Origin of the sequence: Nitrincola alkalisediminis (assembly GCF_009821115.1) — a bacterium.
Taxonomy (GTDB): domain Bacteria; phylum Pseudomonadota; class Gammaproteobacteria; order Pseudomonadales; family Balneatricaceae; genus Nitrincola; species Nitrincola alkalisediminis.
Map to the genome: position 1 here is coordinate 1 of NZ_VYTY01000001.1, position 115,343 is coordinate 115,343.

The following is a 115,343-nucleotide window of genomic DNA, read 5'->3' on the forward strand; positions in this document are numbered from 1 at the left end:
TGAACTTCTTGAAAAGTGAAAAGACCTTTAAAGCAGGCATTCAAAGGAAGCGAAAGAAGGCAGCGATGAGTCGAGAGTATTTATCGCAAGTCTTAGAGACATGCGGGGTTTCATGATTTTTCCGTGGTGCTGAGCGGCGTTCAACAGTCGGTTATAGCTGCGGCTGCGCCGCCGTATAACCGCTTATTTGTTTGTTATAGATGTTCTCAATTTTCACATAAGGACAGGGCATGAATATCAAAGATTATGTTTCCGGCTTTAGCAATCACCCGATCCTTTTCATAGGCACTGGAATTAGTCTTAGATATCTCAAAAACTCATATACATGGGACGGCTTACTACGACACGTGGCGTATGAGCTAAGTGGAAATAGTGAGTATTATTTGGACCTTAAATCGGGATCAGAATCTGATGGAAGATATGACTACACAAAAATTGCAGCGGATCTAGAAAAAAAATTCAACCATGAATTACAAAATGATCGTAACGGAAAATTTAAAGAGGTAAATGATACATTTTACAATTTCATGGAGAATGATATAAATTGCAGCAGGTTTAAGATATATTTATCTAGGCTTCTTAAAGAAGCTGATGTAAAATCCGAGATGCAAGAGGAACTCTCGGAGCTAAAAAAAATTCGTAAAAATATAGCTTCGATAATTACAACAAATTACGATCTTTTTGTGGAAGAGAATTTTGAATTTATACCTCTTATTGGCAATGATATATTGCTAAGCAATCCTTATGGGTCTGTATACAAAATACATGGATGCATTTCAGACCCGCTCCGAATTATAATCACTGAATCGGACTATTCTCACTTCGATAGCAAGTACGAGCTAATCAGAGCCCAACTTCTGTCCATGTTTATACACAACCCTATTTTATTTTTGGGCTATGGGATAGGTGATGATAACATCAAAAGTATTCTGAAAACTATTTTTACCTACGTTGAGCCAAATTCGGATGAAGCAAATAAAATAAGAAGGAACTTTTTGTTAGTAGAATATGAGAAAGGTTCTGATTCATTAGAGGTTGTTGAACATGATATTGATCTGGAGGGTTACTCCACCATAAGAATCAATAAAATAAAGACAGATAATTTCAAAGAAATTTACGCCGCACTCTCTGCATTAACCCTTCCAGTATCCGCGATGGATGTTCGGAAAGTTCAAAACATAGTGAAAGAGATATATGCAGGAGGAGATATTAAAGTAAATATAACAGAAGATCTTGATTCAATAAAAAATAGCGACAAAATAATTGCCATTGGCTCTTCTAAAACCATTCAGTACCAGTATCAAACTGCATCAGAAATGATGGCAAATTACTTCAAAATAATAGATGAGTCAAATTCTCAATTACTGGAGCTTATAAATAAGCATACCATCCAGAGTGCGCAATACTTTCCAATTTATGGATTTAGCAAGACTTGTACCAGTATAAAACGAGTTGATGAGCTTAAGGCACAACAGGATAGGAAGGTGGAAGGTGCACTTGGTTCTGTTCCTGATTCATGCAAATCAAAGCACTCTTCGATTAATGAGATTTTAGAGGATGCGAATATAACGGAAAGCAATAAAATAAATGCAATATTGTGGCTATCAAATACCGGTAATATTATGCTTGACGAGTTAGAGACGTTTCTTCGGAACTTCGAAGATAAATCTGACACACCTTACAGAAAACTGCTTTGTATTTACGATCAAAAAATGTATGGCGATTAATAATCTATAACAAATGGCTGTTGACGGAGGCACCTACGCTGCGCTCGTGTGTCATGACGAAAGGCTAACCCCCTTTCTTGCTGTATTAAAGATGAGGGCAGGCCCCTCGGTTCCGGCAACCAGATGCAGGAATCAAACCGCCCTATGCGGCACGTATTAAGAGTGCATGTCGTGAGCGATAGGGAAAAGGCAGTATGATTAACTGTCAGGTAAGTTCAGAAGAGATGAACGAAAGTAAACCGTCGATGAAGTGTCGATATGTAAAAATGTTGTCGAAACTGGGAAATGAGCGTCTTCCTAGGGCTAGTGGATATACGTGGCTTTGCGTTGTGCCGCCTGATAGAGTGGTATCAGTATTATGGGTTGTATGGAAAAAGTATTATCCGCAATGTATTGTTTCATTTTGACAAGCGGCTAAGTCGCTGGGGACTGAAGAAGTACAAGAAGCTCAAGATCCTTATGCAGACAGCAAAACGAGTGAGTAAAGTTATGCGGGACTACCCATGGGCTTTTTCGCACTGGCGTAAGGTATTGTTAAATAGTTGAACGTGAAGAGCCGTATGAATTGAGAGGTTCGAGGAGGTTCCTTTGACCTACTTGACCAAATTTTCCGCAGAGCGCGGCGTTAGAATATAGTGAATATATGAACGAGAAATGCGAATTTTTGACGTTCGTTGTGCAGCGTGGAGATTGCTCAGTCGGGCGCCTAAAGAGTGCAAGTCCAAGTAGTTTGGAGGTTCAGTTTGAATTTCTCGGCATCTCCCAATGAGTCGGTTGTATTTATAGTACACGGGTTTCGCAGTGACTCGAGTTCAGTCAATCAAATGGCTAGGGTTTTGACGACGCAGCATCGTGTTTTTCCTGTTGATCTTGATATAACCTTCCAGAATTTGAGAAGCTGTGTGACTCAGTTAATGGATGTTGTTTGTCGTGTTGTCAATGATCATCCTATCAGGCGAATACATTTCGTTGCCCATAGCACCGGCGGAATAGTAGTCAGGATGCTCCTGAAAATCACCGCCATATCCGATAAAACCGCTGCTTGTGTTTTTGTTGCTGTCCCAAATAATGGAACTGTCCTAGCTGACGCACATCAGATAGTTGTACCGGAGCCGCTTCGGGGTCTTCACAAGCCAATCGCCAGTTTGACGCGGGATTTTGTACAGTCGCTCGACTTGGAGTGCCCGCCACATATCGCATTTGGCGGGATTGCTGGGCTGAAATCCTGGCGAACTACCCGCGCGGCTTTCCGAGGGCCCAATGACGGCGTTGTGGCTGTTTCTTCGGTGTATTTGGACGAGATGGTTGACTTTGTGCAGGTTCCCTGAGACCACTTAATGATAATGAGGGACTATGCTACGGCTATGGCTGTATTGAATTTCCTGGAAACATTTGCTTTTCCATTGTCTTTTGCAAGAGAAATGAAATGAACACAGCTGAAAAATTTAAATTTATCTACGAAAACCATGCTATGGATGACTTAATCCAAAGATGCTCCGGAAATTTGGAGATAGCAACGCTGGGAGGCAAGCTATGGTGGCGGGATCTTGCAGTTGTCGGAGGTTGGAAGCTACAGCAGAACAACCTGACGAGTCATGTCAGGATATTGAATCCTAGTGACATTAGAAAAGCGTGGGGAAGTAGAAAGGCGCTGGATGACGCTATGGGTTTGGTGGTCTCACAGATCCGTTCGCAAAAGTTTGTTGCAGATCATAATCAAGAACCGTTGGTGGCGAGAGTTAAGAAATTAAAGCTGCTTCTTGACAAGGAATTAATTACCCCAGAAGAGTTTGAGGCTAGGAGGGCAAAGATCCTAGATGAGGTATAGCGTGGACATTATTTCTTCGGTGTAAGTACAATTGCCGCAGTATATTTAAGGACTAGGGCGCACGATTGAAAACGAATAACAAGAGGCAAGACGCGGCGGCTACATTAAAATCGCGTGTGGTGCCATTTCGGTTTTGCCAGTTGCCGCGTTGGTTGCTCTTGTTCTGAATTATAAATTCTAACGCGTGGTTCAACCCGACAAATTACACCGGGCTGCGCCCTCCGTAATTTGCAGGTTAACCAAGCGTTTGAGACTGTCGGATTAGTCCCAGACCCTTGGCTTATGCGGCAGATGAAGGCTAAAATCCGTTAACTGAACTTTACCTCAGAGGTGGCAAGCGATGGCGCGTTATAAACACTACGATTACAACCAAACAAAGATGATACCTCTGCGGTTTTCGGATCAGATCCAACTTGGCACGTTCGAATATACGCTGAATCATGTCGTGGATAATGATTTAGATCTCAGCGTGTTTGAATCTCGCTATCGCAATGACTACAACGGCGCACCAGCCTATGATCCGGCAATTCTGCTGAAGGTCGTGCTATTCGCTTATTCTAGAGGCATTGTCAGCAGCCGCAAGATCGCCCAAGCCTGCCGTGAGAATATCCTGTTCATGGCATTGTCAGCTGACAGCCAACCCCATCACAGCACCCTAGCCGATTTCATCTCTCGAATGGATGAGGTGATTGCACCCTTGTTCACACACGTTCTAATGGTGTGTGATAGCTTAAATCTAATCGGACGGGAGATGTTCGCGATTGATGGCTGCAAGATGTCCTCGAATGCCGCCAAGGAGTGGAGTGGCACACATACAGAATTGAACCGTAAGAAGGCAAAAATTGATCGCGCCGTGGGGCGAATGCTTAAAGCGCATCAATCGGGTGATCAACAGGGTCAACCCCTAGAAGTCACCGCCAGTGAGTGTGCTCAGATTGTGAAGCTTGAATAGGTTTCAGCCAAGATAAAAAACACTTAGCAGATAGCTACATCGCAGATAATCAGTTCCGTAAGCGTGATCCTAGGTTTGCAGACTCGCTCACGTTCAATGAAGCTAAGGCTCAACGCCGCAAAGAGCGTGGTGGTCAGGTAGAGCAGCGCTTTACACCTGCCGACTTTGATTATGATCCTGTGACTGAAACCCGCCGTTGTCCGGCGGTTAAGCCGATGTGGAAACGCTTTAAGGGTAAGATTGCTGACCAAGACATGATTAGCTTCCAAGGTTACCGCCAGCATTGCCGAGATTGCCCATTAAAGCATCAGTGTCTGCGCCGAGTGAATCAAACGGATGGAAGCCAAGTGAGCTTTGCACTGAGTGATCGCAAAGCTGCTCCAGGGTTTATTGAGAAAATGAAGCAAAAGATAGACAGCCCGATGGGTCGGTATATCTACAGCCAGCGATTGGGCACGGTAGAACCCGTGTTTGGTAATCTAGAAAGCAATAAGGGACTGAATCGATTTACCTTAAGGGGTAAAAACAAGGTCAATGCGCAGTGGTTAATGTACTGCATGGTGCACAATATCGAGAAAATAGCGACACATGGGCAACAGTGAGGTGAAGTACAAGAGTTGCGGATAAAGTAACCTTAAGTTAATCAGTTATCGAATACAGGTTGTTCGAATGGGTGATTGAGGTCATCGATTTGGGCGGTAAGTAAATATTAGAATAAAGGGCGGGGCTGTTGATGCTGGGGATTTTGATTTCAAAATGTCTAATCCGACAGGCTCGTTATATTTTCGATGGGGTTGGGGTGAAAATGAACGATATGGATGAAAAGCTAGCAGAATATATAAATGATATTAACCTAAGGAGTTCAATAAATGTAAGCGTAGGTTTAGTTGATTTTCCTTCAAAGAAAGATCTTGAAGGTGACAATAAAACCAGCCTGATAGTCCTTGTCAAGCAGGCTGAAGAACTGCCACCAGGTTAATAGCTTACGAGGCAAAAACAAGGTTCAGGGGTAGTGGCAATTGTTCTGTTTGGTGCATAATGTTGAGAAGTTAGCGAAATACGGTGGATTGAGTGGATAAGGCAGCGAAAATCAGGATGAGTTGGCTTGTGAATGAGGCTCTGAAAGGCTCATTGCTTAAGGTCTATAAAAATAAAAGCTAAAAAGACAGAGTAAATAAGTGATTGCTGACTGAAGTCAGTAATTGAAAATGAATAATATATAGTGGGTTTCGGTAGGAAAACTTGTCGGAATTAGGTTTTTCTACAGGCTCGTTATGCGTATCAATAAGAGAAAGTCTACATGACTACAGCTCTTGAAATTCTCGATACTACGGTAAAAATAGGCCTTGGAGCGTTAATTAGTGGGCTTTCTACCTATTTTTTAGCAACTAAAAGATTCAGCCATGAGATAAATAAATCTAAACTCGATGCTAAAAATGATCTCGTAAAGGAAGCAGCTCTTAAGTGCGAAGATAGTATTTTTTATTTGAGCCTGGCTGTTCATCGACGAGGAATATCTGCTGGTTTTGCTAAAGAAGGGCTCGAAGAAATGGATCATGATAATTCAATTTCTGTATCAGAGTCACTTATGAAAGCAAAAACGTCAATGAATCATGCTGAGTCTTTAGCGAGTCTATCAGGATTGGTGAAGTTGGCTGACTGTCTCGGTGAATATGAATATGAAGATGATTTAGACGAAATGCATAGTATTTTCTCTAATAGAGCAATATCTAGTTTGTATAGAGTTCAGGAGATGATCGATGGCTTTAGTGAACGAGAAAATGAAATCAAGCGCATACTCGCAACGGCATATGATGAAATATACACATAACTAGGGCCTAGACCCTAGTACAGGGATGGAGCTTTCCAGAACGATGACGAAAGGGTATTCGGGTTTTGCTCACGCTGCTTCACCGCAAATTATGGATATGTATGGCGGCACCCCGCCACACTTCTATGTCAACGGGTTGCTCGCTACTGAACGTCACGCGGAGTATCGAGAAGATCTTTGGAATTACATCTACAGAGGTATACTTGCGTTCGGCTTCGCAGCGAAAGCTTGGAACCCGTCGCTATTCGACCAGATATCCGGCTTCTTGATGGAATTCGAGCGCATTAATGACAGGAACTACATGCCGCCCCAATATGAAACCTAACTAGGCCAAGCACGGCGCAGGCGTTGGATGGAAGCCAGCTTCAATTGCGAACGGTTACTTTCGACCAAAGCGGAACGCAATCAAGCAAACTTCCCACAGAATCTACTCACAGAGTTCTCCGCACTTGAATTTAACGAAACCCCGAGAAGATTTAAGAAACAATGATAGAGATTAACTTTACAAATATTCGCACTTTTGACGGTAGCCAGAACTCGGGCTTTGAAGAGCTGGTTTGCCAATTAGCGCATTTGGAGAAACCGACAAACGCTAAAAGATTTGTAAGAAAAGAGGGTGCAGGCGGTGATGCAGGGGTCGAGTGCTACTGGATTCTGGATGATGACAGGGAAATTTGCTGGCAGGCCAAGTACTTCACGGGAGATATGAATTCTTCTCGCTGGGGTCAGCTTGATGAGTCATTTGAAACAGCCCTGTCTAAGCATCTTAATATGAACGCTTATGTTGTTTGTTTGCCGCTCGATAAGACCGATAGTAGAAAGCACGGCAAAGGCGGTAATAAGGTTACGTCAGTAGAGGATGAATGGAGGGCGCGTGTTGAGACGTGGACTACATCTGCTACTGCGGCTGGACGAACGATAGAGTTTGCGTTTTGGGGCAAGCATGAACTTACATCCATGCTTGTCATTGATGACCCCAGATACTCAGGGCGGCGTCTTTACTGGTTTAACGAACCAGTCCTGTGCTCTGATGATCTTCGCTATCAGGCCCTTAAGAGTAGAGATACTTTGGGTGACCGGTTCACGCCGGAGTTTCACGTAGATTTACCGATAGCCAAGCTGTTTGACGGGCTTTGCGCCAATGATGGCTGGTGGTCGGAAATCTCAGCACAGAAAGTAGAACTTGAAGAAAAGTATGAGCAGTTCATCCGGTTTGTTACTAGCAGCAAGATTGAAGATGCCAGTGGAATTGATTTGACCGGGCTAGAGAGCGCATATACTGTATTTATGGCGCTGCTAACAGCTTGGCTGAAGAATCAACCTGCTAGATACGATCTGAACGTGCTGAAAGGGGCACTTCAAAATATAGATCCGCCGTTTCGTGACCTTTGCGAATTGATCGAAGGTAAGATGCTCGAGGAAGAGTCTGGCAGTAGATACTTCCGTCACTATTCAGGAAACTTTTACAGCTCTCTCAGAGAAATTGAAAGCTTTCTTCAATCCCTTTCAGCGCAAGCATACGAAGTAGGGGCAGCGCTCCTCCACGGCGAAGCGGGAATTGGGAAATCACACCTTCTATGTGATCTGGCGCTTCACCGGGTAGGTGAGACTCTGCCAACTATTTTCTTACTCGGGGCACAGTACGGCGGCGGAAACCCCTTTGATTTTGTGAAGCAAAGTCTCGGCCTACATCAATTTAACAATAATCAGGTTTTAGGGGCAATCGATGCAGCCGGAGAGGCTGGAAAATGCAGGGCGCTTATCGTAATTGATGCCATTAATGAAGGGCCGTGCCGCGATCAATGGCGGGATTTTATAAGAGGCTTTTTGTACGATATCTCAAGGTTTGAAAATATCTCGCTTCTGATTAGCTGCCGTTCAACCTATTGCAGGTATATGTTGCCAGATAGTGTCGATAAGAATTGTCTCGTTCAGATTCATCATCAGGGGTTCCAGGGGTTTGAGCACCGCGCCGCAGAGAAGTATCTCTCTGCGCAGGGGATTTCCAAGCCTAGTGCACCTATTCTTGCACCGGAATTTTCAAATCCACTTTTTCTGAAAACCTGTTGTAAGGCTCTCAAAAGCTCCGGGCAGAGATCGTTCCCCAAGGGGTTAAGTGGGCTGACACAGTTATTCGAGTTCTACCTAGAAAGCGTTGAAAATACGATTGCAGTGAAGAAGCAGTACAACCCTGCGGAAAAAATAGTGCAGAACGCGTTGCTCGGATTCTCTTCGAGGCTTTATCCCGATCATCTCTCGGGAATTCCTATCGGTGGTGCACGTAGGCTCATTAATGATTTTGATATCGCTCCGCTAAAGGGTGGAGATGATTTTTTCAATCTTCTGCTGCATGAAGGCGTCCTTGCCGAAGATATTTCCTACGAGGACGATAAAAACGGTCATCCTGTCATACGTTATACCTATGAACGGTTTAGTGACGTGTGCGTAGCACGGCAGATACTGGGCGACCATGATAGCAGTACCGTCGCAACGATATTTGATGAAAAGGAGCCTCTTGGCCAGACTTTGAGAGATCGAGGCATCTATCAGGTTGCCGGTATAGTTGAGGCCTTATTCATCGCTATTGCTGAGAAGTTCCAGATTGAACTCACTGATCTCATACCTGAAGATGTTGAGGTTTCGCCTTGGGAAATCAGCCAACTATTTAAAAATACTGTTCTCTGGCGCTCAGCGGATTCATTTTCTGATAGAACGCTCGAAATTTTGAACACAAATGTCGACAATACGGAATATTCGAGTCCGGCGTTAGATATTTTGCTTAAGCTTTCTACCGAACCCGACCACCCCTGGAATGCTTGGCTTCTTCATAAAAACCTGATAGATAAAGAGATTGCGGAGCGTGACCATTTCTGGTCTATCCGTATTGCGAGGGGAGATAGTTCAGAAGAGGATGGGCATGAATCGACTGAGCGGACACTCATAGAATGGGCTTGTTTCGGCGATATTCGTGATGCGAAAGAGGAGCGAATCCGTCTATGCGCGGTTGTTTTGTTGTGGTTTCTGACAACATCGAACCGCAAGGTAAGAGACTGCGCCACCAAGTCGCTCGTGCGCTTGTTTGTTGAAAGGCCCCAGATTATCGAAGGCCTGTTTTCCGAATTTTGTGATGTTAACGATCTATATCTTGTTGAGAGGCTATATGCCGCTATTTACGGTGCCGCATGCAATATCGAGGAAGATACGGTTATTACAGATATTGCAAAGCTTGTGTTCGACAAATTCTTCGCGGACGGGCAGCCTATTCCTCACATCCTTCTCAGGGATTATGCCAGAGGTATACTCGAACGGGCACTTTCGAAAGGCGTGTTGCCTGAGGGAATAGACCCTCGGTTATTCAGGCCGCCATATAGTAGTGCCTGGCCCTTGGACAATCCAACGAAAGAGGAGATCGACGAGCTCGCAGCCGATGAGGATTATTCAAATATCAAGAATTCACTGATGGGATTCCCAGGCGATTTTGGGAACTACACAATGAGCTGTGTCCATGATTGGTCTTCAACACCTATCGATCAAGATGAGATTCTAAATGGCTACGAGTTAAAGGTCCGGTTTGCCGAAGAGTTTCTCGATGGTGGCCTTAAAGAAGAGTTTCTCGCATTTATCGGGCCGGAGAAAAGTGAGCCTGTCAATATTGAAGAATGGATGGCTCAATTACAGGGCGAAGGGGATTACGAGCGACCTTCTGATGAAGACATTCGAAGAAAAAGGGACGAACGAGAAGCGTTCTTGGACAGAGTTAGAGAAAAGCTCGATAGTCAAGGGCAGGAGCATTTACGGTGGCTAACCGGCCTCGCTAATGATCGACCTGCGGACTTTAGCCGCATGTGGGCACAGCGCTGGGTATGCAAGCGCGCCTATAAAATGGGATGGAAGAAGGAGCTTTTTTCAGCGTTCGAGCGCTCCTGTTCACGCGGGCGCGGCGAAGGTCCCCCTGTAAGTGCAATGGAACGAGTCGGCAAGAAGTACCAATGGATAGGGCTTCATGAGTTTCTTGCTCACTTATCAGACAATATGTACTGGATTGATCGCGGATATAGTGATCTTGAAGATCGAGCTTATTATGGACCGTGGCAACTATCCAGACGTGACATTGATCCCACCAATTGGCTTCGAAAGAGTGGCGAGTACCGGACGTACCACAACGAGCAGACGACTTGGTGGCAACCCTACCGCTTTCCTATCGATCAATTGCAAGAGTTAGAGGATCAGAAATCCTATCTATGGAATCGGGAAAATCTACCGGATTTTTCTCAACTTCTGACCGTGAGTAAATCTGCTAAAGATCAAGAATGGTATGTTGTAAGGGGGTTTTGGTCGCAGAAGCAAGGGAAATCGGCAGAAAATAAAAAGGCTCCACGACTTGATTGCTGGTTCAGGATAAATTCCGTCATAGTAAGTGAAAGCGATTTTAATAAAGTAAAAAGGGAGGCCTCCAAAGGAAGTTTGATTGATCCCCATACTGTCTCGATTCCCAAAGTTAGCGATGGATTTCTCGGTGAATATCCCTGGCATCCAGTTTACGACCAGCTATCTAATTGGCACGACGTAGATTCTGACTTTCATGGTCTTATTCCTGCAAAACACATCGTCCCTGTATCGGAATACTTCTGGGAGCGGGGAAACTTCGATCATTCCATAGATGAAACGTTGTCGATTTACCTGCCTGCCAAGGAATTGGTTAATGAACTTGGAATGGAAAGGGTACCAAATGAGTTCGGAAACTGGAGGGTGGGAGAAGATATTGTTTTCACTGATCCCAGTGTTGAAGAATATGGACCCAAGTACGCCTTGATGCAAACAGATGCACTAAACGAATGGATGGCAAAGAATAATTTGAAGATTCTTTGGCTCATTGGAGGAGAAAAAGAGCTTTTTTCTTCGGACTTGGGATCGAGCGAGTTCTTTGGTCGCTTGGTTTATAGCGGCGTCTATTGGCTAGAAAATGACCGTCCCGTTGGAAGTTTGCATTTTCGTAAAGAGGAGTAACGCATGCGCCTGACAGCAGACAGCAGACAGCAGACAGCAGACAGCAGACAGCAGACAGCAACCGCGGACCACAGGAGTACGTCAAGAATACAGCCGACGGGGGCTTTGAACTAGCTAAATAACCATAGTCACAATGGCCTTTAGTCTGATAGATGAGTAGTCGTCTACAGGCTCGTCATGGACAGACGAATCCTGGACAGATTATTACTGTTATATTCGTCTCATCCTCACATTTGCTGGATATTATCTCGCCAGTAATTCATTGCGCACAATTTGTGTCCCTGCCGCCAAGGCACTGAGCTTGCCTGTTGCAATCTGGCGGGATAAAGGTGCCATGCCACAGTTAGTGCAAGGATACAGCTTGTCGGCGTCAACAAACTGCAGGGCCTTTCTCAGCGTTTCCGCGATCTCGATGGTATCGGTTGCCACCAGATCATCAAAAAACACGTTAAAGGCCGACTCATCAAATTGCATGATATCCACTCCGGCGGCTTACCTGATTCCGGCAGAAACCTATGAAGCCTTGATGGAGATGATGAATGACTACGAATTGGCAAAGCTTGGAGCACTAATCCAGAGCCAGTTTAAAAAGAAGCTGGCAGAGAGATTGGAAAATCCGCGAGTTCCTGCGGACAAGCTAAGTGGGTATGACTCAGTCTATAAAATCAAACTCCGTTCGGCAGGTTACACTCAACTGGCAGTGTCAGTGAAAACACAGTGGCTGGTGGTTCCGTTTCGCGGTGGTAATTCAGCTTTCCGTTATGCAATTGCATGATTTCATGAACAAAACTCAGCCCCAGCCCACTGCCTTTGCTGCCATCTGTCCGGGGCAGACAGAAAAAGCGCTGGGTCAGTTTTTCTTCGGCAAAAGGCGGTACACCGGGCCCGGAATCTTTTACGCTGATGTAAACAGAACCATCGCTTTGTATGGCGCCGATCAGTACAGCTGACTCAGGCGGTGAGAACTCTATGGCGTTCCGGATCAGGTTGCTCAGTGCATCCTGCAGCAGTGTACTGTCGCCGGTGATGGACAGGGAAGGGTCACAGCTGTATTCAAGGCTGACTCTGTGCTGGCTGGCATAGTCTTCAAGGCTCCGGCAGACTGCTGTGATCAGCTCTTTCAGTACGACTTTGTCGTGTCGTTCCAGGCTGCTCTGATATTCAATGGCGGCCAGTTTCAGCAAGCGCTCGATCAGCTCCTGCATCCTTGAACCTTGCTCAATAATATTATTGAGAAACTGATTGCGCCGTGCATCGGACATGGGTTCCTGTAACAGCTCTGCTGCACCACGGATGCCAGCGATCGGGGCTTTCAGTTCGTGCGTCAGGCTCTGCACATAATCTGTCACATAGGATTTGCCATCCAGTGCGGCTTTCATGTTTTCAAGCGCTTTACCTACACGCCCAACTTCATTATGACCAAGCGCAGGCAGAGCGGGGCGTTCGCCTCTGGAAACCCCTTTGGCATACTGTTCAAGGCGGAGCAGGGGCCGTGTAATCCAGAGGGTGATCACCAGACCGGTCAACAGCGTTGCCAGTGCAGCGACCAGTGAAATCCAGAGCAGGTTGGTGCTCAGTTGGCTGATAAAGCGGTTGATGTTGTGGGTGGGCTTTCCGGTGGACACCACACCGATAATATCACCGCGATACAGCACCGGGCTTGCGGCATAGAGCCGTTTGGTATCACTCTGGCCGGGTACATCGTCGCTGCTGCGGGCACCATAATGACCGCGCAGAGTCAGATAGACATCGCGCCACTGGGAATAGTCGCGGCCAGTATCGGTGTAATGAGAATCAAAAATTACGGTGCCTCTGACATCGGTGATATACATTCTCAGATCAACTTCGGTTTTAAGCAGATCATAAATCTGTGCGTTTAGCGGCCTGCCGGCCAGCCCTGCAAAGAGCCGTTCAGCCAGATGTGTGTCGATCACGGTGTCACCGCTTTCGCTGAAGCTGACGCCTTCGTTGGCGATCAGAGTGGCCATCATTTCTGATATATCGACCAGAATCTCCTCCTGAGCTTCCTGATAACGGGGCTCCAGCTCATCGAGTACCCAGTAAACCACACTGCCAAGGCCTGTCAGCACTGAAAACAGAAACACCAGAATCAGGCGTAATCTCAGGCTCATGCGTCCGCCTCAAAGCTGTAGCCAAGACCACGGCGGGTTTTGAGCGGGTCACAGTTTTCGCTGATGTCACGGATTTTGCGCCTGAGGGTTTTGATGTGTGTATCGACAGTGCGGTCGAAGCTGCGTTCAGGCTCTTCCCACACCTGTTGCATTAACTGCTCACGGGAATAGATTCTGCCGGGATGGCTCATCAGTAACAGTAGCAGGCGGTATTCATAGCGGCTCAGATCCAGCAAGACACCATTCAGCGTGATTCTGGCGCCATCTGCATCGTGACTGAAACCGGCAGGGGTGATACTTGCCGCTTCCGGAGGCTGGCGCAGGCGGGCACGGATACGGGCCGTGAGCACCCGGGGACTGAAGGGTTTGGTGATGTAATCATCAGCGCCCAGTTCAAGACCCAGCACCTGGTCGATCTCTTCATGGCGGGAGGTCAGAAACACCACCGGCACCGAGGATGTCTGTCTGATGACCCGACAGACATCAAATCCACTCATATCGGGAAGGCCGATATCCAGCAGAACCAGCTCTATATTACCCTCGCTGAGTGCATCCAGAGCCTGCTGTCCGGTGGTGACCCAGATGTTATCCATGCGCTCGGTTTCCAGCGCATAGCGTATGGTGTCAGCAATAGAGGGCTCATCCTCAACAATCAGTACCGCCATGGTGTTCCCTCTGTCAAAACGCCGGTCCATAAGTGGTGCATATGCTCACATTATCTCTGGCAGATCAGCTAGTGTAAAGCTGTAGACCCTACCACTAGGGTGCGTGCCACCTGTACCTGAGTTTAATCTGGTGTTCTTGTTTCACAGAAAAACAGGACTTCACACTCACTTCATATTTTCCTCAAACAGAAAGCAGATACTCGTCTCATCTTAATGAGGAGAAGAGACATGCGTATATTTTCACACAAAGGAACGCGCCCACTGATTCTGGCCTGTCTGATACTAGGATGTGCACAGAATGTGGTTGCTGATGCTGTTACTCAGGGTACTCTGGTATCCCGTGATGAGCAGGGGAAAAAGCAGGATATGCCGCTGGTCAGCACCCGTGTGGCCATGGAGATTACAGGCTCTGTGCTGCGCGCTCAGGTGACCCAGGTATTCCATAACCCCACAGATAACTGGACAGAGGCACTGTATCTGTTCCCTCTGCCAGGTGAGGCAGCCGTCGATCACCTGAAAATGCAGATAGGAGACCGCATTATCGAGGGTGATATTCAGGAAAAAGAGCAGGCCCGGGCAACCTATGAGCAGGCAAAATCTCAGGGACAGAACGCCGCACTCACCGAGCAGGACCGTCCCAACCTGTTTCACACATCAGTTGCCAATATTCCGCCGGGTGGCGAGGTCACCATCAGTATTGAGTACCAGCAGACTCTGGTCTGGAAAGATGGCCAGTTCAGCGCCGGTTTCCCGTTGGCGATTACCCCACGTTATAATCCGCTACAGCCCGGAGAAGTGCGCCGTGTGGTTGAAGGACAGGCAAGCCTGAGCAGCGGCTGGCAGGTACTGCCGGATGAGCGTAAAACAGTGATGGCCTCAACTGGTCATGACGAAACCGCATTCAGCCATACTCCGGGGCCTGTTGAGATCAGCCTTAATCTGCAACCTGGATTCAGACTCAGCTCCCTGGACAGCCCTTCACATCAGATCAGCCAGCAACAGACAGAAGAGGGTCGCTACATCATCAGCCTGCTGGTGGATGAACCGGATGAGTACCGTGATTTTGTTTTGAACTGGACACCGGTGGAAAGTGACGAGCCCTCGGCTGCGTTTTTCTCTGAGCAGCATGGGGATGAACACTATGGTCTGCTGATGCTGATGCCGCCTCAGGATCTGCACACAGCACGCTACAGCCGGGAAGTGATCTTTGTGATTGATACATCAGGTTCCATGGCGGGTACCTCAATTGTAGCCGCACGCCGAGCGCTGCAGGCCGGTATAGATGGGCTGGCATCTGATGACACGTTTAATGTGATTCAGTTTAACTCTTCAACCGATACGCTCTTTAACCAGCCGGTTATAGCCGATACTCGGCGCCGTCAGCAGGCCGCCAGCTATATCAACTCACTGCAGGCAGGCGGTGGTACCGAAATGGCACCTGCGCTGACTGCTGCACTGACAGGTATACGTAGCCATGATGACACTCCCAGATTGCGCCAGATCGTGTTTATCACCGATGGTAGTGTGTCCAACGAACAGCAACTGTTTGATCTGATCCGCAGCCGTCTCAATAACACCCGCCTGTTCACCGTGGGTATCGGAAGCGCACCCAACAGTTACTTTATGGAAGAGGCTGCAGTCGCCGGGCGAGGCACCTTTACGTATATTGCGTCTCCGTCTGAATCTGAAAGCGCCATGCAAACGCTGTTCAACAAGCTGGAAAAACCGGCAATGACCGATATCCGGATCGAAGGCGAGGGGATTCAAGACCTGATGCCATCGGTAATTCCTGACCTTTACTCGGGTGAGCCGCTGGCTGTTTCGATGAAGCTGGCAAACGGCACAGGCGAAGTCCGTATCAGTGGCCGTACCGGTGATACTGCATGGCAGGAAACACTGACACTGGCACCGGCGGATAATACCCGGGGTATCATGACAGACTGGGCCCAGCGTGCGGTGCAGGACTGGCGCCGTGGGTATCTTAGAGGTGTCAGTGGAGAACAGATCCGTTCTGAAATCATTGCGCTGGGTCTTAAGTATCACCTGGTTACGCCATACACCAGCCTGGTTGCCGTTGATAAAACACCTGTCCGTCCTGAACAGGAAGAGAGCGAAACGCTGGTGGTGCCTGCAGCCAAACCCCACGGCCTTGATCTGGGCATGGCTCAGGGCGCTACCGGGTATCAGCTGACCCTCGCCGGAGGACTTGCGGCACTGCTGGCAGCACTTTCCCTCATGATTGTGGAGCGTCGCAGAAAGTCCGGTTCAAGGTGGTGTGCATGACCCTCAGCATCCGTAACTTCATACTGGCAGCCCTTGTGGCTGCTGGTATGATCCTCACCTCAACGGCCCTGTGGATTCCTGCAAAAGCTCGGCTGGCGCAATGGCTGCTGGCCGATGCCTGGGCTGAAAGTCTGGACAGCGGCACAGCAGTAAAACCCTGGCCCTGGGCTGACCACTGGCCGGTTGCGCGTCTGAGCGTGCCTAATATGGATATAGATCAGATTGTACTGGCTGGAGACAGCGGAAGCTCGCTGGCTTTTGGCCCCGGTGAAAATATGCAGGCACAGGCGATGACCCATGCCGCACGGATTATCACTGGGCACAGAGATACCCACTTCAGCTTCTTGAGGAATATACAACCAGGTCAGACGTTGATGCTCAGCGACCATAACGGAACTGTGATATACCAGGTTGATCAGATTCAGGTGGTGGATTCGGCCGTTACCCGGCTGATGCCCACCGCCTTTCCAAATGGACTGATACTGGTGACCTGTTATCCCTTTGATGCGCTCACCGCAGGGGGAACCCTGCGGCTGGTGGTGATGGCCTCTGCTGTTGAGCCTGTGAAGCCTCTGCACCCTGGGTATAATGTTCACATGGCCATATCACGACCCACAGCAACACGCGCACTTGATGGTCTGGCGGCGAAGGGCTTTATTCAGCGCATAAGTTCCGAACAGGATGGTCGAGAGCAAACCGTTCAGCCGACAGCGGCGGCGGTCGAAATTCATGCGGCTCTTAATGAAGCTAGTGGAGTCGTGACGACAAGAATTAAGCACACCATCGGAGAAGAAGTTTTTGCTGATACGGTGAACAACGTTCGTGGTGTGCGCTCCGCCTTAAAGTGAGTGTTTTTATATCTATATAGTTGCAAAGCTAACTAATGGAAACCAACTATGCCCATTCTCAACGTCAAAGTAAGTGCAAAAAAATCTCCGGAAATGACAAAGTCCATTTCCGGCCTCTTAATGGATCTCACAACCCGCATCCTCAAGAAAAAGCCGGAGGTAACGTCAATCGCAATCGATTACGTTGATCCGGACGACTGGATCATTGGTGGAGTATCTCTAGCAGAACTTGGCAAACAAAGTGTCTACTTTGATATCAAAATCACAGATGAGACAAACACCAAAGCTGAGAAGGTCGAGTATATCCATGCCGCATTTGACGGGTTCAGCAAATTGCTCGGAGATCTGCATGAAGTGAGCTATGTTTACGTTCAAGATGTCCGGGCTACCGCATACGGCTACGCAGGCAAGACCCAAGAGTACCGATACCATTTTTAAAAATCGGTACTACTGAGACGAACCTGAGGGCTCTACCGCGTCAGCCATGGTCCCCTCAGGTTACAATCTGAACCATTAAAGGAAAACTTAGCTGGCTTTTGGTCGCGGCTTCGTTACGTCAACATCACCAGTGCGCTTAGGCTTTAGCTACCACAATGGATATGTCCGTTATATTGTACATGTTAGGCTTTGAGGTTATACTTGTCCGGTAAAATGTACATGTGGAGGTTCTATGAGAATTGTGTCTTTTACTGAAGCAAGAAATAGTCTGAAAGCGGTGCTAGACTCTGTCGTTAATGACGCAGATACAGCTGTGATTACCCGCCGTGATTCGGAAGATGCTGTTGTTATGTCGCTAGATTACTACAACAGTCTAATGGAAACAGTGCACCTGCTGCGCTCCCCAGCAAATGCTGAGCATTTGAATCGCTCAATTGCACAATTTAAAGCCGGTAAAGTAACGAGCAGAGATTTGATAGATGAGTAGTCGTCTACTGTCATGGACTGACGAATCCTGGACGGATTACCTGTATTGGCAAACCCAGGACAAAAAAACGCTTAAACGAATAAATAAGCTGTTAAACGACGTTAGACGATCACCTTTTGAAGGTATTGGTAAACCTGAACCATTAAAGGAAAACTTGGCTGGTTTTTGGTCGCGGCGTATAGATGATACGAATCGATTAGTCTACGCCGTGGATGATACTGCGATTACGATCATTTCGTGTCGTTATCACTATTAGATTCGTTGCGCTCTCAGGACAGCTAATCGGGTAACCGGGAACACCCTTCACACACCGATAATTGCGCAGAGGGCTACCGGCTTAAAGTAACCCTCAGCGTGTGGATCTTATCTGGTCAGCAGTTCATCACGCACAATTTGTGCCCCTGCCGCCAAAGCATTGAGCTTGCCTGTGGCCACCTGGCGGGATAGGGGGGCCATGCCGCAGTTCGTGCAAGGATACAGCTTGTCGGCGTCAACAAACTGCAGGGCCTTTCTCAGTGTTTCTGCAACTTCTTCAGGGGTTTCGATGGTGTCGGTGGCCACGTCGATAGCGCCGACCATCACTTTTTTACCCCGGATCAGTTCCAGTAGCTCAATGGGCACGCGTGAGTTGTGACATTCGAGCGAGATAATATCGATATTGGATTGTTGCAGTTTCGGGAAGATTTCTTCGTATTGCCGCCACTCCGATCCCAGGGTTTTTTTCCAGTCTGTATTGGCTTTGATGCCATAGCCGTAGCAGATATGGACGGCCGTTTCGCATTTCAGTCCTTCGATGGCTCTCTCCAGACAGGCAATGCCCCAGTCATTCACATCATCAAAGAACACATTAAAGGCGGGTTCATCAAACTGGATGATATCCACACCCGCTGCCTCTAGCTCTTTCGCTTCCTGATTGAGTATTTTGGCAAACTCCCAGGCGAGCTTTTCACGGCTTTTGTAGTGGTCGTCATACAGGGTGTCGATCATGGTCATGGGGCCAGGCAATGCCCATTTGATGGGTTGCGTGGTTTGCTGACGTAAAAATTTGGCATCTTCCACAAACACGGGCTTTTGTCGCGAAACCGGGCCCACGATGGTGGGTACGCTGGCATCATAGCGGTTGCGGATTCGGACCGTCTGACGGTTTTCGAAATCAACGCCGCTCAGGTGTTCAATAAAGGTTGTCACAAAGTGTTGGCGGGTTTGTTCGCCGTCACTGACAATATCAACACCTGCTTGCAGTTGCTCTTGCAACGACAGACGTAACGCATCCTGTTTGCCATCAATGAGTTCTTCACCCTGTAATTTCCAGGGTGACCAAAGTGTTTCAGGTTGCGCCAGCCAAGAGGGTTTCGGTAAGCTGCCTGCTGTTGAAGTTGGTAAGAGTGTTTTCATTATAAGTACTTTTATCTGAGTGATTAATTAAGCGTAGTTAGCTGACCATTGATCCAGAATTGCCCGATAGGGTTTGATAAAGTGCTCTTCAGCAAACTTCCCTTGTGCGATAGCTAAGGTGCTGCGCTCTTCCCGGTCATACACGATGTGTGTGATTGAGTGATCCGGGTTTTTTAAGTTCGGTTGATAGTATTTTCCGGCAACAGCATTGGCATTATAAATTTCGGGTCGGTAAATCTTCTGAAAGGTTTCCATGGTGCTGATGGTGCTGATCAGCTCCAAATTGGTGTAATCGTTCAGCAGATCACCAACGAAATAGAAAGCAAAAGGTGCCACGCTGTTGGGAGGCATAAAGTAGCGAACATTCAGTCCCATTTTTTTGAAATACAGCTCGGTCAATGAGGACTCATTGGGCAGGTATTCCACCCCCAGTACCGGATGCTGGTTTTCTGTACGGTGATAGGTCTTGTTATCTGAAACGCTCAAACAGATAACGGGTGGCTTTTTGAAGTGTTGCTTGTATGTCTCTGACGCAACGAAGGTTTGGAAAAGCTTGCCATGCAGATCACCAAAGTTCTCTGGGATGCTGAAGCGTTCTTGCTGTTTGTTATGATCAAGCAACAAGACACTAAAGTCATAATCTCGCACATAGGAGGAAAAGTTGTTGCCAACAATGCCTTCGATACGTTCGTTGGTGGCATGATCAATAATGTTGGTTTTCAACACTTCAATTGAAGGGAAACGGCCACCTTTTCCTTGAATCTCGATGTCCACTGAAATGATTTCCAGCTCGACAGCGTAACGATCTCCTTTGGGATTATCCCAGTGCGCTAACGCATTAAAACGATTATCAATCATCTTTAAAGCATTGCGCAAATTCTGTTGGCGGCACTCACCCCTTGCTAGGTTAGCAAAGTTGGTGGTGATACGTGTACTGTCTGACGGCTGATAATTCTCGTCAAAACGAATACGCTTAATACTAAAAGTGAAATCTGTATTCATCGTCGTCGGGTATCCCATGTACGCATTTTCTGAGATCAAACCTGAATGTGCTGTTTGCCTTGAATACAAGTACGCGTCACATTTCAGGTTTTCCTATCCGGGGTTCTCAATCCAGTGGCCTAGAAAATAGGCCGCTAAACACTATCGAAACACCTTGGCCTTGAAGCCATGTGTACTTTATACGCACAACCTTTCATGAATAAAAATGATATTATTTCATTATTTTATGATGTTAATTCATGGTTTGATGGTTTGAGCGTTGGATAGAGAGAGGTGGATGCTGTTGTCGGCCATAGGCTGCATGTAGCAGAGAAGGATACGGATGGGGATAAAGGTGTCGACGGATAAAGCACGGTTGCTCATGGCTAAAAATATAAGAGGGATGAGGTGTTAGCCTCATCCCTCTCGATTGATCACATGTCAGCTTGACGGCAGTGCATTATGCAAGATCAAAGCGATCCGCATTCATGACCTTATTCCAAGCCTTCACAAAGTCCTTAACGAATTTATCCTTGGCATCATTTTGAGCATAGGCCTCTGTTAAGGCGCGCAGTTGCGAGTTAGAGCCAAAGACTAAGTCGACACGTGTTGCTGTCCATTTCACGTTGCCGGTTTGTCTGTCTAGACCTTCGAAGAGATCTTTGTCTTCAGACGTTGGACGCCACACGGTTTCCATATCAACCAGATTCAGGAAGAAGTCGTTCGTTAATTGACCCGGAGTGTGGGTCAAGACACCGTCTGTCTTTCCTGCATAGTTGGCTCCCAGTACACGCAGTCCACCGATAAGGACGGTCATTTCGGGTGCACTTAACCCAAGTAGTTGAGCCTTGTCGATTAACATTTCTTCGTCAGAGACCACAAATTTAGCTTTCGCATAGTTGCGGAAACCGTCGGCTTCGGGTTCTAAGGGCGCGAAGGACTCAGCATCGGTTTGTTCCGCCGTTGCATCGGTACGTCCAGGTGCGAAAGGCACCCCAATATTATGCCCTGCATCACGGGCGGCCTGCTCAATCGCTGCTGCACCGCCTAAAACAATTAAGTCCGCTAGAGAAACCTGCTTGTTTGTTGTCTGTGCAGCATTAAAGTCTGCCTGAATACCTTCCAAAACAGACAGAACCTTGGCCAGTTGCTCAGGTTGATTGGACTCCCAATCTTTTTGTGGGGCTAAACGAATGCGGGCACCGTTTGCACCACCACGCTTATCGGAATCGCGGTAAGTCGAAGCGGATGACCAAGCGGTATAGACCAGTTCTGATACACTTAAACCGGATGCCAAAATGCTGGTTTTGAGCGTTGCGATGTCTTCAGCGTTGATCATTTCGTAATCCGCTGCGGGCACAGGGTCCTGCCAGATAAGGTCTTCGGCCGGTACTTCAGGACCTAAGTAGCGTGCTTTAGGACCCATATCTCGGTGGGTTAATTTGAACCAAGCACGTGCAAAGGCATCGGCAAACTCATCCGGATTTTTATGGAAGTGCTCTGAAATCTTACGGTATTCAGGATCTTCGCGCATGGCCATATCGGCGGTTGTCATCATGATGCCAACCGGAATTGAGGCATCTTCTGCATCGGGGGCATGGTCTTTTTCAGCCAGATCAATAGGGACCCATTGTTGAGCGCCTGCAGGGCTTTTAACCAGCTTCCACTCATAACCAAATAGAACGTCAAAGTAGCCCATGTCCCATTGGGTTGGGTTGGGTGTCCAAGCACCTTCTAAACCACTGGTAATGGTGTCACGGCCTTTCCCGCTTCCAAAGCTGCTTTTCCAACCCAGTCCCATTTCCTCAAGATCAGCGGCTTCGGGTTCAGGACCAACATGCGACGCATCACCGGCGCCGTGCGTTTTACCAAAGGTGTGCCCTCCAGCGGTTAACGCAACGGTTTCGTAATCATTCATGGCCATGCGGGCAAAGGTTTCACGTATGTCTTTTGCCGAGGCCAATGGATCAGGGTTACCATCTGGGCCTTCGGGGTTAACATAGATTAAGCCCATTTGCACAGCCGCCAAGGGGTTTTCCAATTCACGATTACCACTGTAGCGTTTGTTGCCTAACCAGGTGTCTTCAGCACCCCAGTAGATATCTTCTTCTGGTGCCCAAATGTCCTTACGACCGCCGCCAAAACCAAAGGTTTTAAAGCCCATGGATTCAAGAGCGACATTACCGGCTAAAATAAACAAGTCTGCCCAAGACAATTTGTTGCCGTATTTTTGTTTAACGGGCCACAATAAACGGCGAGCTTTGTCGAGGTTGGCATTATCGGGCCAGCTGTTAAGAGGGGCGAAGCGTTGATTGCCCGTTGAGGCACCACCGCGACCGTCTGCCGTCCGATAGGTGCCTGCCGCATGCCATGCCATACGTATCATGAAAGGGCCATAGTGGCCATAATCAGCGGGCCACCAATCTTTTGAGTCGGTCATTACATCCGTTAAGTCTTGTTTCACGGCTGCGAGATCAAGTGACTTGAAGGCCTCGGCGTAATTAAAATCCTCACCCATTGGGTCAGCTTTCGCGCTGTGTTGATGCAAAATGCTTAAGTTGAGTTGATTTGGCCACCAGTCATTATTGCCAGTGCCTTTGCTACCCATAGTTGTGCGGCTACCGTGCATGACGGGGCATTTGCCTGCGGTATCCATAGTCTTGCTGCTCATGTGTTTCTCCACTCATTCATTCATACGCGAGCTCTAATTCAATTGTTAGAAAGCCCACGAAGGGTTGGTGTCGATTCGTGTCATGACAGAGATGATGTTTAATGTTTATTTAAAAAAAGCTTCATCCACTGTTCGCTGTTAACCTTAGTTCAAATACGGTCAATTCTCTATCGATTCGCTATTGTATTTCCTTAAGGCTCTAATAGGCTTAGTTAATTACTTGGTTGATATCAATTGCTTTTTGCTGGAGACTTCTCAAAATCAATGCCAATTTCGTATACCACTCTTCAAAGGAATAAAGCGGAGGTGAAAATGTTAAAACCCATGCTCTGGTTGGGCTTTTTTTCGTTCGTGCTCAGTCATCCAGTGCTTGCGGAGCCGTGTCCTCCCAGTGCCCCCACTCAATCGGCTCAGGTGCGTTATGTGATTGATGCGGATACTCTTGTGCTGAACAATGGTGAGCGTGTGCGTCTGTTAGGGATAGATGCCCCAGAGTTGGGGCGCGATGGGCAGCCGGATGAACCCTATGCGCGCGAAGGAAAAAAATGGTTAGAGGGTTTGTTACGCGAGCATGATCATCGCGTACTCCTCCAATATGGCCAAGAAAGAAAAGACCGTTATGGTCGCTCGTTGGCGTATCTGTTCTTACCGGATGGCACCAATCTGCAGAGAGCATTGCTATCCGACGGGTGGGTGATGCAAGTGCATGTTGCACCTAATCTTGAGTTTGCTGAGTGTTTAGCGCAGTTTGAGCGACAAGCAGAGCAGCAGGCAAAGCGAATATGGAGCCAGAACGAATACTCTCCGGGCCTGTTGAGCACCGAGATTCCGGATTCAGCAAGAGGGGCTGCCGTTGTTCATGGTCAGGTGGTACGTGTTGGGCAGTCCGCTGAGTTTGTTTGGATTAATTTAGAAGGAGGGGTGGCTTTGCAGATTAGACGCTCAGACTTGCCACGATTTGATAGTCTGTCGTTTGATCAAATTGAAGGAAAAACCTTGCGTGTTCGAGGTTGGTTGATTCGAGAGAATGCGCGTCACCATCAAATACGCATTCGAGTCGAACATCCCTTGGCCATCCAGCTTATTTAGCTAACACAGGATCAACCCTACAGAAGAGTTGATCCTGTGTTTTTAGTTAACGGCAGCTGCGAAGATGGCACAAAGGTCTAAGGACCATAAGCGCGTAAACAGTTACCCCTAAACTGCCTCCAATTAGGGCAAGCCAGTCGAAGGAGGTTGCGACGTAGCCAAATTGGGAGTTAAAAATTCTAGGCATGAAAATAAAGGCCAAAATTCCAATGATTGGGCCTAAAATCCATGCAAAACGCCCTTGAGTGGAAAAACAGCGATAGCCCTTTATACGACCTGCAATCTGTGCAGCAACGAGCACAGCGAGGGCGAGAAGAATAAGCCATAGGTAAGGTTTAATCGCAAACCAAACAACGGTTAAAATACCAGCTAATGTCATCGTAATGCTCCTTAAACCTTACCAACCAGCATTGCGTTATACGCAGGCTGCAGCATTCTGTCTTTCATAATCCAGACAGCCCAAGATTCTTCTTTAGGGTCAATAAAGGAGAAGGACGGCAAGAGTTCGCCACCCCAACCAAACTCAACCAGCATGGCTTTGCCAACGGCGGTGATCATTGGGCAAGAGGTGTATCCATTATGCTTGGCTAACAAGGGTTGGCCTTGAATATGAGCTAGGATGTTGGGTTCTAGAACCGAGGCCTGCATTTTGACACTGGCCGCTGTTTTGTTGAACGGCATGCCCATGACATCACCAATCCCAAATACATTGCTGTATCGAGTGTGTTGCAATGTCTCCCGGTCAACTTCCATCCAGTTTCCAGCAAAAGGACCTTCTTTAAAAATCAATTCGCTCTCGCGCACCGATTTTGGAGCGGCCATGTGCGGAACTACGTGCAGGAAGTCATAATCTTGCGTGATTTCGCTGCCATCTTGCAGGGTAAAGGTTGCTTCTTTACGATCCGCATCAATAGCGGTTAAACGATGAAAGTCGTGCCGAGTTAAGCCTTGTTCAGTCCAGCGTTGTTTTACAAAATCATTGTAGTAGTCGACGCTGAACACTCGATCAGTGGGGGTGAAAAAGTGCATGTCAAAACGATCACGAACCCCTGCATCTTCAAGACGCGACAGCGTCGTGAAGGTCATTTTTAGAGGCGCGCCCGCGCATTTTATGGGGGTGGGGGACAGAGTGAAAACACCCTTTCCGCTGCCTTTGGCAATAAAACGCTCGATTTCTTCGTTGGTTTTTGCCGCCGCATCAATACCCGCGTATACACTGCCGATACCTTTTCCTTGGCCAATTAAATTTACATCCATTCCTTCAATGCGTTCATACTGCAGCTCAACGCCCGTCGCCACAATTAAGTAATCGTAGGTCAGTGTTTGTCCATCATTGAGTGTGACTCGGTTATTATCAGGGTCATATTCGGTTACCATTGCCCGAATCCAATTGACTCCAGAAGGAATCCATTCGGCTGTTTTGCTGAGGGTCTTGGATTTGTCCCAGACTCCCGACGCAACCAGCGTCCAGCCAGGTTGATAATGATGTTCTTGGCGGGCATCAATTAAGGTGATTTTGGCACCTTGTAAACTTCTCGATAGACGGTTGGCCATGGCCAAACCACCTGCACCTGCACCGCTAATCACCACGTGTGCGGATGTTCGAATTGCGTTTGCGCTTGCATTCCCTGCAAGGCTCAGGAGGGGGGCCGCAACCGTTGCGCCTAGACCCAGCTTAAGAAGATCTCGACGACGTTCATTGGCTGGCGGTGTTTTTTTATTGGACATACAGAAAGCTCCGAAGTCGTTCTTGAGGGAATGCGTGCTGTTTAAATCAAAACCGCGATTGTATACCCTAATTTTATTCCTTATTAGGCTAATGTAAATATAACTAATGTATAAATGTTTATATCATTTTGGAATATGAGTTGGTTTTTATCTCGCTGTTCAGAATGGGTTTTCCGCTAGCCTTACCTAAGGATAAGTCGCTATACTCTTGTTTATATTCTGTAGTCGTTAAGGCATACGCAGCGTGAATCCGCGAAAAATATCATATTCCGACAAGCGCGTTCTGCTGATCGAGAGCAGTGGCAATATGCGCTCGACTATTTCACAAATGCTACGGCAGCTAGGCGTCGTGAATATTCAAGCGATGACCATCAATGAACAAATACTCGACACCGTGCGTGACGAGGCGTTTGATATTGTCCTGTTAGGCCATAATGCGAGTGACAAAACAACGGGAATTCAGTTGTTAGAAGAAGCGCGTTTTAGAGGGTACATGCGTCCGACATGTGGTTGGATCTTTATGACCAGTGATTCATCACAAGCCGTTGTTCTTCATGCCATTGAAAGCAATCCCGATTATCTGATTACTAAGCCATTTACAGTTGATGAACTTAAATACCGTATTGATGCGTTAATTGCGCGTAAACAAGTCTTACGATCCATCGATGTTGCAATAGAGGCGGGTGATCATCAAGCGGCACTTGTGCATTGTGATGATGTTCCTGTGTATGAGCCTTGCTATGAAATTGCACAGCGGATTAAAGCAACCTTGTTGATTGATCTAGGGCGGGCCGATGAAGCACTGGATATCCTGCAACAGCATTTTTGGGATATGTCGGATAAAGATACAGGACTCTGTTTGGCAAAAGCCTTTATCAGCCTAAATCGCCTAGATGAAGCGTTGAGTTTGCTGAATGATCTGATTGAGGCGCATCCGCTTTTAGTACCCGCTTATGATCTTCTGGCAAACGTTCATGAACGGAAAGGGGATTTGGTTTTAGCAAGAGAAACGCTGGAAGTGGCTACGTCTAAATCACCATTGGGTATTCCCAGACAAATGGAGTTAGGTCGTGTTGCAACCTATACCCATGAGTTAAAGATAGCCGATACAGCCTATCGGCGCTCCATTTCGTTAGGGCGTAAAAGTTGTTATCGATCTCCTGATCCTTACTTGTACCTTGCCAATATTCGTCGTTTAGAGATGCTTTCAGCTGACCCTAAAGATAAGATTGAGCTCGAAAATAAAATGATGACCTTGCTGAATCTTGCCGAGTATTCATTTCCAAAAGACGTTGCATTTAAGGCACGATCTGCCTTGTTAAAAGCGAAATGGTGTGAGGATAATCAAAATAATGAGCAGGCTGCCGAGTTTATGCAGCAGGCTGAACGCATTAACAGAACCTTGGTTAGCCCATTGAATTTACAACGAGAAATGTTAATTGTTAGCGGTGATGCTGTTCCTATATTGGAAGAAAAAGTGGATCACACGGTGCTGCCAGATAAGGTGAATTTCGATCCGGTGATGAGTGACAAGGTTAATCGGCTGGCCAGTAAGCATTATATGGCAGGTAAATACGGTCAGGCACTGCGTTATCTGAATTTAGCAATCGACTACAACCCAACCAATGCAACAGTAATGTTAAATCTGGCTCAACTCTACTTAGAGGTAGCCCGCGACAATGAAGTAAATCGTGAGTCACGACTGAAGATGGTAAAGCGGTTTTTAAAGTTAACTCAGAAGTCTGCATTGACGGAGGAGGAGAAGGTAAGGCAGCGTCAGTTGATTTACTACTTTACTAAGCCGTTAACCAGTTTGCCTAAAGGTTCGTTGCATGCATTGTTAAAGTAGAGACACACGATGTGGTCTCCCCACAGGGACTCGAACCCCGATCTGGCCCTTAGGAGGGGCCCGTTCTATCCAGTTGAACTATAGGGAGATTTCTAAGTATTCTATCGAATTTGCTGATGTAAAACTAGAGTTAAGGCGTGGAAGTTATGGGCTAAGTTAAGCTTTCCCAATACGCCGTTGAGCCGAGTAGTTGCCTTTGCTGCCTTGTTGGTCATAGAGCGAATTCGTCGTATGCTGGCCCTGCAATAAATTAAGCAGTTGTTCTACATTTGCTTTGTTGCGCGATACAACTTGTTCGTTGCGTTCATTGGCAAGTCGGATTTCACGAAGAAGCTCGGTCAGCTGTGTCCAGTTGCCGATTAAGGCGCTACGCTCAGGGGAGGGCAGGGTGCTGCACAACTGCTTAAATCCATCTTCAGACGGAGTAAAGCCGAGCAAAGTGAGCGATTGATTGCGCTCTAAAATACTGCTTTCAATCTCGCGTAACACTTGGTGTTTACGCTGAGTCATGTCATTGAGTGCGTCTAGATCTCTTGAAACGATAATAGAAAGCTCCTCCTCCAATAACTGGTGGAGTTTTTCAAACAACTCAACCCCTTCGCTGACCTGTTGGATGAAACGCTGTGAAGATGCGCTCGTCATAAAGGTCAAGCAAAGAGTTTGTCAAACTGCAGAAGTTTATCTGCAAGTTTTTCGTTATTAATTGAGTAGCTGCCATCGGCAATGGCGGCTTTAAGTTCAGCAACTCGAGCGGCATTAACGTCAGGGGCGCCTTCCGCTGCTTTACCTGCAGATTGAATCGCTTGAGCTGCATCGCTTAAGCGAACGGTATCCTTCGGCGGTGCCTGTGTGCCTCCTGCAGACGATTTTGATTGAGTCGATGGTGAGTTCGCATCACCGGGTTTGTTTCGACTCGCAGATGTCTGGTTAGAGGATAGGCTGTTGAATTCGATAGCCATCCTAAATTACCTCGTAAACTGTGTATAGCAAGGGTATCGACTCGTTTGTGAAAATCTTTAGTAAAAAAATAGGTTTTTTGTCAAAAAAAGCAAAAAACAGGTTTCGCACACTATTATAGTTCGATTACTGAACCCTAACCACTCCAGGTGCAATAATTATGGCTCTGACTTCATTGCCGGATTGGCTGTTTTGTACGCGAATTTGTTGTTGCTGTCGGCCATCCTCTAACGCAATACCAGGCATCCGAATGGTCAGAGAGCCTCTTTGTGCCTCAATCATCACTTGGTCGCCTCTAGAAACGAGCATGGCGACCTCTAACATACGCGCGTTGATGACTTGGTCGCTGCCAATTTGACGCCTGACGTGTTTCCCGATGACATCTTGCTCTCGTGTAAAATAATCCTGGCCGATGCGTGAGATATCTTGTTCAACCAGTTTAATATCGCTGGCGCTAATCCGGCTGTTACGCACCAGAGGCTTAGCGCTGACAACGACAGTCATCATTTGTCGTACCTGCGCTGTGACGAACAGGCTCCAGAAAGGCTGGTGGCACGTGGCTTTAGCCGTCACCCTTTGGCCACTGTTGAAGGGGATTTGGATTTCGAGTGGATATTCGCATGCAGCGAGAGTAAGGTTTTGATTGACGGGATTTACGCTGACGTCTAACCTGCTTTCAGGGAGACGTGTGCTAAACTCATGAATGATCGCCTCTTCAACCTGTTTTTGAATAGATTCGGGCAATTCAATCGCGAGGCTAGAGGTCGATTTTAAAAAAATAAGCAAAAACAGTAAAACTAATGGTAAATTATGTGAATTCACGTGTATGTTCAGCCTTAACAGGTGGATGTCACTTATGTATGAACGGTCTTGGGGTTTGATGAATCATGTCATCTATATTAGATAGTGTAAACCTACGTACGCAGATGGTTGGGCAGAACCGACTTGAATTGTTGCTTTTTGGCCTCGAGACCAGTCAGCGTTATGGCATTAACGTGTTTAAAGTGCGTGAAGTATTGCAGTGTCCTGAACTAACAGAGGTTCCTAGAAAGACAAGTGTAATCAAGGGAATGGCCCATATTCGAGGTGAAACGATCCCTGTTTTAGACTTGTCGGAGGCGATTGGTCGGTCTCCAGTGCCCGCAGAAGATGAACGTCGTTGTTTTTTAATCGTGGCTGAGTACAACAAACGCACTTTGGCCTTTCTTGTGAGAAAAGTGGATCGGATTCTGAACACCAATTGGGATCAGATCATGGCACCGCCTGCAGAAATCGGCTCAGACAACTATTTGACGGCTGTGTTTGAGTTTGAGAAAAAGCTCATCGAGATCATTGATGTTGAACAAATCCTAGCCGATATTTACCCTGCATCCACGGATGTCAGCGATGACATCGCTACCGAAAAAGTTAAAAAAGCCGCACATGAGTTGCATGTCTTGATCTGCGATGACTCTCAAGTTGCCCGTAATCAAATGCAGCGCAGCCTTGAAAATCTGGGTGTGAAGGTGACCTCTGCAAAGAATGGTCGCGAAGCTTGGTTGATGCTAAAAGACATGGCTGGCAAAGGTGTTGATGTTGAACAGTATTATTTGATGCTGATCTCGGATATCGAAATGCCTGAGATGGATGGATATACCTTAACATCAATGATTCGCAACGATACGCGTATGCAGCGAATGCACATTATTCTGCATACATCCTTAAGCGGTGGTTTTAACGTATCAATGGTTAAAAAAGTTGGAGCTGATGGCTTCTTAGCTAAGTTTAATCCTGACGAACTTGCTTCTGTTGTGGTTAAACGTATTGAAGCGGTCAGTAAGCGCTGATTAAGTAAGGGGGCTATGTGAGAACAGGGTTCACGATCACATCTGATGAGTTCAAAAACTTTAGCCAGTTTCTTGAGAAAAGCTGTGGAATTTTATTAGCCGAGCACAAGCAATATCTTGTACAGAGCCGCCTAAGCAAAATTATGCAAAAGGAAGGCTTTGCGACATTAAGCGAGCTGGTGAATCGGCTTAACTCGATGGGAGGCAATCTCCTTAAAGAGCAAGTCATTGACGCGATGACAACCAACGAAACCTTATGGTTTAGAGATATTCATCCATATGAAATACTCAAAGATAAACTATTGCCCGAAATCGCCAGTGGTCAGCCAATGCAAAAGCTGCGGATTTGGTCTGCAGCCTGTTCAAGCGGTCAAGAGCCCTATTCAATCAGTATGGTGATCGAAGAGTTTAGACAGTCTCGTGCGGGGGCTTTTTCGGCAGGCCAAGAAATTGTCGCCACAGATATCTCTTCAGTGATTTTAGATCAGGCGAAGCGTGGTGAGTATGAGATGCTGGCGCTTGGCCGTGGGTTGTCGCAGGATCGCTTGAATCGTTTTTTTAGAAAAAACCCCGAAGGGAGTTGGACGATTAAGCCTGAGATTAAGGCGCGCGTTAAGTTTCAAAGCCTTAATCTGCTAGGACAGTACTCTTCGTTAGGTCAATTTGACATTATATTCTGTCGGAACGTTCTGATTTATTTTTCATCGGATGTTAAAACTGAAATTTTGAGAAAAATGCATAAGCAGCTCAAGCCTGGAGGGTATCTTATTTTAGGTGCTTCTGAGTCGCTCTCTGGCTTGCCTGATTTATACCGCATGATTCATTGCCGCCCCGGCATTATTTACCAGAGCATTTAACTTGCCGCCTAAGTGGCAGACTCTTGCCGCTTTCACCTTGCTAATAATGATGGATAGACCTCTATCATTATTAGATTCAAATAAAATCAATAGTTTACAATGAGTGGCACGTAGATTGCTTTATTTGTAGTAAAGCGTATCTAGGTGTTCGCTTCTCACGTTTTAAATGGGTAAGGTCAAGGCTATGTCAATTAATTTCAAATCAGCTCTCGGAATACATGCCGATGCTCTGACTTTCAGAGCACATCGTGCCGAGGTGTTGGCGAATAATATTGCGAATTCTGATACGCCTAACTTTAAAGCGCGAGATGTCGATTTCAAGCAGGTGCTTGAGAGCAAGATGACGCACAGTCCATTGCATTTACAGAAAACGCAGGGTGGGCATATCGACGGATTAGTGAATCCCGATTTTGCTGCAGATTTAATGTACCGTATACCCTTTCAGCCTGCGGTTGATGGCAACACAGTCGAAGTGCAGGAAGAGATTAGTCGTTTTACTGATAACTCGTTACGTTATCAGGCGAGCTTTGAGTTTTTGAATGGCAAGTTCAGTGGGCTTAAAAAAGCCATAAAGGGTGAATAAGTATGTCTTTGTCGAATGTATTTGGGATTGCGGGTTCTGCTATGAGTGCTCAAACCATACGTTTGAACACCACCGCCAGTAATATGGCAAACGCTGAGAGCGTTAGCTCTAGCGAAGGTGAAACCTATAGAGCGCGCAAACCCGTATTCGCACTAAAGGCGCCAGACGTAAGTCAGTTAGGTGAAACGCCCACTGGGTTAGCGCCCGGTCAAGGCGTACAAGTATTGGATATTATTGAAAGTCAAACGCCTTTACGTATGGCGTATGAGCCGAATCATCCTTTATCAAATGAACAGGGTTACGTTTTTTATCCAAACGTCAATGTGATTGAAGAAATGGCCGATATGATTTCAGCATCACGATCATTTCAGATCAATGCAGATGTACTGAATACGACGAAGCAGATGCTGCAGAAAACCATGACCTTAGGTCAAAGCTAAGTCTCAGAGGGTTGAGAGATGAGCACTATTAACACGAGCAACATATTTGATCAGATAAACCGCGATAACAAAGCGGCGGAGATCAAAAAGTCTGATGGCACTGATGATAATCAAATGTTTATGAAGCTTTTGATTGCACAGTTGCAGAATCAGGATCCGACCAACCCATCTGATACATCTGATTTTATGCAGCAGATATCCAGCATGACCATGGTTGAGACGATGACCGGTATGGCTAAGACATTTGAAACGATGAGCAATAGCTTGCTTAGCAGCCAGAGTGCACTTCAAGCGTCTTCTATGGTGGGTCAACGGGTATTTATTAATACGGATATTGCTCAGTTAACTCAGGCTGGAGGAGCGCTACCCGGAACGGTAAGTCTTGTGACCCCAACAACTAGCTTGCGTGTCTCAATTTTTGATCAAGGCGGCAATTTGGTTGACCAAGTGAATATGGGATCGGCATCGTCGGGTGAACGAAGCTTTGTTTGGAATGCGAGCGAAGACGTGCCTGCAGGAAGCTACCAAATTATAGCAGAAGCCTTTGATGGCGATGAATATGTGCAAGTTGACACTTGGATGCCGTTTACAGTGAACAGCGTATCCTTGGGTCAAAATGGAATCGGAATGAAGGTCAATACCGCCATTGGCGCGATTAACTTTAGTGACGTCAAACAGTTAGGTTAAAGTGAGGTAAAAGTCATGTCATTCAATACAGCCGTTACAGGTCTCAAGGCCGCCTCCACAATGCTGGACGTTACCGGTAACAACATCGCAAACGTGGCGACCACGGGCTTCAAATCTTCTCGTACTCAGTTTGCGGACTTATATGCAACTTCAGTTGTTGGGGCGGGATCAAGCAATACACCGGGTTCCGGTGTTACTGTGTCTGGAATTTCTCAGGATTTTAGCGCAGGTACGATAGAGTTTACGAACAATAATCTTGATTTGGCCATTAATGGTTCTGGTTTTTTCCAATTGGATGATGGTCGAGGCTCTGTTACTTACACGCGCGCTGGTGCATTTGAGTTAAATAAAGAGGGTCTGATAGTATCGCCCAGTGGCAAGTTTTTACAAGGTTATGGGTTGGATGCGCAGGGTAACCAGTTACCTATTGGCAATCTTGCCGTGAAAGAGAAAGAAAGTCTGCCAAAAGCAACCGACAATATTAATCTTGCTGTTAACATTGATGCGCGAGCAGATGCAACCACTCTGACGCCAACTTACAGTAAAGATGATCCAAGTTCATTTACCTATTCAACGACGGTTAGAACCTTCGATAGTTTAGGTAATCCTCAAACGTTAAAGTATAACTTTGCAGAGCAGCGCCCTGTTCGTGAGTTGTTTGTATTTGATTTGGCTGTTGCAACTGATTTTCCTAGAATAGCCGGTGTTCAGTTGACAGCGGTTGATTTTGATACTGAAGGTAGATTAATTGATAACCTAGCGGTGACGCCACCTCAGTTGAGTGGTTTTAATGCAATTAGCCAAGCTGATCCACGAATTGATTTGACGACTGTTCGTCGTGAGTTATCGCCGCCACCGGCAAGTACTCCAACGGGTAGAGTGACCTTTGAGTTTAAATCTTGGGCCTCCGATACAGGAGAGGTTCTTGTGCAGAATCCAGATCAGACGTCAGCGATTAAATTTAATACACTTGTGGCAGATCGGTTTAGAGAAGCGAATGAGACTCGAACTTACGATATAACAGTTGATGGCAATAAAACCACAGCAATCGGTACAACCGGGAATATTTTGTTAGCAGGTGTGACTATTCCAATTGCTGCCTCCAATACAGCAGAGCAAATTGCTCAGGCGATTAAAAATCGTGAAGCACAAATTTTAGATCGCAATCCCGAGATTGAGTCAGTTGAAATAAATACGCTTGGGGCTGTGCCAACCGTGACGCTTAAGTTTAAAGCGGATGTCGGTAATTTGGATAACGCTTCACCTGTCTATAAACCGCGTTTAACATTGACCGATCCGCCTGCAGGTGCTGGTTTACAGTTTGGCGATAACCTTATTACAACTGCAGTAACCGACAGTCAAATAGAAACCAGCAAGATTGTTGAGGGTGATAACGACTATCGTGGCTACTACCGTATGTATGCGTATCTTAATAATGTCGAATTATTGGATATAGGTAAACCCCAAGTTCCGGGTGCTGGTGTGGATACAGAACCAGGCCAAATTCTGATTAAGTTCAATCCCTCTAACGGTTTGCTGACCGAAGTCAATGGTGAGCAATTCCCGGCTGGAGGGCGTGCACCGAGTATTCAAATCAAAGGTGCTGATCCTGCTTCTGAAACGACGGTCATTGATATGCGTCTAGATAACACGACCCAATTTGCTTCGGCGTCTATCGTGAAATCGCAGCAGCAAAATGGCTATGCGAAGGGTGACTTAATTGGTGTGACATTTGCCCCTACCGGTGAAATGATTGCGTCTTTCAGTAATGGTCAAGAGCAGCGTTTAGGTATTGTTGCTTTCGCCACCTTTGAGAACCAAGACGGGCTCCAACCAGTCGGTAATACAGAGTGGATTGCATCCTTGCAGTCAGGTAATCCGATTCTGAACGCCCCCGGAACGGGCTTGAACGGAACCTTGCGCTCGGCGGCGTTGGAGCAATCGAATGTGGATTTGTCCACTGAGCTTGTGAACTTGATCCAGGCGCAGCGTAACTTCCAAGCAAGCTCTAAAACGTTAGAAACGGTTAATAACATTACTCAGAATATTTTGAACATCTAATAATCTATCTGGGTTCAAGAAAAAAGCCTCTGCCTCTATCGGTGGAGGCTTTTTTTTTGCCTGAAACTTAGTCTGCGTGTCTTCTGTGGCACGACCCTTGCTTATACATGCTTAGAGAATACAAAAGCGGCAAGACTTAACCGCTTGTCAGCTGAATAGGAGTAAACGATGGATAAGGTGCTGTTTTTGGCCATGACGGGGGCACGAGAAAATATGAACGCCCAACAGATTCGGTCTAATAACCTTGCAAACGTTACCACGACTGGGTTTAAGCAAGATTTTGAGCAAGCCCGATCAATGCGTGTGTTTGGCGATGGCCACACGTCACGTGTCTATGCGATGGCCGAAACACCCGGCACCAACCGGGAATCAGGAACCTTGCAGCAAACAGGACGTGCACTCGATATTGCCATTATGGGTGAGGGATGGTTAGCCGTCCAAGGGCCGGATGGTAATGAAGCTTACACCCGCGCGGGTGCTCTGCAGATCAATGCCGCCAATCAATTAGTGACGGGCAATGGTTTGCCGATTATTGGTAATGGCGGTATTCCAATTTTCATTCCTGATTACCAAAGCATCGATATTGCCAATGATGGCTCAATTACCATCCGGCCACTTGGCGATAATGCAGCCGAGTTGGCTTTGGTCGATGTAATTAAAATGGTCCGTTTAGATCCTGCCAATTCGTTTAAAGGGCCAGATGGCTTGATGAGAACCGATGATCGTGTCCCGATCGCACCAGCTCTGGATTTGCAAATGCGCTCTGGCTATCTCGAGACCAGTAATGTGAATGCCATCGAAGAAATGACGTCCATCATCAGTTTATCTCGACAGTACGAAATTCAAATTAAGATGATGAAAACTGCAGAAGAAAACTCAAGCGCTTCGGCTCGCTTGCTGCAAATGAGCTAATTTTAGGAGTATACAGTTATGCACGGCGCGCTTCATGTAGCTAAAACCGGTTTGAGTGCACAAGACACCAACCTTCGCGTGATTTCGAATAACTTAGCGAACGTCAGTACGGTGGGCTTTAAAAAAGATCGCGCCGTTTTTGAGGATTTGCTTTATCAAGTCCGCCGTCAGCCAGGGGCTCAGAATGCCAATGATGCCCAGCTTCCTTCTGGATTGCAGCTAGGCCATGGTGTGCGGACAGTTAGTACGCAAAAAATGTTCGAAACGGGTGATTTGCAGATTACCGATCGTACCTTTGACTTGGCCATCAATGGTCGTGGATTTTTCCAAGTCGTCCAGCCCAATGGTGACATTGCCTACACCCGCAATGGTCAATTCCATTTAAATGCTGACAATCAGGTGGTCACGGCTGAAGGCTATGCGCTTGAACCTGCGATTGAGCTTCCCGGTGAAGTGGTCAGTTTCAGTGTAGGCGTTGATGGTCAGGTAACCGTAGTTGTTGCTGGAGACATTGCAGCACAAAACATTGGCCAGATTACACTCGCCGACTTCGTGAACCCGGAAGGGCTGTTGGCGGTGGGTCAAAACCTGTTCCAAGAAACGGCGGCCAGTGGCCCTGCGAACGTTCTTGTGGCCGGAGAGGATGGCGCAGGCATTATTAAACAAGGCATGCTTGAAGGTTCAAACGTCAATGCGGTTGAGGAGTTGGTCAATATGATTACCACTCAACGTGCCTATGAGATTAACTCAAAAGTAATTTCGACGGCAGATCAGATGCTATCGTTTGCAACTCAGCAGCTTTAAGGTTGAGTGACTTGAGGAGGGCGATAATGAAACATTTAACACGATTGGGTTTGGTCGTATCAGCCGCTTGGATGATGTCTGGCTGCGTGACAAAAGCTCCAAAGCCAGATAATCCATTCTACGCACCCATTCCCATGGCGTCATTGGAAACGCCAAAGCCGATCAATGGTGCGATTTACAATCCTTCTACAAGCATGAACCTGTATGGTGATGGTCGGGCTCATAGAGTCGGCGATATTTTGACCATCGATTTAACTGAGCGGACTCAGTCGTCTAAAAGCTCCAGTACGTCCTTGGATAAAAGTACAAATGTGAACGTAGCGGCCCCCACTATAATGGGGGAACCTTTGTCGGTATTTGGTCGTCCCTTGTCGGCGGGAATTGGTGGAAGCAGTGCGTTTGATGGTGACTCCTCCTCAGACATGAGTAACCGCCTCAGCGGCAATATTACGGTGTCTGTGCAAGAAATTTACCCTAATGGGGTAATGTTGGTTCGAGGTGAGAAATGGTTAACCCTGAATCAAGGCGATGAATACATTCGTGTTAGTGGTTTGGTCCGGCCGCAAGACATTAAACCCGATAATACAATTGAATCGACTCGCTTAGCCGATGCACGCATTACCTACAGTGGCACGGGAGCGACGGCGGATGTTAATGTGATGGGTTGGCTTTCACGCTTTTTCATTAGTGCATTAATGCCTTTCTAAGGAGACGATGATGCGATTCATAATGATGCTGTGCTTGGTATTAAGCTTGAGTATTCAGGCAGCGATGGCGAATACCGCGCGCTTAAAAGATTTGGTATCCGTCTCCGGTGTGAGAAATAACCAATTGGTGGGCTATGGTCTTGTCGTCGGGTTAGACGGTACTGGAGATAAAACGAATTTCACCTCGCAAACCTTCCGTAACATGCTCAATAACTTTGGTGTTGCAATTCCGCCAAATATCAACCCTAACTCAAAAAATATAGCTGCTGTGGCGATTCATGCGGACTTGCCTCCTTTTGCAAAGCCCGGTCAGACCATTGATATCACCGTCTCTACCATTGGTGATGCCAAGAGTTTAAGGGGTGGATCCTTGTTAATGGCGCCTCTTAAAGGAGCCGATGGGCAAGTCTATGCAATTGCTCAGGGTAACTTAATTGTTGCGGGATTTGGTGCGGAAGGCCGAGATGGATCACGTTTATCTGTCAATGTGCCAAGCGTTGGTCGCATACCCAATGGAGCATCCGTTGAGCGTGAAGTGGCCAGTGGTTTTGGTCAGGGAGACAGTTTAACCCTCAATTTGCACAGTCCAGATTTTACAACGGCGCGTCGTGTCGCCGAGCAGATTAATGGATTATTAGGGCCTGATGTTGCCGCTGCGTTAGATTCAGCCTCTATCAGAGTCCGTGCACCACGAGATGCTTCGCAGCGTGTAACCTTCTTGTCGGTTCTTGAAAATTTACCGATTGAAACTGCACAAGAAACCGCTAAAGTGATTATTAACTCACGTACAGGTACAATTGTAATCGGTCAACATGTTCGCGTGTCGCCAGTAGCCATTACACATGGCGGTCTCACCGTGACCATTACGGAAGAGTTTGATGTCGATCAGCCAGATCCCTTGGCACGTGGGCGCACTGTTGTGACACCTCGCTCAGGCATTGAAATTGATGAAGGTTCTGGTCGGATGTTTGAGTTTGCACCGGGTGCATCTTTACAGGACATCGTGGAAGCGGTTAATAATGTTGGCGCAGCGCCCGGTGACTTAATGGCAATTCTTGAAGCCCTCAAACAAGCGGGCGCTTTAAGAGCAGAATTAGTGGTTATTTAAAATGGATAGCAGCAAGCCTCTTCAAGCGCAATCGCCTCAGTTTTACACCGAGCTGAATCAGCTGAATGATTTACGTCGTAAGGCCAACGGCGATAAAGAGGCGGCGCTTAAAGAGGTGGCACAACAGTTCGAGCAAATCTTTTTAAGCATGATGCTGAAAAGTATGCGCGATGCGAATGAAAGCTTTGCTCAAGATAATCCGTTTAATGGCAACAACACGCGTTTTTACCAAGATATGTATGACCAGCAAATGACGCTGGATCTGTCTCAAAATAGCCGTTTAGGCTTGGCGGAAATTATGGTGCGTCAGCTGAGTCAAGTCGGCGATTTGCGCAATCAGAAAGACGATGATGACGAGTCACGTACTCAGATGAAAACCGATACTGAGCGTATGTTAAACACCGCCGTCGATGCGACGGCACGTTTAGCGGCATCGGCCGTCTTGGGTAAAGCCCATACGCAAGCAAGTTCAGGTGCTGCATCTTCTGAATCCGCGAAAAGCGTTAAGGACGTTGACTCAGCCACTGCGAGTAAAGCCTCTAAAACAAATGGGTCAGTTGAAAACCTCCCTGAGCGCTTTAATTCTCCAGATGAGTTCGTTTCAGCACTCTTGCCCTTAGCCGAAAATGTTGCGCAGGAGCTGGGAGTTGATCCAAAAGTACTGCTAGCGCAAGCGGCGTTAGAGACAGGTTGGGGACGGTTCGTGATTGAAGGCAGTCATAATCTATTCAATATTAAAGCCGATCGCCGTTGGGATGGGGATAGGGTGTCAGTCTCGACCCTAGAATATCGCCAAGGCCAAGCACAACGTGAAATGGCGTCGTTTAGGTCCTATGCTAACTATGAAGAAAGCTTTAGGGATTATGTGGATTTTTTAAAAACCAATCCCCGTTATCAACAGGCGTTGCAAAATACCTCTAATCCTTCAGCGTATCTGCGCGAATTGCAGGCAGCGGGGTATGCAACAGATCCTGCATATGCGAAGAAAATTGAACAAATATATACCGGCAGTGTGATGGCAAGAGTCAATATTGATACTCAAGAAGGCTGAGTATTGGCCGATATATTTATAAGGGTATGGACGGAAGCAGTACCTCACGTGTTTGAGCTGTAATTCCATCAGGAGTCGAAAATGTCATCTAACTTGTTAAATCTGGGCTTGCAGAGTATCAGAGCCAATCAGTCCGCGCTGTCGGTCATTGGTCAGAACATTGCCAACGTGAATACTCCTGGCTATAACCGTCAAGTGACCAACCAATCCACCCGTGATAATCAAATGGGTGTGCAGGTTACGGATATACAACGAATTACAGATCAGTTTTTAACGCGTCAATTGTGGTCTGATACATCATCAGCCTCTTATGCTCAAACCTTTACACTTCTAGCGGATGAAATCGATAACCGTTTGGCGAGCAGTACCAGCAGTGTATCAACGGCGTTGGACAACTATTTTAAAGCCATGCAAAACGTTGTGGATGACCCGATTTCGTTACCGAACCGTGAAGTTTTCTTGGCCGAAGCCCGTGGTCTAACGCAGCGCTTCAGTGAATTAAGCGCCTCTTTAACTCGCCAGAGCCAGACCATCAACGATCAACTGGTTGTGTACTCTCAGGAAGTGTCTTCCATAGCGGCAAATATTGCGGATATGAATGAAAAGATACGTTTAGCGAATGCTGCAAACCGCCCATCGAATGAGTTGAAAGACCAGCGTGATGAAATGGTTGTGAAATTATCGGAATATTTGGATGTATCTGTTGTTGAGCAAGGACGAGATCAGTACAGCATTTTTATTGGCAATGGCTTACCCTTAGTGGTCGATAACAGTGCTAATGTGTTGACGGCTACACGAGGCGATCCAAGTGCCGATCAATATCAACTCAGTTTATTGATTGCAGGTCGCCCTGCGGACTTATCAAATCAAATTAGCCGAGGCAAGCTAGGTGGATTAACCGAATACCGTGAAAAAATCCTTGAGCCGGCTCAGCAAGAGTTAGGACGGATTGCTATCTTGGTCGCCGGTTCTATGAATGATCAGCACAAGATGGGTATGGATCTTGATGGTCGGCTTGGTGGTAATTTATTTCGAGACATTAACGACGCAGCGTTAACTCAGCAGCGCATTAGTCCAAAACGGACCAATGACAGCACTCTGTCGGCTGGAAGTGTTGTCATAACGGATGCAACCAAGCTTAAAGCCAGTGATTACACCCTAGTTGTGGGCTTGGATGCCGTGGCGACCGTTAAGCGTGAGTCCGATGGACGCGTATTTTCACTCAGTGATATGACCAGTGTTGCCTCTCCTTCCGATGTAACCGAGGGTAGTTATTACATCGATGCCAATTCTGAAACCTTAGTTGTGGCACTGGACGGATTTAGAGTCAGCTTAAATACCACGACGCCCATGCGTCCGGGCGATACCTTCTTGATTCAACCCGTGGCAACAGGCGCCAGTGATATTCGAACCGAATTAACAAGTGGCCGTCAACTGGCTTTGGCTTCGCCGATTCGTGTAGAAGCACCCCAGGACAATACGGGAACAGGCGTAGCATCCGTCGAAATTACAGATATAAATGCGACGAGTTTTTCGGTAAGCAAACGCTTACAACCGCCAGTTGAAGTACGTTTTTCGAATACCGATCCTCTGACGTTCAGTGTGTTTGATATGTCCAATCCAAATAGTCCACAAGCATTGGATTTGGGAAATGGACCCATGGTTGGCCAGACGTTTACTCCCGGTGTGGTGATTGAACTGGATGGTTACAATGTGCGGATCAATAATCAGCCTAAGGCTGGTGATCGTTTTTCATTTGACTACAATACCGACGGTGTTTCGGATAACCGTAATGCATTGTTGATGTCGGGTTTGCAGCAGAAAGGAATGATTAATACACAATCCTTTCAAGATATATATGGAAGCATGGTCTCCAAAGTAGGCACTGAAACCTCAGTCGCTCAGATTAACTTCCGCTCGAGTCGTTCAGTGTTGGAGTCAACGATGAATGCCCGTGCAAGTGTGTCCGGCGTAAACCTGGATGAGGAAGCGGCGAAGTTGATACAGTATCAGCAAGCCTACCAAGCCTCAGCTCAGTTGATTCGTGCTTCTCAGACCCTGTTTGACTCATTGCTAAGCGTTGTGTAATAGGAGCCTATCATGCGTATTGCCACTCAACAACAGTTCTCCAATGCAATTAACAATATGCAGCGCAACCAGCAAACACTGTCGAAGACTCAGGAGCAAATTTCGGCGGCTAAGCGTGTGCTTAAGCCATCTGATGATCCAGTTGCAGCCGCGCAAATTGCAAAGCTTGAGCGTGAGTTGGCTCAGTACGATAAATTTAAAACCAACATTGATGTGACGCGAAGACGGCTTGAGCTTGAAGAGACAATCCTGACCGATATTAATGTTGCGCTGGACCGTATGCGTGAACTCACCATTCAAGCAGGTAACGCTACCTTAAGTGACAGTGATCGAGTCACGATAGCGAAAGAGCTGAGGGAAATGGCCAGTTATTCGGCAAGTTTGATGAACACCAAAGACTCGCAAGGTGAATATTTGTTTTCAGGCAGTAAAGGCCTGACGAAACCCTACGAGCTGATGCCGGATGGTCGTTATCAATTTAATGGCGATGGTGGCCAGCGAATGATACAGGTCTCCAGTGATTTGTTGGTACCCTCGAATGATTCAGGCGAGTTATTATTCGAAGCCGTTGGTCGTCGATTGGTGGTGAATCCTGAAGGCGAGGCCAGAGACATGGTGGCCTCTGTGAGCTTTGATAGTAAGGCGGACGAGGATCGTTTTAGAAGCTTCAGCGCAGGCCTGCGTGATTTACAATTGTCGCTAGAGCTGACAGCGGATGCACCTGCGAATGAATATGCCTATCGCCTTCGCGACAGTGGCGGCAATTTGATTGCCGAAGTGGATAATCTGTCTGATGGCGATTTTCCGGTTGAAATAGAGCTTGAGGGCTTAAAGATTGCGTTGCAGCAGCCAACCCCTGCTTTAAATCTAGCGACCAATCCTCAGGCAGACGTCGTATTGAACATCCGCAGTGAGCAAAAAAGTTTGATTGATGTTGCATTGGATTTTGCGGAAATACTGGAGCGTCCTAAAACACCGGAGAATGCTAAAGAGCTCGAAGAGATGACGGCGAAAACGCTAGCTGATTTTGTGACGGCGGCTGAGCGCAATCTTGAAGTTCGGACCGCATTAGGTGCACGTCAAAATGCATTGGATCGAGTTGAGTCTTCAAATGAAGAGTTTACACTTTTCACCAAAACGACCTTATCAAGTATACAAGACCTTGATTATGCGACTGCGATTACTGAGTTTAAAATGGCCGAAGTAACCTTACAAGCAGCACAAGCCACCTTTGCTCGTGTGCAAAATCTCAGCTTATTTGACTACCTACGTTAACGAAACGTATAGATGAGTCTGATTGATGAGTTTCGTGCCATTTAAAGTCTCGTTAGGATTGTTTGAAAAGGCTGATTTGACAAATGCGCAATCACGGCATATCTTTCGATAGAGCTTTGAATTGATAGCAAAATCGCGCAGGTGTTGAATTTTAAATATGACGTTTGATGGATGAGTCAAACGCCTTTCAGCCGAGGGTCTCCAGCATTGATCAGGTCACTACGAAACCGTCTCTCATTGCTGGTTGGCCTGATTACCTTACCTGGCTATGTTGCAATTACGGCTGACATGTTGGAGAGTCGGCAACAAGCACTCCACTCACTTAAGCAACAAGTTGAGATGACCGCAAAAGATGTTGCAGGACTACAATCTAAGATACTCTCCGACACTGAAACCTACCTGACGTACCTTGTTAAACTCCCCGAATTGCAAGACCCTGTTGAACCTGTTTGCGGTGAGTTTTTATCCAAGATCGTGAAGCTTAACCCCTTGTATGTGAATATTGGTGTTCCGCTAGCCAATGGTGATCTCCTGTGTAACGCACACCCCTTGAATCGCTCGGTCAATGTTTTTGATCGCCCCTATTTCCAAGAAGCACTGACCCATCGAAGGTTCTCAATTGGTACCTACCAGCTTGATCGTGCGGCCAATACCACAAGCATTAACTTTGGTTACCCGGTGATCGATGCAGTCACTGATGAGGTTAGAGCCGTTGCTGTCGCTGTTGTTTCACTGGCATGGTGGACACAGTATCTTGAATCCAGCAATTTGCCAGAGTTGAGTACGGCATTTATCATCGATAGTTTAAACACATTGGTTGCCAATTACCCTGCCGATCCAGACGCATTGGGTCGCTTGATTGCTCAGTCCAATGGCTATAATCAAGCCGAGGTCTTGTTAGGAGACGATGGCATCCGGAGGATGAAGTATACGCTCCCATTACTGCATAATATTGGTCATGAATCGTTTTCGTTGACGATCGGTGTCCCAACAGATGCCGTGCTCAATCGAATCAATCAGCGTTTCTACATTTCATTGCTGTCGTTTTCCTTGGTGATGCTTGGGCTGTTCTGGATTACATCTCAAGTCCTAAAACGTGGGGTTTTACAACCCATCGAGGCGTTGACCGCCGCGAGTCGCAAGTTACAGCGTGGTATTTTTGAGCGTGATAGAGCGAATGAAGGTGTCATTGAACTGGTTCAACTGAAGCGGCAGTTCGAACAGATGGCAGAAACACGTCTTGAAGCTGAACGTCAGATTTGGATTCAGGCCAATAATGACTCTCTCACTGCATTACCTAACCGCTATTTACTTAACTATCAGCTTTCTGAAGCCATCGATCGTGCAAAGCAAGGGGGTACACACCTGAATTTGCTGCTGCTGGATCTGGATAACTTCAAGGATATTAATGATACGCTTGGCCATGAAACGGGCGACAAGGTTTTGTGTGAAGTCGCCGGAAGGCTGAAAGGAGTGGTTAAGCCGCCTGATCTTCTGGCTCGGCTAGGGGATGATGAGTTTACACTCGTGCTGACAGGCCATGACTATGCTGTTTCGCTTGACGACTTTTGCCACCAGATACTGAAGCTGCTGGCTGAGCCGATACAGGTGCATGAGCACCGTCTTTTTGTAACCAGCAGTATTGGAATTGCGACTTACCCTGCAGATGCAGATTGTGTTGAGGAACTCCTTAAGTCAGCTGATCAGGCCATGTTTACGGCCAAGCGAGATGGCCGCAATCGGCATAGATACTTTGATCCGGTGATGCGAGAAGCCATTCTGCATAAGCGTGAGTTGATTGCCGATCTACGTGACGCAATTGAAACCGAGCTGGTGGTTTATTATCAGCCTATCTTTGACTGTCAATCCCAGCGTATCACCAAAGCGGAGGCCTTGGTTCGGTGGCTACATCCTGAAAAAGGCCTGATCAGTCCAGCAGAATTTATTCCTCTTGCCGAAGAGTGCGGATTGATTATTGCGATTGGCCAACGGGTGTTCGATCAAGTGTGTCAGGATTTACCTGCCTTAAAATCCGCCTACGATGATGGGTTTCAGGTCAGTATTAATGTTTCCCCGATACAGTTTGCGCATGAGGAAACACAGCTGACGCAGTGGGTTCATCAGCTTAAAGCGCATAATCTGTCCTGTAATGACATTATTGTTGAGATTACTGAAGGTGTGATGCTAGATCCAAATTGTGAAACCATCAAAAAACTGATGGTGTTTCGAGATCATGGTATGCATGTGGCACTGGATGATTTTGGAACTGGTTATTCGTCGCTTGCCTATATTTATCAATATGATATTGACTACTTCAAAATTGATCAGTGTTTTATCTCGACCCTCAAAGTCGGCTCAGATACATTGGCGCTTTGCGAAGCGATGGTGCTGATGGCCCACAAGTTGGGTATTCAAGTCATTGCGGAAGGAGTCGAAACAACCGAGCAGGCTGAGCTCATTGCTGAGATAGGCTGTGATTTCATTCAAGGCTATTTGATATCCAAACCACAGCCTTTGTCAGTGCTTGTTTCAGATCGAAAGGGGGTTGCTTGCTCTTCTTGAAAGATATTCTCCAAGGTTAGCGATTTTTAGCAAAACTCCGTTGACGATGCTCTACGAAGGAGTCGGGTTTAATCCAAGAGCATATGACATACGATATTAATCAAATATATGCAGCTGCTCTCCTAACAAAGACACAAAAATAGACATCCCCATACGCAGATCTTGTCGCTCGACAAAATGACGAGGAATAAAAAAGCGCAGGGGGAGTTCTGGTGCATGTGTTGGGCGTACGCTGATGCTGACATGTGGGCCCAGCATAACGAGTTCTTCAATCCGCCCCTCGATTGGATTTTCTTTGTCGCCATTAGACGGTCTATCAGGACGGTGTAAAATTAAACTCTGGGGTGTGGCCATCCATTCAATTGTTTGACCTACTTTGTACGTTTTTTGAGTGGTAATCAAAAGTGTTTTTCCACACCAGTCTAAGGTTATTTGGGTCTTTGAGACATCTTTAACGATGCCCTTAAATAGATTATGCATGCCAAGAAGTCGTGCCACTGTTGGGCTTCTTGGATGGCTCATTAGCTCATCGGGTGTGGCAACTTGCAAAATTTGGCCGTGATGGAGCACACAAATACGATCCGCTAACTGCAGGGCTTCCTCAAGATCATGTGTCACCAGCAAGGTGGGGGCTTCAATTTGATGGCGCAGCAGCGCCAGCTCGCGTCGTAATTTATGGCGTGTTGCTTGATCCACTGCGGAAAAAGGCTCATCAAGTAAGAGGAGACGGGGTTCAGCCACCAAGGCGCGTGCCAATGCGACTCGCTGGCGCTGGCCACCGGATAATTCATGAGGCTTACGTAACTCAAGGCCTGATAAATGGACACGTGCTAACCAGTCCAATGCTTTTTGGTTTGCGTCCCGCTTTGAGAGTTTAAACAACGGAAGCATCACGTTTTGTAATGCGGTTAAGTGAGGAAAGAGCGCATAGTTTTGAAAGACCATTCCGAGCGAACGTTGCTCTGGTTTGATTTGAATTTTCTGAGTGCTATTAAGCCAGTCTATATTTCCGCTTTGGATGTGTCCTGTTACTTCAGTGTACAAACCTGCTAGGCTTCTGAGTAGTGTTGTTTTGCCGCTTCCGGATGGACCAAGTAGCGCAACCAGTTCTCTTGGTTGAATGTGGAGCTTGGCCTTTAGGGGAATCTTACCGCAGGATTCAAGGTCGAAGTCCAGATAGAGTCCAAGCGTCATATTTTTCTCCGCTGACGAAACTGCCCAAGGCCTTGGAGTAGGAGTAAACTTACAAAGGCGAGAGCGAGTAGCACGAGTGCCATCTGACCAGCCGCTTCGAGATTAAACGCTTGCACTTGATCATATATGGCAATCGATAGGGTTCGTGTTTCTCCTGATAAATTGCCTCCGACCATTAACACGACACCAAACTCTCCCAAGGTATGAGCAAAGGTTAAGACAAAGGCTCCCGCTAAACCTGGCCAAATGAGCGGCAGTTCAATTTTGAAAAAAGCCTGCCAAGCATTAAGACCACAGGTTCGGGCGGCGTCACGAAGATCTCGGTCGATACTGCTAAATGCGTGTTGTATGGGTTGTACAGAAAATGGGAGGTTGGCGATAATGGATGCGATGAGTAAGCCCTCAAAGCTAAAGTTAAGCGATTTATTAAAAAGCGTTTCCCAAAGGCTGCCGAAGGGGGCTTGACCAGAAAAAGCCACTAGAAAATAGTAGCCGAGCACTGTGGGGGGTAAGACCAATGGCAGGAAAATCAGAGTTTGCAGTACAGGCACCCAAGGTCGATGACTCCATGCAATGAAACGTCCAAGTGCGATGCCGATGGGCAGAAGCAATAGACTGGTAAGAATCGCTAATTTGAAGGAGATTTCAAGCGCTTGAAATTCCATTAAGGTGCACCAAAGCCATGATCCATCAGTATTTTTTTAGCTGTTTCTGTCTGCATAAACTGATAAAAGTTTTTAGCTGTTGGACTGGCGTTTCTCATTAATACCATCTTTTGTTCAAGCGGGATGTGCTCTGACTCAGGGATTAACCAAGCTATACCGGGCAGATCCTGTCGGTTTGCCAACAAAGGCCAAGCGACAATACCCGCACGAGCGGCACCGGAAAGCACAAACTGAACGGATTGAGCTGCATTTTCGCCTAGAACAAGTCGCGGCTGTAATGTGTCCTTAACAGACCAATGCTGTAGCCAATCCATCGCAGCCATGCCGTAGGGTGCATGTTGCGGGTTGGCAATTGAAAGCTTATCGCTAGAGTTCGCATTTTCCTGCCATTGCAAAAGTGCTTCTGATGGTGAATCTGCAGACAGAGCATCTTGAGTGTAAAATGCAAGCCTGCCAAAAGCATAACGGGTACCTGCATCTAACGTGAGTTTTTCATTATAAAGTAGCTCGACAAAGTCTGAATTGGCGGAAAAAAACAGCTCAAAAGGGGCCTCATGGCGCAACTGGCTGGTAAAAACACCGGAAGAGCCGAAGGTTATACTGATATTGCTATTAGGATGATTCTCCTTAAAGGCTTTTTCAATATTAGGCAGCGCCAGTTGTAAATCTGCTGCCGCCGCAATACGAACTGGATTGGCCGCATACGTAGATAATGGAAGAAGTAGCAGAAGAATTAAAATGAACGGCATTAGAGCTCCAGATGTACAAGGTTATTCTATAGAAAAACATATCAACAAGGAGGCGGCAATACCTCTCAGGTAATAAACAATGCCAACTCGTGCTTTTAGTGTCATACACAATCTCAGTTAAGGTGAACAACATCGCCCTTGCGATTCATGGCAAGAAAATTCGCAATTATCTCCATTTGGATCTGTTGCATCATCATTTTCAATGGTTGAAGCATTATTCGCTTGTTGCACGAATGCCAGCTCTTCCATCCATGGCTGCAACAAAGACAATGTCCAAGCTAAATCCTGTTTGCTCGGATTCGCTGATGAGCACAGAGAACTGATCTACATCGTCAGGTGAGCGATCTACACAGAGTGTGGGAACCAATGTTCCACCCTATCCGCGAAAATCATGCTTGAAATATTCAGCATGAATATGCCATAGATGGCTAAACGTGAAAATTGCCCTAAAGAGGTAGTGTGCTTGGCGACAGAGGCGCTTATGTCTCGGCAGTGTCGATTTTATTTCAAGATTAATGACGCCTTCAAAGATGGTATACGTCTTGCTTATCCAGTAGTGAGAAAATTTACCCAAGAGCAGCACTAACCGGGTTAGTGATGAATGCTCCTGACGTGTTTATACCATTTTTGATTAAGGGGCTTTTAAATGTCAAATCATCGTCACTCAGTGACCGATATGTCTAGAGAACAGTCACTAACACCATTGCTTAGACAGGCATTTCGTCCGATGTTTCTGTTAGGTGCACTCTATAGTGTTGTTGCAATGGCGTTATGGGGCATGATGTTAAGTGGTCATTTAGTACTGAATGTCTATGCAAATGTTATGTTTTGGCATCAACATGAAATGATTTTTGGTTTTGTTGCCGCCATTATTGTAGGCTTTTTATTAACAGCGGTTCAAAACTGGACAGGAACGCGTGCGACACATGGCGCTTCTTTGTTGATTCTAGCGCTAGTCTGGATGCTCGGTCGTGTCTTAATGCTTTTTGGTGGTAGTTTACCGCCTTTACTTGTTGCAACAGTCGATTTAATTTTTTTGCCGCTCGCGGCTGTCTTTTTTGGACATATTATTCTTAAAGCGGAACAAGTCAGAAATTTATTTTTTGTACCGATTCTGCTGCTCTTGACCATCAGTAACGGCATTATGCATGCTGGCGTTATATTGAATCAATTTCAGTTTGTTCATTACGGAAGTATGAATGCTGTTTGGTTAGTGACATTGGTGATGAGTGTCGTTTCAGGGCGTGTGTTGCCTATGTTTACGGCTAACGGAACCAATACCCCCAAAGTACAGCCTTTGGTATGGTTAGATAGGGCAGCCCTAGGCTCTATTTGGCTAATTTTTGTATTACAGTTCTTGCTTTTAAAACCCTTATTAGCGCCTTCTTTGCTGTCGGCTCTTTATGCGATCGCGGCACTCCTTAATTTTGCTCGACTGATCAGATTAAAAATGTGGATCACTTGGCGGGTTCCTTTATTGTGGTCACTGCATATTGCCGTTGCCTTTATTCCGATAGGATTGGCGCTATTTGCTCTACGCTATGCTGGGTTTGCAGTGAGTATCAGTACGGGCGTGCATGCATTAACGGCTGGTGCTATGGGAATTATGATTCTTTCTATGATGGCACGTGTTTCTCTTGGACATTCGGGGCGTCTTTTACAACCTAAAGTGATCATGACTATCGCATTTGCATTGGTGATTTTGGCGGCTGTATCACGTGTCTTTTTAACATGGTTGCTGCCTGGCTTTGCCTTACAAGGATACTATTTTGCAATCATTGCATGGGTTGTTGCCTACGTCTTTTATATTGTTGTTTATACCCCTATTTTGACAGCACCGAGGGCAGATGGGCGACCAGGTTAACGGGAACGATAGGCCTTATGTGGTGTGATCAAACCTACTAAAACTACTCAGGGCGCCGCCATAGCCATGTGGCAGTGCCGAGTAAAATTGTGGTGACAAGTATCTTTGGCCAGCCTTTACCTGCAGCCCAAGCACTCAACAATATGAAAGGTACAGTTGGTAGGCCTGGCAAAGGAATGCCCGCTAACGCCAGCAGCATGGCTACACTGGCGACACAGCGCCACAAGAATCTTCGTATCACTTTAGTCCCAGTCGTTGAGCGAGTTTATGTAAGTTACTGGCATCGACAGCCAGTAATCTGGCCGCTTGAGCCCATGAGTGATTAGCCTTTAAAAGCGCAAGACGAATCAAGTTACGTTGAGTTTGTTCTACCGCTATTTTTAAGGGTACAAGAGCGTTGTCAGAGCTGATGTTTGCACTTTTATCGAAGTCGTCAACGGGTTGATCGCTAAGACCCTGAAAGAAATGACTATGTAACGTAATAATGTCGGCTTTATTGACTCCATAACTCAGAGCTTTAATGGCGGCCCGACTGATGACATGTTCCAGCTCCCTGACGTTCCCAGGCCATTGATAATTAAGCAAGAGCAATTCCGCTGTGTTATCAAGTCGTAAGCTGCGAAACCCTAGTCGAGTTCTATTTTGTTCTAAAAAAAATCCTGCTAGTAAGAGAATATCATTTCCACGATCGCGTAAAGGGGGAATATGCAAAGGGTAAACAGATAGTCTATGGTAGAGATCTGCACGAAACTCACCGCTTTTCACCTGAGCTTGTAGATTGCGATTGGTGGCCGCCACTATCCTGACATCAACGTGGCGAATCTTATCAGTCCCTAGGCGCTGTACCTCACCATTTTGTAGAACTCTCAATAATTTAGCTTGTATATTCAGAGGAAGCTCACCGACTTCATCTAGAAAAATAGTTCCCTTATCTGCACTTTCAAAGCGTCCTTGACGATCACCTGTAGCCCCTGAAAAAGCCCCTTTAGCATGACCAAATAATTCACTCTCAGCCAGTGTCTCAGGCAGTGCTGCACAATTTACATAGACCATTTTTTGCGTGTGACGAGGTGAAAGAAGATGCAGTCGACGTGCAAATAATTCTTTCCCCGTGCCTGTTTCCCCTAGTAACAAAACGGGTAGTTCTGAATCAGCAACCACACTTAATTCATTCAGTACTTCGTTCAATTGAGGGCTTTGACCAATAATATTCACTTCCGAGTGCAGTTTACGTTCCATCTGTGCGTCATCTTGCCGCCCCTGTCGAAGCGCTTTATTGTCCTGCTCTAATCGACTCATACGAAGCATTGCTTCAATCACGAGCGAGCAACGCTGGAGGTCTTGTCGATGTTGTTCGCAAAAGGTACCAGGGGTAAGCGCATCAAGAGTTACCACACCCCAAATCTCACCTTCAATAAACAAAGACATGCCCATGCAGTCATGTACGGCTAAGTGTTCGCCCGGTTGGGTTTCTATCAATCCATCATAGGGGTCGGGTAGTGGACTGTCAGGTTCAAATCTAAAGGCTACACGCGTGCTACAAAGCATGGCCAAGCGGGGGTGTTGTGCGAGTTCAAATTGACGACCTAAGGCTTCTTTGACTAAACCATGACTGGCAATCGGAATGAGTGCTTGCTCATCTTTGCGTAATAAAACCACGGCTCCACAATTAAAGTAACTTTTTAATGTCGACACCAATTTCTGTAGACGAACAGGTCCTGGTTGATCGGTGACTAAATCCGCGAGCAGGCTTTCCTGAATCATGGTTTTTTTTACCTTGTAGGGTCGAATATACCGTAAATGAATTGGGTAAAAAATACCACGATGCGCCCGTGATGGATATTCCTAAGAAGAGGTATGTCAATTTATACACTCAGGCGCGATTCATTTTATGCCCTGATGAGTTTTTAGATATATGGCATGCTGTTTGCCTTTATCTATCCGAGTATTAATTGAACGAACATGATTTAAATTCTAGGAGTGCTTTATGCAATTATCAGCAGCAACTCAAGCGGGTTTGACACGCAATGTACAGCAATGGCAATCACTACCCAATAAAGACCTTATTGACTTTGTGCTTGAGCGATACCATGCGGTCCACCGAGTACAATTCCCAGAAGCCATTCATATGGCTCGCCGTGTCGAGCAGGTTCATGGAGCAAGTGCTAAGTGTCCAGTGGGCTTAACAGAGCATCTTTTACTCATGTTTCAGGAGTTGGAAAGTCATATGATGAAGGAGGAACAAATTCTGTTTCCCATGTTAGCCAATGAAAGTTACCCTCAAGGACCCATTATGGTCATGGAAAATGAGCATCAGGAGCATGAGTTGGCGTTACAACGAATACTGAGTCTGACTGATGAGCTAACGCTGCCTGAAGGTGCTTGTGGGACATGGACAGCACTTTACACGCTGCTTCGTGAGATTATTGTTGATGTCCGTGCGCACATTGATTTGGAGAGTCATGTTTTGTTTGTGCCCGTTGAAAAACATTCTGGAGCCTGTTGTGGAGGCTGTGGTGGATAAGCCAGTTATCGATAAAGTGCAGTAGGCCATGGTATAACGTCATTAGGCAGTGTTACCCTTTGAGGTTAGTCTAAAGACGTTAGTCAAAAAGTAGAGCCAAAATGCAGAAAAAAACACTCTTAGTCGTTGGCCTTGGTGATTTAGGCGGTCGGATTGCTTCGCTAGCCGTTGAGCAGGGATTAGACGTACACGGAATGCGCCGTGGTGCGCAGGCGCCTGCGGGGGTTCAGTTGATTCAACAGGATGCGGCGAGCCCATGGCCGGATTTACCGAGCCCGCCTGATGATGTGGTACTGTGCCTTTCGCCTTCTGATTCGAGTGTTGCGGCGTATCAGTTGGCCTATCTGGAAGTCGCGAAACAGGCAGCCAACGCACTTAAAAAAATCGCTCCACAAGCGCATGTCTGGTTAATTTCATCGACGGGAGTGTATGGTCAGTCCGGTGGCGAGTGGGTTGATGAGACGTCTGAGCGCAAGCCCACACGAGAAACCGCGCGCGTTCTGCTAGAGGCAGAAAACGATTGGCTTGCTCAATCTCAGCCTGTCACGTTGTTGCGCCCTTCTGGCCTATATGGTCCTGGGCGCTATTTCTTGTTAAATCAAGCGCGCCAGGGTTTTCTGCCTCCTGCAGACCCTCCGATCTATACGAATCGAATCCATATCGACGATGCCGCGCGTGCGGTGATGCATCTGATTAATTGTCGTCATCGAGGAGACCTGATCGCAACGTCGTATAATTTGACGGATACCTGTCCTGCTAGCTTGCATGAAGTATTAAGTTGGTTGCAGCAGACATTGGGTGTGGAGGCCAAATCGTCAGCTCCTGCTCAGCGTGACAGTAAGCGTATTCGTCATCAGCGGCTTAAAGAGACGGGATTTGTTTGGCGGTATCTTGATTATCGGGCGGGGTATACGGCGATGTTAAGTGATATTCATCAATCAACAGATTAACTCATATACGTTGAGTTAATCTGTTGCTATCAGCTATCAGCTATCAGCTATCAGCTATCAGCTATCAGCTATCAGCTATCAGCTATCAGCTATCAGCTGTCAGTTATCAGTCAGCTGAATCCAATTGAATCTCGTCAGCACTCACGACTCAACAGGTGCTGTGGGCGTGGGTGATTTACGTTTAAACCAGCCACCACGCTTCGCGCTTTCTTCCTGAAATCCATACCAGTCTTCGAGCAATAGCGTTATAGGACTCTCGACTCATTTGGGGCAGGGCGCGTGCTAGATGTGGAGTTGACCAGTCGGCGATAAAGCCTTCATCTGATATTTCCCGTGTATTGGGTAGAAAAGCACCAGTGAAACTCGGATGCGGCCAATCACTGACCATTCGAATACGGCTGTTTCGACCCACGGGAGCGATCATCGACAATCTGTCCCACAAAAAAACAGTGGGATAGACATTAAAATGATAAGAACGCCTACAACAAAAAAGCGCCATCCAAACGATTTATACATAGCATCATTCCTTTAACGCACCCTATTCATTTGGCAAATGCAAACATAAAAATAGTCCGTCATTAAAAGGTCAAAAGCGTGCAACCGCTGTTTTTTTGCGTTAATAGAGTGCAAATTGTGATGTGTATTTATTCTTTTTTTTGTATTGTTTTTTATAAGTAATTGATTTTGAATCGTTGTTTATAGGTGGTATTGATCTTGCTATCTCTTGTATACAAGATAGGATACTAGCGAGATATATCATGAATACTCTGGAAACCCTTGGTTGGACGATCAGTGATTGGCTGAGTGCGCATCAGCAGAATGAGGGCAATGGGCACTTGGAAAAACTGGTTGATGCCGTTAATCATGTAAACGACTGCGCATGGATCAGCCGTCTTTCTGCCAGCGATCTAAAACAGCAATTGGAGCATCTCAACGCACGCCGGGAGCAAGGCGACTCTTTGCCCTTGTTCGGGGTACCCTTTGCGGTGAAGGACAATATTGATGTTGCTGGATGGGTGACAACGGCAGCCTGTCCTGACTTTGCTTACACCGCTACGGAAGATGCTACCGTTGTAGCGCACCTGAAAGAAGCTGGAGCGGTCCTGATTGGTAAAACCAACCTTGACCAGTTTGCGACAGGGCTGGTGGGGACGCGCTCACCCTATGGTGCGGTATCGAACAGCTTTAAAGCTGATTATGTGTCCGGTGGGTCGAGCTCTGGTTCAGCCTCTGTGACAGCACGTGGACTGGTTGCCTTTGCCCTAGGAACGGATACAGCTGGCTCAGGCCGAGTGCCAGCCGGATTTAATAATTTAGTCGGATTGAAGCCAACCAGAGGGTGGTTTTCGATCAAGGGCGTCGTGCCGGCCTGCCGCTCAATTGACTGTGTTTCGGTGTTTGCCTTGACGGTTGTTGATGCCGTACAGGTAGCGCAGGTTCTTGGTGAGCAGCAAGATCTGGCTGATGCTTATTCGCGGAAAAATCCAAATACCGCACCGACAGGAATGCCAGAGCGGCCCCGATTCGCCATTCCATCCAAGTTGGCGTTCTTTGGTGATGAACTGATGCAGGCTGCGTTTATGCAAGCACGCAGTGAATTGGAAAAAATGGTGGATCTGGTGGAAATTGATTTCACCCCCTTTACCCAGCTTGCTGAACTTTTGTATCAGGGGCCATGGGTGGCCGAACGCACTCATGCGATAGGTTCACAGCTGATAGAACATCCAGAAGCGATGGATGCGACAGTGCACCGTATTGTAGCGAAGGGTATGGATTACACGGCCTTGCAATGTTTCGATGCCGAATACCAACGTCAAGCCCTAGCACGTCATATACAGCAACAGCTCTCTGAAGTGGATGCGCTAGTGGTGCCGACCTCTCCGACGATTCGCACCCTAGCCGAGATGCAAGACGAACCCATCCTCTACAACTCTCAGTTTGGCACTTACACAAATTTTACGAACTTAGCAGATCTTTCAGCACTGGCTTTACCGGCTCCCTTCCGAGCAGATGGGTTGCCAGCTGGCATTACGTTAATTGCCAATGCTTGGCATGATTTTGCACTGGCCGACTTCGGTCAACGCTGGCAAGCCCATTTGGCATTGCCGATGGGGGCGACGGGCAAGCCTTTCCAAGCCATGGTTCCAACCTTCAAACCTGTTGCACCGGGCGCCGTGCGAGTTGCAGTGGTTGGGGCGCATTTAACGGGAATGCCACTCAACTTCCAACTGACCACACGCCATGCAAGTTTTGTTGAAGCGACTCAGACTGCACCTGAATACCGTCTCTATGCACTGGCCAATACGACGCCTCCTAAGCCTGGGCTTGCGCGGGTCGCTGAAAATGGAGCGTCAATTCAGGTGGAGCTTTGGGACGTCCCCTTGGCGAATTTCGGTGCATTTGTGGCAGAAATTCCAGAGCCGCTGGGTATCGGTACCCTATTGTTAGAGGATGGTCGTCGTGTCAAAGGTTTCATTTGCGAGCCTGTAGCGCTGGGCAGTGCAAAAGACATTACCCACTTTGGCGGTTGGCGTGCTTATATAGCCTCAAACTAAATACTGTGCAGAGTGCATCAATGTCGAAACCCAAACGCGAGAATCTGGCGGACCGTATCTACGAGCAATTGAAAACGTTGATCTTCAACTTTCAGTTGTTACCGGGAGAGTATTTCAGTGAAACAGAAATCGCTGAGCGCTTTGCGGCCAGCCGGACTCCGGTGCGAGAGGCGCTTCATCGACTGCATCGGGAGCAGTATGTCGAGGTGCATTTCCGCAGTGGTTGGCAGGTAAGGCCTTTTGATTTTAAGGTGTTTGAGGAGCTGTATGATCTTCGCATACTTCTCGAAACCTCAGCTGTGGAGCGACTCTGTCATTTGGCTGAGTTGCCAGCGTGCATCGCAGAGCTCAGGGCCATTTGGTGTGTGCCAGACTCTGATCGGGTGACGGATATGAGTTTGAGTGATCTGGATCGATCCTTTCACAGTCGCTTGGTGCAGGCGGCAGGTAACTCCGAAATGTTTCGGATTCATCGCGATCTCAGTGAACGAATTCACATTATTCGTCGCTTGGATTTCACCAAGGATTATCGAATTGATGCTACCTATCAAGAACATGCGGCAATCCTTGATGCCATTCAGCATCGCCGTTCCGATCATGCCAAGTATTTGCTGCGAGCCCACATCACGGTCAGCCGAGACGAGGTGCGAAAAATCACCTTGCATATGTTGCAGGAGGCGAGGGAGCGTCATATGCAATGAGTAGAAGTAGTGCCTCATGTTGGATTAGCGAATCGTATGAGTCGTCGCAAAAGGGCTTAGTCATGACGTCGTTGTGATATTGCATTTAAGCCAGGTGTGCCAGAGTCAGAGCTCTATCAACACGTTAAGTCGAGTGAAGTATGACAAAGGTTTTCTCTGGCGTTTGGCCTCTTTTGCTGGGTATTGTACTGATCATGCTGGGCAATGGTATGCACTTCACGCTAATTGGACTTAGGGGAGGGATCGAAGGCTTTTCCGCTGCTGAATTGGCGATTGTGACGTCCGGTTACTTTGTCGGCTTTTTATCAGGTGCTCGATTCTCACCGCTGTTGATTAGGCGAGTAGGGCACGTACGTGTGTTTGCCGCGTTGGGAAGCTTTATGTCGGCAGGCTTAATTGCCTTTCCTTTAATCACCGAACCTTGGGCATGGACATTACTCAGGATTCTCATAGGTTTTTGTATGTCGGGTGTGTATGTCACGGCCGAGAGTTGGTTGAACGATGCCGCCACCAACGAAAACCGAGGAAAGGTCTTATCCGCGTATATGATTGCACAAACACTCGGGATTATCGGTGCTCAAGGCTTGTTAACCCTCGGTGATGCGGCTACCTCAGTTCTTTTTATTGGTGCATCGATATTGGTTTCAATCTCCTTTGCCCCTATTTTGTTATCCGTAAATCCAGTGCCCAATGTTGAAGTGGCACGACCTATGAGCCTACGTGCTCTTTTTTCGAACTCTCCTTTAGGCACGGTGGGTATTTTCTTGTTGGGGAGTGCCTATGCAACTCAATCTGGGATGGGGGCTGTATTTGGTTCTCAAATTGGACTGTCTGCGACGCACATTGCCTTGTTCGTTGCTATGCTGTTTGCAGGCGCTTTGGTTCTTCAGTATCCGATAGGTTGGCTTTCAGATCGCATAGATCGACGTAAAGTGATATTGGGTGCTGCGCTATTGGGTGCGGTTTCGTGTTTGTTGGGCTGGATGAATGATGGGGGAATGGGGTTCTTAATGCTGTCTGCGTTTTTGACTGGCGGCGTTACAACCCCTTTGTATTCATTATTTCTGGCCTATACTAACGATTCCTTATCCACCGAGGAAATGCCAGCTGCATCGGGTGGTTTAGTCTTCACCTTTGGGTTAGGTGCCATTATTGGCCCCTTGGTCACGGGATGGGCCATGGAAACCTTTGGCCCTTATGCCTTCTGGCCAGTGTTAGCTATCACCTTTCTTTTGATTGTCCTCTATGCGGCCTATCGCATTACACAACGAGCCCATTCGCCAGCCGACACGACAGAAAGCTATTTAAGTGTTATTCCAACCGCCTCTCCAGTTGCTGTAGAAGCGGCCAGTGTCTGGGCAGCTGAGCATGCTGAGCAGGAGCGAGAAGCGGCGGAACTGGAGTCTGCTGAGGCCGAGCAAGAGACCCTCTCGCCTAGCGATCCTAGTCGTAGCTAGGCTCGTTTAAAATACGTTTTTTGCCCTTGCTACACACGCTTAGACGTTATTTGGCTTTGAGCAGGTTACAACAATCTGCTCTCCACGGATGGCGTTGTAAAAGCAATTGGGACGGCCCGTATGACAGGCTGCACCTTGCTGATTCACGATCAGTAAAAGAGCATCACCGTCGCAATCAAACCTAGCGTCTATCAAATGCTGAACATGGCCAGATGTTTCTCCCTTCCGCCATAAGGATTGTCGCGAGCGAGACCAGTAACAGACTTGTCGTGTGCTTAAGGTTTCAATAAGTGCCTCTTTGTTCATCCACGCAAGCATGAGCATGTCTTTAGTGTCATGTTCTTGCGCAATGGCGGCGATGAGGCCGTCTTGATTCCATGGAATCGCCGATAGGATGTCTTCAAGCGGAAAAGAGTCAGATTGATCTGCCTCTTCTAGCGTTTGCCAGATAGTCATTGATTTGCCTAGTCGTTGTGTTGAAGTTTGCCCATTGTCACGTCAGTGAGCCTTGCGTGAATTATATCGCTATAAATGTTATAGTATAACAATTAAAATGCGAAAGTAGATCGGTTTCCGTTCAGACACCTATTTAAGCCATCTCTGCAGTAATTCTGATAGCTTTTCGGCATTATACGGCTTCGCTAGATAATCGTTCATCCCGCAGGCTAGGCAAGCCTTGCGATCGTCTTCACTTGCATTGGCCGTCAAAGCTGCAATCGGAGTCAGAATATCTCGCTGCCGTATGATACGAGTTGCTGTAAAGCCATCCATAATGGGCATTTGGCAGTCCATTAAAATTAAATCATAGGTTTCGGACTCAAGCAGATGAATAGCTTCCTCACCATTCTCGGCTAATGCAGCCTCGATATTGAATTTTTCCAATAACTTTAACGCTAGCTTTTGGTTTACTGTATTGTCTTCAACCAATAACACCCTCCTATCCGCATAGTTTGTAAACGGGCAACGTGCCTGAGTTGGATTGTTCGGTGCTTCGCAAGGAATATAAGGCAGCTCAAAATAGAAGCAGGAGCCTTGTCCAAGAGTACTTTCTAACCAAAGGGTGCCATTCATTAACGTAATGAGCTCTTTAGAAATCATTAAGCCGAGTCCCGTTCCGCCATATTTGCGACTGGTTGAGTTATCTGCTTGGCTAAAACTTTGAAACAGTCGTTCCTGAGCTTCTTCAGAAATGCCAATTCCGCTATCTCTAACTTCAAATCGAATCCTGTGGTTATCCAGCAAGTGAACATTCAAAGTGACTTGGCCCACGTCCGTAAATTTGATCGCATTTGACACTAAGTTATTCAGAACCTGTCGGAGTCTTAGAGGATCTGCTTTAACCCATCCACTAATTGCAGGGTCAATTGTTTGGATCAACGCAAGTTTTTTATTCTCAGCAAGATGTTGAAAGATGCTACGCATCGTCGTTAATAAGTCGTTTAGATCAACGGGTGTCATGTCTAAACTCATTTTGCCCGCTTCAATTTTAGAGAAGTCTAAAATATCGTTGACGAGACCGAGCAGCAGCTCGGCTGAGCGCATAGCGAGATGAACTTGTTCAGCCTGTTCTGTCGTTAAGGGTGTTGTTTCTAAAAGAGACAGCATGCCAATGACACCATTGATAGGGGTTCGAATTTCGTGGCTCATGTTCGCTAGAAATTGGCTTTTTGCTTTGCTTGCGTGGAGTGCTTTTGAGTGAGCATTTTTTAATTCTAAGGCGGCAGCATTGATGCCTTTTTTCATTTCGAGAAGATCGCCTTGGTAATTACCCACGATACGTTGTTCAAAGTTACCAAGGACGAGTTGGCCCATGACTTGGTTCGATTCAGCGAGGGCTCGTTCAAGATTTGCAAGCAGTCTATTAATATTTTGCGTCATGACGCCTAATTCATCTTTACGGTAGACTCGAACTTGTTGTGAAAAACGCCCTAAATTGACTGTTTCGTTAATGACGGAAACAATATGTTTTACAGGGACTAAGATACGATGATTCACAATCCATAAAAGCAGAGCGACAACACAGGTCACCACAAAAAGTGTGGCCGCTATCAACAATAGTGTCGCTGACCGTACATTATCTATGCGAGATTTGATTGATGTTTTATACCCCAATAATAGGCTTCTGCCAATATAAACGCCTGATCGATCAAATAACGGGAAATCGTATAAAATAGCCTGATCAAGGTAGGTCACACGTGGCTCATTAGACAGTTTGTTTGGCAAGTAGGTTGCCAAGTTTTGAGCAAGGGATACATCAAACCATTCTGAATGAGCAAGGAGATAGTGTTCGTTAATTGATGGAAGCTGGGCCAAGACTGGAGGATAACGACCCGAAAAGCGTTCTAAAATGGAGTCTTTATTTAACAATAGAATCCAATCCAAATCATCGTTTTCCATAGATCGAACAACGGACCCAATCCCCTGTGTCACAGATATTAAACCTATAATTCATCTTAGCCTAATAGAGCGTAACTCAACAACTTTACACGACCCCTTAAGTGAATGATTGATAAACTGTTCGATGGTTGATGACTTGGGGCAATGTTTGAAGCACGATTTGTCAACTGGCTATTCGAAGGTCATTAATGCGATAATCAAAATTGATTTGATCCGACAAGCAGCCCCTTCCTTTTAATGCAATGGGTGGCTTGTTGGGTTTAAAACAGCCTCGACAAAGAGGTTGTAAACGTGTCCCCCGATACATCTGTACGAGGGCAAGGATGGTCTGCAAGCTTAGATGCTAATACTCCACACGGGTTCAAATACATGAGCGATACTGATAACTGGCGAAATAAATACCGTGATGCAGCGCGTGAGTTAGAGGGATATGAAAAAAAACAGCAGCTCTTGTTGAGCCAAGTGCATGATTTAGCCTTTCAACTTAGTTTAGCAACACACGGCCAAGATCCGCAGTTGGATCGCTTGATGTCGGGTTTTACACATGATCTTAATAATGGTGATCTGAGTCGCCTCCCCAAGTATCTTAAGCAAATAGAGAAGCAAATACGGGGGTTAGATGGTCTTCGTTTGCAAACATCGCAGAAGATCATGAAGCAGCTGCGTTTTTGGAGCAAAGAGGTTCAGGCCAAGGATAAACACAAGCGGCATCTGGCATCATTTGAAAATCTAGAAGAGCAAATGCGTGAGCATGCTGAGAATATTCATGCATTGCCCGATATGATCTCAATGTTGTTGGATGTTCAAACCCGTATACAGAATGATGAAAGTGAGGCTGAACAAGACGACCTGGCGGATCATAGCGATATGGCCAACGCTCGATTGGCCAGCAGCCTGTTGGAGTTGGTTCAGCGTTTGATTGTTCCAGCGGAATCGATACCCAGAGCCACAGCCCTGATCCAGCGCCTTGAGCAGAGTCATTCGACGGATGATCTGGATGACTGCCTGAAAGAAGCCACTGAGCTTGCACGTTTAAGTGGCAGCGGTACGGACTCAGATATTCAAGCTTATTTATCGGGTTTGAATGAGCAGTTGGCTTTTTTACGACAGTTTTTTGATACGCAGGAAGAAGCTGAACATCAGCAGTTGCGTCGAAACAACCTTCTGGATCAGACGGTTAGATCTGACGTCCGAATGATTCATCATAATGTCCAAAAAAGTCAGGACATTAATGAACTTAAGACAGCGGTGAACGTGCAACTCGTCAGTATTATTAAAGCCATGAATCACCACAAGGCGTCCGAGCAAAAAAGAATAGAACTGTTAAGGTCTGAAAAAAAGGCATTGATGGAGCGCTTGGATTCAATGGAACGGCAGAGTGATCAGCTGAGGCAAACGGCTGAAAATGCACATGTGAAGTCTCGAACAGATCCATTAACAGGTCTGCCAAACCGTTTAGCGTATGATCAGCGGTTCAATGAAGAACTGGTTCGTTTTAATCGGTATGGAACCGTATTTTCTCTTTGTGTCGGCGATATCGACTACTTTAAACGCGTGAATGATACCTATGGTCATTTAGCCGGTGATAAAGTGCTCCTTTTGATGGCACGTGTCCTTAAAAAACAACTGCGAGATGTCGATTTTATTTCTCGCTTTGGTGGTGAAGAGTTTGTCATACTCATGCCCTCAACCGATGCCAATGAAGCCATGATTGCCGCTGAAAAAGTGCGTCAGACTATTGAAACAAGCCCGTTTAACTTTCAGAGTACACCCGTCAAAATCACCATGTCGCTTGGTATAACTCAGGTTAAAGCCGGTGATACGGTTAACAGTATGTTTGATCGTGCAGACAAGGCGATGTACAGCGCCAAACAGGCCGGACGTAACCGGACTGTTGTTAAGTAGTGGGTTGGGGTCTTAAGGTGTACTCGCTTGTGCACAGTGGGTTTGGTGTTAGGTTAGCAGCTGGTGTGAGGACAGTCATTTAACTTTTATCTATTGCTTCAGGCTGGAGATTCGTTTATCAAGGATAGAGCGTTGCTTTTTAGACACGGAGGCAGTGATTGATAATGAAAGCAGAGTATCCAAGGTATTATGACTATTGGGGTAAAATCAGTAAGGAAGCTGAAAAATCAGGCTTCGATGATTTTCATTTGCTTGTCTACCACAGTCTTGACGTGGCAGCTGTTGGTTGGCACCTGCTGAGCGAGCAATCGAGTTTGTGCCAGGATTTGGCGGGTTTTCTGGGTATTACTCCCAGTGAGCTGAGATCACTTTTTACTTTTGCTCTTTTGTTGCACGACCTTGGCAAATTTTCAGCTGCATTTCAAAATCTTTATCCCCTCGAGAAACTGAATCTTCCTCCTCAGACGTCGGCAAGGCCGTATGACGGTAAGTTGGCACGCCATGATCGGTTGGGATGGGGGATTTGGAAAATAGCTTCTGATAAAGAGCTATTTAGTCTTAACCACTTTATCAATAGAGACCTTCCTGGCCGAACCTTGAATAGAACCCTAGAGGTCTTGCTAGATTGCAGTTGGGGACACCATGGCAAGCCAATTTTGCATGGTCCATTCATTGACCTTGAAGACTATTGTGTTGATGCAAATATTTCAGATGCTGTTTCCTTTATTCAGGATGCCAGTCAGCTTGTTGAGTTAAGTTGGCCACCTCAGTTATTTGAAAAAGAAACGCTTTCACGGCTGAGGCAGGTGAGTTGGCATTTGGCCGGGCTTGCCGTGCTATGCGACTGGCTTGGCTCTAATACCAGCTATTTCCCCTATTGCGCTGAAAAAAAAGCACTCGCGTCGTATTGGTCTGAAGCCCTTCAAAAAGCACAAACAGCTGCGCAGCAGACAGATCTTTTTAATGCCTATGCCGTGCAGCCATTTTCAAGCTTTGAGCAGCACTTTAACTACTCGCCTACGCCTTTGCAGCACTGGTCTGCTAGTGTGGAGATCGAATCAGGACCACAGTTGTTTATCCTTGAGGATGTAACTGGTGCAGGTAAAACCGAAGCAGCACTCTGTTTGACTCACCGCCTTATGGCAGCAGGATTGGCCGACGGCTTTTACTTTGGTTTGCCATCCATGGCGACGTCTAATGCCATGTTTGAGCGAGTCAGTCATCTCTATTTAGGCATGTTTCAACAAGGTCGGCCCAGTATTGTACTTGCACATGGAGCGCGAGATATGCATCAGCAATTTCGTGAACTGGTGATGGTGGATACTCGAGATGACATCAATTACCAGTTAGCTGAACAAACCGCTACAGCCTCGTGCAACCAATGGTTTGCAGATTCTCGCAAGAAAGCCTTATTGGCGTCTGTGGGTGTTGGAACTGTCGATCAGGCACTACTGGCTGTTTTGCCGCGTCGCCATCAGGCTCTGCGAATGATCGGTTTGCACAGAAAGGTCCTGATTTTTGATGAGGTACATGCAGCGGATGAGTTCATGTTGGAGCTTTTGTATGACCTTCTCGCGCTGCATGTACGCCAGGGGGGGTGTGCAATTCTACTGACAGCAACCTTGCCCGTTCGTCAGCGTCAGCGGTTATCTAATCGTTGGTTGCAAACCTTGGGTTGTGAGCAGGATGAGGCGGAGTACGAAACAGGTTTTCCTCTGGCAACGCAAGTCAGTATGAGTGGGTTAAAACAGCAAGTGGTTGCTTCTCGCCCTGAGGTGAGCAGGTCGCTTGAGGTTCAGTTTTTATCGTCTGCCGCAGATTGTTTGGGTGTTATCCAGAAAGCCCTGGCGTCTGATCAATGCGTAGTGTGGATTTGTAACTCTGTCGCAGATGCTCTTGAAGCTTACCAGCAAGTCTTGGCGGTTGTACCTGAGCCAGAGCGTTGCTTGCTTTTTCACAGTCGTTTTACCTTGCTTGATCGGCAGCGTATTGAAACTGAGGTGCTGGACTGTCTTGGCAAAGAATCCAGTCCAGTCCAGCGTCGAGGCAGGGTTGTGGTTGCTACGCAGGTCTTCCAGGAATCTTTGGATGCCGATGCTGATGTGATGCTGTCTGATATCTGCCCGATAGATGATTTGATTCAGCGTGCAGGGCGTCTGCATCGTCATACACGAACGCGCGATGGTCAATATCAGTCGAACATTATTGATCAGCGTGATGCTCCTGTGCTGTATGTTCACGCACCCGAATGGTCAGAAGAGCCGAGTGAGAATTGGCTAAAAAGTGGGTTTCGGAATACTCAGGCTGTCTATCGATCGCCGGGTAGGCTTTGGTTGGGTATGCGGGCGCTACGTGAAGCTGGTGCTATCCGTATGCCGGGTGAGGCGAGAGTGTTGATTGAGGCGGTCTATGGTGAAGAGGCTTACGATAATATTCCAACGGCTCTCCAGCAGTTAGAAGACTTACATCAAGGCGATATCAATCGTAAAACCAATAAAGCGTCACAGCAGTTAATTGACTGGGGACAGGGTTATGGTGCGTCGAGTACAGCACAATGGTTTGATGATGATACGGAAATTAGCACTCGCTTCAGTGATATTGAAACAGTCCAGGTGTTAGTGCTCAAGCGAGGTGCAGGCGGTGACGTGGTGTTCTGGGCTGAAGGTAATCCGCACCCGCTGGCCATGAGCGTTCTTAAATTGCCGAAGCATCATGCTGATAAGTTGCAGTTGCTAGAAGCTGTGGACCCTGAGTCTGCTGAAGCATTTAGACTGCGCTATCGGCAGTCTAAATACTATCGTTTGTGGTTGGCTGAAGAGGATCCTCAGTATACCTATAGAGCTGATATTGGATTTGCGTAAAAGTCCCCGCGGGTGCGGGGAACGGTCGTTTCTACTAACGGATCTTGGAGATCATTAGGGTTGATCTCCGCTAGAAGGCGAAGAACAAGGTCTAGCATAGTGATGAAGTGTCTTACCGGCAACTGTGCTTATTAGTAGTTCAATAGAGATCTACTAAATGAATCCTAATATAAAATACAGGTCTAGGAGACCATTACTTATTATTTTTTGACTTGGTTAATAAATAACCATATGATGTTGTTGTGGCTTTATGGTGGAGCGTAAATGAGGCAGCTTCACCCCAAGTACGCCCACGCGTAGCAACGTTGATGTTACTTGGCTCAGCCATGGCTTGCAACTTAAGTAAGTTAAAGTCCTCATTGTTCTTGAACCAGCATCAGTAAATCCTGAATTATATGAGGAAATTACAATGAATCGATATATTGTTAACCGTAATGCCCAGGCTAACGGTGATCATGAAGTGCATAACACAACCACTGGCTGCTCTTTTATGCCTAATCTTGAGAATCAAATCGATCTTGGGTATCACGCGTCCTGCCACTCTGCGGTTGCTGAAGCAAAACGTAGGTTGCCCGGTCAGCGAGTAAATGGTTGTTACTTCTGTGCCAACCCATGTCACACCAGTTAGCATCATAATGTCTGGCAAACCTCTGGAATGCCAGACAGTTCGGTCTTAAGGCTTGGCCTATTAAGGTTCCTAAGTCTAAATAAACCAACTGGCGGGGAAAAATTCCCGCCAGTTCTTCTGTACAGGAGGACAGATGAATCTACTTTTCGACGCTTGGCTGCCCGTTCGCTATAGCGATGGGAGCCGTCACATCGTTTCTTTCGATAAGTTGAAAGATGCCGATATTCTCGACTTTGATTTTCCTCGTGCAGATTTTCAAGGAGCTGCGTATCAGTTTGCTATTGGTGTTTTGCAAACCCTGCTGGCGCCAGAAGACGAGGACGCTTGGGCTGATTATTATGATCAGCCTCCGACTTCTGAAGAACTTCTCTCGCAGCTTGAGAAGGCTCGTCATGCTTTCAATATGTTCACTGATGCGTCAGATGCTCCATTGTTTATGCAGGATTTCGACCTTTTAGCCGAGGTGGAAGCTTCTCCATTCTCAGGGCTACTGATTGAAGCACCCGGTGGAAATACGCTCAAGCATAACACTGATCACTTTATCAAACGTGGTCTCTGCGATACGGCTTCATTGCCGATGGCGGCCATTGCCTTATTCACTCTTCAGATTAATGCCCCCTCAGGCGGGCAGGGGCACCGTACCGGCCTCAGGGGTGGAGGTCCACTAACCACTCTGGTTTTGCCAAATGAAGCATCTGCCAGTTTGTGGCAAAAACTCTGGCTGAATGTTCTGAGTCGTGAGTTGTTTACCTATGACGACCCTGATTTACATAGTGCGACCGTGTTTCCCTGGTTAGCACCAACGCGTCAAAGTAAGGGAAATGGAACAGAAGTCTATGCTAAGGATGTACATCCGCTGCATATGTACTGGGCCATGCCTCGGCGTATTCGCTTGGTTGTCGAACAAGGACAGGCAACCTGTGATTTAAGTGGTTTGCCCTGTGATGTGTTTGTGCGTGAGTATCGCACGCAGAACTATGGTTACAACTATAGCGGTGAGTGGTGGCATCCTTTGACTCACTATCGAAAAAATCCTAAAAAACCCGATGAGGATAATCTTTCTACCAAAGGTCAGCCTGGTGGGATCACCTATAAACAATGGCACAGCCTGAGCTTTTTGGATCCGGTTGAAGGTAGTATCCCGGCCAGAGTTGTATCCGCATATGGAGACGGACGGTATGACTTGATACAGGGACCACAGTATCAGCGTCTATGGTCCTTCGGTTATGACATGGACAATATGAAAGCACGTGGTTGGTACTCTACCGAATTGCCTTTATTTGTTCTGCTCCAGCGTAAGCGAGATCAATTACTCAAGCATATTAAAACAGCCCAGCAGCTAGCCTCAGAGTCTCTTTGGATGTGTCGGACAGAGATAAAGAGTGCTTGGTTTGAAAAGCCGGGCGATGCGAAGGGTGACTTCAGCTTTATTGATCTGCAATTCTGGCAACGTACTGAAAGTGCTTTCTTCGAGACTGTTAGCGTGCTGCTAACCGCAGAAGACTCCGATATCCCCTTAACACCAGAACAGGCACAACGCTGGTTGCTAGCCTTGCGTGGTACAGCGCTTGATCTGTTTGATGAGTTGGTGTTGTCCGCTGCCGATGATCATAAACATATGCCTCGTTTTATTAAGGCAAGACGTGCGTTGACCGGATGGTTTATCAAAGGCAAACCGCTTGTTGCGTACAGGCAGCAGTATAAGATAGAGACAAATTTTTAAACTCAAGCAGTGCAGGAGGCTTGAATATGAGTAGCACTACTGAAAAAAAGGAGCGTCGGGAAAAAGCGCTATCAGTTGTGGAACGCTGGTGGATGCAGATGGCGCTTTCTCAAGAAGAGCTCAAAGCAAAAAATCTGCATAAAGCGCCGACACGTTATCGTGCAGAACTGCGACGCTGTGAGAATGCCGATGCGGCTATGTTGACCGAAGCGTTTCGCGATTTGTGGCTGCACCTGCCGGAAGAGATTAGTCAGGAAAAACAATACAACATCCAGGCCTATGCCACTATCGCAGCCGTCCTGTCTCATATCACCAAGTCTGATACAAAGCGTTTCGCTGCAAGCCTTGGCAGCATCGACACCAAAACAGATAAGCCGGTTGTCAGTGAACTCAGGTTGCAACAACTTCAAGCCGCAAAAGACCCCGATGTTTTTTTTCGGCGACTACACCGATTGGTTAAGCAGCTTAAGGGAGTCGCCAACCCTCGTGAATTGGCCAGCGATATTCTGGACTGGTTTGATGAGCACTATGGTCACGTGACGACACGTCGAGCAGATAAACGTGTCGCTGTGCGCTGGGCGCTAGATTACTTTGGGGCTCAGTCCCGCAAAGTCTCACAATCAACAGCAGATTGAACTACTGATCTATTAAGGAAAATATCATGAGTAAATTTATTCAGCTTCACCTTCTGACCTCTTTCCCACCATCAAACCTGAATCGGGATGATTTGGGGCGCCCAAAAACTGCGCGAATGGGCGGTGCCGAGCGTCTGCGTATCAGTTCACAGAGTTTAAAGCGTAACTGGCGTTGTTCTGACCTGTTTGAGTCATCCATGGCAGGGCATATTGGTATCAGAACCAAGCGTTTTGGTTTGGAGTTGTATGATTACCTGCTCAAAAAAGATGTGAATGAGAAAAAAGCTAAACAATGGTGTGAAGCAATCGCAAAGCAATTTGGGAAATTGAAAAAAGATTCGTTAGAAATTGAACAGCTGTCGCATATCAGCCCTGATGAGCAAAAGGCAGCTTATCAGTTGCTGGATCTACTGATTGCAGAGGACAGAGCACCTGATGAGAAAGAGCTCAGTTTACTGACGAGCCGCACCAAAGCTGTGGATATTGCGTTATTCGGTCGTATGCTGGCGTCCAGTCCAGAGTTTAATATTGAAGCGGCTTGTCAGGTTGCACATGCGATCAGCGTGCATGGAGTTACGGTCGAAGATGATTACTTCACCGCTGTAGATGACCTGAATGATGGCATGGAGGACAGGGGGGCATCCCATATTGGTGAGTCGGGTTTCGCCGCGGCACTTTTTTATAGCTATATCTGTATTGATAAAGAACTGTTAATCGAAAATCTGGATGGTGATGCGGAGCTGGCCAATAAGGCAATAGCCGCGCTTGTCGAAGCTGCTGTCAAAGTGCCGCCCAAAGGAAAGCAAAATTCTTTTGCAACCCGTGCCTATGCTAGTTATGTACTGGCGGAAAAAGGTAGTCAGCAACCCCGCTCATTATCCGTAGCTTTTCTGAAGCCTGTAAGAGGTGATGATCAGGCTGTTGATGCAATTCAGAGACTGGAAACACAGTTGAATAATTTTGATCAGGTCTATGGTGCCTGCTCTGATCATCGCTGCAGCATGAATGCAATGACAGGAGAGGGAAGCTTTCAGGCGCTACAGGCATTTATCACCGACTAAGGAGTTAAGTGATGCAATATCTTGTATTCAGACTCTATGGACCTATGGCCAGTTGGGGCGAAGCGGCTGTTGGCGGTGATAGACCAACGGCCCAATACCCAGGGCGCTCTGCTGTTCTGGGTCTACTGGCTGCAGCGATGGGAATAAAGCGAGACGAGCAGGATCGTCTTGCCTCGCTGGCAAACTCAGTACACGTCGCGGTCAAGCAGCTCAGTTCGGGTGTGTTGATGAGGGACTATCATACGGCTCAAGTACCCTCTCAGGATAAGAAAATACAACACCGGCACCGGAAAAGTGAACTCAGTGTGCATGAGAGTAAGCTTAATACGGTCCTCTCCAGCCGTGATTATCGTTGCGATGGTGTTTGGGTGATAGCCATATCATTGGCTCCCGGTCATGACGTGGATTTGCAGTTGTTAGCGAACGCTTTGGTTAAACCAAAATTTACGCTTTATCTAGGGCGGAAGTCTTGCCCACTTGCAGCGCCCTTGATGCCACAATTGATCGAAACGGATTCTTTGAAAAATGCTCTGGACATGGAGTTTCCTTCTTTACTGAAATCACCGCAAGAGGACCAAAGCTGGTTGCATCTGCCGCGTCAGCAGCATTATTACTGGCAAGGAGATAAGCAGCAGATACACCCATCTTCAAACTCGGTGGTTCGAACCCTGCAACGCTGGGATGAACCGGGTAACCGCATGAAGTGGCAGTTCAGTAGTCGTGATGAGCATCAAATCACCATTAACAAGGAGTGAGTGAATGTATCTGTCCAGAATTCGTTTTTTACCCACCTCATCTGCCAGAGCTGCATTACTGAAGATTCAGCAACAGGGTAGCTATGCCAGCCATCAACTCCTATGGCGGCTATTTACAGAGCAGAATGAGCGTAATTTTTTGTTTCGGGAAGAGCAAAGCAAAGGGTTCAATGGCCCCAAAGGTCTGCCTGAGTTTTTAGTGCTTTCAGAGGTAGAACCGATCTGCCAGGAACAGCTGTTCCAGATTGAGACAAAGCTATTTAAACCTCAGCTCTGCTCGGGAGATCGTCTTGCCTTTCGTTTGAGAGCAAACCCAACAATCGCACTGAAGTCGCAAAATCCAGACCAGAAAAGGGGAGGGCGTCATGATGTGCTGATGCATGCTAAAACTCAGGCCAAAATTGAGGGAGAGACTAATCCTGAGGTCATTCAGCAGAGAATGGAACGTGCTGCCATTGATTGGCTTACAGCTCCCGCTAGGCTGGAGCGTTTAGGCATCGACTTTGATGTTGAACCTAATGTTTGTGGATACAGCCAGCAGCGTACTCACAAGAAAACCGGACGTCAACCCATCAGTTATTCTAGTGTGGACTATGAAGGAATCTTGATAGTCAAAGAGCCAGGCACATTTCTGTCGCAACTGGCAGTAGGTATTGGACGGGCCAAGTCATTTGGATGTGGGTTGATGTTAATCCGTAGAGTTTAGCTAATTTAGGGAGGGCTAGGGAATGTCATTTATCCCCTTGAAGCCTATACCACTGAAAGATCGCAATTCAATGATTTTCATTGGAATGGGGCGTATTGATGTAAAAGATGGCGCCTTTGTGGTGATTGATGAAGTGAAGGGTGAACGGATGCATATCCCGGTCGGCTCACTGGCCTGTCTCATGTTGGAGCCGGGTACTCGTATTTCTCATGCCGCAATGAAGCTGGCGGCTGAAGTAGGCACCTTGATCACTTGGGTTGGTGATGGCGGCGTTCGTTTTTACTCGGCTGGCCAGCCCGGTGGTGCACGATCTGACAAGTTGCTATATCAGGCAAAATTAGCCCTTGATGAGCAACTTCGCCTTAAAGTTGTAAGGAAAATGTTTGAACTGCGTTTTGGTGAGGAAGCACCCAAACGACGCAGCGTTGATCAACTCCGCGGTCTTGAAGGGGCTAGGGTTCGTCAAACTTATCAGAAGCTTGCTCAGCAGTATGGTGTGCGTTGGAGTGGTCGTAACTATGATCCTAAAAACTGGGATGCTGGAGATACGATTAATCAGTGCATCAGTGCCGCAACAGCCTGTTTATATGGAATTACCGAGGCAGCTGTTTTAGCGGCGGGGTATGCCCCTGCAATCGGCTTTGTCCATACAGGAAAGCCTCTTAGTTTTGTATACGATATCGCCGATATCATTAAATTCGACACAGTCATACCGCTTGCCTTTCGTATTGCAGCTAAATCACCAGTTACCCCTGAGAGGGAAATACGAATTGCCTGCCGGGAAATTTTCCGTACCGATAAAACACTAAAGCGACTCATACCTTTGATTGAAGAGGTTTTGGCAGCAGGTGAGATCACACCACCTGAGCCTTATTCAGATGCGCAACCACCAGCGTTACCTGAGCCACTTTCAATCGGTGATGCGGGACATAGGAGTGGTTGAATATGAGTATGTGCATGATTGTGACCGAAGCGGTGCCACCTAGATTGAGAGGTCGTTTAGCGATATGGCTGCTGGAAATCAGGGCGGGTGTCTATGTCGGCGATGTGAGTAAACGAATCAGAGAAATGCTCTGGGAGCAGGTATCTGTTATGGCAGAAGACGGTAATGTGGTGATGGCTTGGGCAACTAATACAGAGTCTGGATTTGACTTTGTAACCTATGGTCAGAGCCGACGAGAACCAATTGATTTTGATGGTTTAAGGCTGGTCACATTCTTACCATTGCAAAATGAAAATTAGAGCCTAATAACGCTCTTTAACAATATGGAATATTTGGTAGAAAAATGCATATGCTTTTTTCTTCATTAAATCAACTATATACTTTTAGTCTGTTCCCCGTAGGCACGGGGATTAACCGTTGAGCTTTCACCCAAGCTATTACGTGACCATCTGTTCCCCGTAGGCACGGGGATTAACCGCGAAATAACTTTCCAAAAAAAGGTATAGGTATCTGTTCCCCGTAGGCACGGGGATTAACCGAAACCGATGCCGTAGCCTGTCGCAAATAACAGCTGTTCCCCGTAGGCACGGGGATTAACCGGTAGAAGAAGTGCCAGAACAACCAATGCAAGACTGTTCCCCGTAGGCACGGGGATTAACCGGTTTATGTTGGCACATCATCACCACGTAGATACTGTTCCCCGTAGGCACGGGGATTAACCGCGTTTCGGCAACAAGATCTAACACAGAGATCACTGTTCCCCGTAGGCACGGGGATTAACCGTCAACTCGCTTTTTTCCTTTCTATGTTTGAAACTGTTCCCCGTAGGCACGGGGATTAACCGCGCCTTCAGCTCTGCTATATGCCGCTTGAATGCTGTTCCCCGTAGGCACGGGGATTAACCGTTGTGCTCCGTCAAATGGAGCTAAGAGAGAAGCTGTTCCCCGTAGGCACGGGGATTAACCGCTCTGCCGCTGCAAGTTGAGTTGACAGCCCCACTGTTCCCCGTAGGCACGGGGATTAACCGTGCATGGGTATCAATTCAGGATACGTTGCCAACTGTTCCCCGTAGGCACGGGGATTAACCGTACCGGAGCAATTCAAATCAGCTTGAGAAACACTGTTCCCCGTAGGCACGGGGATTAACCGGAATCGGAACAAATTTCAGTTTGCGAGTATCACTGTTCCCCGTAGGCACGGGGATTAACCGGTCTTGAACTGGACGTGAACAGGGTTCCGTTTCTGTTCCCCGTAGGCACGGGGATTAACCGTTGAAGACTTTGAAATCAATGGGATGGCTCTTCTGTTCCCCGTAGGCACGGGGATTAACCGTCTAGTAAATTATTGAAAAAATGGTTGCACTACTGTTCCCCGTAGGCACGGGGATTAACCGGGCCAGTTCTAACACGGAGTCGGCGAGAGACACTGTTCCCCGTAGGCACGGGGATTAACCGCCGCGCACACAGATCGACCATGTGATCGGGGACTGTTCCCCGTAGGCACGGGGATTAACCGAGGAGCAGCTAGCCGTCTATTACGACATGGTGCTGTTCCCCGTAGGCACGGGGATTAACCGCAGACATCGGAGACGCTTTTGTGCATAGGCTCCTGTTCCCCGTAGGCACGGGGATTAACCGTCCGACATGCGTTGTCGGATACGTTCTCCAATCTGTTCCCCGTAGGCACGGGGATTAACCGCGTTATTAGATGGCAGATTATTTCAGCGTCGACTGTTCCCCGTAGGCACGGGGATTAACCGCCGTTATTTTTGGCGAGTATGATGCGGGTATTCTGTTCCCCGTAGGCACGGGGATTAACCGGCGGTAAAATGCCAGTAGACACTGGCTTTCTGCTGTTCCCCGTAGGCACGGGGATTAACCGCACAAACAACGGTACACAGCCATCCGCACCGTCTGTTCCCCGTAGGCACGGGGATTAACCGGTGAAGAACGCTCCATTCCACGCAGCCCGGACCTGTTCCCCGTAGGCACGGGGATTAACCGCCTGACTCAATACCTGGTACAGCTCTTTGTTTCTGTTCCCCGTAGGCACGGGGATTAACCGGATCGGTATGTAGTGATGCGTGACTTTGACGGCTGTTCCCCGTAGGCACGGGGATTAACCTTTCTTCTAATTGTAAATGTTCAATAACCGAAACTGTTCCCCGTAGGCACGGGGATTAACCGCGATATTTTACTGCAGCAGCAGGACGTTCGGACTGTTCCCCGTAGGCACGGGGATTAACCGACTTATCATAACGCCAAACAGTTTGATCACACCTGTTCCCCGTAGGCACGGGGATTAACCGACCTTGATTATAAACCCCAGCGTTTTGCTCGGCTGTTCCCCGTAGGCACGGGGATTAACCGGCGATTCAAAATATTCATATATGGCCCTGACTCTGTTCCCCGTAGGCACGGGGATTAACCGTTCGTCAAAAACCCAGCCCAAACCAACTAGTACTGTTCCCCGTAGGCACGGGGATTAACCGGGACATATGAGCAATCAGTAATTGCACCATCGCTGTTCCCCGTAGGCACGGGGATTAACCGCAGGTTCTGTCAACGCTGCGCGCGCGCATTCACTGTTCCCCGTAGGCACGGGGATTAACCGTACATTGAAACTTATGAGCACATACCTGACTTCTGTTCCCCGTAGGCACGGGGATTAACCGGCAATTCCAAAGGCTTCTGGTGAGAAACCTCCCTGTTCCCCGTAGGCACGGGGATTAACCGGCAGCCCTGCAGCGTGCAGAATGGGAGCGAACCTGTTCCCCGTAGGCACGGGGATTAACCGACCCCTGGCCGACACTCTGCGAGCGATTAACGCTGTTCCCCGTAGGCACGGGGATTAACCGCGCTTTCCTTTTCTTGCCTTAAGAAAGGCAGACTGTTCCCCGTAGGCACGGGGATTAACCGCAACACCCCTTCTCTTTGCCGATCTAGATACCCTGTTCCCCGTAGGCACGGGGATTAACCGCCTGGATCAATGCCTAGCGGTATTTGACGGACCTGTTCCCCGTAGGCACGGGGATTAACCGCTTGCATATCATAGATTTTTTTCAAATAGTCGCTGTTCCCCGTAGGCACGGGGATTAACCGCTAAAAAACGCGAAGGCGACCAATCGTGAGCGCTGTTCCCCGTAGGCACGGGGATTAACCGTGACATTAGCGGTGCAAGACTTGGCCGGTATTCTGTTCCCCGTAGGCACGGGGATTAACCGTTAAAGGAGGCTATCGCCTCCTGCGCTATCCACTGTTCCCCGTAGGCACGGGGATTAACCGGAGTTACCAGTTCAGAATCAACCAACGAGATACTGTTCCCCGTAGGCACGGGGATTAACCGCTCCAATTCCTCATTGCATAATATTTGATTTGCTGTTCCCCGTAGGCACGGGGATTAACCGCCATCTAATAAACTCAATTAGGTCTTCGTATACTGTTCCCCGTAGGCACGGGGATTAACCGACAAACTGTACTGTAGATGGGAATGTAATAATCTGTTCCCCGTAGGCACGGGGATTAACCGAGCGCACAACGAAGAGTTGCAACGCTATAATCCTGTTCCCCGTAGGCACGGGGATTAACCGTCATGAATCTCACCCGTTTCCATATCCATGATCTGTTCCCCGTAGGCACGGGGATTAACCGCGGACTCGAACCGCTGACCCCCGAGATTGCAACTGTTCCCCGTAGGCACGGGGATTAACCGTTGCACTTTATCTAAGCACTCCGCTGTATCATCTGTTCCCCGTAGGCACGGGGATTAACCGAAATGAGTTCATAAGAGAGGCGATCCATGAGTCTGTTCCCCGTAGGCACGGGGATTAACCGTTCCCTAAAAATAAAAATAAATATTAAATATTCTGTTCCCCGTAGGCACGGGGATTAACCGCTGTTATGGATTCAGCCCCGCCAGGTGTTGGACTGTTCCCCGTAGGCACGGGGATTAACCGCGTCTAGGTAGATCGCCAGACATAGCCGACGCCTGTTCCCCGTAGGCACGGGGATTAACCGTCCTAAGGATTTTGCTGCGAACGCGATGATGGCTGTTCCCCGTAGGCACGGGGATTAACCGTTCGGCATCTCTGCAATGACCTATCCACTGGACTGTTCCCCGTAGGCACGGGGATTAACCGTTTTACAGTTATCGCATACGTGCCAACGTTTACTGTTCCCCGTAGGCACGGGGATTAACCGCCTGCAATAGAGCTGGTTTTCTAGTTTTTAGCCTGTTCCCCGTAGGCACGGCGCATCTAAATTGATTTCTGCAAGTTAAAAAACGCACAAGGGCGATAGAAGAAGCTCAAAGTATGAGTCAGTGATAGCAATGGGCATAGACACCATACTAGTGAATTTTATAATCTAGGTGCTGTGTAGAATCTATGCAGGGGGAAGGCCCCCGAGGGCTATCCAATGACCTTGCTGATGGTATACAGGCGCAGCGACTATGCTGCACACCGCAAGCTTTTATCCAGAACAGTCTATATTAGCTTCCTCTCAACCTTCATCCGAATACACACAGACATTCCAATCGGCCGCTAATCCATCTTCAGCTAAACAATAGCGCTCAAAAAAACCGCTGATCTCATCGCGTTGGCAGTGGGTTTCGAAGCTTTGCATGTCTTGCCAGATTTCATGGAAAACGATGGGAAAGCTTGTGCCTTCTGCAAATGGGCTTTGGATGTGTTTCGTGACAATGTATTGAATGCAACCATCTTCCCTGAGGGTGTTGGGTTCCAGAGATTGTAAAACTTTGAAGAGTTCAGCCTCTTTTCCAGGTTTGGGAAGAAATTGAGCGGTACAATAAACTTTGGATGACATAATTGGCTCTCTGATGAGTGAAATGGGGGGAGCAGGGGGCGGCAAACACCTGCCGTTACCAGTTAAGATTGGCAATTGTTGGCCCAGCATTATTTTTTATCATAGGACAAGCCTTTGTTTTTGTGTAGCGTTTATTTATTGGTCTGAGTTTTGCTATTGATTCTTTTGTTAAGCAGATCACTGTTTGGAAAGGAGAATGACAGATGAAAATTGATCAGACACAGGTAAACAACATCCGAATCGGACATCCAGACGCAAGCTCACGGGTAAGTGCATTAAATGGATCCAGTGGTTTTGGTGATCTGCTTGAGCAGATGATGCAACAGTCCTCTCAGCCATCACCGCACGCGCAAACCACTGCGTCACAGGCATTAGATGAGTCGACGCGGGTGGAGGATGAAGCGACCTCGCAAAAGCAGCGTGAGGCGGTTCGAGATCAGCTATTGGCATTGTTAGGTATGACTCCAGCTGAGCGTATCCGTTTTGCGTATTTACAGTCTAAGGGGTTAACAGAAGAGCAATTGGCAGCCTTGCCACCGGAAGAGCGTGAAAAAATCGAAGCTGAAATTCAAGAAGAATTGAAACATAAGCTGGCAGCTGTTGCGGATCGTCAGGAAGCGCGAATATGAGATAGCAGGGGGTAGTGAGAACCTATAGAACGTCGGGTATTTTCGAAGTCGAATTAATAGAAACAGCCATGAGAAAACAGGTTGTTTGGATCTTTCTCGGTTTGGCTGTTTCTTGTGTCGCTATCGTGAGGTTTTGAAATGTTCAAAGACGTTTAAGCTTCTCATTTCGAGAGCTTTAAATGGCTAGGCTTTTTCGTTGCAAGCGCTTGGTCGCAGCCGTTTAGTTTCGATATCTTTCCCAGCGATAGCCTTGCATGGTCATACAGCTTCTGACGAGGTCATTTCGCTCTGCTACCCCTTCAATGCGATTCATGCCGACTTTAAATTGGCATTCAGCAAATGCATTTTCGGCATCATGAAGGTTCACCCCTTCTCATTTAATCCAATCTATCGCCTAAAGCGTAGTATTAAATTTAATCTTAGGTAAGGGGTTATATGTTGGTATCGTCTAACGAGCTTTCCAGAATCATCGAAATGGCTTGGGAAGATCGCACACCCTTCGAAGCCATTGATCAGCAATTCGGGCTAACAGAATCACAAGTGATTCATTTAATGAGAACAAACCTCAAACGAAGTAGCTTTAATCTCTGGCGATCACGTGTTTCTGGTCGCAAAACCAAACATCTGCAGCTGCGAAGCCCTGAGGTTCAACGCGCTTACTGCTCAAGACAATACAAACACAAATAAGTTTTATCCGACGATATCGATCCGAAAGCCTATTAGACTATGGCAATTGAGCAAACAATTCAAAAGTCGAAGAGTTGATTTGAAATGCGTGTCACACAATCTGTCACATCAGATTGTTAAGAGACTAAGACAAAAAAAGGGAGATCAGTAAGTAACTGATCTGCCTTCTAAAATTTGGTAGCGGGGACAGGATTTGAACCTATGACCTTCGGGTTATGAGCCCGACGAGCTACCAGACTGCTCCACCCCGCATCAACGTGGAGCAAATATTATAGATAGAAGGGCAAGGTGTCAAGCGTATATTCGAATTTATTTCATTAATATTAATTGATAGCACGTTTTTGCCTTAAAATGGCATCTTTTTGGCACTGGAGAATGAACTGGGACAAGTGCTTTTCATCTTTAACGTCTAGGTCAACGAGTTTTCCAGCGTAACGTGTTTCACTTTTGTGCACGATATTAATGCGGCAGTGAAGTGTGATGTCCTTGCCCTCCAGCAAAAAGCTGAATTTTGCCATGTGCTGGCCGCCCTGAAGAGGTCGTGCAGTCGTGAAGGCAACGCCTTTTGTCGAAAGGTCTTGTAACTCAACTTTATGTTGATCGACGTACAAGGCGATAGGGTCTTGTTGTACGGGTACCATCCGATAGGCACGTCGTTCATCATCCTTGTTATCAGGTAATGAAATCTGAGGCTTCATAATTTTGGCAACTCTATTTTTTCCAGCACAAATTCTATGCGTCGGTTCATGGCTTGGTTGATCTCCGAGTCATTTGGGACCAGCGGCAAAGTGTCGCCATAGCCAGTAGCTGTCACTCGAATAGGCGCAAGCCCACCCTCCACCAAAAAACGCAATACCGTTGTAGCTCTTACGGCTGAAAGCTCCCAATTGGATGGAAATTGTTCTGTATTTATGGGTGTGTTATCAGTATGACCTTGGATTTCCAGTTTAAATCCAGGATTCATTAACGCTATTTCTAATACGGAGTCTAGCACTGGCATCATGGAACGTCTAATGTTCGCTGATCCTGTTTCAAACATAATCGCTCCATTGACCCGCAGGTTGAGCTTTCCGTCTTTAGGTGTACCGATTTCAACCCAGCTGCCCATGTCTGAACGATTGAGTGCTGCGTTTAAATCCGTTGCAATTTCGCTGAGCTCAGCATTCGCTGCTTCAAGCAATGCTTGTTGAAAACGCATTTGATCGGCTAAGAAGGAATCCTCGGAGGAGCGATTAATAATAGGGTGATCGATTTCTGGAATTTGACTGGTATCGGGGGCGGATACCTCTAGCTCAATTAGACTATTAGACGAACCTTCACGTGAGAGTGCCAAGCTGATTGAACGAGCGGTTTCTTCAAAAGACTCCATTTCAATACTGGAAATGGAGAAGAGTAAAACGAAAAAAACGAGAAGGAGAGTCATGAGGTCGGCAAAGGTAGTGATCCAGCCAGGACCGTCATTCTCCTCAAGCAGTTGTTGTTTTCGGGAGGCCTTCATGTCTTTTTGCCGCTTGCTTCATTTTGAGTCTTGCCTAAGCGCAGGGGTTTGCGTGAGTCTTCAGGTAAGTAAGAGGATAGCTGTTCATACACATGTGCATAGTGGTCGTTAGTTAATATGCTGATACAGCCTTCGCGAATAATTTCCAGGTTTGTGACTTCGACAAGTGTACGAGCGCGTAATTTACCTGCTATGGGTAAAAAGATAACCGTGGAGAGGAGTGAACCATAAAAGGTTGTTAAGAGAGCAATGGCCATTGCTGGGCCAATGGTTTCGGGGTCTTTGAGCGCGCTTAACATTTGAATAAGGCCGATTAGGGTTCCCAGCATACCGAAGGACGGCGCGTACATGGCCATTTTTTTAAACACATCTTGCACCGTGTGGTGACGTGAGATGAGTGAGTCAATTTCATTTTGCAGAGTGTTGCGGATGACTTGCTCCGATGCGGCTTCTGCAAGTAAATTTGCCGCTCGTCGCAAAACATGGGAGTTGGTTTCAATGTCACCGAGCTTTAGCAAACCGTGGCGGTGGCTGATTCGGCTTAGCTCCAGCATGGTGTCAATCATCTCTTGTGCGTTGGTGCGGTCTCGTGTGAACACAATCCACGCCGCTTTGAACGCGTTGAGAACATCGCGGAACTGAACGGTTAGAAAGGTTGCGGCGATGGTTCCACCAGCAACAATCATCATGCCAGGTACGTTAATGAAGACGTCTGAGCTGCCTCCGATTGCGATAGCGCCAAGTATCAGAGCAAAACCAAGAATGATACCGATGAGTGATGCAAAATCCATGGCCCTTCCTTAATGGTAAGCAAACAACAGACGAGGGTTCTATTGTCAGGTTAGTGGAGTGCGTTTGGTTGTGCCAGTGTGAAAGCCTGAATTGGGGCACGGAAGCTAAGCTCTCCAGCCGTCATATTGTAGTACCCTTGCATGCTGCCAACCTCAGTTGATAGCACCGTGCCACTGGTGTAGCTGTAACTTGAACCCGGTGCGATGACGGGTTGTTCGCCAACAACCCCTTCTCCTTGTACCTCTTGGACATTTTCATTGCCATCGGTAATGAGCCATTTACGGCTGAGGAGCTTAACCGCAACGCTGTTATTGTTACGAATGGTAATGTGGTAAGAAAACACAAAGCGATGCGCATCTGGATCAGATTGCTCTTCCAAATAGGCGGTTCGGACCTGGATGTCGACGTTATTGCTAAGTTCACGAGTATTCATTGTACGGTTATTATCCTTTTAGATCGGCAAGGTAATCGCTGATTTTAACGAAATCAGCCAGCGATAGGCGTTCTGGACGTAGGTTGGGATCTATTCCAATGCGTTCAAGCGCATCGCTATCAATCAGTTCTTTAAGGTTGTTGCGTAACGTTTTGCGACGCTGCCCAAATGCGGTTCGCACTACTTGCTGAAAAAGTTTATGGTCCTTCGCTGGGTAGGGGAGCGTTTTGTACGGCACCAGTCGAACAATGGCCGAGTCAACTTTAGGCGCTGGGTGGAAGGCACCAGGAGGTACTAAAAATAAATTTTCAACCTTGCAGTAGTACTGCGCCATGATGCCTAAGCGCCCATAATTGTTTTCGCCAGGGCCTGCCGCTAAGCGAAGAACCACCTCTTTTTGCAACATAAAGTGCATGTCTTCGATAATATGGCTGTGGCTCAGTAAATGAAAAATCAACTGGGTTGAGATGTTGTACGGCAAGTTACCAATGATGCGCAGTGGACGGTCGTCTTGGATCAGTTGCTGGAAGTCAAAGCGCATGGCGTCTGCTTCGTGCACCGTAAATTGATCACCATAGTTAAAAAACTTGGTTCTCAAAATAGGGACTAAATCTCGATCAAGTTCGATGGCGTCCAAAGCGCCAGTCAGGTCTAGTATTTCTTCTGTTAAGGCACCGAGTCCGGGCCCTATTTCAACCATATGTTGTTCAGGCTTTGGGTTAATGGCGCGAATAATCCGACGGATGATGGATTCATCCTGAAGGAAGTTTTGTCCAAAGCGTTTGCGAGCTTTATGGCCCGCGTCATGTTTACTCATATCGTGTTTAAATCCTGTTAGTCGTCTAGCCGACGTGAAGAAGCCATTAACGCAGCATAATGTAAGGCAGTAAATAAGCTGCCCGGGTCGGCTGTACCCTTTCCAGCAAGGTCTAGAGCTGTTCCGTGGTCAACCGATGTGCGAATAATGGGGAGTCCAAGTGTTATGTTAACGGCTTTACCGAAGCCTTTGTACTTAAGAACAGGTAAGCCCTGATCATGGTACATCGCCAACACGGCGTCCGCTTCTGCTAGATGATGATGTGTAAATAGCGTGTCTGCAGGCAGCGGACCAATCAGTTGAATACCTTTGGCACGAAAGGTGTCAAGGACTGGGGTGATTACGCGAATTTCTTCATCGCCTAAATGCCCGGATTCACCTGCATGTGGGTTGAGTCCACAGACAAGAACACGGGGATTTGGAAGTCCGAAATAGGTTTTTAAGTCCGAAACCAGTACATTAATAATGTCGGTCAGTAACTCCGGTGTAATGGCGTCCGCCACGTCCTTCAGTGGAAGGTGTGTGGTGGCAAGTGCAACCCTTAAGTCTTCGGTGGCTAGCATCATGACCACCTGAGAGGCACCTGTTAAGGCTTCCAAAAACTCTGTGTGTCCACTGAATGGAATACCCGCCTCATTGATCACGGCTTTGTGAACAGGCGCCGTAATCATGGCGTCAAATAGATGAGTTTGACAGCCTTGTGCTGCATGTCGGAGCGTTTGCAGAACATACTCAGCGTTGGCTGTGTTGAGCTGGCCTGGAGAGCAAGGAGCAGCTAACGCGATGGGGTCGCAGTATAGCACGCCCGCAGGTGTTGGTTGAGGAGATGATTCAGCATCAAACAGGCGAATAGCCAGCGGTAACTTGAGTTGCTGGGCACGAGCCTGCAGCATATCAGGATCACCGATCACAATGAGCTGATGGTCAGACCCTTGTTGTGCGATCATGATACACAGGTCTGGGCCTATACCAGCAGGCTCTCCAGCTGTGATTGCCAGTCGACAGACGCTCATCTTTACTTATCCCCGACTAGGTTGTTTGAGTTCAACATAGGCCTCAGAGCGCAGTTCACGTAACCAGTTGTCGAGTTCTTCATTGAATTTGCGTTGACGAATGGTGATGCGGGCAAAGTTCTCCATCATTTCAGCACTCATGTCTTGTGTGCGACGGTCTTTAACGTGCAATATGTGCCAGCCAAAGCGGGATTCAAAGGGATCTGATGTTTGACCGACAGGTGTCGTTTTCATGACGTGCTCAAACTCAGGTACCATTTGTCCATCCTGTGCCCACCCTAAATCACCGCCTTGTGAGCCGCTACCGGGATCATCACTGTATCGACGTGCTAAGTCTCCAAAAGGCTGTCCTTCGCGAATGCGATGACGTAAGTCATGGACCAGTATACGCGCTTGTTCGGGCGTGCGGATTTCATTGGGTGCGATCAAGATATGACTGACTTGTGTTTGTTCAACGAGCGTGACCTCTCCGCCGCGTTGGTCATTTACGCGCAAGATGTGAAAGCCACCTGAGGTGCGAATAGGGCGCGTAAATTGACCGGGTGATATGCCTGCCAAAGAGGCCGCCAGTGATTCAGGAAGCTCACTCTGTTTACGCCAACCCAACTCACCACCGCTTAATGCATTCGGGGCATTGGAAACAGATACGGCTAAATCAGCAAACTCTGCGCCTGCTAAGAGTTGGTTATAGACCGATTCGGCTTTCGCTTCGGCCGCTTGAATCATATCCGGCGTGGCTTGAGAGGGCAGGGCAATTAAAATATTGCTCAGCATAAACTCTGCTTGATCGTGTCCATCGGCCATTTCCGAATTGATAAAGTTGCGAACCTCTTGTTCTGAAACTTGGATTCGGCGGTTAACATTCGTTTGTTGAACCTGTGAGATGAGAATTTCACGACGAATTTGTTCGCGAACATTCGCAAAGTTCTCCCCTTCAGCCTCCAGTGCAGCACTGAACTCGGTTAAGGACATGTTGTTTTGAGCCGCGATGTTCTCTAATGCTTCATTCAACTGACGGTCCGATACTCGAATGCCCTGAATTTCAGCCAGTTGTAGCTGAATGCTGTCCAGTATTAGTCGTTCGGTCACTTGTTGGCGCAGTACCGATTGATCTGGGACTTGAACACCACGAGATTGTATTTGTTCTGTAAATAGGCGTTCGCGTTGGTTCAGCTCGCTTTCAAGAATGATATCCTCATTGACGATTGCGATGATGCGATCAAGGTGTTGTGCTTGAGCCTGAAAGCTAACAGTGCCTGCTAATAGGACTGTTGAAACAGCCTTGTAGAGGGTTTTCTTAGAAATTATCATGGTCTTTCTCTTTAAATCCGGTTATTTCTTCGATCAGGCCACGACCGCCATCACCGCCAAAGGAGCCCAGTCCACGTAGGACGAACTCAACGAACACGCCTCGGTCATAACTGGCCGTTGCGCCTCGAACGTTAGAGGATGCCAGCCACTCTCTTCCTGTTAAACGCATTTTCCAACAGCAGGTTCCATATTCGACACCCAGTAACGTATCGAGTTTCTTGCTGTTTTCAATATCATGCTGCCAACGTCCAACAACACCCCATTTAGGGTTAATCTGATGCCTGAATGCAACATCCGATTGACGAATAGGTTCATTCGCATTGTTTGAGTTGACGCGGTCACGGTAACTCAAATAGATCATGTTTTCATTATTGGGGATCCAAATTGCGCGATAATTATGTTCTTCGAATGAATAGTCATTTCGATCAATCTCTGAATCGTGGCTGAGGCGAAGGGTTGGAGTAACATTCCATTGCGCCATAAATGCCAGATTGGAGCTAGTCTCTTGCCCTGAGATATCGCCGGGTCTGAGATCCATGCTATCACGATCTTTTAGGTAATGAGATTGGGCAACGGCAACGCGCAGTTGTTCAACACCTTTGTCGTTGTAAATGGCAGAGGATGCACCTAGCGTCGCTTGTTGTGTGGCCGACACGCGATCATTACCGCTCCATCCGTATGGGTCGAAAAGGTTGTAGTAGCTGAAATCAAGTGCCGACGAGTCAAAGTAACGGAACTGCGCCGGTGATGGTTGCGACTTGTTTTTATCTACATGCAATAGCATCAGACGCGGCTCAAAGGATTGCGAGTAGGATGAGTTACGAAAGTGAATGTCGCGATCGAAGTAGAGCCCAGAATCTAGGCTGGCGATGCCTGCTGTCGTGGAGGTCGGCAGATCGAAATTGGGCGCTGTTTCAAAGTTAAATGAATACTGGCTGTGCCACAAACTTAGCTTTGGATGCACATAGCCCCATGGGCGGTAGTATTTGTAAGACAGTGATGGCCGTATGTGCACACGGTCTGCAGTTGTTTTTCTCAACGCATCTTCAGGAGCGCTAAAAATGGCTTGGTCAAAGAAATCACGACGATCCCGACGAAAACGGACGTATTCAGCCGTGTAATTAAAATCTAAGCGTTTATTTAAGGCTTCTTGGCCCGTTAAGAGCACCTGCGGAACACGTTTGTAAGGTGACGCTATGTTGTCATTGATCGTTTGGTAATCGTGAAAGCGCCCTAGCAGCTGCCATGTGTCGGCTTGGTATCGGATTTCTGCTTTTTGGTCTAAGTGTTCTTTGCGCTCAACTTCAAGGCTTGTGCCCAAGTCCGCAAAATAATCATTATCACTCACCCGGCTGAAATCAACGCTAGACGTAACCTCAGGTGTAATTTGCCCTTGATGCTTAACGCCAAGCAGCCAACGGTTTTCATTATTGGCTCGATCGTCATTTGCCAAAAATGCCGTGCTGAGTTCATTGTTGGACCAAGAGTTGAGATAGCGTAGTTCGTTCTCTAGCAGCAGTCCTCGATTCTCGATAAAACGCACAGTGAGCGTGTCATCCAGGTTGGGTGCTAGGTTGAAGTAATAGGGAACGCTGATGTCAGTGCCGTCACCTTTAGAGATTGACAAGCTGGGGTATAAAAAGCCTGACTGGCGTCGATCATCAATTGGAAAGCGAAACCATGGCATGTAAATCACAGGAATGCCAGCGACTTGTAAGGTCGCATGACGGGCAACGCCATATCCCTCTTCTGGGTATAGCTCAATACTGCCAGAGTGAATGGCCCAGTCATTGTTGCCGGGTTCACAGTAAGTGACCATGCCTTTTTCAAGCGTGATTCGGTCATTTAAATAATGCGTGATCTGCTCGGCTGAACCGCGAAGATGCTCTTGATGCATCACGTATTGAGATTGACTGAATCCAGAAACGCCCTGATCAAAATCGATGTCAGCACGTTCCGCAATCATCAGCAGTCCGGGTTGACGGAACTGGACTTTGCCTTGCAAGGACGCGGTGCGCTCGGCTTGGTTGAGTTCGCCATAATCACTATTGAACTCACGCCCACCTTGGCGAATGTTAACGCCGCCAGTCAAACGGGTGAATCCAGATTGGAGATCGGCGGACGAGCTACTAGCACCTGCGTAAATGGGCAGTTCGCTCAGTGGTCTATTTTCAGCGATAGCGGCCATTAACTCTTCAGGCTCAATATAGCGTCCTGAACATAAACGCGTTTCGCCATCGGTATACGGATACCAGTCTAAATGCGCGTAGGGTGCGTCGGATGCTAAAAAATCGGGCAGCGTGCTCACGCCCGCTTCCGTGTTCATTGGGCGCTCTCTGGGTGTAGCACTGTTGAGGCTAGCATCAGGTGGGCTGGTTGCTTGCTCTGCAGTTGTTGTTTGCAAAGGCGCTGGTGTTTCTGGTCTTTGCGGTGCTTGTCGAACCTGTGGTACTTGTGACGCAGTGTTTAAAGGCTTTGAGTCAGACGGAGCTTTGTCTGGCTTTACTTCAGACACAGATAAGCGCCTCTCAGTTGTTGGCTGCGATATTGAGCGAGCCGTTGACTGAGCGTTACTTGTTGTATTGGCTGCAGGCGCAACGCCTGAAGCACACTCCCACTCACCTTTAGCGTTAGCTTTACAGTCCCAACTTGCATGGCTCGTTTGGGCCATGGCATAGGAGGATAATACCGCAGCGACAGCTACGGAGAGTCGAAAAGTCGATGATTTAGTAAAGGGCATCAGGTCGCCATCCAGTTGCGGATCGGGCAGGCCATTTCGTGCCGCCCCCGAGTCTAGTACTATTAAAGACTGAATAATAAAGCATTCGTCCTATCAAGTGCTAGAGGAGCAGGCATGGGAGATCGTCAACAACGGCTGAATTCTTGGGTAATCCAGACGGCCACCGAGTTAAATTTAGACATTCATCCGAATATGAGCTTAGTGCCTGTGTCAGGAGATGCCAGTTTTAGACGCTATTATCGTCTATTGGGTCGGCAACAAAACTGGATTGTGATGGATGCTCCGCCAAATTTAGAGGACAGCCGGCCTTTTGTTGAAATTGCAGAAAAATGGCATGAATCTGGCATTAAAGTACCCGAAATTTTAGCGAAAAGCCTTGAATTGGGTTTTTTGTTACTCGAAGATTTCGGCGATACTCTGCTGTATTCCGGGTTGGTGGATGGAAAAGAGAATGAACTCTATGCGAAGGCCGCACGAACGCTGGCCAGTATCCAAGCGATGCCAGGGGATAACTTACCCCTGTATGATGCGGCAAAGCTTCAGACAGAAATGGGTTTGTTTGACGAGTGGTTTTTATCACGTTGGTTAGGTCTAGACATCTCGGATGATGTGCATGCAACCTTAGCAGAGGTTAAAGCGCATTTAGTGGCGTCAGCCTTGGCACAGCCACAGGTGATTGTGCATCGGGATTATCATTCCCGAAACCTGATGATTTTACCCTGCGGTAATATTGGCGTGATAGATTTTCAAGATGCGGTGAAAGGTGCAATTACCTATGACCTTGTGTCTTTGTTTCGGGATAGCTATATCAGCTGGCCAGATGAACAGGTCTATGAGTGGTTGGAGACCTATCGACAGGTTTATTTGCCTGATCATCTCAGCATGGATGCTCAGGCGTGGCGGCAGTGCTTTGACTGGATGGGCATGCAGCGTCAGTTGAAAGTGTGTGGTATTTTTGCGCGGTTATCACTTCGAGATGGTAAGGACGGTTATTTAGGTGATATTCCGCTCACGTTGAGTAATTTGTATCGAACTGCGCGACGGTATCCTGAGTTCTCGAACTTTGCAGATGAGTTGGCAAAGGTCGTGATACCTGCGTTATCGTCTCACCCTCGTTTTCAAGGGCAGTCTTTAGACCACTGGTGGCAAACCCTATGAAGGCAATGATTTTAGCAGCGGGTTTGGGTACGCGAATGCGTCCGCTCACCTTAACGATACCCAAGCCCTTAGTGCCTTTGTTGGGTAAGCCATTAATTGAGTACCCCTTACGCCAGTTAAAGGCTGTCGGTATTCGGCATATAATGGTGAATCATGCTTGGCTTGGGCAGCAGATTGTCGATCATTTGACGCAAATGGATACTGACGGCGTTCAGATCAGTTTTTCCAAAGAGGATGAACCGCTGGAAACCGGAGGGGGTATTTTTAAAGTATTGCCTTGGTTGACGCAGGAAGGGGAGCCCTTTTTTCTGGTCATGAATGCTGATGTGTACAGTGATGTAGATTTGTCTGTTTTGCTTAAGGTCCCGTTAGATGAAAAAGACTTAGGGTGCTTGGTGATGATTGAAAACCCGGATTGGCATCCAACGGGAGACTTTCGTTTAGGTGATACGGGGTATTTAAGTGAGTCAGATGGGCAGCCTCTGACGTTTTCGGGCATTAGTATTTTAAGTCCAAAACTGTTTGCTGGCTGTGAAGCAGGAGCGTTTGCGCTCGCACCCTTGTTGCGTCGAGCAATTTCTCAAGGGCGTCTGAAGGGGGTTTTCCATCAAGGCATTTGGTCGGATGTGGGGACGCCTGAGCGTTTGGCGGCATTAGAAGCGCAATTAATACATGAGAATCGAGAATGAGTGCTGAACACTGGGGAAGGCAAACAGGAGAGAGTTTCATTAAGCACAAAACGGGCTTAGTGATTGGGGGGCTAATTGGACTTGTTACAGGTGGTTTTTTTGGCTTGGTGTTTGGTGGCGCTGTCGGTTATTTCGTAGAGCGTCTGCTCAAGAAAGTAAAATCCATCGCACCCCAGCAATTGTTCTTTCGAGCAACTTTTGCCGTGATGGGAAAAATCGCTAAAGCGGATGGACGTGTTACGGAGTCTGAAATTGAGTTTGCGCGAGTGGTGATGGCGCGTATGCAATTGAACGAGCAAGCCAAGCGAAGAGCCATTGACTACTTTAATGAAGGCAAACAACCCGACTTTGACATGGCCAAGGTCTTGAAACCCTTGGCGTTGATTTTGCGCGGGCGCTTGTCTGTTAAGCTCATGTTTTTGGAAATGCAATTGCAAACCGCCATGGCTGACGGTGATATGTCGTCGGCTGAGCTAAAAGTCATAGAGGAAATCTGCCATCTGTTGCAGTTTACGTCGCTTGAAATGCAAGCCGTGGTGCAGCGTATTCGTGCTGCTCAGAACTTTGCGAAGCACAGTCACGAATGGCAACAACAGCCGGGCTTTAATGATGAACAGCTACTTGAGGATGCGTATGGCGTGCTAGGTGTGCCCGCGTCTGCAACCGATGCTGAGATTAAAAAAGCATGGCGTAAATTGATGAGCCAGCATCATCCCGACAAGCTTGTGGCTAAAGGATTGCCGGAAGAAATGCTTGAGTTAGCAAAAGAAAAAACCCAAGAAATCCAAAGCGCATATGATCGAGTGAAGGCTGCGCGTGGCATGCGTTAAGCCGAGGTATTTCTAACGCCTTCCCGGAGGGAGTTGCTCTCGGGGAGGCTCTTGCATCGCTCGTTTGGCTTCAATACTTGCATCCGCTTGGGTGATGAAGGTTTTAATAGCGCCACGTACTTGTCGGTTCAGCCAAGGCATGTCTAGTTTCCATCCTGCATACTCGCCTTTCATCGGTTGGCTGTGATAGCGCACGAGATCCGAGCGCTTGGCTTGGTTGGCGCGAATGCGTATATCCGGTAAACGCTGCAATCGAGCAGGATAGATATCAATCACGGCTTTTTCGGTTAAGGCACTCATGCCCTCAATCAGTGCTGACCATTGATTAGGGTGATGGGGTTGGGGATCGATCATAATTAAATGCGCCATGTCCGGTTGTTGACGCAAAAAATCGGTTGCCCAGCCTGCGCTTCTACCCAATGCAATCACAACCAGTGTCTCAATGTTTTCTCGGTCAATTTCGATTTTAGCGGCACGGATTCTTTCAGTGATTTGATTGACGTAACGGGACTCCGCATCGGTATCGACAATGAGGTGCTGCCGAGCTGGGAGGTCTAGTGCCAGAGTGAACCAGCCAAACTCCGCCATATAGGTTCTAAGAGAGTGGGTTTGCTCAAGCCAGCTTGGCCCTGCCTCAGGATCGGCTAGCAGCATTAAAGCGCCTTCGGGAGTGCTTTGGTTCGCATGTTGAATTAAGACCCGAAAACGGTCTTCGCTGACGTCTAATATTCGTAACTCAGAATCGGCTGGCAACTCAATTAACAGACGCTCTTCAGGTGTTAGGGAAGGGACACCTAGGCCCGGTTCATCTAAGCCTTGTGCAATGCTTCCAAAGCTGAAAACGAGTAGGAGGCTGTAGAGCCCCAAGCGCAAGCTGAACGAGGTTTGAATCATGGTATTCCTGTCATCGATTGCAGAATAACGGCTGTTCTGCATTGGCTAATTGGGTACAATAGCGCAAAATTCAATTCTTGACGACTCGGATGACTATGGCTGATTACTTGATTGCTCCGTCTATTCTTTCTGCTGACTTTGCGCGTTTGGGGGACGATGTTGAACGCGTATTGGCGGCAGGTGCGGATGTGGTTCACTTTGATGTAATGGATAACCATTATGTGCCCAACCTAACGATTGGCCCTATGGTGTGCAAAGCGCTTCGTAACTATGGCATAAAAGCTCCGATTGACGTGCATTTAATGGTTAAACCCGTCGACCGTATGATTGGTGATTTTATTGATGCGGGGGCGAGCTGGATTACCTTCCACCCAGAAGCATCAGAGCACATAGACCGATCTCTGCAAATGATTCGTGACGGCGGTTGTAAGTCTGGATTGGTGTTTAATCCTGCAACGCCGCTGCACTACCTCGATTATGTGATGGATAAAGTCGATGTTATATTGCTGATGTCGGTGAACCCTGGCTTTGGTGGCCAAACGTTCATTCCTTCTACACTTGATAAGCTGAAAGAAGCGAAAGCGCGTATCGATGCCAGTGGTTTTGATATTCGCTTAGAGGTTGATGGCGGTGTTGGGTTAAAAAACATTGGTGAGGTAGCCAAAGCAGGGGCCGACACTTTTGTGGCTGGGTCTGCAATTTTTAATACACCGGATTACCAAAAAACGATTAATGAAATGCGATCTATTTTGGCGTCGATCAAATGAGGCAAGAACAGTATCGGCTGTCCGATCATTTTGAGAGTGGTTTGCCAAGATTAGTGATGTTCGACTTGGATGGAACCTTGGTCGACAGTTTGCCTGATTTGGCACATGCCATTGATCAAATGCTGCCTGCATTAGGGCGTCCCCCTGCAGGGATCGAGCAGGTTGGACGCTGGGTTGGAAAAGGTGCGCACCACTTGGTTCAAGAGGCGCTTGGGTTGTCGAGCGCGTCACAGGATCCAGAGTTATTCTCAGTGGCCTATGAGCTATTTTTAGCTGCCTATAGTCAAGCCAATGGTCGTCAAGCTCGACTCTTTCCAGATGTGCAAGCATTCATAGAGTATCTAGAGCAACAGGGGGTGATGTTGGCATTGGTGACCAATAAGCCTGAAGCCTTTACCCTGCCATTGCTCGACGCAATGAATCTTAAATCGCACTTTTCGTTAATCGTATCGGGCGATACCCTGCCCTTGAAAAAACCGCATCCAGATCAATTGCTGCATGTGATTCAGCATTTTGGCGTTGATTTGGCGCAGAGCTTAATGGTGGGTGATTCCAGTAATGACGTCTTGGCTGCAAGGGCGGCAGGTTGCCCAGTTGTGTGTGTCTCCTATGGGTACAACCATGGCGAATCCATTTACGACGCGCATGCAGATGCTGTGGTTGATTCGATGATGGCCTTAGTTTAAAACGTTCAATCAAACTGGATTAAAGTTTGATCTATGTCAATTTTAGGTCGATCTAATTAAGTTTGTTTGATTGTAAAGCCGGAGCTCTTTGCTAAACTGTCCCTGAGTATAAACCCTGATAAGGGTATCCAAGGGGGCAGTATGAAAAGAAAAATGAGTGGGCTGTGCATTGCCATTGGTTTAGCGATGGTATCGTCTTCAGCCGTTATTGCAGATGAACTCAGAGTAAGAGCGAATGCGCTTTTTTCTGCAGTTCCCACCGAGGCGCCTGAAATTGAAGGCAATGTACTAACGCCCGAAAAAGTAGAATTGGGCAAAATGTTGTTCTTCGAACCACGCCTATCTTCCAGTCACTTAATTAGCTGCAACACCTGTCACAACGTGGGCATGGGCGGTCACGACTATCTACCTGTATCGATTGGTCATGGCTGGCAAAAAGGGCCACGTAATGCGCCAACTGTCTTTAATGCTGTATTCAACGCAGCCCAGTTTTGGGACGGTCGTGCCGCTGACTTAGCTGAGCAGGCAAAGGGGCCTGTGCAGGCGGGTGTTGAAATGAGCAGTACGCCAGCGCGTGTTGTGGCAACCTTAAACAGTATGCCTGAGTACATTGAGCGTTTTAAAGCGTCTTTCCCAGGTGAGGCTGATCCGGTTACGTTTGATAATATGGCGGTGGCCATCGAAGCGTTTGAGGCAACGTTGATTACGCCTAATGCGCGTTTCGATCAGTATCTGGGGGGCGCAGATGATGCGTTGACCAGTGACGAGAAAGAAGGATTGGCCCTGTTCATGGATAAAGGCTGTGCAGCCTGTCATGCAGGGGTTAACTTTGGTGGTCAGCAATACTTCCCATTTGGGCTTGTGACACGTCCAGGAGCGGATATTCTTCCTCCAGGGGACAGAGGTCGTGTAGAGGTCACCAATACTGCATCGGATGAATACGTGTTCCGTGCTGCACCTTTGCGCAACATTGAGTTAACTGCGCCGTATTTCCATTCTGGGGCTGTTTGGGACTTGGAAGAAGCGGTTGCGGTTATGGGAACGTCTCAGCTAGGGACCGAACTGAACGATGAGCAGGTGCAGAAAATCACTGCGTTCTTGCGGACACTAACAGGCGATATTCCTGAGGTGGTGTACCCGATTTTGCCAGTGAGCACGGCAACCACTCCAAAACCTGTGGATATGGTCGATTACTAATGCCTATCCTGTAAAAAAATACCGGAGCTTGCTCCGGTATTTTTTTGGTTGTGACACAAGCGTGTTGACCCGAGCACAAAACGACATTGGAGATGTCGATTGGCTCAGGTCAACAGGTGGCTAGGTCAGCGCATCCAGCTTTTGCTTCATTAACCCTTGAACTTGTCCAGGGTTCGCTTTTCCTTGAGACAGTTTCATGACTTGTCCCATGAAGAAGCCGAGCATTTTGCCACGCTTGTCGGGTTCTGCAGCGATGTATTGCTCAACCTGCGCTGTGCAGCTGGCAATTACTTGGTCAACAATGGCCTCAATCGCAGCGCTATCCGTCACCTGTTTTAGGCCTTTGGCTTCAATGATTTCATCGGCACTGCCGCCATCATTCCACATCACTTCAAAAACTGTTTTAGCGATTTTACCTGTTAGGGTTTCATCTTGAATGCGCAAGAGAAGACCGCTCAACTGCTCGGTGCTGACAGGGCATGCGGTGATATCAATATCGTGTTGATTCAGGTGTTTAGCTAGCTCTCCCGTGATCCAGTTAGCGGATAGTTTTGCGTCCTGAGTGTGCTTGGCAACGGACTCAAAGTAATCGGCTTGAGGACGATAGGTCGACAAAACCCCTGCATCATATTCCGAGAGTTGGTATTCATCGATAAAACGCTGTTTGCGTGCGTCAGGCAACTCTGGCAGGCTTTTCTGAATGTCGGCAATATAGCTGTCGTCAATGATGACAGGCAGCAGGTCAGGGCAAGGGAAGTAGCGGTAATCGTTGGCTTCTTCTTTGGAGCGCATACTGCGCGTTTCATTTTTGTCGGGATCGTACAGGCGCGTTTCTTGGATAACGCGCCCGCCATCTTCGATCAAGTCAATTTGACGCGCGACTTCTGTTTCAATGGCGCGCTCAATAAAGCGGAATGAGTTAATGTTCTTCAGTTCGGTGCGAGTACCGAGAGTAGGCGACCCTTTGGGACGGACGGATACGTTGCAGTCGCAACGCATTGAGCCTTCGGCCATGTTGCCATCGCAGATGCCCAGTGTTGTGATGATTGCATGAATTTTGCGCGCATAGGCTGAGGCTTCTTTTGCACTGCGCATGTCAGGTTCGGAGACAATTTCAATCAGCGGTGTGCCCGCACGATTTAAATCAATACCGCTCATGCCGTGAAAATCTTCATGCAGTGATTTTCCCGCATCCTCTTCAAGGTGAGCGTGATGGATACGCACTCGGCGTGTTTCACCGTCGTCTAAGGTAATATCAATATAGCCTGCACCGACGATGGGTTCGGCTAGTTGAGTGGTCTGATAGCCTTTGGGTAAATCAGGGTAAAAATAGTTTTTACGGTCAAAGACGGAACGCTTTCCAATCTCAGCATTCACGGCCAGGCCGAACATAACCGCCATGCGTAACGCATTTTCGTTAACGACCGGTAAGGTGCCAGGCAGAGCCAAATCGATGGCGCAGGCCTGAGTGTTGGGCTCTGCACCGAAAGCGGTGCTGGCACCGGAAAAAATCTTAGTGCGAGTTGAGAGTTGAGCGTGAATCTCTAACCCAATTACGGTTTCCCATTCCATGTGTTACTTACCTCTTAAAGACCGGCAGGAGATTGTTGGTGCCAGTCAGTCGCCAGTTGGAACTGATGCGCAATATTGAGAAGCTTGGCTTCTGAAAAATACGACCCAATGATTTGCAGCCCAACCGGAAGCCCTTGTGATTGGCCACAGGGGATGGACATGCCCGGAAGGCCTGCAAGGTTTAAAGATAGGGTGTAAATATCTTCCATGTACATGGCAACCGGGTCGCTGTTTTTTTCACCGAGCTTAAAGGCAGGCTGTGGGGTGGTGGGAGCCATGATGACATCCACATCCTTGAGCACTGTTAAAAAGTCTTGTTGAATCATGCGTCGAATTTGTTGCGCTTTACGATAGTAAGCATCGTAAAAGCCTTCTGAAAGTGCATAAGTGCCCACCATGATTCGACGTTTAACTTCACTACCAAAGCCTTCTCCGCGGCTGCGCTTGTAAAGGTCTTCAAGATCAACCGGAGATTCACAGCGATAGCCGTAACGAACACCATCAAAGCGGGAAAGGTTCGATGAAGCTTCAGCTGGTGCCAGAATGTAATAGGCAGGAATGCACAGCTCTGTATTCGGTAAGCTGACTTCTTTGACCTGTGCTCCCATGCGCTCGAACTCTTGAATGGCTGCTTGGACTTGTTGCGCGATGCCAGGATCAAGACCCTCTGCAAAATACTCTTTAGGCAGGCCGATTTTCAGTCCGGCGAGGCTGTCGTTTAAGTGAGCGCGATAATCCGGTACAGGTTGGTCGGCAGAGGTTGAGTCCAATGGGTCAAGACCCGCCATCACCTGAAGCATGAGTGCCGCATCTTCAGCGGAGCGCGTCATCGGGCCTGCTTGATCAAAGGAAGATGCATAGGCGACCATGCCGTAACGAGAGATACGACCATAGGTGGGTTTCAGCCCTGTGATGCCACATAGAGCGGCCGGTTGGCGAATTGAGCCGCCGGTATCAGATCCTGTGCAGGCAGGCACTAAACGCGCTGCAACGGCCGCCGCTGAGCCACCGGAGGAGCCGCCGGGTACGCGGTCTGTGTCCCACGGGTTGCGAACAGGGCCGTAATAGCTGGACTCGTTAGAGGAGCCCATGGCGAACTCATCCATATTGGTCTTGCCCAACGTGACAGCGCCCGCTTGATTTAAGCGCTCAACCAAGGTCGCATTATACGGAGAGATAAAGTTGTCGAGCATTTTCGAACCACAGCTGGTTTTCAGTCCGGCCGTACAGAAAAGATCCTTATGCGCAATGGGTAGTCCAGATAGCAAGCCCACTTGGCCTTTTTTACGCAATTCATCGGCCAGCTTAGCTTGCTCGAGTGCAGAGTCAGCTGCGAGGGTAATAAATGAATTGTATTGGCTATCGAGTGCCTGAATACGATCTAAATAGGCTTGAGTCAGCTCTACACTGCTGAAATCACCCTGTGCTAAGCGGGTTGCTAGCTCGGTGAGTGTTAAATTAAACATGTTGCATGATTCCTGTCAGAGCAAAGATGATTATTCAATGACGCGCGGTACTAAAAATAAGCCATCTTCGATGGCGGGTGCATTCTGTTGAAGGCGCTCACGTTGATTGGATTCAGATACTTCATCTTTACGTAGGCGCTGAACGGCGTCAAGCGGGTGTGCCAATGGCAGTACGCCGTCGGTGTCAGTGGCTTGCATTTGGTCAATTAAACTCAAAATGCTGCTGATACTTGTGGCATATTCAGGAACTTCTTGCTCAGAAATATCGAGACGCGCAAGGTGGGCAATGCGTTCTATATCAGATTTGTCCAAGGACATAGGGCCATTTCTCACTGTTAACTTGAAAAAAACATCATTGTTGCATAACTTAACACATTTGTTCCTTGCTCAAAATCCCTGCCATTGTTAGAGTTACATGCTTTCAGGAATATCTGCCAAACTGGCAAATCTCAGGGTATCCACTTTCATGTTCAAAAAAATCAGAGGACTCTTCTCAAGCGATTTGTCTATCGATCTCGGCACAGCGAACACGCTGATTTATGTACGGGACCGGGATATAGTGCTTAATGAACCCTCGGTGGTTGCGATTCGCACCATCGGTAACCAAAAATCCGTCGCCGCTGTTGGTACAGAGGCAAAAAGAATGCTGGGTCGTACACCCGGCAACATTACAGCAATCCGGCCGATGAAGGACGGAGTGATTGCTGATTTTCATGTCACCGAAAAAATGTTGCAGTATTTTATCAGTAAGGTGCATGACAATAGTTTTATGACGCCAAGTCCACGTGTTTTAGTGTGTGTACCGTGTAAGTCAACCCAAGTGGAGCGTCGCGCGATTCGTGAGTCTGCGATTGGAGCAGGTGCACGCGAAGTGTATTTGATCGAAGAGCCAATGGCCGCTGCCATTGGTGCAGGTTTACCTGTTGATGAAGCAACTGGCTCGATGGTTGTTGATATTGGCGGTGGTACAACCGAAATTGCGGTTATTTCGTTGAATGGTATTGTGTATGCCGAATCGGTTCGCATCGGAGGTGATCGTTTCGATGAGTCCATTGTTACCTATGTCCGCCGCAACTACGGTAGTCTGATCGGTGATGCAACGGCTGAACGCATTAAGCAGGAAGTCGGTGTTGCGTATCCTTCCAATGAAGTGCTCGAAATTGATGTGCGCGGGCGTAATTTGGCGGAAGGCATTCCAAGAAGCTTTACGTTGAACTCGAACGAAATTCTTGAAGCCTTGCAAGAGCCACTGTCTGCGATAGTACAGGCTGTTAAAAGTGCACTTGAAGGCTGTCCGCCTGAATTGGCTTCAGACATTGCAGAGCACGGCATTGTCTTAACAGGTGGTGGCGCATTGCTGCGCAACATTGATCGTCTTATTAGCGAGGAAACGGGCTTGCCGGTTATCCTGGCTGAAGATCCATTGACCTGTGTTGCCAGAGGGGGCGGTCGCGCCTTGGAAATGTTAGACAAGCGCTCGTTCGAGATATTGACGCACGAGTAACGCATGGTTAACGGGCGTTTGATGGTAATGGTGATTGTGAGTAATCGCTTGTGATGCAGCAGGAGGTTACTCATTAACCCTATATTTCGTGGCAAGAACCCACTTGCTCTTTTCATTTTTTTGTTGGTGCTTGCGCTAGGCATCATTGTAGCTGATTTAAACAGTTCAAAAATGAAAGAAGGCCGGGTGTATTTGTCGCTCCTGATTACGCCTCTTCAGTGGTTGGTTGACCTGCCATCGCGTGGTGCTGACCGTCTGTCCGATTTGTTTGTTGATCGGGCGACATTGATTCGAGACAATGAACATCTTCGTTCTGAAGCGCTTGAGCTTCATCGTAAATCTCAATTAATGGCGGCTCTTTTAGAGGAAAATCGTCAGCTACGCGATCTCTTAAATGCCACCGAGCGGCTTGAAGCCGATGTGATGGCGGCTGAGTTGATTGGCGTCAATCCCGACCCATTTCTGCATGAAATTATTTTGAACCGAGGTTTTGAAGACGGTTTGTATATTGGACAGCCCGTCATAGATGCAGGTGGAATCATGGGGCAAGTCTTGTCCTTGGCACATTACACCAGTCGAGTCATGTTGATCACGGATGCACGCACCGCTGTGCCTGTTGAGGTCGTTCGCAACGGTTTCAGAAGTATAGCCTTAGGTAAGGGGGCATTAGGTGAGCTCGAACTCAGTCATGTGCCCGATACGGCCGATATTCAGGAGGGCGACATGCTGGTGACGTCCGGTTTGGGTGGTCGTTTCCCGCGCGGCTATCCTGTTGCCGTCGTGAGTGAAGTCATACGCGATCCTGGACGTCCCTTTACGCTTGTTAAAGCCACCCCAGCAGCACGCTTGGATCGAAGTCGACAATTGCTGCTCGTGGATTATCGGAATTCAGGACCTGAAAATCGTATTACGCGAGAACGTCAAACTCCAGTTGAGTCCGTGACCACTGAAGAGCCTGTGGAGTCCGTCGATGAGTGAACAGTCTCAAGGAGGCTCGCTGATCATCTTTGCAACTTTTTTAGTGGGATTAGTGCTTAGCCAAATTCCATTGCCGGGCATCATGATATGGGCAAGACCTGAATGGGTGGCCTTGGTTTTAATTTACTGGGTGATGGTGTTACCGCACAGGGTAGGGTTGGGGAGCGCATTCATGATGGGTGTTCTGCTTGATCTTATTCGAGGCAGTGTGATGGGGCTAAATGCTTTGTCATTGTTGATCATTACCTATTTGGTCTTGCTTTTGTACAAGCGTATTCGTATGTTTCCTTTATGGCAGCAATCGATGATGATCATGGTGTTAGTGGGTATTAATCAATTGTTGTTTTTCTGGATGCAGGGCATTACCGGAACTTCTGCAACAGGGCTGATTTTTTTATTGCCATCATTGATCAGCGCCATTCTCTGGCCATGGGTTTATGTCATTTTACACGGTGTACGACGCACCTTCAGAATAGAGTAACCTTTATGACGACAGCAACTGTGATCTTAGCCTCAGCTTCTCCTAGACGAACACAGTTACTTGCTCAGTTAGGGGTACCTCACGAAGTCATCAGTGCAGATATTTGTGAAGACCCTGAGTCTGATGAGCACCCCTTGCTGTATACGCAACGTCTTGCAATGACCAAAGCGGAGCAGGTGTTTAATGCGGTTTCTGGTCGATTGCCCGTATTAGGGGCCGACACCACAGTGACCTTGAATGGGACTATACTGGGTAAACCCGCTAATGAAGAAGACGCTGTGCAAATGCTGCTTGCCTTGTCAGGACAAACACACGAGGTGATCACGTCAATTGCATTGGTGCACCCCGAAGGGCGTGAAGTGTGTTCCGTTGTGACCGAGGTTGAGTTTGCTGAATTAAGTTATGACACTTGCCAAGCCTATTGGCGAACAGGAGAGCCAGCTGATAAGGCGGGAGCTTATGGTATACAAGGGCTTGGTGGTGTGTTTGTACGCCAACTCAGAGGCAGTTATTCTGCTGTTGTTGGATTGCCCTTATTCGAAACGGCTGCTTTGCTAAAACGTTATCATCTCCATACATGGCAGACAGCACTCTGATGGAGGCCTTAAATGGCTGAAGAAATACTCATCAACTTTACGCCCATGGAAACACGTGTGGCGGTCATTGAAAATGGCATGCCACAAGAAATTTATGTGGAGCGTGCCAGTCGTCGTGGAATTGTTGGCAATATTTACAAAGGCAAAGTAGTGCGTGTCTTACCAGGAATGCAGGCAGCTTTTGTGGATATTGGGCTTGAGCGAGCGGCGTTTATCCCTGTAGATGAGGTGATTGATGCTGCTAGTGGAACCCCGGGAGTTCGCCACAATATTTCAATTGCCGATGTTATAAAAGAAGGGGACACTCTGTTAGTTCAGGTGACCAAAGATCCAATCGGTACGAAGGGTGCGCGTTTAACCACACATTTATCCATCCCTTCGCGTTATTTGGTGTTGATGCCTGGTAATCCTCATATCGGCATATCACAGCGTATCGATGACGCTGAGGAACGTGAGCGTTTGCGCCAAATAATGGAGGACCTATCCAGTGTTGAAAACCCCGATTATAAAGGCGGGGACAGTGGCTTTATTCTGCGCACGGTTGCGGAAGGGGTCAGTGAAACCGAGTTGCGTTCGGATTTAAATTTTTTGCTGAGGCTCTGGTCGCGTCTGAATGAGAAAATAGCAAAGCTGCCGGCTCCGTCCGTTGTCTATGAAGATTTACCATTGCATATGCGTGCATTGCGCGATATGGCTCATAGCGGTGTTGAGCGTATACGCATTGATTCGCGGGAAACCTATCAGCGATCCGTTGAGTTCGCACAATCGCTTGTACCTGAAATTGTCGAAAAGCTCGAATACTACCCAGGTGAACGTCCACTCTTTGACATGTTTAGTGTAGAGGAAGAGATGGAGCGTGCCCTAGGGCGGCGAATTGAGTTGAAGTCGGGGGGGTATTTGATTTTCGATCAAACAGAAGCGATGACGACAGTTGATATTAATACGGGTGCATTTGTTGGTCATCGTAATTTAGAAGAAACCATTTTTAAAACGAACTTAGAAGCGGCAACCGCGATAGGTCGTCAGTTACGCCTGCGCAATTTAGGTGGAATCATTATTATTGATTTCATTGATATGACCGATGTTGATCATCAACGTCAAGTGCAACGGACCTTAGACCGTGTGCTCGAAAAAGACCATGCCAAGTGTAAAGTAACCGGAGTTTCTGAATTGGGTTTGGTTGAGATGACTCGCAAGCGAACTCGCGAAAGTTTAGAGCAGGTTTTATGTGAACCCTGTCCTATGTGCCAAGGTCGTGGAACGGTCAAGACCCCTGAAACAGTCAGTTATGAAATATTTAGGGAGATTCTACGTCAGCATCGGGCGTACGATACCGACAGCTATTTGGTGCTTGCGGCAACGTCTGTGGTTCATTATTTGATGGATGAGGCATCGGATCATGTTGCCGAACTTGAATCCTTTATCGGTAAAACGATTCGTTTTCAGGTGGAGCCTTTGTACGGCCCAGAGCTCTTTGACGTTGTTTTACGCTAACACATGCGCATGAAAAACCTTGTTCGCATCAGTGCTCGTATCCTGTTATGGCTGATTTTCACACTGTGTTTATTGACCTTGTTGGCGCGTTTGGCGTTAACCCTGGTAGCGAACAACGAAGCACTTGTTTTGACACATGCGTCACCTTATCTAAGGGGAGAAGTTCACAGCGGTGATCTTGAGGTATCGGTTTGGCGTCGCCATCCCCAGCTATCCTTATCTCAGTTGGACTGGATGGCCACAGATGAAACTGCCCACTTACAACGTTTAAACGTTGATTCGATTTCCGCCGAAATCGATCTTTTAAGCAGTTTGTGGCACCGAAGCCTTGTATTTAAAACGCTTGTCTTGCAGGGGGCCTCGGTTGATTTCACGATTACAGATCGTGACTCGGACGATGTCAGTCATGACGAAGCAACGTCTGCTTCTACACCTCGATTCTTAGCGGGCTTGATTCATTCCTCACTGGCAATTGAAAACCTAGCATTGAATGTGAAGCATGAGAATGAACAGCGTCAGATTGATGTGTTGCATTTGAGTGCGGGGCCTAGTGAAAAGGGCTTGGCGATGCAGGGGCGTTTGCGTTTGCCTCGCTTGATTTCAGATGACTCCATCGTTGAGTTTGGCGTACATCTTCCGAATGTGGGTGAACTAGCAACACTGGCAAGTGAGTTTCAACTCTATGTCAATGTTGAGGATTTAGAGCTTGAGCGTGTTGGATTTTTATTGCCAGCACTGGATATCAAGGATTTGCCAGCAAGGCTCTCAACACAGGTATGGCTGTCAATTGAGTCGGGGCAGTTGATTGATGCTCAAGGGTCTTTAAGTGTCTCGGATTGGCAACCGCATTTTTTGGCCGAGCCATTGCAGGCCACCGCCTATTTTCAAGGCACTGTTGCCGAGAATGAAGCACGTATTCAGCTGATGTCAGCTGATCTCCAGCTTCCTGATGCTGCTTTACGTTTAGAGCAGCTCAATATGAATTTTGCCCTGGATTCGGATGCAAATTGGGCATTGCGTCTTCTACAATTCGATGCATTAGACTTGGGAGAGCTTAATAAGCTGATCTCATTTGCGCGTGAGCTGCCAGAGGACGTAGGTCCTTTGCTAAGCGATCTATCTCCGGCTGGGCAGTTACGCCAATTACAACTTTATTTCGCTGATCTCGCGGACTGGAAGAGCTTTATATTTAGCGCTGAGCTTGATCAGGTTTCTGTGTCGGCATGGGATGAAGCGCCAGAAGCACGTGGGGTGGTTGGGCGTTTGGAAGCATCTTGGCAAGTAGGGCGAGTTGTTCTAGAGAGCGGCGAGTTCTATTTGAACTTTCCACAACTGTTTGATCAGGGCTGGTCTTACACCCATGCGTCGGGTGAGATCGATTGGTCCTGGAACGATGACGCGATGAAAATCGGTAGCAATGTGTTGGCGCTTAAGAACGATCAGGTGGATGCTAAGGGGCGGTTTAGTTTGTACCGTCCTTTTGACAAGGCGGAGCAGGTAGAGCTGAGCTTGATGATCGGTATGGCTAACTCACAGGCTCTTCAGGCTGAGTTTTACACGCCACCTGTTATTGGTGATGAGTTGCATGCGTGGTTAATGGGGGCGATTAAAGGGGGGGCTGTTAATCGTGCTGGCTTAGTGATTCATGCAGGACTGAGATCCGAGGCGCCCTCTTTGCCGTTGAGTGTTCAGTTGTTTTTTGATGTTGATGATGCTCGTTTTGCCTTTTTGCCTGAGTGGCCAGCCATCGAAGACGCAAAGTTCTTTTTGCATCTGCGTGATACTGAGCTGCGTGTCGATATCGCACAGGGGCGGTTAATGGACACCAAGGTCAACAATGCTTGGGTTTACATGCCTCCTGACGCGCAGCGCTTGTACGTGGGTGCACCACTTGAAGGGGATTTATCTGATATCACTCAGTTACTAAAGGGGCCTTTAGGGCTTGCGCACGAAGTAGCTGACTGGCATTTTTCAGGCCAAGCGAGCACTGCATTGCAGTTGGTGGTTCCTCTAAATGATCAAGACTCAGTTAAGGTGGATTTCAAAGGGACTTTACATTCGGCAGCCGTGGCTTCAGACGCGCTTGATTTGTTGTTAGAAAAAATCACAGGCGAACTTTCTTACTCCACCGACACAGGATTTAGCGCGCCAAGGTTAAGTGGTCAGTTTTGGGGACAGCCTTTTCAAGCCTCGGTCGAAACCAACACTAATAAAACATTGATCGATCTTGCAAGTCGGGTGGAGATGCCGCAGCTTACTCGTTGGATGGCGATGGATACACTTAATGATAGTCTGTCGGGGCAAACGGACTATCGGGCCTCCGTTGTCTTGTGCGGTGATACAGATTGCCCAAAGGTATCCTTCGAATCCAATCTTGAAGGGGTTTCTATCCAAGGACCTAAGGGACTGCATAAATCAGCCGCCGATGTGCGTCCTTTGCGTGTCGAAATACAGCCTGAAAACACGCAGTTCCGTGTGGATTATCATGATCAGTTTGCGGCAGTCTACAATTACGGCACTTCACCTCGTGGAATGCTTCGAATTGGCAGTGGAGAGGTTAACCTACCCGAATTGCCGGGGTTGGAAATTGAAGGGCGACTTTCCTACCTGGATGCAGACATTCTAGATGAGTGGTCGAGTTGGATAGCGTTTCACATACCTAAAGTGTCACATGTGTCGAGTAGAGAAGAGGGTGTATCCAGCTTTCCAGTGACTCGTCTTTCCATTCGTGTTGCCGAGGCAGTGATGGCAGGGCAGACGTTTAGTAATATCCAAGTGGCGATGCGTCGTTTACTAACAGAACCTTCGCTGCATTTTCAGTTAAGCAGTGATCAAGCGACGGGGGTGCTAACTCAGGATAATGCCAATCAACCTTGGAGTTTATCCTTGAATGAGCTTGCTTTGACGTTTAAACCACAGCGCAAAACAGAGGCTAGCCTAGGGAGCGTCGAACCGCTTTTAACCCAGTCACTCTTGCAGCGTATGCCGATTTTAAACGTGGATATTGAGCGACTTGAGCTCAATGAAAAAAATATTGGGCATTGGCGCTTTGAGTTGATGCCAGCATCGGATCATCTAAAAGTGCATCAGATTGATGCCAGTTTAATGCAAATGAGTTTAACTGGGCAGTTAGACTGGTTTGTGGACCCAGCTCAAAATAGTCGTTTGCAGCTAAGGCTTATGGGGTCAGAGTTGCAAAATATTCTGAAGTCTTGGAGTGATGAGTCGGCCATTGAGGCAAAGAGTATTGATGCCATAGCGGATTTCACGTGGTTGGGAGGAGCAGAAGCATTCAAACTGTCTGCTCTAGACGGCCGTTTTGCCTTCTCGGCAGAACAGGGGCGTATTGTGGAGTCGGGTATGGGGGCTAACTTCCTAAGAGTGTTTGGCATACTCAATTTGAATACACTGTCTAGACGCTTGAAACTTGATTTTAGTGACCTGCTTAAAAAAGGATTGGTGTTTGATACGATGGCCGCCGCCTATTCTCTGAAGCAGGGACTTGCCAGTACAATGGACCCTCTAAAGCTGACGGGGCCGTCAGCGACCATGACGATTAGCGGTTCGTTAAACTTTCACAACGATCAATTTGATAAGATGATCGAAGTAAACATCCCCTTGGGCAGTAATCTGACACTAGGGGCTGTGCTGTTAGGCGCACCTCAAGTGGCTGGCGCCATTTTTTTGGTTGATCGAATCATGGGAGATCAGATCGAAAAAATGACTCGGATACGTTACCGTCTAACGGGAACCTTAGATGATCCCGTTATTCAGCTTGTGGGGCAGGCATCTTCAACATCTGATGAATAGGCTTAAGCGTTGTCTTGAGCTTCAGCCGTTTCACGAATAAATTTGAACAGTTTGCGATAGTTGGCCGGAGCGGCTCCCATTGCTTGTTCCTTGAGCGTATTCCGAATAAGTTGTCTTAACTTTTGTATGTCGGCTTCAGGAAACTCACGGATATAGTCTGTTAGGCTTTTATCCGTATCCGTCAGCAAGCGATCACGCCAAACTTCCAAAGCATGGAACTTTTGATTGTGTTCATTGCGAGACGTGTCAAACTGATTGAGGGCTATTTTAATTGCATCGGCATCCGCTTTGCGCATCAACTTGCCAATGTATTGGAAGTGACGACGTAAAGCACCATTTGCACTGATTTTTCGTGTTTCTTCAATTGCCTTGCGGAGTATATCGTCCATTGGAACTAGTGCCTGTTGATCTGGACGTAGTTCAGTGATGCGTTTGCCCAATTCTTGAAGAGCTTCCATTTGGCGTTTGACTTCAGAACGGCTGATCTCTTCACTCTCTGTGCCTTCTTGTAAAGATATCAGTCTGTCTGTTTTACTCATGAGGAAAATTACCTTGAAGGATTAATGGTGTGTTATTCGGGTTCGTCAAAGCGATTCTGAATTAACAATTCTAATGCAAGGTGCGCGTCCTGCGCATCGTCTCCATCTATGTGGAGTATTAGCTCGGTGCCTTTACTTGCCGCCAGCATCATAACGGACATGATGCTCTTACAATCGACCACGCGACCTGCTTTTTCAACTTGGATTTGACTATTAAATTCGTTTGCTTTAGCCGAGAGTTTTGCCGCTGCACGTGCATGTAGGCCAAGTTTATTTACTATCGTAACAGGTGCTTTTATCATAGAAACATTCCGATCATTCGCGCCAGAGATCAAAGGAGTTAACTCAACTCCCGGTGGCGTACACTTACATTATCCATAAGCTGATTAAAATGGCTAGCCAATCGTTCAGCAATAAAGACAGATCGATGTTGCCCCCCCGTGCAACCTATACCGACAGTTAAGTAGCTGCGGTTATCCTGCTTAATTTTGGGTAGCCATCGCTCCAGAAAATATACAATATCATGGATCATATCGATAGCATCAGGAGACTGCTCAAGAAATTGGATAACTTGCGGGTCATTACCTGTGTATTGGCGTAGCTCAGGTACCCAGTAAGGATTGGGTAGGGAGCGCACATCAAATGTGAAGTCTAGATCTAAGGGCAGTCCGTGTTTAAAGCCAAAGGATTCAAACTGTAAGGATAATGTTTGTTCTTTGCGATTGGCAACCCGCAGTTTAATACTGTCCCTCAGTTCGTAGAGGCTGAGTCGGGTTGTATCGATACGAATGTCCGCTAAGGTTGCAATAGGTTCGAGTAAACGCTGCTCCTGATAAAGCGCTTCTTGTAAACCAGCGTGTGAGTTGGTTAGGGGATGTTTACGACGGGTAGCGCTAAAACGCTTCAGTAAGGTCGTTTCGGATGCATCTAAGTAAATGATCTCATAGACAAGATCGTCCATCCCGGCAAGTGTGTTGAGCACTGTGGGAACTTGTGAAAGATTGCTAATCAAATTACGTGCATCAATGCTGACGGAAAGCTTATCGGGGCGATCCGGTGCAATGAGCATTTGTTGAATGAGCTCGGGCAGCAAAAGTGCTGGAAGGTTATCAATGCAATAGAAACCAATGTCTTCCAGTGCTTGAAGTGCTGTACTTTTTCCGGAGCCCGAACGCCCACTCAGAATGACTAACTTCACTCAGTCGACTCCCCAAGTGACTGAATAACATTCTGAAAGAGGGTTTGTTTGTCTTCACTGCTTCTCAGCAATTCACGCACGTTGGATTGGCTGAACAATTCCGCTAAAGTTGCCAAGGTTTGTAAGTGTTCGCTGGCAGCATCTTCCGGAACCAGTAAGCAGCAAATAATATCAACGGGTCGGTTATCGATGGCGTCGAAATCGACAGCTGATTGGAGGGTCATGAGCAGTGCTAAGGCCTCTGTGCAACCTGCCAAGCGACAGTGTGGAATAGCCACACCGTCGCCGATGCCAGTGCTACCGAGACGCTCTCTGTTTAAAAGACCGCTGAAGATGTCTTCAGCATCTAATCCGCTTGCTTGCTCAGCTAGGGTTTGGCTGGCAAGTTCAAGAACCCTTTTTTTGCTGATGGCGTCAATATGACAAAGGGTTCTTGATTCGGTCAGTAGCTCGGAAATAGGCATGATAATTACTAAATCGTCTTTATTTATGGGATTTCATTTTTTCTTTATGCTTAATAACTTGTCGGTCAAGTTTATCGACCAAAGCATCAATCGCCGCATACATATCTTCATTTTCGGACTGCGCAAACACTTCACCACCGGCGAGGTGCATTGTAGCTTCCGCTTTCTGGCGTTGTTTTTCAATACTCAGTGTGACTTGAACATTGGTAATGTTATCAAAATGACGTTCAAGACGCTCAAATTTAGTGTGAACGTAGTCATTTAGGGATTCAGTCAATTCTACATGGTGGCCAGTAATATTGATCTGCATGGGTTGTCTCCTTGGTAAGGGTACGAAATGGCTCGTACCTATCTATTATAATTAAAGCAGACGCTTACGCTCATTAGAAGGTGGAATACCTAAAGCTTCACGATATTTTGCTACGGTTCGACGGGCAACATTGATACCTTGCTCCATTAAGAGTTGTGCAATTTTATTATCGCTTAAAGGCTTGGCGGTATTCTCACTTGTAACAAGCTTTTTAATCAGAGCTCGGATAGCTGTTGAAGATGCGCCTTCTCCATCAGCCGTGTTCACCTGGCTTGAGAAAAAATATTTCAATTCAAAAATACCTCGAGGAGTATGAATGAATTTTTGAGTGGTGACACGTGAAATGGTGGATTCATGCATAGAGACGGCCTCAGCAATATCATGAAGGACCATCGGTTTCATGCCCTCTTCACCCATTTCTAAGAAGTCTTTTTGGCGCTCGACGATTTCTGTTGCGACTTTTAATAAGGTCTCGTTTCGACTCATTAGGCTCTTTAGAAACCAGCGAGCTTCTTGTAGGTGGTTTTTCAAATAGGTGTTGTCAGCACTGTTGTCGGCTCGTCGAATTAAATCGGCATATTGTGTATTAATCTGAAGCTTCGGTGATGTCTCTGGGCTTAGCGAGACAATCCATTGATCTTGGACTTTGCGAACGACAACATCAGGTATGACATATTCAGATTGACTGGAAGCAATGCTGGCACCGGGCTTTGGATTGAGTGACTGAATGATCTCGATGACCGACGACAAGTTTTCTTCGTTCAAGCGCAGCTTGCGCATTAGCGCTTTGTAGTCATGATTCCCTAAGAGTTGGAGATGTTCATTCGCTAACTTTAAAGCCGTTTCTCTCCAAGGCAGAGTGTCTGGTAATTGTTTAATCTGAATGCTTAAACACTCGCTCAAATCACGTGCCGCAACGCCAGGGGGGTCAAATTGTTGAACCCTGTGTAACACGGCGATGACTTCATCAAGGTCAATATCACTGAAGATATCGGGGAATTGAGCAACGAATTGCTCCATGAGTTCATCAACACTAACCTGCAGATATCCATCAGGGTCAATGGCCTCAATTATCGCTTCAGCAATCAGGCGATCCGCATCGGACATAGGTGTTAAATTTAACTGCCAATTTAAATGATCAAGCAGCGTGTCTTCACGAGAGTCGTTTTCATTGTCGGCCCATTCGCTGTCAGAACTGCTCCCTGAACTTTGATGCTGAAAGGTATCTTCCCAGCTGCTGTCTGTGGGGAGGTCTTCAGGTATTTGATCGTTCCAATCGTGCTCAGCTTCCGCTTCATGCTCAACCACCTCTTCACGGTCATTTGAGGAGGGTTCTGTGCTCAGCTCTCGTTGGTTGTCCGAACTTAAATGGACTGGGATATCCGTATCCGTATCATCTTCGCTGATTTCAAGCAGCGGATTGCTTTCCAGCGCTTGTTGTATCTCTTGTTGTAGGTCCAACGTCGATAATTGCAATAAGCGAATAGCCTGCTGCAATTGCGGCGTCATGGTGAGGTGCTGGCCGATTTTTAAATGTAAGGCTTGCTTCATATGCCAGATATATCACTCAGTTGAAGGATACGGATTAATGTTTAGAGCCTGAACTGCTCGCCAAGATAGGCTTGTCGAACCTGTTCATTTGCCATTATGTCAGATGGGTGGCCTTCTGCAAGGATATGACCTTCCGAAACAATGTATGCTCGTTCACATATATCAAGTGTTTCACGGACATTGTGGTCCGTGATTAACACGCCGATATTTTTAGATTGTAGATGCTTGATCGTTTGCTTTATATCGCTAACCGAGATTGGATCAACACCCGCAAAGGGTTCATCAAGCAAAATAAACGCAGGTTCGGTTGCCAACGCTCGCGCGATTTCAACACGTCGACGCTCTCCACCAGATAGGGACATGCCTAAACTGTCACGTATATGCGTAATACTAAACTCTTCTAGCAAGCTTTCAAGCATTGCCTTGCGCTGAGATGAGTTAAGATCTTTTCGCGTTTGTAAAACAGCCAAGATGTTTTCAGCAACCGATAGTTTCCTGAATACGGAGGCTTCTTGTGGCAAGTAGCCCAAGCCAAGGCGTGCGCGCCCGTGCATCGGTAAACGGGTAATATCTTTTTCATCAATTAAAATAGCGCCTTGATCTGCGTTGATCAAACCAACAATCATATAAAAGCAGGTTGTTTTTCCAGCACCGTTAGGGCCAAGGAGTCCTACAATTTCACCTTGCTTAAGATGTAAGGACACATCGCGCACGACCTGTCGACGTTTATACGACTTAGCTAAATGTTGTGCTTCAAGCGTGATCATATCAATTGTTGGACCTAGGTTGAATGATCATTTCGACGCGTTGACCACCAGGTTGCTCGCTACCGAATGCATCTACAATCGATTTATCCATGTTGTAAACAATACGCTGTCCTGTAAAGCGGTCATTGGCTTGTTGAACTTGAGCATTGCCCGTGATGGTAATGAGTTGTGTGGGGATACGATAGTCCATTTGATTGCCATAGGCGCGTGTTACAGGTTGGCTTGCTACAGATTGCTGTTGAAACTCCGCTGGATTGCCAGAGGATACGATCCGAGCAATGCTTCCTTGGTTGTCACGATGAAGTTCGACACGACTGCCTTTGAGGATCATGCTGCCTTGTTTGATTTCAACATTGCCCGAATAGACAGAAACACCTGTAGCCTCATTTAAACTGGCCTGATCAGCGCTAACATGAATAGGCTGGTTTCGATCTTCAGGAAGTGCAAAGGCTAAGCTGCTCAGAACCACCATTCCCAACAGGCCTATCAGTTTACTCACTTTTTGCATAGTATCCTCGTACCTCAGAAAGCAATTCGATCCGTTGTTCACCCAGCCAGGCTTGCATGCCAATGGCTGATAGCTGACTGAATGCCTGTACAACCATGACAGGGTCTGCGGTTTCAGCGTACTGTGACGAAGGAAATAACGTCATTGTTTCTGTTCTTAGCTCTCTAGGTGCATCAAAAGATGAATTATCAATAACACGGACGTTCCCTGCAAGCTCAATCTTGCTTTCGTCATCCGTCATCGTGCCTTTGTCGGCTTTAATGTGCGTTTCTTTATCACCTGTTCCGATGAGTATTACCTTGGGTTGCGTCACCTGAGTGATCGATGGACCCGGTAAATGCTCGATAAGCGGTGATGAAAGTTGATGGACAAGTTCACCTGATTGACTATAGCGTTTAAGGTGGCCGTCTAAAATGAAAAAATCGACTCTGTCTTCATTTGGTTCGCTGACCTCAAGGACTGGTCGGTTAATACCCATCCAGCCCCAGTATAAAACAGGAATCAGGGTTAATAAAATAACGACGGCAAGTGCGAAATGGCGAGTCCAACGCATTAGCGAAACTCATCAATCAGTGCGTTGAGTTTTCCTTGTGCAGATAAAATCACCTCACAGAATTCACGAGCGGCACCTTCTCCGCCTTTGCGGCTTGTGCACCAATCCGCTTCGGCACGAACAAGAGGGTGTCCATTCGGGACGGATGCACCAAAGGCGACGGTAATAATGGCCGCTAAGTCGGGTAGATCGTCACCAATATAAGCCGTGGTTGCGGCGCTATGATGGTGTTGCTTCCATAGCTCTTCGAGCGCAACGAGTTTGTCTTCACGGCCTTGCATTAGGTAATGGATGCCGAGTGCTTTGGCTCGTTGTTCGACCTGTGGTGAGCTTCGGCCCGTGATGATGGCGGTTTCAATACCTGCCTTGTGCAGCAGTTTGATGCCTAAGCCATCCAGTGTATGAAAGGATTTGATCTCTTGTCCGTCAGGCAAAAAATTTAATTGGCCATTCGTTAAAATACCATCCACGTCAAAAACAACCAGTTTTACAGGTCTTAGACGTTCGGTCAGTTGTGCTGAAAGAGAGTTACCCATTAAATGACTCCTGCTTTAAGTAGGTCATGCATGTTTAAGGCGCCCGTGACTTTTCCTTCTTTATCAGTAACGAGTAGGGCGTTTATTTTTCGTTCTTGCATGATTTGGAGTGCTTCTGCTGCAAGAGATCCGGCTTGTATTGTTGTGCATCCATGCGTCATAACTTCAGAAATTGGTGTGGTTTTTAAATTGGTTTCTAAATCAAGTGTTCGGCGTAAGTCACCGTCTGTGTAAATGCCTTGCAACTGCCCAGCATCGTTAATGATCGCAGTCATCCCAAGTCGTTTGCGTGTCATGACCAAGAGTGATTCATGAATGGGCGTGTTGAGTGATACTAAGGGGATATCGTCACCTGAGTGCATAATGTCATCAACTTTGAGGAGTAAGCGTCGACCTAAGCTGCCCCCTGGATGAGAAAAGGCAAAGTCTTCGGCGCTAAATCCCCGAGCTTCGAGCAAAGCGATCGCTAATGCATCACCAAGAACGAGTTGTGCTGTAGTGCTCGAGGTTGGCGCTAGATTTAGGGGGCATGCTTCGCGCGTGACGGGGATATGGAGATTGACGTCAGCGAAGCGAGAGAGGGTAGAGTTGGGGTTGGCCGTGATGCTAATTAATGGAACATGCATACGCTTGATTAGCGGTAAAATCGTAATCACTTCATTGGTTTCACCTGAGTTGGACAGGGCAAGAACGACATCTTGCGGGGTGAACATGCCCAAATCACCGTGGCTCGCCTCGGCTGGGTGCACAAAGAATGAAGGTGTACCTGTACTAGCCAGCGTTGCTGCAATTTTGTTGCCGATATGTCCAGATTTTCCCATTCCTGTCACGATGATACGGCCTTTGCATGTCATCATGATTGAACAAGCATCGTTTAAACTGGAGTCTAGATGCTCAAGCAAAGCGCTTAATGTCTCTCGCTCTATCTCAATGGTGCGCTTTGCTGTTTTCAGATAATCAATAGCCATTATTTTGCCATTAGTTTAAAGGTGAATACTGTAATAGGTCATAGTTTAACTCAGCTTAGATTGCTAAGCATCTGTTGAAGCGGATATCTTGCATTTCATCAGGAGAGAATACGTAAACGACCGTGATTCTGATAGAGTCATTTTAAGTCGACTTAGGTAGTGTTATAGTAGATCTTTTTGTGATTTTGCATGTCAAATACACGTTCGTTTTTAAGATAGGGCACTAACGGGATGGAAGCAGTGAGTCCGACGACAGGAAGTGCTTCAAGCATGCTTGAGGATGTCATCGTTGAAATTAAAGATTTGACCTTTTCCAGGGGTGATCGGCCTATTTTCAAAGGCGTCGATATCAAAATACCCCGGGGAAAAGTGACGGCCATAATGGGACCTTCGGGGACGGGTAAAACCACCTTGTTGAAACTCATTGGCGGACAATTGCGCCCAGACAGCGGTGATATCGTTGTTGAAGGCAGCAGTGTGCCCTCTCTAGGGCGCAGAGATTTATTTGTTATTCGCGAAAAAATGGGGATGTTGTTTCAAAGTGGCGCGCTTTTTACGGACATGAACGTCTTTGATAACGTGGCGTTTCCGATCCGAGTTCACACACAACTGCCTGAAGAAATGATACGGGATATCGTATTAATGAAGCTTCAGGCGGTTGGGCTTAGAGGAGCGTATGCCTTGATGCCCAGTGAGTTGTCAGGAGGAATGGCAAGGCGTGTTGCGTTAGCGCGAGCAATATCATTGGATCCTAACATCGTTATGTACGATGAGCCTTTTACCGGCCAAGATCCAATTGCGATGGGGGTGTTGGTGAACTTAATTCGACGCCTCAACCAAGCCTTGGGCCATACAAGCATCATCGTATCTCATGATATTCAAGAAACGCTATCGATTGCAGATTATCTGTATCTAATTGCGGATGGTAAGGTCATTGCGCATGGGACGCCAGAGCAACTTAAAACCATTGAATCAGAACAGGTGCGTCAGTTTGTGGAAGGCTTGCCAGACGGTCCAGTGCCTTTTCACTATCCAGCCCCTGATTTCGTAGAGCAGTTAATGCATAAGGGAGTAAGTCGTTGATTGATTTTATGCAAAAACTCGGTCATCGGACCTTGTCTAAATTGGCTGCTTTCGGCCGATCAGGGCAAATCTTGTTTCAGTCAGTGGTGGCTAAGCCAGCACCAGTGATGATGTTTCCATTGTTGATTAAGCAAATCTACTTTGTCGGGGTGTTGTCTCTTATCATTATTGTCGTCTCTGGACTGTTTATCGGAATGGTTTTGGGGCTTCAGGGGTATACTATCCTGGTTGATTATGGCTCTGAACAGGCTGTTGGGCAGATGGTTGCGTTGAGTCTCGTTCGTGAGTTGGCGCCAGTGGTCACCGCATTGCTTTTTGCCGGTCGAGCAGGGTCCGCTTTGACGGCCGAAATTGGGTTGATGAAAGCGACGGAGCAATTGGCAAGCTTAGAGATGATTGGCGTTGATCCGTTGAGACGCATTATAGCGCCACGCTTATACGCTGGTTTTATTTGCATGCCTTTGCTGAGTATGATTTTTGCAGTTGTCGGTGTTTGGGGTGCGGCACTAGTGGCTGTTGACTGGCTGGGGATTTACAGTGGTTCATATTGGGCCAACATGCAACAGTCGGTTGATTTTATGAGCGATGTTGTCAATGGTCTGATCAAAGCAGTGGTCTTTGGCTTTGTGGTGACCTGGATAGCTGTATACCAAGGTTATGACTGTGTACCGACTTCCGAAGGGATTAGCCAAGCAACAACCCGAACAGTGGTTTATTCATCACTGGCGGTGCTGGGCCTCGATTTTATTTTGACTGCTTTGATGTTTGGAGATCTGTAATTATGCGTATGCGTACAATGGAAATAAGTGTAGGTTTTTTTATGCTTATTGGCTTCTTAGCGTTGGTGGTCTTGGCACTTAATGTCAGCGGCTTAAATTTAGCATCTAAAGGGACGGGATATAAAATTTATGCCAACTTTGAGAATATTGGTGGTTTAACAACTCGTGCCAAAGTATCAATGTCAGGTGTGCAGATCGGTGAAGTGACGCGCATTCGTTTGGATCCGCAAATGTTGATGGCCGAGGTTGAAATGGAAATTTATCCAGACGTCGATTTTTTGAGCACCGACAGTTCCGCCATGATTTTAACCTCTGGCCTTTTGGGGCAGCAGTACATTGGTATTATTCCTGGGGGAGATGTCGACGTACTCGCGCCTGGAGAGTTTATTTATAACACCCAATCTGCATTGGTTCTTGAAGATCTAGTGGGTAAGTTTTTGATGAATCAGGTGAGTGAGTGAATGTTATGTTGAGACAATTGTTTTGGCGTCCGTTTTTGGCGTTGTTAGTGTTAACAGCGTCGGCACAGGCTCTTGCAATCGACAAAGATTGGGAAGAAGCAAAAGTGGTTGTTGAAGAAACAACGGAAAAAATGCTGGTGTTGATGAGCGATAAATCGCTTCTGAGTGCAAGTAACAAGGACCGCTTAGAAACTGAGATTCAAAATATCGTGACACCGGTTATCGACTTTTATGGTTTTGGTCGCGGAGTCATGGGGCGTTTCGCACGCACAGCAACTGAAGAAGAGCTGCAACGATTTGCAGGAATTTTGAAAACGACGTTGGTGAGAACCTATTCGATTGCCGTCAGCGATTTCTCTGTAGCGAGCTACCGAATTGTCCCTCCGAGGGCGCCAAGTCCCCGACCTGAGCTGCAGGTTGTCAATGTTGTGATGACGTCATCAGCAGGCCAAACCTTTAACATTCTCTACTATATGAGAAAAGATGAAGGTCGTTGGATGTTGGTCAATGTTATGGTTGAAGGTATTAATTTGCGTCTTACCTTTCAAAATCAGTTTGCCGATATGTATCAAAGGGCTCGTTCTGTCTCTGGTGTGATTGATGGTTGGGAAGAGCGCGTTGCGAGTACAATTGCGCAGGTAGTGAAAGATGTCGAAGGT

The 115,343-nt window shown here is 47.3% G+C and carries 109 protein-coding genes, 2 tRNA genes, 1 pseudogene and 1 CRISPR repeat array (2 of these 113 only partly in view); of the genes and pseudogenes, 65 read left to right on the top strand and 47 right to left on the bottom strand.

All coding sequences use genetic code 11. From position 1 onward, the window contains the following. The first annotated feature begins 230 nt into the window (after positions 1–230). From F5971_RS00005 to F5971_RS00040, 9 genes are all read left to right on the top strand, one after another. Entirely contained in the window at positions 231–1,727 is a 1,497-nt protein-coding gene (locus F5971_RS00005) for an SIR2 family protein (RefSeq protein WP_193493329.1), read from the top strand. Between the two features lie 713 nt (positions 1,728–2,440). Continuing rightward, entirely contained in the window at positions 2,441–3,055 is a 615-nt protein-coding gene (locus tag F5971_RS18740) for an esterase/lipase family protein (RefSeq protein ID WP_425489314.1), read from the top strand. A 98-nt stretch (positions 3,056–3,153) separates the two neighbouring features. After that, positions 3,154–3,555: an SHOCT domain-containing protein gene (locus tag F5971_RS00015; RefSeq protein ID WP_193493333.1), complete on the top strand. Its 402-nt coding sequence runs from the start codon at positions 3,154–3,156 to the stop codon at positions 3,553–3,555. 340 nt (positions 3,556–3,895) lie between these two features. Continuing rightward, entirely contained in the window at positions 3,896–4,507 is a 612-nt protein-coding gene (locus F5971_RS18350; RefSeq protein ID WP_223116221.1) for a transposase, read from the top strand. A gap of 179 nt (positions 4,508–4,686) precedes the next feature. Continuing rightward, positions 4,687–5,109 carry a transposase gene (locus tag F5971_RS18355; RefSeq protein ID WP_223116222.1) on the top strand — a complete coding sequence of 141 codons (423 nt, stop codon included), beginning with the start codon at positions 4,687–4,689 and terminating at the stop codon, positions 5,107–5,109. Positions 5,110–5,240: 131 nt separating this feature from the next. Beyond that, positions 5,241–5,486, top strand: coding sequence for a hypothetical protein (locus tag F5971_RS00025; RefSeq protein WP_193493335.1), 246 nt, complete (start codon positions 5,241–5,243; stop codon positions 5,484–5,486). A 321-nt stretch (positions 5,487–5,807) separates the two neighbouring features. Then, positions 5,808–6,338 carry a hypothetical protein gene (locus F5971_RS00030; protein WP_193493336.1) on the top strand — a complete coding sequence of 177 codons (531 nt, stop codon included), beginning with the start codon at positions 5,808–5,810 and terminating at the stop codon, positions 6,336–6,338. Between the two features lie 43 nt (positions 6,339–6,381). Next, positions 6,382–6,663, top strand: coding sequence for a hypothetical protein (locus F5971_RS00035; RefSeq protein WP_193493338.1), 282 nt, complete (start codon positions 6,382–6,384; stop codon positions 6,661–6,663). Positions 6,664–6,824: 161 nt separating this feature from the next. Next, positions 6,825–11,345, top strand: a complete 4,521-nt coding sequence (locus F5971_RS00040) for an NACHT domain-containing protein (RefSeq protein WP_223116223.1) — start codon at positions 6,825–6,827, stop codon at positions 11,343–11,345. Between the two features lie 243 nt (positions 11,346–11,588). Here the strand turns inward: F5971_RS00040 and F5971_RS00045 are convergent. From F5971_RS00045 to creB, 3 genes and pseudogenes are all read right to left on the bottom strand, one after another. Beyond that, positions 11,589–11,774: pseudogene (locus tag F5971_RS00045) on the bottom strand (methionine synthase); the annotation flags it as partial. Between the two features lie 236 nt (positions 11,775–12,010). Beyond that, positions 12,011–13,477: a two-component system sensor histidine kinase CreC gene (gene creC / locus F5971_RS00050; RefSeq protein ID WP_193493339.1), complete on the bottom strand. Its 1,467-nt coding sequence runs from the start codon at positions 13,475–13,477 to the stop codon at positions 12,011–12,013. Further along, positions 13,474–14,142 (bottom strand): two-component system response regulator CreB, encoded by a 669-nt coding sequence (creB, locus tag F5971_RS00055; RefSeq protein WP_036513775.1) that lies wholly within the window; start codon positions 14,140–14,142, stop codon positions 13,474–13,476. The genes creC and creB overlap by 4 nt, the downstream gene beginning before the upstream one ends. 228 nt (positions 14,143–14,370) lie before the next feature. Between creB and F5971_RS00060 the strand changes: the two genes are divergently transcribed. The 5 genes from F5971_RS00060 (at position 14,371) to F5971_RS00080 (ending at position 18,454) form a co-directional block, all read left to right on the top strand. Beyond that, positions 14,371–16,425 carry a marine proteobacterial sortase target protein gene (locus F5971_RS00060; protein WP_051514622.1) on the top strand — a complete coding sequence of 685 codons (2,055 nt, stop codon included), beginning with the start codon at positions 14,371–14,373 and terminating at the stop codon, positions 16,423–16,425. Continuing rightward, the gene (locus F5971_RS00065; RefSeq protein WP_157682410.1) at positions 16,422–17,273 is read left to right on the top strand and encodes a class GN sortase; all 852 of its coding nucleotides are present in this window, start codon (positions 16,422–16,424) and stop codon (positions 17,271–17,273) included. The genes F5971_RS00060 and F5971_RS00065 overlap by 4 nt, the downstream gene beginning before the upstream one ends. Before the next feature lie 48 nt (positions 17,274–17,321). After that, the gene (locus F5971_RS00070; protein ID WP_036513778.1) at positions 17,322–17,711 is read left to right on the top strand and encodes a tautomerase family protein; all 390 of its coding nucleotides are present in this window, start codon (positions 17,322–17,324) and stop codon (positions 17,709–17,711) included. Positions 17,712–17,943: 232 nt separating this feature from the next. Beyond that, complete coding sequence (locus F5971_RS00075; protein WP_036513780.1) at positions 17,944–18,198, top strand: type II toxin-antitoxin system Phd/YefM family antitoxin; 255 nt, start codon at positions 17,944–17,946, stop codon at positions 18,196–18,198. Continuing rightward, positions 18,191–18,454 carry a Txe/YoeB family addiction module toxin gene (locus F5971_RS00080; protein WP_036513782.1) on the top strand — a complete coding sequence of 88 codons (264 nt, stop codon included), beginning with the start codon at positions 18,191–18,193 and terminating at the stop codon, positions 18,452–18,454. The genes F5971_RS00075 and F5971_RS00080 overlap by 8 nt, the downstream gene beginning before the upstream one ends. 107 nt (positions 18,455–18,561) lie before the next feature. On the opposite strand, the gene F5971_RS00085 is transcribed toward F5971_RS00080, so the two are convergent. The 3 genes from F5971_RS00085 to katG form a co-directional block, all read right to left on the bottom strand. Continuing rightward, the gene (locus tag F5971_RS00085; protein ID WP_036513784.1) at positions 18,562–19,593 is read right to left on the bottom strand and encodes a methionine synthase; all 1,032 of its coding nucleotides are present in this window, start codon (positions 19,591–19,593) and stop codon (positions 18,562–18,564) included. A gap of 27 nt (positions 19,594–19,620) precedes the next feature. Next, a complete protein-coding gene (locus F5971_RS00090) occupies positions 19,621–20,595 on the bottom strand; it encodes a DUF1852 domain-containing protein (protein WP_036513787.1) in 975 nt (324 codons plus the stop codon). A 439-nt stretch (positions 20,596–21,034) separates the two neighbouring features. Then, the gene (gene katG, locus F5971_RS00095) at positions 21,035–23,245 is read right to left on the bottom strand and encodes a catalase/peroxidase HPI (RefSeq protein ID WP_081763920.1); all 2,211 of its coding nucleotides are present in this window, start codon (positions 23,243–23,245) and stop codon (positions 21,035–21,037) included. Positions 23,246–23,557: 312 nt separating this feature from the next. Here katG and F5971_RS00100 point away from each other — a divergent pair, with 312 nt between their 5' ends. Beyond that, positions 23,558–24,334: a thermonuclease family protein gene (locus F5971_RS00100; protein ID WP_051514623.1), complete on the top strand. Its 777-nt coding sequence runs from the start codon at positions 23,558–23,560 to the stop codon at positions 24,332–24,334. A gap of 46 nt (positions 24,335–24,380) precedes the next feature. On the opposite strand, the gene F5971_RS00105 is transcribed toward F5971_RS00100, so the two are convergent. Next, a complete protein-coding gene (locus F5971_RS00105) occupies positions 24,381–24,713 on the bottom strand; it encodes a hypothetical protein (protein WP_036513790.1) in 333 nt (110 codons plus the stop codon). Positions 24,714–24,724: 11 nt separating this feature from the next. Continuing rightward, entirely contained in the window at positions 24,725–26,062 is a 1,338-nt protein-coding gene (locus F5971_RS00110) for an NAD(P)/FAD-dependent oxidoreductase (protein ID WP_036513792.1), read from the bottom strand. 244 nt (positions 26,063–26,306) lie between these two features. On the opposite strand from F5971_RS00110, the gene F5971_RS00115 reads away from it, so the two are divergent. Then, complete coding sequence (locus F5971_RS00115; RefSeq protein WP_036513796.1) at positions 26,307–27,911, top strand: response regulator; 1,605 nt, start codon at positions 26,307–26,309, stop codon at positions 27,909–27,911. Between the two features lie 12 nt (positions 27,912–27,923). On the opposite strand, the gene F5971_RS00120 is transcribed toward F5971_RS00115, so the two are convergent. From F5971_RS00120 to flgA, 4 genes are all read right to left on the bottom strand, one after another. Then, positions 27,924–27,999, bottom strand: a tRNA-Arg gene (locus tag F5971_RS00120). A 68-nt stretch (positions 28,000–28,067) separates the two neighbouring features. Continuing rightward, positions 28,068–28,553: a flagella synthesis protein FlgN gene (locus tag F5971_RS00125; protein WP_051514624.1), complete on the bottom strand. Its 486-nt coding sequence runs from the start codon at positions 28,551–28,553 to the stop codon at positions 28,068–28,070. Positions 28,554–28,558: 5 nt separating this feature from the next. Further along, positions 28,559–28,870 (bottom strand): flagellar biosynthesis anti-sigma factor FlgM, encoded by a 312-nt coding sequence (gene flgM / locus F5971_RS00130; protein ID WP_051514625.1) that lies wholly within the window; start codon positions 28,868–28,870, stop codon positions 28,559–28,561. Positions 28,871–28,994: 124 nt separating this feature from the next. Beyond that, positions 28,995–29,690, bottom strand: a complete 696-nt coding sequence (flgA, locus tag F5971_RS00135; RefSeq protein ID WP_051514626.1) for a flagellar basal body P-ring formation chaperone FlgA — start codon at positions 29,688–29,690, stop codon at positions 28,995–28,997. 65 nt (positions 29,691–29,755) lie between these two features. Between flgA and F5971_RS00140 the strand changes: the two genes are divergently transcribed. The 14 genes from F5971_RS00140 to F5971_RS00205 all read left to right on the top strand — a co-directional run bounded on the left by F5971_RS00140 (position 29,756) and on the right by F5971_RS00205 (position 45,829). Next, the gene (locus F5971_RS00140) at positions 29,756–30,694 is read left to right on the top strand and encodes a chemotaxis protein CheV (protein ID WP_036513799.1); all 939 of its coding nucleotides are present in this window, start codon (positions 29,756–29,758) and stop codon (positions 30,692–30,694) included. Between the two features lie 17 nt (positions 30,695–30,711). Then, positions 30,712–31,551 (top strand): CheR family methyltransferase, encoded by an 840-nt coding sequence (locus tag F5971_RS00145; RefSeq protein ID WP_081763923.1) that lies wholly within the window; start codon positions 30,712–30,714, stop codon positions 31,549–31,551. A 184-nt stretch (positions 31,552–31,735) separates the two neighbouring features. Then, positions 31,736–32,134, top strand: a complete 399-nt coding sequence (gene flgB / locus F5971_RS00150; protein WP_036513909.1) for a flagellar basal body rod protein FlgB — start codon at positions 31,736–31,738, stop codon at positions 32,132–32,134. A 2-nt stretch (positions 32,135–32,136) separates the two neighbouring features. Then, a complete protein-coding gene (gene flgC, locus F5971_RS00155; protein ID WP_036513803.1) occupies positions 32,137–32,574 on the top strand; it encodes a flagellar basal body rod protein FlgC in 438 nt (145 codons plus the stop codon). Between the two features lie 18 nt (positions 32,575–32,592). After that, positions 32,593–33,261, top strand: a complete 669-nt coding sequence (locus F5971_RS00160; RefSeq protein WP_036513806.1) for a flagellar hook assembly protein FlgD — start codon at positions 32,593–32,595, stop codon at positions 33,259–33,261. A gap of 15 nt (positions 33,262–33,276) precedes the next feature. Further along, on the top strand, positions 33,277–35,322 hold the full coding sequence (locus tag F5971_RS00165; protein WP_193493341.1) for a flagellar hook-basal body complex protein: 2,046 nt from the start codon (positions 33,277–33,279) through the stop codon (positions 35,320–35,322). 168 nt (positions 35,323–35,490) lie between these two features. Then, positions 35,491–36,234: a flagellar basal-body rod protein FlgF gene (gene flgF, locus F5971_RS00170; protein ID WP_036513811.1), complete on the top strand. Its 744-nt coding sequence runs from the start codon at positions 35,491–35,493 to the stop codon at positions 36,232–36,234. An 18-nt stretch (positions 36,235–36,252) separates the two neighbouring features. Beyond that, positions 36,253–37,038, top strand: coding sequence for a flagellar basal-body rod protein FlgG (gene flgG, locus F5971_RS00175; protein ID WP_036513814.1), 786 nt, complete (start codon positions 36,253–36,255; stop codon positions 37,036–37,038). Positions 37,039–37,064: 26 nt separating this feature from the next. After that, positions 37,065–37,745 (top strand): flagellar basal body L-ring protein FlgH, encoded by a 681-nt coding sequence (flgH, locus tag F5971_RS00180; RefSeq protein WP_193493342.1) that lies wholly within the window; start codon positions 37,065–37,067, stop codon positions 37,743–37,745. A 22-nt stretch (positions 37,746–37,767) separates the two neighbouring features. Then, the gene (locus tag F5971_RS00185) at positions 37,768–38,853 is read left to right on the top strand and encodes a flagellar basal body P-ring protein FlgI (protein ID WP_272944865.1); all 1,086 of its coding nucleotides are present in this window, start codon (positions 37,768–37,770) and stop codon (positions 38,851–38,853) included. A 1-nt stretch (position 38,854) separates the two neighbouring features. Then, positions 38,855–39,904: a flagellar assembly peptidoglycan hydrolase FlgJ gene (gene flgJ, locus F5971_RS00190; RefSeq protein ID WP_193493344.1), complete on the top strand. Its 1,050-nt coding sequence runs from the start codon at positions 38,855–38,857 to the stop codon at positions 39,902–39,904. An 81-nt stretch (positions 39,905–39,985) separates the two neighbouring features. Next, positions 39,986–41,992: a flagellar hook-associated protein FlgK gene (gene flgK / locus F5971_RS00195; protein ID WP_036513821.1), complete on the top strand. Its 2,007-nt coding sequence runs from the start codon at positions 39,986–39,988 to the stop codon at positions 41,990–41,992. 12 nt (positions 41,993–42,004) lie between these two features. Further along, complete coding sequence (gene flgL, locus F5971_RS00200; protein ID WP_036513824.1) at positions 42,005–43,267, top strand: flagellar hook-associated protein FlgL; 1,263 nt, start codon at positions 42,005–42,007, stop codon at positions 43,265–43,267. Between the two features lie 207 nt (positions 43,268–43,474). Then, positions 43,475–45,829 (top strand): bifunctional diguanylate cyclase/phosphodiesterase, encoded by a 2,355-nt coding sequence (locus F5971_RS00205; protein ID WP_193493346.1) that lies wholly within the window; start codon positions 43,475–43,477, stop codon positions 45,827–45,829. Between the two features lie 96 nt (positions 45,830–45,925). On the opposite strand, the gene F5971_RS00210 is transcribed toward F5971_RS00205, so the two are convergent. The 4 genes from F5971_RS00210 to F5971_RS00225 all read right to left on the bottom strand — a co-directional run bounded on the left by F5971_RS00210 (position 45,926) and on the right by F5971_RS00225 (position 48,804). Then, positions 45,926–47,023 (bottom strand): ABC transporter ATP-binding protein, encoded by a 1,098-nt coding sequence (locus F5971_RS00210; RefSeq protein WP_193493348.1) that lies wholly within the window; start codon positions 47,021–47,023, stop codon positions 45,926–45,928. Then, the gene (modB, locus tag F5971_RS00215; RefSeq protein WP_193493356.1) at positions 47,020–47,688 is read right to left on the bottom strand and encodes a molybdate ABC transporter permease subunit; all 669 of its coding nucleotides are present in this window, start codon (positions 47,686–47,688) and stop codon (positions 47,020–47,022) included. Before modB ends, F5971_RS00210 begins: the two co-directional genes overlap by 4 nt. Then, on the bottom strand, positions 47,688–48,437 hold the full coding sequence (gene modA / locus F5971_RS00220) for a molybdate ABC transporter substrate-binding protein (protein WP_193493358.1): 750 nt from the start codon (positions 48,435–48,437) through the stop codon (positions 47,688–47,690). The genes modB and modA overlap by 1 nt, the downstream gene beginning before the upstream one ends. A gap of 214 nt (positions 48,438–48,651) precedes the next feature. Beyond that, positions 48,652–48,804: a hypothetical protein gene (locus F5971_RS00225; RefSeq protein ID WP_193493360.1), complete on the bottom strand. Its 153-nt coding sequence runs from the start codon at positions 48,802–48,804 to the stop codon at positions 48,652–48,654. Positions 48,805–49,083: 279 nt separating this feature from the next. On the opposite strand from F5971_RS00225, the gene F5971_RS00230 reads away from it, so the two are divergent. Beyond that, on the top strand, positions 49,084–50,301 hold the full coding sequence (locus tag F5971_RS00230; protein WP_193493362.1) for an NnrS family protein: 1,218 nt from the start codon (positions 49,084–49,086) through the stop codon (positions 50,299–50,301). A gap of 43 nt (positions 50,302–50,344) precedes the next feature. On the opposite strand, the gene F5971_RS00235 is transcribed toward F5971_RS00230, so the two are convergent. Together F5971_RS00235 and norR are read right to left on the bottom strand one after the other, a co-directional pair. Further along, positions 50,345–50,542: a DUF454 family protein gene (locus F5971_RS00235; protein WP_193493364.1), complete on the bottom strand. Its 198-nt coding sequence runs from the start codon at positions 50,540–50,542 to the stop codon at positions 50,345–50,347. Further along, on the bottom strand, positions 50,539–52,065 hold the full coding sequence (gene norR, locus F5971_RS00240) for a nitric oxide reductase transcriptional regulator NorR (RefSeq protein ID WP_036506245.1): 1,527 nt from the start codon (positions 52,063–52,065) through the stop codon (positions 50,539–50,541). Before norR ends, F5971_RS00235 begins: the two co-directional genes overlap by 4 nt. A 223-nt stretch (positions 52,066–52,288) precedes the next feature. Between norR and F5971_RS00245 the strand changes: the two genes are divergently transcribed. Beyond that, positions 52,289–52,825 carry a hemerythrin domain-containing protein gene (locus F5971_RS00245; protein ID WP_051513768.1) on the top strand — a complete coding sequence of 179 codons (537 nt, stop codon included), beginning with the start codon at positions 52,289–52,291 and terminating at the stop codon, positions 52,823–52,825. A gap of 101 nt (positions 52,826–52,926) precedes the next feature. Continuing rightward, positions 52,927–53,775 carry a Rossmann-fold NAD(P)-binding domain-containing protein gene (locus F5971_RS00250; RefSeq protein WP_193493366.1) on the top strand — a complete coding sequence of 283 codons (849 nt, stop codon included), beginning with the start codon at positions 52,927–52,929 and terminating at the stop codon, positions 53,773–53,775. Positions 53,776–53,956: 181 nt separating this feature from the next. On the opposite strand, the gene F5971_RS00255 is transcribed toward F5971_RS00250, so the two are convergent. Beyond that, positions 53,957–54,199 (bottom strand): inner membrane CreD family protein, encoded by a 243-nt coding sequence (locus F5971_RS00255; RefSeq protein WP_202806777.1) that lies wholly within the window; start codon positions 54,197–54,199, stop codon positions 53,957–53,959. A gap of 334 nt (positions 54,200–54,533) precedes the next feature. Between F5971_RS00255 and atzF the strand changes: the two genes are divergently transcribed. The 3 genes from atzF (at position 54,534) to F5971_RS00270 (ending at position 58,488) form a co-directional block, all read left to right on the top strand. Beyond that, on the top strand, positions 54,534–56,330 hold the full coding sequence (gene atzF, locus F5971_RS00260; RefSeq protein WP_193493368.1) for an allophanate hydrolase: 1,797 nt from the start codon (positions 54,534–54,536) through the stop codon (positions 56,328–56,330). A gap of 20 nt (positions 56,331–56,350) precedes the next feature. Continuing rightward, complete coding sequence (locus F5971_RS00265; protein ID WP_036506248.1) at positions 56,351–57,031, top strand: GntR family transcriptional regulator; 681 nt, start codon at positions 56,351–56,353, stop codon at positions 57,029–57,031. Between the two features lie 140 nt (positions 57,032–57,171). After that, entirely contained in the window at positions 57,172–58,488 is a 1,317-nt protein-coding gene (locus F5971_RS00270; RefSeq protein WP_193493370.1) for an MFS transporter, read from the top strand. Between the two features lie 39 nt (positions 58,489–58,527). On the opposite strand, the gene hisI is transcribed toward F5971_RS00270, so the two are convergent. After that, positions 58,528–58,944, bottom strand: coding sequence for a phosphoribosyl-AMP cyclohydrolase (gene hisI, locus F5971_RS00275; protein ID WP_193493372.1), 417 nt, complete (start codon positions 58,942–58,944; stop codon positions 58,528–58,530). 129 nt (positions 58,945–59,073) lie between these two features. Continuing rightward, positions 59,074–60,885, bottom strand: a complete 1,812-nt coding sequence (locus F5971_RS00280) for an ATP-binding protein (RefSeq protein WP_193493374.1) — start codon at positions 60,883–60,885, stop codon at positions 59,074–59,076. A gap of 369 nt (positions 60,886–61,254) precedes the next feature. On the opposite strand from F5971_RS00280, the gene F5971_RS00285 reads away from it, so the two are divergent. From F5971_RS00285 to cas2e, 10 genes are all read left to right on the top strand, one after another. Continuing rightward, the gene (locus tag F5971_RS00285) at positions 61,255–62,790 is read left to right on the top strand and encodes a GGDEF domain-containing protein (RefSeq protein ID WP_193493376.1); all 1,536 of its coding nucleotides are present in this window, start codon (positions 61,255–61,257) and stop codon (positions 62,788–62,790) included. 164 nt (positions 62,791–62,954) lie between these two features. Further along, a complete protein-coding gene (gene cas3 / locus F5971_RS00290) occupies positions 62,955–65,651 on the top strand; it encodes a CRISPR-associated helicase Cas3' (RefSeq protein ID WP_193493378.1) in 2,697 nt (898 codons plus the stop codon). A 409-nt stretch (positions 65,652–66,060) separates the two neighbouring features. Beyond that, complete coding sequence (locus tag F5971_RS00295) at positions 66,061–66,279, top strand: hypothetical protein (protein ID WP_193493380.1); 219 nt, start codon at positions 66,061–66,063, stop codon at positions 66,277–66,279. Positions 66,280–66,412: 133 nt separating this feature from the next. Then, positions 66,413–68,002: a type I-E CRISPR-associated protein Cse1/CasA gene (casA, locus tag F5971_RS00300; protein WP_193493382.1), complete on the top strand. Its 1,590-nt coding sequence runs from the start codon at positions 66,413–66,415 to the stop codon at positions 68,000–68,002. 26 nt (positions 68,003–68,028) lie between these two features. Further along, the gene (gene casB / locus F5971_RS00305) at positions 68,029–68,637 is read left to right on the top strand and encodes a type I-E CRISPR-associated protein Cse2/CasB (RefSeq protein WP_193493384.1); all 609 of its coding nucleotides are present in this window, start codon (positions 68,029–68,031) and stop codon (positions 68,635–68,637) included. Between the two features lie 26 nt (positions 68,638–68,663). After that, positions 68,664–69,698 carry a type I-E CRISPR-associated protein Cas7/Cse4/CasC gene (gene cas7e / locus F5971_RS00310; RefSeq protein ID WP_193493386.1) on the top strand — a complete coding sequence of 345 codons (1,035 nt, stop codon included), beginning with the start codon at positions 68,664–68,666 and terminating at the stop codon, positions 69,696–69,698. A gap of 11 nt (positions 69,699–69,709) precedes the next feature. Next, complete coding sequence (gene cas5e / locus F5971_RS00315) at positions 69,710–70,453, top strand: type I-E CRISPR-associated protein Cas5/CasD (RefSeq protein ID WP_246187732.1); 744 nt, start codon at positions 69,710–69,712, stop codon at positions 70,451–70,453. Positions 70,454–70,457: 4 nt separating this feature from the next. Next, positions 70,458–71,159, top strand: coding sequence for a type I-E CRISPR-associated protein Cas6/Cse3/CasE (cas6e, locus tag F5971_RS00320; RefSeq protein WP_193493390.1), 702 nt, complete (start codon positions 70,458–70,460; stop codon positions 71,157–71,159). A 22-nt stretch (positions 71,160–71,181) separates the two neighbouring features. Then, the gene (cas1e, locus tag F5971_RS00325) at positions 71,182–72,102 is read left to right on the top strand and encodes a type I-E CRISPR-associated endonuclease Cas1e (protein ID WP_193493393.1); all 921 of its coding nucleotides are present in this window, start codon (positions 71,182–71,184) and stop codon (positions 72,100–72,102) included. A 2-nt stretch (positions 72,103–72,104) separates the two neighbouring features. Next, positions 72,105–72,401, top strand: coding sequence for a type I-E CRISPR-associated endoribonuclease Cas2e (gene cas2e / locus F5971_RS00330; RefSeq protein WP_193493396.1), 297 nt, complete (start codon positions 72,105–72,107; stop codon positions 72,399–72,401). A gap of 89 nt (positions 72,402–72,490) precedes the next feature. Beyond that, positions 72,491–76,301: direct repeats of the CRISPR family, unit length 29 nt; unit sequence CTGTTCCCCGTAGGCACGGGGATTAACCG. A 300-nt stretch (positions 76,302–76,601) separates the two neighbouring features. Here the strand turns inward: cas2e and F5971_RS00335 are convergent. Beyond that, complete coding sequence (locus F5971_RS00335; RefSeq protein ID WP_036507204.1) at positions 76,602–76,925, bottom strand: putative quinol monooxygenase; 324 nt, start codon at positions 76,923–76,925, stop codon at positions 76,602–76,604. Positions 76,926–77,128: 203 nt separating this feature from the next. Here F5971_RS00335 and F5971_RS00340 point away from each other — a divergent pair, with 203 nt between their 5' ends. Further along, positions 77,129–77,554 carry a hypothetical protein gene (locus F5971_RS00340; protein ID WP_193493398.1) on the top strand — a complete coding sequence of 142 codons (426 nt, stop codon included), beginning with the start codon at positions 77,129–77,131 and terminating at the stop codon, positions 77,552–77,554. A 220-nt stretch (positions 77,555–77,774) separates the two neighbouring features. Here F5971_RS00340 and F5971_RS00345 read toward each other — a convergent pair whose 3' ends face one another. Next, complete coding sequence (locus F5971_RS00345; RefSeq protein ID WP_193493401.1) at positions 77,775–77,921, bottom strand: hypothetical protein; 147 nt, start codon at positions 77,919–77,921, stop codon at positions 77,775–77,777. A gap of 68 nt (positions 77,922–77,989) precedes the next feature. On the opposite strand from F5971_RS00345, the gene F5971_RS00350 reads away from it, so the two are divergent. Continuing rightward, complete coding sequence (locus F5971_RS00350) at positions 77,990–78,241, top strand: TIGR03643 family protein (RefSeq protein WP_036506276.1); 252 nt, start codon at positions 77,990–77,992, stop codon at positions 78,239–78,241. A 175-nt stretch (positions 78,242–78,416) separates the two neighbouring features. On the opposite strand, the gene F5971_RS00355 is transcribed toward F5971_RS00350, so the two are convergent. From F5971_RS00355 to F5971_RS00395, 9 genes are all read right to left on the bottom strand, one after another. Beyond that, positions 78,417–78,493: transfer RNA gene (locus F5971_RS00355), tRNA-Met, on the bottom strand. 71 nt (positions 78,494–78,564) lie between these two features. Further along, positions 78,565–78,939: a PilZ domain-containing protein gene (locus F5971_RS00360; RefSeq protein ID WP_036506277.1), complete on the bottom strand. Its 375-nt coding sequence runs from the start codon at positions 78,937–78,939 to the stop codon at positions 78,565–78,567. Next, positions 78,936–79,739, bottom strand: coding sequence for an OmpA/MotB family protein (locus F5971_RS00365; RefSeq protein WP_036506279.1), 804 nt, complete (start codon positions 79,737–79,739; stop codon positions 78,936–78,938). Before F5971_RS00365 ends, F5971_RS00360 begins: the two co-directional genes overlap by 4 nt. After that, positions 79,736–80,530: a motility protein A gene (locus tag F5971_RS00370; protein WP_193493403.1), complete on the bottom strand. Its 795-nt coding sequence runs from the start codon at positions 80,528–80,530 to the stop codon at positions 79,736–79,738. The genes F5971_RS00365 and F5971_RS00370 overlap by 4 nt, the downstream gene beginning before the upstream one ends. Before the next feature lie 50 nt (positions 80,531–80,580). Beyond that, positions 80,581–80,964 (bottom strand): Co2+/Mg2+ efflux protein ApaG, encoded by a 384-nt coding sequence (apaG, locus tag F5971_RS00375; RefSeq protein ID WP_036506283.1) that lies wholly within the window; start codon positions 80,962–80,964, stop codon positions 80,581–80,583. A gap of 10 nt (positions 80,965–80,974) precedes the next feature. Beyond that, positions 80,975–81,781, bottom strand: a complete 807-nt coding sequence (gene rsmA, locus F5971_RS00380) for a 16S rRNA (adenine(1518)-N(6)/adenine(1519)-N(6))-dimethyltransferase RsmA (protein WP_036506286.1) — start codon at positions 81,779–81,781, stop codon at positions 80,975–80,977. Positions 81,782–81,798: 17 nt separating this feature from the next. After that, positions 81,799–82,794: a 4-hydroxythreonine-4-phosphate dehydrogenase PdxA gene (gene pdxA / locus F5971_RS00385; RefSeq protein WP_193493404.1), complete on the bottom strand. Its 996-nt coding sequence runs from the start codon at positions 82,792–82,794 to the stop codon at positions 81,799–81,801. Positions 82,795–82,800: 6 nt separating this feature from the next. Further along, entirely contained in the window at positions 82,801–84,105 is a 1,305-nt protein-coding gene (locus tag F5971_RS00390) for a peptidylprolyl isomerase (protein WP_036506290.1), read from the bottom strand. Continuing rightward, positions 84,092–86,845: an LPS-assembly protein LptD gene (locus tag F5971_RS00395; RefSeq protein ID WP_193493415.1), complete on the bottom strand. Its 2,754-nt coding sequence runs from the start codon at positions 86,843–86,845 to the stop codon at positions 84,092–84,094. The genes F5971_RS00390 and F5971_RS00395 overlap by 14 nt, the downstream gene beginning before the upstream one ends. Before the next feature lie 114 nt (positions 86,846–86,959). Between F5971_RS00395 and F5971_RS00400 the strand changes: the two genes are divergently transcribed. From F5971_RS00400 to djlA, 3 genes are read left to right on the top strand one after another with little or no spacing between them, the layout of a single operon-like run. Next, complete coding sequence (locus F5971_RS00400) at positions 86,960–88,003, top strand: aminoglycoside phosphotransferase family protein (protein WP_036506299.1); 1,044 nt, start codon at positions 86,960–86,962, stop codon at positions 88,001–88,003. Continuing rightward, entirely contained in the window at positions 88,000–88,692 is a 693-nt protein-coding gene (gene murU, locus F5971_RS00405) for an N-acetylmuramate alpha-1-phosphate uridylyltransferase MurU (protein WP_193493417.1), read from the top strand. The genes F5971_RS00400 and murU overlap by 4 nt, the downstream gene beginning before the upstream one ends. Beyond that, complete coding sequence (gene djlA, locus F5971_RS00410; protein ID WP_036506304.1) at positions 88,689–89,522, top strand: co-chaperone DjlA; 834 nt, start codon at positions 88,689–88,691, stop codon at positions 89,520–89,522. The genes murU and djlA overlap by 4 nt, the downstream gene beginning before the upstream one ends. A gap of 12 nt (positions 89,523–89,534) precedes the next feature. On the opposite strand, the gene F5971_RS00415 is transcribed toward djlA, so the two are convergent. Next, complete coding sequence (locus F5971_RS00415; RefSeq protein ID WP_036506307.1) at positions 89,535–90,416, bottom strand: DUF3530 family protein; 882 nt, start codon at positions 90,414–90,416, stop codon at positions 89,535–89,537. A gap of 95 nt (positions 90,417–90,511) precedes the next feature. Between F5971_RS00415 and rpe the strand changes: the two genes are divergently transcribed. The 3 genes from rpe to F5971_RS00430 all read left to right on the top strand — a co-directional run bounded on the left by rpe (position 90,512) and on the right by F5971_RS00430 (position 93,066). Then, a complete protein-coding gene (gene rpe, locus F5971_RS00420; protein WP_036506310.1) occupies positions 90,512–91,183 on the top strand; it encodes a ribulose-phosphate 3-epimerase in 672 nt (223 codons plus the stop codon). Next, a complete protein-coding gene (locus tag F5971_RS00425; protein ID WP_051513782.1) occupies positions 91,180–91,869 on the top strand; it encodes a phosphoglycolate phosphatase in 690 nt (229 codons plus the stop codon). Before rpe ends, F5971_RS00425 begins: the two co-directional genes overlap by 4 nt. Before the next feature lie 141 nt (positions 91,870–92,010). Then, positions 92,011–93,066 (top strand): cytochrome-c peroxidase, encoded by a 1,056-nt coding sequence (locus tag F5971_RS00430; RefSeq protein ID WP_036506313.1) that lies wholly within the window; start codon positions 92,011–92,013, stop codon positions 93,064–93,066. A 120-nt stretch (positions 93,067–93,186) separates the two neighbouring features. Here F5971_RS00430 and gatB read toward each other — a convergent pair whose 3' ends face one another. Genes gatB through gatC form a run of 3 tightly spaced genes read right to left on the bottom strand, consistent with a single transcriptional unit; the run spans position 93,187 to position 96,422 of the window. Next, on the bottom strand, positions 93,187–94,638 hold the full coding sequence (gene gatB / locus F5971_RS00435; protein WP_193493419.1) for an Asp-tRNA(Asn)/Glu-tRNA(Gln) amidotransferase subunit GatB: 1,452 nt from the start codon (positions 94,636–94,638) through the stop codon (positions 93,187–93,189). A 14-nt stretch (positions 94,639–94,652) separates the two neighbouring features. After that, positions 94,653–96,104: an Asp-tRNA(Asn)/Glu-tRNA(Gln) amidotransferase subunit GatA gene (gene gatA / locus F5971_RS00440; protein WP_193493421.1), complete on the bottom strand. Its 1,452-nt coding sequence runs from the start codon at positions 96,102–96,104 to the stop codon at positions 94,653–94,655. A 30-nt stretch (positions 96,105–96,134) separates the two neighbouring features. Beyond that, positions 96,135–96,422 (bottom strand): Asp-tRNA(Asn)/Glu-tRNA(Gln) amidotransferase subunit GatC, encoded by a 288-nt coding sequence (gatC, locus tag F5971_RS00445; protein ID WP_193493423.1) that lies wholly within the window; start codon positions 96,420–96,422, stop codon positions 96,135–96,137. Between the two features lie 148 nt (positions 96,423–96,570). On the opposite strand from gatC, the gene F5971_RS00450 reads away from it, so the two are divergent. The 6 genes from F5971_RS00450 (at position 96,571) to F5971_RS00475 (ending at position 104,967) form a co-directional block, all read left to right on the top strand. Next, on the top strand, positions 96,571–97,608 hold the full coding sequence (locus F5971_RS00450) for a rod shape-determining protein (RefSeq protein WP_036506322.1): 1,038 nt from the start codon (positions 96,571–96,573) through the stop codon (positions 97,606–97,608). A gap of 120 nt (positions 97,609–97,728) precedes the next feature. Further along, on the top strand, positions 97,729–98,586 hold the full coding sequence (mreC, locus tag F5971_RS00455; RefSeq protein ID WP_272944805.1) for a rod shape-determining protein MreC: 858 nt from the start codon (positions 97,729–97,731) through the stop codon (positions 98,584–98,586). Further along, positions 98,579–99,067: a rod shape-determining protein MreD gene (gene mreD, locus F5971_RS00460; protein WP_036506327.1), complete on the top strand. Its 489-nt coding sequence runs from the start codon at positions 98,579–98,581 to the stop codon at positions 99,065–99,067. Before mreC ends, mreD begins: the two co-directional genes overlap by 8 nt. 5 nt (positions 99,068–99,072) lie before the next feature. After that, positions 99,073–99,663 carry a Maf family protein gene (locus F5971_RS00465; RefSeq protein WP_193493425.1) on the top strand — a complete coding sequence of 197 codons (591 nt, stop codon included), beginning with the start codon at positions 99,073–99,075 and terminating at the stop codon, positions 99,661–99,663. 12 nt (positions 99,664–99,675) lie between these two features. Next, positions 99,676–101,157: a ribonuclease G gene (gene rng, locus F5971_RS00470; RefSeq protein WP_036506333.1), complete on the top strand. Its 1,482-nt coding sequence runs from the start codon at positions 99,676–99,678 to the stop codon at positions 101,155–101,157. A gap of 9 nt (positions 101,158–101,166) precedes the next feature. Then, a complete protein-coding gene (locus F5971_RS00475; RefSeq protein WP_193493427.1) occupies positions 101,167–104,967 on the top strand; it encodes a YhdP family protein in 3,801 nt (1,266 codons plus the stop codon). A gap of 2 nt (positions 104,968–104,969) precedes the next feature. Here the strand turns inward: F5971_RS00475 and yjgA are convergent, their stop codons facing one another. From yjgA to F5971_RS00530, 11 genes are read right to left on the bottom strand one after another with little or no spacing between them, the layout of a single operon-like run. Beyond that, positions 104,970–105,506 (bottom strand): ribosome biogenesis factor YjgA, encoded by a 537-nt coding sequence (yjgA, locus tag F5971_RS00480; protein WP_051513784.1) that lies wholly within the window; start codon positions 105,504–105,506, stop codon positions 104,970–104,972. Between the two features lie 32 nt (positions 105,507–105,538). Continuing rightward, complete coding sequence (locus F5971_RS00485) at positions 105,539–105,808, bottom strand: HPr family phosphocarrier protein (protein ID WP_036506339.1); 270 nt, start codon at positions 105,806–105,808, stop codon at positions 105,539–105,541. 38 nt (positions 105,809–105,846) lie between these two features. Continuing rightward, positions 105,847–106,704 (bottom strand): RNase adapter RapZ, encoded by an 858-nt coding sequence (rapZ, locus tag F5971_RS00490; RefSeq protein ID WP_036506342.1) that lies wholly within the window; start codon positions 106,702–106,704, stop codon positions 105,847–105,849. Then, positions 106,701–107,168, bottom strand: coding sequence for a PTS sugar transporter subunit IIA (locus F5971_RS00495; RefSeq protein WP_036506344.1), 468 nt, complete (start codon positions 107,166–107,168; stop codon positions 106,701–106,703). The genes rapZ and F5971_RS00495 overlap by 4 nt, the downstream gene beginning before the upstream one ends. A 19-nt stretch (positions 107,169–107,187) precedes the next feature. Then, entirely contained in the window at positions 107,188–107,478 is a 291-nt protein-coding gene (hpf, locus tag F5971_RS00500; protein ID WP_036506349.1) for a ribosome hibernation promoting factor, read from the bottom strand. 51 nt (positions 107,479–107,529) lie between these two features. Further along, positions 107,530–109,029 carry an RNA polymerase factor sigma-54 gene (locus F5971_RS00505; protein WP_193493429.1) on the bottom strand — a complete coding sequence of 500 codons (1,500 nt, stop codon included), beginning with the start codon at positions 109,027–109,029 and terminating at the stop codon, positions 107,530–107,532. 41 nt (positions 109,030–109,070) lie between these two features. Continuing rightward, positions 109,071–109,796, bottom strand: coding sequence for an LPS export ABC transporter ATP-binding protein (gene lptB / locus F5971_RS00510; protein WP_036506357.1), 726 nt, complete (start codon positions 109,794–109,796; stop codon positions 109,071–109,073). Position 109,797: 1 nt separating this feature from the next. Beyond that, positions 109,798–110,295, bottom strand: a complete 498-nt coding sequence (gene lptA / locus F5971_RS00515) for a lipopolysaccharide transport periplasmic protein LptA (protein ID WP_237748453.1) — start codon at positions 110,293–110,295, stop codon at positions 109,798–109,800. Further along, entirely contained in the window at positions 110,288–110,857 is a 570-nt protein-coding gene (gene lptC, locus F5971_RS00520) for an LPS export ABC transporter periplasmic protein LptC (protein WP_036506360.1), read from the bottom strand. Before lptC ends, lptA begins: the two co-directional genes overlap by 8 nt. Further along, entirely contained in the window at positions 110,857–111,393 is a 537-nt protein-coding gene (locus tag F5971_RS00525; RefSeq protein WP_036506363.1) for a KdsC family phosphatase, read from the bottom strand. The genes lptC and F5971_RS00525 overlap by 1 nt, the downstream gene beginning before the upstream one ends. Beyond that, positions 111,393–112,361, bottom strand: a complete 969-nt coding sequence (locus F5971_RS00530; RefSeq protein ID WP_036506366.1) for a KpsF/GutQ family sugar-phosphate isomerase — start codon at positions 112,359–112,361, stop codon at positions 111,393–111,395. Before F5971_RS00530 ends, F5971_RS00525 begins: the two co-directional genes overlap by 1 nt. Before the next feature lie 270 nt (positions 112,362–112,631). Here F5971_RS00530 and F5971_RS00535 point away from each other — a divergent pair, with 270 nt between their 5' ends. Then, positions 112,632–113,444: an ATP-binding cassette domain-containing protein gene (locus F5971_RS00535; RefSeq protein WP_036506368.1), complete on the top strand. Its 813-nt coding sequence runs from the start codon at positions 112,632–112,634 to the stop codon at positions 113,442–113,444. Between the two features lie 8 nt (positions 113,445–113,452). After that, on the top strand, positions 113,453–114,223 hold the full coding sequence (gene mlaE / locus F5971_RS00540; RefSeq protein ID WP_089503590.1) for a lipid asymmetry maintenance ABC transporter permease subunit MlaE: 771 nt from the start codon (positions 113,453–113,455) through the stop codon (positions 114,221–114,223). Between the two features lie 2 nt (positions 114,224–114,225). Next, on the top strand, positions 114,226–114,684 hold the full coding sequence (gene mlaD, locus F5971_RS00545; protein ID WP_036506374.1) for an outer membrane lipid asymmetry maintenance protein MlaD: 459 nt from the start codon (positions 114,226–114,228) through the stop codon (positions 114,682–114,684). Positions 114,685–114,689: 5 nt separating this feature from the next. Beyond that, a protein-coding gene (locus tag F5971_RS00550; protein WP_246187749.1) for an MlaC/ttg2D family ABC transporter substrate-binding protein crosses the window boundary here: on the top strand, positions 114,690–115,343 show its 5' portion. The gene runs 3 nt beyond the window's last position; the window shows 654 of its 657 coding nt (coding positions 1–654); the start codon lies at positions 114,690–114,692; its stop codon lies beyond the right edge, outside the window. Further along, positions 115,333–115,343 carry the 5' end (the start) of an STAS domain-containing protein gene (locus F5971_RS00555; protein ID WP_193493433.1) on the top strand. Its footprint extends 283 nt past the window's final position, so 11 of the gene's 294 nt are visible here — the first part of the coding sequence; its start codon is at positions 115,333–115,335; the stop codon falls past the right edge of the window. The genes F5971_RS00550 and F5971_RS00555 overlap by 14 nt, the downstream gene beginning before the upstream one ends.

What these genes read in the sequence shown, in the direction of transcription:
- flgJ (WP_193493344.1), top strand. Translation starts at nt 38,855, where the DNA reads ATGGATAGCAGCAAGCCTCTTCAAGCGCAATCGCCTCAGTTTTACACC.
- F5971_RS00160 (WP_036513806.1), top strand. Translation starts at nt 32,593, where the DNA reads ATGAGCACTATTAACACGAGCAACATATTTGATCAGATAAACCGCGAT.
- mlaE (WP_089503590.1), top strand. Translation starts at nt 113,453, where the DNA reads ATGCAAAAACTCGGTCATCGGACCTTGTCTAAATTGGCTGCTTTCGGC.
- F5971_RS00400 (WP_036506299.1), top strand. Translation starts at nt 86,960, where the DNA reads ATGGGAGATCGTCAACAACGGCTGAATTCTTGGGTAATCCAGACGGCC.
- F5971_RS00060 (WP_051514622.1), top strand. Translation starts at nt 14,371, where the DNA reads ATGCGTATATTTTCACACAAAGGAACGCGCCCACTGATTCTGGCCTGT.
- flgG (WP_036513814.1), top strand. Translation starts at nt 36,253, where the DNA reads ATGCACGGCGCGCTTCATGTAGCTAAAACCGGTTTGAGTGCACAAGAC.
- F5971_RS00110 (WP_036513792.1), bottom strand. Translation starts at nt 26,062, where the DNA reads ATGTCCAATAAAAAAACACCGCCAGCCAATGAACGTCGTCGAGATCTT.
- F5971_RS00100 (WP_051514623.1), top strand. Translation starts at nt 23,558, where the DNA reads ATGTTAAAACCCATGCTCTGGTTGGGCTTTTTTTCGTTCGTGCTCAGT.
- F5971_RS00530 (WP_036506366.1), bottom strand. Translation starts at nt 112,361, where the DNA reads ATGGCTATTGATTATCTGAAAACAGCAAAGCGCACCATTGAGATAGAG.
- atzF (WP_193493368.1), top strand. Translation starts at nt 54,534, where the DNA reads ATGAATACTCTGGAAACCCTTGGTTGGACGATCAGTGATTGGCTGAGT.
- cas5e (WP_246187732.1), top strand. Translation starts at nt 69,710, where the DNA reads ATGCAATATCTTGTATTCAGACTCTATGGACCTATGGCCAGTTGGGGC.
- F5971_RS00140 (WP_036513799.1), top strand. Translation starts at nt 29,756, where the DNA reads ATGTCATCTATATTAGATAGTGTAAACCTACGTACGCAGATGGTTGGG.
- creB (WP_036513775.1), bottom strand. Translation starts at nt 14,142, where the DNA reads ATGGCGGTACTGATTGTTGAGGATGAGCCCTCTATTGCTGACACCATA.
- flgB (WP_036513909.1), top strand. Translation starts at nt 31,736, where the DNA reads ATGTCAATTAATTTCAAATCAGCTCTCGGAATACATGCCGATGCTCTG.
- F5971_RS00535 (WP_036506368.1), top strand. Translation starts at nt 112,632, where the DNA reads ATGCTTGAGGATGTCATCGTTGAAATTAAAGATTTGACCTTTTCCAGG.
- F5971_RS00365 (WP_036506279.1), bottom strand. Translation starts at nt 79,739, where the DNA reads ATGAAGGCCTCCCGAAAACAACAACTGCTTGAGGAGAATGACGGTCCT.
- gatA (WP_193493421.1), bottom strand. Translation starts at nt 96,104, where the DNA reads ATGTTTAATTTAACACTCACCGAGCTAGCAACCCGCTTAGCACAGGGT.
- katG (WP_081763920.1), bottom strand. Translation starts at nt 23,245, where the DNA reads ATGAGCAGCAAGACTATGGATACCGCAGGCAAATGCCCCGTCATGCAC.
- gatC (WP_193493423.1), bottom strand. Translation starts at nt 96,422, where the DNA reads ATGTCCTTGGACAAATCTGATATAGAACGCATTGCCCACCTTGCGCGT.
- lptC (WP_036506360.1), bottom strand. Translation starts at nt 110,857, where the DNA reads ATGCGTTGGACTCGCCATTTCGCACTTGCCGTCGTTATTTTATTAACC.
- F5971_RS00165 (WP_193493341.1), top strand. Translation starts at nt 33,277, where the DNA reads ATGTCATTCAATACAGCCGTTACAGGTCTCAAGGCCGCCTCCACAATG.
- F5971_RS00015 (WP_193493333.1), top strand. Translation starts at nt 3,154, where the DNA reads ATGAACACAGCTGAAAAATTTAAATTTATCTACGAAAACCATGCTATG.
- F5971_RS00245 (WP_051513768.1), top strand. Translation starts at nt 52,289, where the DNA reads ATGCAATTATCAGCAGCAACTCAAGCGGGTTTGACACGCAATGTACAG.
- F5971_RS00090 (WP_036513787.1), bottom strand. Translation starts at nt 20,595, where the DNA reads ATGAATACAGATTTCACTTTTAGTATTAAGCGTATTCGTTTTGACGAG.
- F5971_RS00350 (WP_036506276.1), top strand. Translation starts at nt 77,990, where the DNA reads ATGTTGGTATCGTCTAACGAGCTTTCCAGAATCATCGAAATGGCTTGG.
- creC (WP_193493339.1), bottom strand. Translation starts at nt 13,477, where the DNA reads ATGAGCCTGAGATTACGCCTGATTCTGGTGTTTCTGTTTTCAGTGCTG.
- cas3 (WP_193493378.1), top strand. Translation starts at nt 62,955, where the DNA reads ATGAAAGCAGAGTATCCAAGGTATTATGACTATTGGGGTAAAATCAGT.
- F5971_RS00495 (WP_036506344.1), bottom strand. Translation starts at nt 107,168, where the DNA reads ATGCCTATTTCCGAGCTACTGACCGAATCAAGAACCCTTTGTCATATT.
- F5971_RS00395 (WP_193493415.1), bottom strand. Translation starts at nt 86,845, where the DNA reads ATGCCCTTTACTAAATCATCGACTTTTCGACTCTCCGTAGCTGTCGCT.
- F5971_RS00185 (WP_272944865.1), top strand. Translation starts at nt 37,768, where the DNA reads ATGATGCTGTGCTTGGTATTAAGCTTGAGTATTCAGGCAGCGATGGCG.
- F5971_RS00030 (WP_193493336.1), top strand. Translation starts at nt 5,808, where the DNA reads ATGACTACAGCTCTTGAAATTCTCGATACTACGGTAAAAATAGGCCTT.
- F5971_RS00450 (WP_036506322.1), top strand. Translation starts at nt 96,571, where the DNA reads ATGTTCAAAAAAATCAGAGGACTCTTCTCAAGCGATTTGTCTATCGAT.
- F5971_RS00040 (WP_223116223.1), top strand. Translation starts at nt 6,825, where the DNA reads ATGATAGAGATTAACTTTACAAATATTCGCACTTTTGACGGTAGCCAG.
- modB (WP_193493356.1), bottom strand. Translation starts at nt 47,688, where the DNA reads ATGGAATTTCAAGCGCTTGAAATCTCCTTCAAATTAGCGATTCTTACC.
- F5971_RS00035 (WP_193493338.1), top strand. Translation starts at nt 6,382, where the DNA reads ATGACGAAAGGGTATTCGGGTTTTGCTCACGCTGCTTCACCGCAAATT.
- F5971_RS00070 (WP_036513778.1), top strand. Translation starts at nt 17,322, where the DNA reads ATGCCCATTCTCAACGTCAAAGTAAGTGCAAAAAAATCTCCGGAAATG.
- cas2e (WP_193493396.1), top strand. Translation starts at nt 72,105, where the DNA reads ATGAGTATGTGCATGATTGTGACCGAAGCGGTGCCACCTAGATTGAGA.
- F5971_RS00125 (WP_051514624.1), bottom strand. Translation starts at nt 28,553, where the DNA reads ATGACGAGCGCATCTTCACAGCGTTTCATCCAACAGGTCAGCGAAGGG.
- F5971_RS00335 (WP_036507204.1), bottom strand. Translation starts at nt 76,925, where the DNA reads ATGTCATCCAAAGTTTATTGTACCGCTCAATTTCTTCCCAAACCTGGA.
- F5971_RS00340 (WP_193493398.1), top strand. Translation starts at nt 77,129, where the DNA reads ATGAAAATTGATCAGACACAGGTAAACAACATCCGAATCGGACATCCA.
- F5971_RS00360 (WP_036506277.1), bottom strand. Translation starts at nt 78,939, where the DNA reads ATGAAGCCTCAGATTTCATTACCTGATAACAAGGATGATGAACGACGT.
- pdxA (WP_193493404.1), bottom strand. Translation starts at nt 82,794, where the DNA reads ATGAGCGTCTGTCGACTGGCAATCACAGCTGGAGAGCCTGCTGGTATA.
- flgF (WP_036513811.1), top strand. Translation starts at nt 35,491, where the DNA reads ATGGATAAGGTGCTGTTTTTGGCCATGACGGGGGCACGAGAAAATATG.
- F5971_RS00370 (WP_193493403.1), bottom strand. Translation starts at nt 80,530, where the DNA reads ATGGATTTTGCATCACTCATCGGTATCATTCTTGGTTTTGCTCTGATA.
- F5971_RS00485 (WP_036506339.1), bottom strand. Translation starts at nt 105,808, where the DNA reads ATGATAAAAGCACCTGTTACGATAGTAAATAAACTTGGCCTACATGCA.
- cas1e (WP_193493393.1), top strand. Translation starts at nt 71,182, where the DNA reads ATGTCATTTATCCCCTTGAAGCCTATACCACTGAAAGATCGCAATTCA.
- djlA (WP_036506304.1), top strand. Translation starts at nt 88,689, where the DNA reads ATGAGTGCTGAACACTGGGGAAGGCAAACAGGAGAGAGTTTCATTAAG.
- gatB (WP_193493419.1), bottom strand. Translation starts at nt 94,638, where the DNA reads ATGGAATGGGAAACCGTAATTGGGTTAGAGATTCACGCTCAACTCTCA.
- F5971_RS00255 (WP_202806777.1), bottom strand. Translation starts at nt 54,199, where the DNA reads ATGATCGCTCCCGTGGGTCGAAACAGCCGTATTCGAATGGTCAGTGAT.
- hpf (WP_036506349.1), bottom strand. Translation starts at nt 107,478, where the DNA reads ATGCAGATCAATATTACTGGCCACCATGTAGAATTGACTGAATCCCTA.
- F5971_RS00230 (WP_193493362.1), top strand. Translation starts at nt 49,084, where the DNA reads ATGTCAAATCATCGTCACTCAGTGACCGATATGTCTAGAGAACAGTCA.
- casB (WP_193493384.1), top strand. Translation starts at nt 68,029, where the DNA reads ATGAGTAGCACTACTGAAAAAAAGGAGCGTCGGGAAAAAGCGCTATCA.
- cas6e (WP_193493390.1), top strand. Translation starts at nt 70,458, where the DNA reads ATGTATCTGTCCAGAATTCGTTTTTTACCCACCTCATCTGCCAGAGCT.
- flgM (WP_051514625.1), bottom strand. Translation starts at nt 28,870, where the DNA reads ATGGCTATCGAATTCAACAGCCTATCCTCTAACCAGACATCTGCGAGT.
- F5971_RS00390 (WP_036506290.1), bottom strand. Translation starts at nt 84,105, where the DNA reads ATGATAATTTCTAAGAAAACCCTCTACAAGGCTGTTTCAACAGTCCTA.
- F5971_RS00085 (WP_036513784.1), bottom strand. Translation starts at nt 19,593, where the DNA reads ATGAAAACACTCTTACCAACTTCAACAGCAGGCAGCTTACCGAAACCC.
- F5971_RS00210 (WP_193493348.1), bottom strand. Translation starts at nt 47,023, where the DNA reads ATGACGCTTGGACTCTATCTGGACTTCGACCTTGAATCCTGCGGTAAG.
- murU (WP_193493417.1), top strand. Translation starts at nt 88,000, where the DNA reads ATGAAGGCAATGATTTTAGCAGCGGGTTTGGGTACGCGAATGCGTCCG.
- cas7e (WP_193493386.1), top strand. Translation starts at nt 68,664, where the DNA reads ATGAGTAAATTTATTCAGCTTCACCTTCTGACCTCTTTCCCACCATCA.
- mreD (WP_036506327.1), top strand. Translation starts at nt 98,579, where the DNA reads ATGAGTGAACAGTCTCAAGGAGGCTCGCTGATCATCTTTGCAACTTTT.
- F5971_RS18350 (WP_223116221.1), top strand. Translation starts at nt 3,896, where the DNA reads ATGGCGCGTTATAAACACTACGATTACAACCAAACAAAGATGATACCT.
- norR (WP_036506245.1), bottom strand. Translation starts at nt 52,065, where the DNA reads ATGATTCAGGAAAGCCTGCTCGCGGATTTAGTCACCGATCAACCAGGA.
- F5971_RS00005 (WP_193493329.1), top strand. Translation starts at nt 231, where the DNA reads ATGAATATCAAAGATTATGTTTCCGGCTTTAGCAATCACCCGATCCTT.
- flgC (WP_036513803.1), top strand. Translation starts at nt 32,137, where the DNA reads ATGTCTTTGTCGAATGTATTTGGGATTGCGGGTTCTGCTATGAGTGCT.
- F5971_RS00285 (WP_193493376.1), top strand. Translation starts at nt 61,255, where the DNA reads ATGAGCGATACTGATAACTGGCGAAATAAATACCGTGATGCAGCGCGT.
- F5971_RS00075 (WP_036513780.1), top strand. Translation starts at nt 17,944, where the DNA reads ATGAGAATTGTGTCTTTTACTGAAGCAAGAAATAGTCTGAAAGCGGTG.
- F5971_RS00250 (WP_193493366.1), top strand. Translation starts at nt 52,927, where the DNA reads ATGCAGAAAAAAACACTCTTAGTCGTTGGCCTTGGTGATTTAGGCGGT.
- lptB (WP_036506357.1), bottom strand. Translation starts at nt 109,796, where the DNA reads ATGATCACGCTTGAAGCACAACATTTAGCTAAGTCGTATAAACGTCGA.
- F5971_RS00525 (WP_036506363.1), bottom strand. Translation starts at nt 111,393, where the DNA reads ATGGGTAACTCTCTTTCAGCACAACTGACCGAACGTCTAAGACCTGTA.
- F5971_RS00265 (WP_036506248.1), top strand. Translation starts at nt 56,351, where the DNA reads ATGTCGAAACCCAAACGCGAGAATCTGGCGGACCGTATCTACGAGCAA.
- F5971_RS00475 (WP_193493427.1), top strand. Translation starts at nt 101,167, where the DNA reads ATGAAAAACCTTGTTCGCATCAGTGCTCGTATCCTGTTATGGCTGATT.
- F5971_RS00430 (WP_036506313.1), top strand. Translation starts at nt 92,011, where the DNA reads ATGAAAAGAAAAATGAGTGGGCTGTGCATTGCCATTGGTTTAGCGATG.
- F5971_RS00295 (WP_193493380.1), top strand. Translation starts at nt 66,061, where the DNA reads ATGAATCGATATATTGTTAACCGTAATGCCCAGGCTAACGGTGATCAT.
- F5971_RS00465 (WP_193493425.1), top strand. Translation starts at nt 99,073, where the DNA reads ATGACGACAGCAACTGTGATCTTAGCCTCAGCTTCTCCTAGACGAACA.
- casA (WP_193493382.1), top strand. Translation starts at nt 66,413, where the DNA reads ATGAATCTACTTTTCGACGCTTGGCTGCCCGTTCGCTATAGCGATGGG.
- F5971_RS00425 (WP_051513782.1), top strand. Translation starts at nt 91,180, where the DNA reads ATGAGGCAAGAACAGTATCGGCTGTCCGATCATTTTGAGAGTGGTTTG.
- F5971_RS00505 (WP_193493429.1), bottom strand. Translation starts at nt 109,029, where the DNA reads ATGAAGCAAGCCTTACATTTAAAAATCGGCCAGCACCTCACCATGACG.
- F5971_RS00025 (WP_193493335.1), top strand. Translation starts at nt 5,241, where the DNA reads ATGCTGGGGATTTTGATTTCAAAATGTCTAATCCGACAGGCTCGTTAT.
- F5971_RS00080 (WP_036513782.1), top strand. Translation starts at nt 18,191, where the DNA reads ATGAGTAGTCGTCTACTGTCATGGACTGACGAATCCTGGACGGATTAC.
- F5971_RS00415 (WP_036506307.1), bottom strand. Translation starts at nt 90,416, where the DNA reads ATGATTCAAACCTCGTTCAGCTTGCGCTTGGGGCTCTACAGCCTCCTA.
- flgL (WP_036513824.1), top strand. Translation starts at nt 42,005, where the DNA reads ATGCGTATTGCCACTCAACAACAGTTCTCCAATGCAATTAACAATATG.
- rng (WP_036506333.1), top strand. Translation starts at nt 99,676, where the DNA reads ATGGCTGAAGAAATACTCATCAACTTTACGCCCATGGAAACACGTGTG.
- apaG (WP_036506283.1), bottom strand. Translation starts at nt 80,964, where the DNA reads ATGAATACTCGTGAACTTAGCAATAACGTCGACATCCAGGTCCGAACC.
- F5971_RS00065 (WP_157682410.1), top strand. Translation starts at nt 16,422, where the DNA reads ATGACCCTCAGCATCCGTAACTTCATACTGGCAGCCCTTGTGGCTGCT.
- flgK (WP_036513821.1), top strand. Translation starts at nt 39,986, where the DNA reads ATGTCATCTAACTTGTTAAATCTGGGCTTGCAGAGTATCAGAGCCAAT.
- flgH (WP_193493342.1), top strand. Translation starts at nt 37,065, where the DNA reads ATGAAACATTTAACACGATTGGGTTTGGTCGTATCAGCCGCTTGGATG.
- modA (WP_193493358.1), bottom strand. Translation starts at nt 48,437, where the DNA reads ATGCCGTTCATTTTAATTCTTCTGCTACTTCTTCCATTATCTACGTAT.
- rpe (WP_036506310.1), top strand. Translation starts at nt 90,512, where the DNA reads ATGGCTGATTACTTGATTGCTCCGTCTATTCTTTCTGCTGACTTTGCG.
- rsmA (WP_036506286.1), bottom strand. Translation starts at nt 81,781, where the DNA reads ATGAGTAAACATGACGCGGGCCATAAAGCTCGCAAACGCTTTGGACAA.
- F5971_RS00280 (WP_193493374.1), bottom strand. Translation starts at nt 60,885, where the DNA reads ATGGAAAACGATGATTTGGATTGGATTCTATTGTTAAATAAAGACTCC.
- F5971_RS00105 (WP_036513790.1), bottom strand. Translation starts at nt 24,713, where the DNA reads ATGACATTAGCTGGTATTTTAACCGTTGTTTGGTTTGCGATTAAACCT.
- F5971_RS00270 (WP_193493370.1), top strand. Translation starts at nt 57,172, where the DNA reads ATGACAAAGGTTTTCTCTGGCGTTTGGCCTCTTTTGCTGGGTATTGTA.
- hisI (WP_193493372.1), bottom strand. Translation starts at nt 58,944, where the DNA reads ATGACTATCTGGCAAACGCTAGAAGAGGCAGATCAATCTGACTCTTTT.
- mlaD (WP_036506374.1), top strand. Translation starts at nt 114,226, where the DNA reads ATGCGTATGCGTACAATGGAAATAAGTGTAGGTTTTTTTATGCTTATT.
- yjgA (WP_051513784.1), bottom strand. Translation starts at nt 105,506, where the DNA reads ATGAGTAAAACAGACAGACTGATATCTTTACAAGAAGGCACAGAGAGT.